The sequence below is a fragment of the Paraburkholderia sp. JPY419 genome, assembly GCF_050435705.1.
Lineage (GTDB): Bacteria > Pseudomonadota > Gammaproteobacteria > Burkholderiales > Burkholderiaceae > Paraburkholderia > Paraburkholderia youngii.
In genome coordinates this window covers 2,863,993-2,976,383 of sequence record NZ_JBNDKV010000002.1, presented here as the reverse complement: position 1 = coordinate 2,976,383, position 112,391 = coordinate 2,863,993, and the positions used below count along the sequence as shown (strand labels likewise).

Annotated in this window: 110 protein-coding genes, 2 tRNA genes and 1 other RNA gene (2 of these 113 only partly in view); 48 read left to right on the top strand and 65 right to left on the bottom strand. The window is 64.7% G+C overall.

From position 1 onward, the window contains the following. The 12 genes from QFZ91_RS19910 to QFZ91_RS19855 form a co-directional block, all read right to left on the bottom strand. On the bottom strand, positions 1-578 hold the 5' portion of the coding sequence (locus QFZ91_RS19910; RefSeq protein ID WP_429568176.1) for a MucB/RseB C-terminal domain-containing protein. Its footprint begins 463 nt before the window's first position; the window shows 578 of its 1,041 coding nt (coding positions 1-578); it begins with the start codon at positions 576-578; its stop codon lies off the left edge, out of view. 4 nt (positions 579-582) lie between these two features. After that, positions 583-1,197: a sigma-E factor negative regulatory protein gene (locus QFZ91_RS19905; RefSeq protein ID WP_429568175.1), complete on the bottom strand. Its 615-nt coding sequence runs from the start codon at positions 1,195-1,197 to the stop codon at positions 583-585. Between the two features lie 93 nt (positions 1,198-1,290). Further along, entirely contained in the window at positions 1,291-1,890 is a 600-nt protein-coding gene (rpoE, locus tag QFZ91_RS19900) for an RNA polymerase sigma factor RpoE (protein WP_006051939.1), read from the bottom strand. A gap of 101 nt (positions 1,891-1,991) precedes the next feature. Next, positions 1,992-2,408, bottom strand: a complete 417-nt coding sequence (locus tag QFZ91_RS19895) for a hypothetical protein (RefSeq protein WP_429568174.1) — start codon at positions 2,406-2,408, stop codon at positions 1,992-1,994. A 108-nt stretch (positions 2,409-2,516) separates the two neighbouring features. Next, positions 2,517-3,755, bottom strand: coding sequence for a beta-ketoacyl-ACP synthase II (gene fabF, locus QFZ91_RS19890; RefSeq protein WP_176105457.1), 1,239 nt, complete (start codon positions 3,753-3,755; stop codon positions 2,517-2,519). Positions 3,756-4,010: 255 nt separating this feature from the next. Beyond that, positions 4,011-4,250: an acyl carrier protein gene (gene acpP / locus QFZ91_RS19885; RefSeq protein ID WP_004197638.1), complete on the bottom strand. Its 240-nt coding sequence runs from the start codon at positions 4,248-4,250 to the stop codon at positions 4,011-4,013. A gap of 151 nt (positions 4,251-4,401) precedes the next feature. Continuing rightward, a complete protein-coding gene (fabG, locus tag QFZ91_RS19880) occupies positions 4,402-5,151 on the bottom strand; it encodes a 3-oxoacyl-ACP reductase FabG (protein WP_176105456.1) in 750 nt (249 codons plus the stop codon). A gap of 112 nt (positions 5,152-5,263) precedes the next feature. Then, entirely contained in the window at positions 5,264-6,199 is a 936-nt protein-coding gene (gene fabD, locus QFZ91_RS19875) for an ACP S-malonyltransferase (RefSeq protein WP_429568173.1), read from the bottom strand. Positions 6,200-6,317: 118 nt separating this feature from the next. After that, complete coding sequence (locus QFZ91_RS19870; protein ID WP_429568172.1) at positions 6,318-7,307, bottom strand: beta-ketoacyl-ACP synthase III; 990 nt, start codon at positions 7,305-7,307, stop codon at positions 6,318-6,320. Next, on the bottom strand, positions 7,307-8,413 hold the full coding sequence (gene plsX, locus QFZ91_RS19865; RefSeq protein WP_013090058.1) for a phosphate acyltransferase PlsX: 1,107 nt from the start codon (positions 8,411-8,413) through the stop codon (positions 7,307-7,309). The genes QFZ91_RS19870 and plsX overlap by 1 nt, the downstream gene beginning before the upstream one ends. A 123-nt stretch (positions 8,414-8,536) precedes the next feature. After that, positions 8,537-8,716, bottom strand: coding sequence for a 50S ribosomal protein L32 (gene rpmF, locus QFZ91_RS19860; protein ID WP_006401275.1), 180 nt, complete (start codon positions 8,714-8,716; stop codon positions 8,537-8,539). 102 nt (positions 8,717-8,818) lie between these two features. After that, positions 8,819-9,475, bottom strand: a complete 657-nt coding sequence (locus QFZ91_RS19855) for a DUF177 domain-containing protein (protein ID WP_429568171.1) — start codon at positions 9,473-9,475, stop codon at positions 8,819-8,821. 309 nt (positions 9,476-9,784) lie between these two features. On the opposite strand from QFZ91_RS19855, the gene QFZ91_RS19850 reads away from it, so the two are divergent. Both QFZ91_RS19850 and QFZ91_RS19845 read left to right on the top strand, forming a co-directional pair. Beyond that, on the top strand, positions 9,785-10,399 hold the full coding sequence (locus tag QFZ91_RS19850; protein WP_429568170.1) for a Maf-like protein: 615 nt from the start codon (positions 9,785-9,787) through the stop codon (positions 10,397-10,399). Further along, entirely contained in the window at positions 10,399-11,118 is a 720-nt protein-coding gene (locus tag QFZ91_RS19845; protein ID WP_368716338.1) for an SAM-dependent methyltransferase, read from the top strand. Before QFZ91_RS19850 ends, QFZ91_RS19845 begins: the two co-directional genes overlap by 1 nt. A gap of 113 nt (positions 11,119-11,231) precedes the next feature. Here QFZ91_RS19845 and QFZ91_RS19840 read toward each other — a convergent pair whose 3' ends face one another. Genes QFZ91_RS19840 through QFZ91_RS19825 form a run of 4 tightly spaced genes read right to left on the bottom strand, consistent with a single transcriptional unit; the run spans position 11,232 to position 14,375 of the window. Continuing rightward, positions 11,232-12,233: a S49 family peptidase gene (locus tag QFZ91_RS19840; protein ID WP_429568169.1), complete on the bottom strand. Its 1,002-nt coding sequence runs from the start codon at positions 12,231-12,233 to the stop codon at positions 11,232-11,234. Between the two features lie 27 nt (positions 12,234-12,260). After that, complete coding sequence (locus QFZ91_RS19835) at positions 12,261-12,677, bottom strand: Rieske (2Fe-2S) protein (protein ID WP_176380342.1); 417 nt, start codon at positions 12,675-12,677, stop codon at positions 12,261-12,263. Beyond that, positions 12,674-13,333, bottom strand: coding sequence for an HAD-IA family hydrolase (locus QFZ91_RS19830; protein ID WP_176380341.1), 660 nt, complete (start codon positions 13,331-13,333; stop codon positions 12,674-12,676). Before QFZ91_RS19830 ends, QFZ91_RS19835 begins: the two co-directional genes overlap by 4 nt. Next, positions 13,326-14,375 (bottom strand): RluA family pseudouridine synthase, encoded by a 1,050-nt coding sequence (locus QFZ91_RS19825; RefSeq protein WP_429568168.1) that lies wholly within the window; start codon positions 14,373-14,375, stop codon positions 13,326-13,328. The genes QFZ91_RS19830 and QFZ91_RS19825 overlap by 8 nt, the downstream gene beginning before the upstream one ends. 739 nt (positions 14,376-15,114) lie before the next feature. Here QFZ91_RS19825 and QFZ91_RS19820 point away from each other — a divergent pair. The 5 genes from QFZ91_RS19820 to QFZ91_RS19800 all read left to right on the top strand — a co-directional run bounded on the left by QFZ91_RS19820 (position 15,115) and on the right by QFZ91_RS19800 (position 22,031). Further along, positions 15,115-18,333: an Rne/Rng family ribonuclease gene (locus tag QFZ91_RS19820; protein WP_429568167.1), complete on the top strand. Its 3,219-nt coding sequence runs from the start codon at positions 15,115-15,117 to the stop codon at positions 18,331-18,333. 194 nt (positions 18,334-18,527) lie between these two features. After that, on the top strand, positions 18,528-19,637 hold the full coding sequence (gene moaA / locus QFZ91_RS19815) for a GTP 3',8-cyclase MoaA (RefSeq protein WP_176124182.1): 1,110 nt from the start codon (positions 18,528-18,530) through the stop codon (positions 19,635-19,637). A gap of 11 nt (positions 19,638-19,648) precedes the next feature. Further along, positions 19,649-20,275: a molybdenum cofactor guanylyltransferase MobA gene (gene mobA, locus QFZ91_RS19810; RefSeq protein WP_429568166.1), complete on the top strand. Its 627-nt coding sequence runs from the start codon at positions 19,649-19,651 to the stop codon at positions 20,273-20,275. Positions 20,276-20,336: 61 nt separating this feature from the next. Then, positions 20,337-21,653 (top strand): molybdopterin molybdotransferase MoeA, encoded by a 1,317-nt coding sequence (gene moeA / locus QFZ91_RS19805; protein WP_176380336.1) that lies wholly within the window; start codon positions 20,337-20,339, stop codon positions 21,651-21,653. A gap of 102 nt (positions 21,654-21,755) precedes the next feature. Further along, a complete protein-coding gene (locus tag QFZ91_RS19800; protein ID WP_008923126.1) occupies positions 21,756-22,031 on the top strand; it encodes a hypothetical protein in 276 nt (91 codons plus the stop codon). Between the two features lie 56 nt (positions 22,032-22,087). Here the strand turns inward: QFZ91_RS19800 and QFZ91_RS19795 are convergent, their stop codons facing one another. The 5 genes from QFZ91_RS19795 to pncB all read right to left on the bottom strand — a co-directional run bounded on the left by QFZ91_RS19795 (position 22,088) and on the right by pncB (position 28,146). Continuing rightward, complete coding sequence (locus QFZ91_RS19795) at positions 22,088-23,536, bottom strand: DNA recombination protein RmuC (protein ID WP_429568165.1); 1,449 nt, start codon at positions 23,534-23,536, stop codon at positions 22,088-22,090. Beyond that, positions 23,533-24,522, bottom strand: a complete 990-nt coding sequence (locus tag QFZ91_RS19790; protein WP_429568164.1) for a 2-hydroxyacid dehydrogenase — start codon at positions 24,520-24,522, stop codon at positions 23,533-23,535. Before QFZ91_RS19790 ends, QFZ91_RS19795 begins: the two co-directional genes overlap by 4 nt. 48 nt (positions 24,523-24,570) lie before the next feature. Beyond that, positions 24,571-25,959, bottom strand: coding sequence for a sodium:proton antiporter (locus tag QFZ91_RS19785; RefSeq protein ID WP_429568665.1), 1,389 nt, complete (start codon positions 25,957-25,959; stop codon positions 24,571-24,573). A gap of 139 nt (positions 25,960-26,098) precedes the next feature. After that, entirely contained in the window at positions 26,099-26,761 is a 663-nt protein-coding gene (locus tag QFZ91_RS19780; RefSeq protein WP_429568163.1) for a LutC/YkgG family protein, read from the bottom strand. 188 nt (positions 26,762-26,949) lie between these two features. Beyond that, the gene (gene pncB / locus QFZ91_RS19775) at positions 26,950-28,146 is read right to left on the bottom strand and encodes a nicotinate phosphoribosyltransferase (RefSeq protein WP_429568162.1); all 1,197 of its coding nucleotides are present in this window, start codon (positions 28,144-28,146) and stop codon (positions 26,950-26,952) included. A gap of 289 nt (positions 28,147-28,435) precedes the next feature. On the opposite strand from pncB, the gene fdxA reads away from it, so the two are divergent. The 8 genes from fdxA (at position 28,436) to QFZ91_RS19735 (ending at position 32,968) form a co-directional block, all read left to right on the top strand. After that, positions 28,436-28,759 (top strand): ferredoxin FdxA, encoded by a 324-nt coding sequence (fdxA, locus tag QFZ91_RS19770; RefSeq protein ID WP_176124190.1) that lies wholly within the window; start codon positions 28,436-28,438, stop codon positions 28,757-28,759. An 89-nt stretch (positions 28,760-28,848) separates the two neighbouring features. Further along, positions 28,849-28,924: transfer RNA gene (locus QFZ91_RS19765), tRNA-Asn, on the top strand. Positions 28,925-28,986: 62 nt separating this feature from the next. Continuing rightward, positions 28,987-29,062, top strand: a tRNA-Asn gene (locus tag QFZ91_RS19760). Positions 29,063-29,208: 146 nt separating this feature from the next. Further along, the gene (locus tag QFZ91_RS19755; protein ID WP_176124191.1) at positions 29,209-29,685 is read left to right on the top strand and encodes a CreA family protein; all 477 of its coding nucleotides are present in this window, start codon (positions 29,209-29,211) and stop codon (positions 29,683-29,685) included. Positions 29,686-29,803: 118 nt separating this feature from the next. Continuing rightward, entirely contained in the window at positions 29,804-30,646 is an 843-nt protein-coding gene (locus QFZ91_RS19750; protein ID WP_429568161.1) for an AraC family transcriptional regulator, read from the top strand. Between the two features lie 146 nt (positions 30,647-30,792). Further along, the gene (locus QFZ91_RS19745) at positions 30,793-31,554 is read left to right on the top strand and encodes an AzlC family ABC transporter permease (RefSeq protein WP_176380329.1); all 762 of its coding nucleotides are present in this window, start codon (positions 30,793-30,795) and stop codon (positions 31,552-31,554) included. Beyond that, positions 31,551-31,874, top strand: coding sequence for an AzlD domain-containing protein (locus tag QFZ91_RS19740; RefSeq protein WP_176105435.1), 324 nt, complete (start codon positions 31,551-31,553; stop codon positions 31,872-31,874). Before QFZ91_RS19745 ends, QFZ91_RS19740 begins: the two co-directional genes overlap by 4 nt. A gap of 326 nt (positions 31,875-32,200) precedes the next feature. After that, positions 32,201-32,968 carry a DUF4088 family protein gene (locus QFZ91_RS19735; protein ID WP_176124194.1) on the top strand — a complete coding sequence of 256 codons (768 nt, stop codon included), beginning with the start codon at positions 32,201-32,203 and terminating at the stop codon, positions 32,966-32,968. 30 nt (positions 32,969-32,998) lie between these two features. Here the strand turns inward: QFZ91_RS19735 and QFZ91_RS19730 are convergent, their stop codons facing one another. The 3 genes from QFZ91_RS19730 to QFZ91_RS19720 form a co-directional block, all read right to left on the bottom strand. Then, positions 32,999-35,137, bottom strand: a complete 2,139-nt coding sequence (locus tag QFZ91_RS19730; RefSeq protein ID WP_429568160.1) for an ATP-dependent helicase — start codon at positions 35,135-35,137, stop codon at positions 32,999-33,001. Between the two features lie 122 nt (positions 35,138-35,259). Then, positions 35,260-35,523, bottom strand: coding sequence for a hypothetical protein (locus QFZ91_RS19725; RefSeq protein ID WP_176380328.1), 264 nt, complete (start codon positions 35,521-35,523; stop codon positions 35,260-35,262). Between the two features lie 91 nt (positions 35,524-35,614). Then, entirely contained in the window at positions 35,615-36,133 is a 519-nt protein-coding gene (locus QFZ91_RS19720) for a hypothetical protein (protein WP_429568159.1), read from the bottom strand. Between the two features lie 357 nt (positions 36,134-36,490). On the opposite strand from QFZ91_RS19720, the gene QFZ91_RS19715 reads away from it, so the two are divergent. The 5 genes from QFZ91_RS19715 (at position 36,491) to fumC (ending at position 42,976) form a co-directional block, all read left to right on the top strand. Then, a complete protein-coding gene (locus tag QFZ91_RS19715) occupies positions 36,491-36,709 on the top strand; it encodes an RNA-binding S4 domain-containing protein (RefSeq protein WP_013090085.1) in 219 nt (72 codons plus the stop codon). 294 nt (positions 36,710-37,003) lie between these two features. After that, positions 37,004-38,419, top strand: coding sequence for an MATE family efflux transporter (locus QFZ91_RS19710; protein ID WP_429568158.1), 1,416 nt, complete (start codon positions 37,004-37,006; stop codon positions 38,417-38,419). Positions 38,420-38,755: 336 nt separating this feature from the next. Next, positions 38,756-39,715, top strand: coding sequence for a ketopantoate/pantoate/pantothenate transporter PanS (gene panS / locus QFZ91_RS19705; protein ID WP_429568157.1), 960 nt, complete (start codon positions 38,756-38,758; stop codon positions 39,713-39,715). Positions 39,716-39,841: 126 nt separating this feature from the next. Beyond that, complete coding sequence (locus tag QFZ91_RS19700; RefSeq protein WP_429568156.1) at positions 39,842-41,563, top strand: phospholipase D family protein; 1,722 nt, start codon at positions 39,842-39,844, stop codon at positions 41,561-41,563. Between the two features lie 15 nt (positions 41,564-41,578). After that, entirely contained in the window at positions 41,579-42,976 is a 1,398-nt protein-coding gene (gene fumC, locus QFZ91_RS19695) for a class II fumarate hydratase (protein WP_176380324.1), read from the top strand. Positions 42,977-43,040: 64 nt separating this feature from the next. Here the strand turns inward: fumC and QFZ91_RS19690 are convergent, their stop codons facing one another. Both QFZ91_RS19690 and QFZ91_RS19685 read right to left on the bottom strand, forming a co-directional pair. After that, positions 43,041-43,547: an acyl-CoA thioesterase gene (locus QFZ91_RS19690; protein ID WP_018433387.1), complete on the bottom strand. Its 507-nt coding sequence runs from the start codon at positions 43,545-43,547 to the stop codon at positions 43,041-43,043. A gap of 119 nt (positions 43,548-43,666) precedes the next feature. Continuing rightward, on the bottom strand, positions 43,667-43,807 hold the full coding sequence (locus tag QFZ91_RS19685; RefSeq protein WP_176105427.1) for a hypothetical protein: 141 nt from the start codon (positions 43,805-43,807) through the stop codon (positions 43,667-43,669). A 186-nt stretch (positions 43,808-43,993) separates the two neighbouring features. Between QFZ91_RS19685 and QFZ91_RS19680 the strand changes: the two genes are divergently transcribed. Both QFZ91_RS19680 and QFZ91_RS19675 read left to right on the top strand, forming a co-directional pair. Then, positions 43,994-44,707 carry an ArsR/SmtB family transcription factor gene (locus QFZ91_RS19680; protein WP_429568155.1) on the top strand — a complete coding sequence of 238 codons (714 nt, stop codon included), beginning with the start codon at positions 43,994-43,996 and terminating at the stop codon, positions 44,705-44,707. A gap of 171 nt (positions 44,708-44,878) precedes the next feature. Continuing rightward, the gene (locus tag QFZ91_RS19675; protein WP_429568154.1) at positions 44,879-47,413 is read left to right on the top strand and encodes a DUF6600 domain-containing protein; all 2,535 of its coding nucleotides are present in this window, start codon (positions 44,879-44,881) and stop codon (positions 47,411-47,413) included. Positions 47,414-47,517: 104 nt separating this feature from the next. Here QFZ91_RS19675 and QFZ91_RS19670 read toward each other — a convergent pair whose 3' ends face one another. Then, on the bottom strand, positions 47,518-48,489 hold the full coding sequence (locus QFZ91_RS19670; RefSeq protein WP_176380321.1) for a thymidylate synthase: 972 nt from the start codon (positions 48,487-48,489) through the stop codon (positions 47,518-47,520). A gap of 248 nt (positions 48,490-48,737) precedes the next feature. Then, entirely contained in the window at positions 48,738-50,132 is a 1,395-nt protein-coding gene (locus tag QFZ91_RS19665; protein WP_429568153.1) for a sigma 54-interacting transcriptional regulator, read from the bottom strand. Positions 50,133-50,671: 539 nt separating this feature from the next. On the opposite strand from QFZ91_RS19665, the gene QFZ91_RS19660 reads away from it, so the two are divergent. From QFZ91_RS19660 to QFZ91_RS19620, 9 genes are all read left to right on the top strand, one after another. Next, entirely contained in the window at positions 50,672-51,106 is a 435-nt protein-coding gene (locus tag QFZ91_RS19660) for a hypothetical protein (protein WP_429568152.1), read from the top strand. A gap of 119 nt (positions 51,107-51,225) precedes the next feature. Next, a complete protein-coding gene (locus QFZ91_RS19655) occupies positions 51,226-51,777 on the top strand; it encodes a hypothetical protein (protein ID WP_429568151.1) in 552 nt (183 codons plus the stop codon). Then, the gene (locus QFZ91_RS19650; RefSeq protein ID WP_429568150.1) at positions 51,774-52,451 is read left to right on the top strand and encodes a hypothetical protein; all 678 of its coding nucleotides are present in this window, start codon (positions 51,774-51,776) and stop codon (positions 52,449-52,451) included. Before QFZ91_RS19655 ends, QFZ91_RS19650 begins: the two co-directional genes overlap by 4 nt. 25 nt (positions 52,452-52,476) lie before the next feature. Continuing rightward, on the top strand, positions 52,477-53,868 hold the full coding sequence (locus QFZ91_RS19645; protein ID WP_429568149.1) for a hypothetical protein: 1,392 nt from the start codon (positions 52,477-52,479) through the stop codon (positions 53,866-53,868). A gap of 105 nt (positions 53,869-53,973) precedes the next feature. Beyond that, complete coding sequence (locus tag QFZ91_RS19640; RefSeq protein ID WP_429568148.1) at positions 53,974-54,687, top strand: C39 family peptidase; 714 nt, start codon at positions 53,974-53,976, stop codon at positions 54,685-54,687. 7 nt (positions 54,688-54,694) lie between these two features. After that, complete coding sequence (locus QFZ91_RS19635) at positions 54,695-55,504, top strand: peptidase C39 (protein WP_429568147.1); 810 nt, start codon at positions 54,695-54,697, stop codon at positions 55,502-55,504. 94 nt (positions 55,505-55,598) lie between these two features. After that, positions 55,599-57,050 carry a hypothetical protein gene (locus QFZ91_RS19630; RefSeq protein ID WP_429568146.1) on the top strand — a complete coding sequence of 484 codons (1,452 nt, stop codon included), beginning with the start codon at positions 55,599-55,601 and terminating at the stop codon, positions 57,048-57,050. Between the two features lie 24 nt (positions 57,051-57,074). Then, positions 57,075-58,634, top strand: a complete 1,560-nt coding sequence (locus QFZ91_RS19625; RefSeq protein ID WP_429568145.1) for a sigma 54-interacting transcriptional regulator — start codon at positions 57,075-57,077, stop codon at positions 58,632-58,634. 71 nt (positions 58,635-58,705) lie between these two features. Further along, positions 58,706-59,230: a dihydrofolate reductase gene (locus tag QFZ91_RS19620; RefSeq protein ID WP_429568144.1), complete on the top strand. Its 525-nt coding sequence runs from the start codon at positions 58,706-58,708 to the stop codon at positions 59,228-59,230. 77 nt (positions 59,231-59,307) lie between these two features. Here QFZ91_RS19620 and pmbA read toward each other — a convergent pair whose 3' ends face one another. Beyond that, complete coding sequence (pmbA, locus tag QFZ91_RS19615) at positions 59,308-60,678, bottom strand: metalloprotease PmbA (RefSeq protein WP_429568143.1); 1,371 nt, start codon at positions 60,676-60,678, stop codon at positions 59,308-59,310. 151 nt (positions 60,679-60,829) lie between these two features. On the opposite strand from pmbA, the gene yjgA reads away from it, so the two are divergent. Beyond that, the gene (gene yjgA, locus QFZ91_RS19610) at positions 60,830-61,438 is read left to right on the top strand and encodes a ribosome biogenesis factor YjgA (RefSeq protein WP_429568142.1); all 609 of its coding nucleotides are present in this window, start codon (positions 60,830-60,832) and stop codon (positions 61,436-61,438) included. Then, positions 61,419-62,060, top strand: a complete 642-nt coding sequence (mog, locus tag QFZ91_RS19605) for a molybdopterin adenylyltransferase (RefSeq protein ID WP_429568141.1) — start codon at positions 61,419-61,421, stop codon at positions 62,058-62,060. The genes yjgA and mog overlap by 20 nt, the downstream gene beginning before the upstream one ends. A gap of 36 nt (positions 62,061-62,096) precedes the next feature. Here mog and orn read toward each other — a convergent pair whose 3' ends face one another. Next, positions 62,097-62,708: an oligoribonuclease gene (orn, locus tag QFZ91_RS19600; protein WP_429568140.1), complete on the bottom strand. Its 612-nt coding sequence runs from the start codon at positions 62,706-62,708 to the stop codon at positions 62,097-62,099. A 227-nt stretch (positions 62,709-62,935) separates the two neighbouring features. On the opposite strand from orn, the gene QFZ91_RS19595 reads away from it, so the two are divergent. From QFZ91_RS19595 to QFZ91_RS19585, 3 genes are read left to right on the top strand one after another with little or no spacing between them, the layout of a single operon-like run. Next, a complete protein-coding gene (locus QFZ91_RS19595; protein ID WP_368590524.1) occupies positions 62,936-64,195 on the top strand; it encodes a M48 family metallopeptidase in 1,260 nt (419 codons plus the stop codon). Beyond that, the gene (gene rsgA, locus QFZ91_RS19590) at positions 64,192-65,181 is read left to right on the top strand and encodes a ribosome small subunit-dependent GTPase A (protein WP_429568139.1); all 990 of its coding nucleotides are present in this window, start codon (positions 64,192-64,194) and stop codon (positions 65,179-65,181) included. Before QFZ91_RS19595 ends, rsgA begins: the two co-directional genes overlap by 4 nt. 1 nt (position 65,182) lies before the next feature. Continuing rightward, entirely contained in the window at positions 65,183-65,503 is a 321-nt protein-coding gene (locus QFZ91_RS19585) for a DUF2007 domain-containing protein (protein WP_429568138.1), read from the top strand. Positions 65,504-65,572: 69 nt separating this feature from the next. Here QFZ91_RS19585 and QFZ91_RS19580 read toward each other — a convergent pair whose 3' ends face one another. The 6 genes from QFZ91_RS19580 to rpsP form a co-directional block, all read right to left on the bottom strand. Then, a complete protein-coding gene (locus QFZ91_RS19580) occupies positions 65,573-66,511 on the bottom strand; it encodes a CobD/CbiB family protein (protein ID WP_176380307.1) in 939 nt (312 codons plus the stop codon). 149 nt (positions 66,512-66,660) lie between these two features. Beyond that, positions 66,661-67,419 (bottom strand): NUDIX hydrolase, encoded by a 759-nt coding sequence (locus QFZ91_RS19575; RefSeq protein ID WP_429568137.1) that lies wholly within the window; start codon positions 67,417-67,419, stop codon positions 66,661-66,663. Between the two features lie 87 nt (positions 67,420-67,506). Next, positions 67,507-67,893, bottom strand: coding sequence for a 50S ribosomal protein L19 (rplS, locus tag QFZ91_RS19570; protein ID WP_176105405.1), 387 nt, complete (start codon positions 67,891-67,893; stop codon positions 67,507-67,509). Positions 67,894-68,039: 146 nt separating this feature from the next. Beyond that, a complete protein-coding gene (gene trmD, locus QFZ91_RS19565; protein ID WP_176124221.1) occupies positions 68,040-68,807 on the bottom strand; it encodes a tRNA (guanosine(37)-N1)-methyltransferase TrmD in 768 nt (255 codons plus the stop codon). 25 nt (positions 68,808-68,832) lie between these two features. After that, entirely contained in the window at positions 68,833-69,567 is a 735-nt protein-coding gene (rimM, locus tag QFZ91_RS19560; protein ID WP_429568136.1) for a ribosome maturation factor RimM, read from the bottom strand. A gap of 134 nt (positions 69,568-69,701) precedes the next feature. After that, positions 69,702-69,956 (bottom strand): 30S ribosomal protein S16, encoded by a 255-nt coding sequence (rpsP, locus tag QFZ91_RS19555; protein ID WP_013090118.1) that lies wholly within the window; start codon positions 69,954-69,956, stop codon positions 69,702-69,704. A 261-nt stretch (positions 69,957-70,217) separates the two neighbouring features. On the opposite strand from rpsP, the gene QFZ91_RS19550 reads away from it, so the two are divergent. Continuing rightward, positions 70,218-71,312 (top strand): PQQ-dependent sugar dehydrogenase, encoded by a 1,095-nt coding sequence (locus QFZ91_RS19550; RefSeq protein ID WP_429568664.1) that lies wholly within the window; start codon positions 70,218-70,220, stop codon positions 71,310-71,312. Between the two features lie 197 nt (positions 71,313-71,509). Further along, on the top strand, positions 71,510-71,977 hold the full coding sequence (locus QFZ91_RS19545; protein WP_429568135.1) for an NINE protein: 468 nt from the start codon (positions 71,510-71,512) through the stop codon (positions 71,975-71,977). 31 nt (positions 71,978-72,008) lie between these two features. Here QFZ91_RS19545 and QFZ91_RS19540 read toward each other — a convergent pair whose 3' ends face one another. Beyond that, complete coding sequence (locus QFZ91_RS19540) at positions 72,009-73,160, bottom strand: PA0069 family radical SAM protein (protein ID WP_429568134.1); 1,152 nt, start codon at positions 73,158-73,160, stop codon at positions 72,009-72,011. A gap of 144 nt (positions 73,161-73,304) precedes the next feature. Then, positions 73,305-73,793, bottom strand: a complete 489-nt coding sequence (locus tag QFZ91_RS19535) for an Lrp/AsnC ligand binding domain-containing protein (RefSeq protein ID WP_013090122.1) — start codon at positions 73,791-73,793, stop codon at positions 73,305-73,307. Between the two features lie 180 nt (positions 73,794-73,973). Here QFZ91_RS19535 and QFZ91_RS19530 point away from each other — a divergent pair, with 180 nt between their 5' ends. Further along, positions 73,974-75,260, top strand: coding sequence for a D-amino acid dehydrogenase (locus QFZ91_RS19530; protein WP_176124226.1), 1,287 nt, complete (start codon positions 73,974-73,976; stop codon positions 75,258-75,260). A 140-nt stretch (positions 75,261-75,400) separates the two neighbouring features. Here QFZ91_RS19530 and QFZ91_RS19525 read toward each other — a convergent pair whose 3' ends face one another. From QFZ91_RS19525 to QFZ91_RS19500, 6 genes are all read right to left on the bottom strand, one after another. Further along, a complete protein-coding gene (locus QFZ91_RS19525) occupies positions 75,401-77,191 on the bottom strand; it encodes an acyl-CoA dehydrogenase (RefSeq protein WP_429568133.1) in 1,791 nt (596 codons plus the stop codon). A 98-nt stretch (positions 77,192-77,289) separates the two neighbouring features. Next, positions 77,290-78,237 carry an electron transfer flavoprotein subunit alpha/FixB family protein gene (locus QFZ91_RS19520; RefSeq protein WP_429568663.1) on the bottom strand — a complete coding sequence of 316 codons (948 nt, stop codon included), beginning with the start codon at positions 78,235-78,237 and terminating at the stop codon, positions 77,290-77,292. A gap of 22 nt (positions 78,238-78,259) precedes the next feature. Next, positions 78,260-79,009: an electron transfer flavoprotein subunit beta/FixA family protein gene (locus QFZ91_RS19515; RefSeq protein WP_429568132.1), complete on the bottom strand. Its 750-nt coding sequence runs from the start codon at positions 79,007-79,009 to the stop codon at positions 78,260-78,262. Between the two features lie 236 nt (positions 79,010-79,245). Continuing rightward, the gene (locus QFZ91_RS19510; protein WP_429568131.1) at positions 79,246-80,043 is read right to left on the bottom strand and encodes a MetQ/NlpA family ABC transporter substrate-binding protein; all 798 of its coding nucleotides are present in this window, start codon (positions 80,041-80,043) and stop codon (positions 79,246-79,248) included. A 48-nt stretch (positions 80,044-80,091) separates the two neighbouring features. Further along, positions 80,092-80,745: a methionine ABC transporter permease gene (locus QFZ91_RS19505; RefSeq protein WP_008924321.1), complete on the bottom strand. Its 654-nt coding sequence runs from the start codon at positions 80,743-80,745 to the stop codon at positions 80,092-80,094. Continuing rightward, positions 80,735-81,769, bottom strand: coding sequence for a methionine ABC transporter ATP-binding protein (locus QFZ91_RS19500; protein ID WP_176381334.1), 1,035 nt, complete (start codon positions 81,767-81,769; stop codon positions 80,735-80,737). The genes QFZ91_RS19505 and QFZ91_RS19500 overlap by 11 nt, the downstream gene beginning before the upstream one ends. Positions 81,770-82,009: 240 nt before the next feature. Between QFZ91_RS19500 and QFZ91_RS19495 the strand changes: the two genes are divergently transcribed. Then, the gene (locus tag QFZ91_RS19495; RefSeq protein ID WP_176124338.1) at positions 82,010-82,915 is read left to right on the top strand and encodes an alpha/beta hydrolase; all 906 of its coding nucleotides are present in this window, start codon (positions 82,010-82,012) and stop codon (positions 82,913-82,915) included. Between the two features lie 27 nt (positions 82,916-82,942). Here the strand turns inward: QFZ91_RS19495 and QFZ91_RS19490 are convergent, their stop codons facing one another. Both QFZ91_RS19490 and QFZ91_RS19485 read right to left on the bottom strand, forming a co-directional pair. Then, complete coding sequence (locus tag QFZ91_RS19490; protein WP_176369273.1) at positions 82,943-83,752, bottom strand: enoyl-CoA hydratase; 810 nt, start codon at positions 83,750-83,752, stop codon at positions 82,943-82,945. Positions 83,753-83,755: 3 nt separating this feature from the next. Then, entirely contained in the window at positions 83,756-84,679 is a 924-nt protein-coding gene (locus QFZ91_RS19485) for a histone deacetylase family protein (RefSeq protein WP_368596663.1), read from the bottom strand. A 334-nt stretch (positions 84,680-85,013) separates the two neighbouring features. On the opposite strand from QFZ91_RS19485, the gene mltB reads away from it, so the two are divergent. Then, positions 85,014-86,192, top strand: a complete 1,179-nt coding sequence (gene mltB / locus QFZ91_RS19480) for a lytic murein transglycosylase B (protein WP_429568662.1) — start codon at positions 85,014-85,016, stop codon at positions 86,190-86,192. Between the two features lie 110 nt (positions 86,193-86,302). Here mltB and cysM read toward each other — a convergent pair whose 3' ends face one another. The 17 genes from cysM to gyrA form a co-directional block, all read right to left on the bottom strand. Continuing rightward, positions 86,303-87,205, bottom strand: coding sequence for a cysteine synthase CysM (gene cysM / locus QFZ91_RS19475; protein WP_429568130.1), 903 nt, complete (start codon positions 87,203-87,205; stop codon positions 86,303-86,305). 238 nt (positions 87,206-87,443) lie between these two features. Continuing rightward, positions 87,444-87,818, bottom strand: a complete 375-nt coding sequence (locus QFZ91_RS19470; RefSeq protein ID WP_368596661.1) for a ComEA family DNA-binding protein — start codon at positions 87,816-87,818, stop codon at positions 87,444-87,446. 78 nt (positions 87,819-87,896) lie between these two features. Beyond that, entirely contained in the window at positions 87,897-88,889 is a 993-nt protein-coding gene (gene rfaD, locus QFZ91_RS19465) for an ADP-glyceromanno-heptose 6-epimerase (RefSeq protein WP_429568129.1), read from the bottom strand. Between the two features lie 96 nt (positions 88,890-88,985). Then, positions 88,986-89,993: a D-glycero-beta-D-manno-heptose-7-phosphate kinase gene (gene rfaE1 / locus QFZ91_RS19460; protein WP_429568128.1), complete on the bottom strand. Its 1,008-nt coding sequence runs from the start codon at positions 89,991-89,993 to the stop codon at positions 88,986-88,988. Continuing rightward, positions 89,959-91,362 carry a UDP-glucose dehydrogenase family protein gene (locus QFZ91_RS19455; RefSeq protein ID WP_429568127.1) on the bottom strand — a complete coding sequence of 468 codons (1,404 nt, stop codon included), beginning with the start codon at positions 91,360-91,362 and terminating at the stop codon, positions 89,959-89,961. Before QFZ91_RS19455 ends, rfaE1 begins: the two co-directional genes overlap by 35 nt. A gap of 126 nt (positions 91,363-91,488) precedes the next feature. After that, positions 91,489-92,664, bottom strand: a complete 1,176-nt coding sequence (gene lapB, locus QFZ91_RS19450; protein ID WP_176381322.1) for a lipopolysaccharide assembly protein LapB — start codon at positions 92,662-92,664, stop codon at positions 91,489-91,491. A 71-nt stretch (positions 92,665-92,735) separates the two neighbouring features. Then, on the bottom strand, positions 92,736-93,029 hold the full coding sequence (locus QFZ91_RS19445) for a LapA family protein (RefSeq protein WP_429568126.1): 294 nt from the start codon (positions 93,027-93,029) through the stop codon (positions 92,736-92,738). A 299-nt stretch (positions 93,030-93,328) separates the two neighbouring features. Next, entirely contained in the window at positions 93,329-93,652 is a 324-nt protein-coding gene (locus QFZ91_RS19440; RefSeq protein WP_006050255.1) for an integration host factor subunit beta, read from the bottom strand. A gap of 21 nt (positions 93,653-93,673) precedes the next feature. Then, a complete protein-coding gene (gene rpsA / locus QFZ91_RS19435) occupies positions 93,674-95,407 on the bottom strand; it encodes a 30S ribosomal protein S1 (RefSeq protein ID WP_008921410.1) in 1,734 nt (577 codons plus the stop codon). Between the two features lie 162 nt (positions 95,408-95,569). After that, entirely contained in the window at positions 95,570-96,256 is a 687-nt protein-coding gene (gene cmk / locus QFZ91_RS19430; protein WP_429568125.1) for a (d)CMP kinase, read from the bottom strand. A 46-nt stretch (positions 96,257-96,302) separates the two neighbouring features. Next, positions 96,303-97,607 (bottom strand): 3-phosphoshikimate 1-carboxyvinyltransferase, encoded by a 1,305-nt coding sequence (aroA, locus tag QFZ91_RS19425; RefSeq protein ID WP_429568124.1) that lies wholly within the window; start codon positions 97,605-97,607, stop codon positions 96,303-96,305. 18 nt (positions 97,608-97,625) lie between these two features. Next, positions 97,626-98,567, bottom strand: a complete 942-nt coding sequence (locus QFZ91_RS19420) for a prephenate dehydrogenase (protein WP_429568123.1) — start codon at positions 98,565-98,567, stop codon at positions 97,626-97,628. 61 nt (positions 98,568-98,628) lie between these two features. Next, a complete protein-coding gene (gene hisC, locus QFZ91_RS19415) occupies positions 98,629-99,750 on the bottom strand; it encodes a histidinol-phosphate transaminase (RefSeq protein ID WP_429568122.1) in 1,122 nt (373 codons plus the stop codon). A gap of 81 nt (positions 99,751-99,831) precedes the next feature. Then, complete coding sequence (gene pheA, locus QFZ91_RS19410; RefSeq protein ID WP_176105379.1) at positions 99,832-100,911, bottom strand: prephenate dehydratase; 1,080 nt, start codon at positions 100,909-100,911, stop codon at positions 99,832-99,834. Between the two features lie 63 nt (positions 100,912-100,974). Next, positions 100,975-102,057, bottom strand: a complete 1,083-nt coding sequence (gene serC, locus QFZ91_RS19405) for a 3-phosphoserine/phosphohydroxythreonine transaminase (RefSeq protein ID WP_429568121.1) — start codon at positions 102,055-102,057, stop codon at positions 100,975-100,977. 206 nt (positions 102,058-102,263) lie between these two features. Further along, positions 102,264-102,869 (bottom strand): DUF2059 domain-containing protein, encoded by a 606-nt coding sequence (locus tag QFZ91_RS19400; protein WP_429568120.1) that lies wholly within the window; start codon positions 102,867-102,869, stop codon positions 102,264-102,266. A 124-nt stretch (positions 102,870-102,993) separates the two neighbouring features. Further along, positions 102,994-105,621 (bottom strand): DNA gyrase subunit A, encoded by a 2,628-nt coding sequence (gyrA, locus tag QFZ91_RS19395; RefSeq protein ID WP_176124350.1) that lies wholly within the window; start codon positions 105,619-105,621, stop codon positions 102,994-102,996. Positions 105,622-106,097: 476 nt separating this feature from the next. Here gyrA and ompA point away from each other — a divergent pair, with 476 nt between their 5' ends. From ompA to QFZ91_RS19370, 5 genes are all read left to right on the top strand, one after another. After that, a complete protein-coding gene (gene ompA, locus QFZ91_RS19390) occupies positions 106,098-106,745 on the top strand; it encodes an outer membrane protein OmpA (RefSeq protein ID WP_026228725.1) in 648 nt (215 codons plus the stop codon). A gap of 235 nt (positions 106,746-106,980) precedes the next feature. After that, a complete protein-coding gene (gene ubiG, locus QFZ91_RS19385) occupies positions 106,981-107,679 on the top strand; it encodes a bifunctional 2-polyprenyl-6-hydroxyphenol methylase/3-demethylubiquinol 3-O-methyltransferase UbiG (RefSeq protein WP_176381302.1) in 699 nt (232 codons plus the stop codon). Between the two features lie 41 nt (positions 107,680-107,720). Continuing rightward, a complete protein-coding gene (gene gph, locus QFZ91_RS19380) occupies positions 107,721-108,434 on the top strand; it encodes a phosphoglycolate phosphatase (RefSeq protein ID WP_176124352.1) in 714 nt (237 codons plus the stop codon). A gap of 87 nt (positions 108,435-108,521) precedes the next feature. Next, positions 108,522-108,891: a transfer-messenger RNA gene (gene ssrA, locus QFZ91_RS19375) on the top strand. 121 nt (positions 108,892-109,012) lie between these two features. Continuing rightward, entirely contained in the window at positions 109,013-109,294 is a 282-nt protein-coding gene (locus QFZ91_RS19370) for a hypothetical protein (RefSeq protein WP_429568119.1), read from the top strand. Here QFZ91_RS19370 and QFZ91_RS19365 read toward each other — a convergent pair. Together QFZ91_RS19365 and QFZ91_RS19360 are read right to left on the bottom strand one after the other, a co-directional pair. Next, the gene (locus QFZ91_RS19365) at positions 109,291-109,557 is read right to left on the bottom strand and encodes a hypothetical protein (protein ID WP_176369263.1); all 267 of its coding nucleotides are present in this window, start codon (positions 109,555-109,557) and stop codon (positions 109,291-109,293) included. The genes QFZ91_RS19370 and QFZ91_RS19365 overlap by 4 nt on opposite strands. 130 nt (positions 109,558-109,687) lie before the next feature. Further along, positions 109,688-110,767, bottom strand: a complete 1,080-nt coding sequence (locus QFZ91_RS19360; protein WP_429568118.1) for a substrate-binding domain-containing protein — start codon at positions 110,765-110,767, stop codon at positions 109,688-109,690. Positions 110,768-110,902: 135 nt separating this feature from the next. Between QFZ91_RS19360 and QFZ91_RS19355 the strand changes: the two genes are divergently transcribed. Further along, entirely contained in the window at positions 110,903-111,388 is a 486-nt protein-coding gene (locus tag QFZ91_RS19355) for an NAD(P)H-dependent oxidoreductase subunit E (protein WP_429568117.1), read from the top strand. After that, positions 111,385-112,391, top strand: the 5' portion of a protein-coding gene (locus QFZ91_RS19350; RefSeq protein ID WP_429568116.1) for a formate dehydrogenase beta subunit. 568 nt of this gene lie beyond the right edge of the window; the window shows 1,007 of its 1,575 coding nt (coding positions 1-1,007); it begins with the start codon at positions 111,385-111,387; the stop codon falls past the right edge of the window. Before QFZ91_RS19355 ends, QFZ91_RS19350 begins: the two co-directional genes overlap by 4 nt.

The following is a 112,391-nucleotide window of genomic DNA, read 5'->3' as shown; positions in this document are numbered from 1 at the left end:
TCGAGCGTCTGCGCGCGCAGCAGCAGACCGGTCTTTTTGTCTGCCCACAGCTTGTACGCGAACCGGTACGCGTCTTTCGGATCGAGTTCCATCACGAGACTGTCGACGCCCGCGACGCGGTCATCGCCCAGCATCTTCGGCTCGTAGACGGACAGTACCTGCTCGCCGTTCACGGACAGCAGCGCGGGGAATGAATCCTTGTTCTGCCGCTTTTCGAAGACCACGATACGCCGTTCCGGCAGGAACGTGTACATGTCGTCGTTGTGGCGCAGCATTTTGCGCGGCTTGCCGTCGAGGCTTTCGAGCTGCTCGAACTCGCCGTCCGTATGCGTGGAGTAATGCGCGATGCGCGACGTCTGCACGAAATTGCCGCGCTGATAGACGAAGGCGCCCTCGTAGTTCTGCTGCTGGGCGGCCTGATGGATGCGGTCGAGCAGTTCCGCGGCCGTGCGACGGGCGACGACCGGATCGTCTTGAGCGAAGACCCGCGGTGTAGCGGACAACAACACGGCTGCACAGAACAGAAATGCTGGCAACCGCCCCCAGATAGTCGTTTTATTGAACCGCGGAGTCTGCATCAAACTATTGGCCCTGCGTGGAGACTGAGGCAGCACGAATCACCGGCATCGAGCCTGCCATCGCCGGTTGCTGCGCGAATTGCTGATGAGCTTCGAGGTATTGATCGAGGCTCGCGTCGCGAATGATGTTGGAGTCTTGCGCGGGCACCGAGGCCATGGCGACACGCTGCACCGGGTCGCCGTGCGATTGGAGCGAAGCAAGCTGGGCACCCGTGCCACCCGGCACGCCCTGCAGCTGCGGCACGACGATCCAGGTCAAGGTAGCGGCCGCGGCAGCGACGGCAAAAGCCGGCACGACTCGCCGGCGCAGCCCGAGCAGGCGGCGCGTGACCGACGCGGACGCGGCGGCTGGCGCCAGCACATGCGGCTCGCTTTCGAGGCGCGCGGCAAAACCGCTGAGAAAGGCGCTGCTCCGTGCGGGGCTGACTGCCAGATCGTCGGAACGTAGCGCGTCGCCGATCAGGTGGTAACTCGACCAGGCGGCGCGATCATCGCCGTCCAGTTCCGCAAGAAACTTGTCCAGATTCAGATGCTCTTCGCCAAACAATTCACCGTCGACGAAAGCGGACAGACGCTCGCCGCGCGAGCCCGCTTGCGATTGCATCGAGACCGACCCCATGATGCTCCCCATCTTCCAAATACCCCGTAGTGACACCACTAATCCAGATATTGCGCCGCTGCCCCGCCAAGCCTGCTGGACGTTCAAAAACCTCTACCAGCGCTTGCCTTCGGGTGTGTCAAGCAACGGTCGCAATTTTGCCGCAATGGCTTCGCGAGCGCGGAAAATTCGTGATCTGACTGTGCCAATCGGGCAACCCATCATCTCAGCGATTTCCTCGTAGCTCAAACCCTCAATTTCTCGAAGAGTAATGGCGGTGCGCAATTCTTCCGGTAAGACCGCCATCGCAGCATTGACCGTCTCGGCGATCTGCTTGCTCATCAACATCGACTCAGGCGTGTTGATATCCCTTAGTTGGTCAGCGTCGGAGAAAGTTTCAGCTTCTTCAGCATCCGCTTCGGTCGAGGTCGGCGCGCGCCGGCCTTGGGTGGCAAGGTAGTTCTTCGCGGTATTTACCGCAATCCGGTACAACCACGTATAAAACGCCGACTCCCCGCGAAACTGCGGCAACGCGCGATACGCCTTGATAAATGCGTCCTGTGCGACGTCTTCGACTTCGGCGGGGTCCCGCACGAGACGCGAGATCAGCCGGAGAATCTTGCGGTGGTATTTGGAGACCAGAAGCTCGAACGCGGCCTTGTCGCCCTTCTGGACGCGCTCGACCAGCACCTGATCAATTTCTTTTTCGCTCACCTGATAAATCCGTTAACTATAGGGCGCATGGCGGGGGACCATTGTAGCGTCCCCCTCGTGAGGGCACGTTACTACGGTAACAGCGGTTACAGTCGTTACAGTCAGGCGCCGGCCGCACGCCGGCCCAGCACGGAAAGTTCGCGGAAAACATTGGGCGGCAGCGCGTCGGCGAAGAGCAGCAGGGAGCGCGTACGGCCCGGCGACGCACGCATGAGGCCACGCCTTCGACCACTCTCGGGCGCGAGCGCGAGCACCAACAAACGGCTGCTCCACTGCGCGCAACCGACGACGCGACCTCGCGCGAGCAATTCACCTGCGCGGTTCCAGGCGGAAATCTCGCCCATCGCGATATGCAGCGCGGTGGGCTGCGCCGCGTCATGCCTAGCCGCGCACAGTGCAAGGACCGCTGCGACGGCGAGCGTCAACGCAGCGGCCGGCCACGCGCCCAAGCGCGGCGCGAGGCAGGTATAAACGGCTAACGTCGCAATCAGCGCGAACGCCCCCGCCGCGGCACGCATTGCGACAGAGCGACGCAACGCAATCCGCTGCGTCGTCCTGCTCAACGTTGCCGGTGCGGGGGAAAGCGCCGGCGAAGCCGGCGTCGCGAACTGATGCGTCACCCGTGATCAGGCGCGCTTGAACACCAGCGTGCCGTTCGTACCGCCGAACCCAAACGAGTTCTTCAGCGCGACGTCGATCTTCATGTCCCGCGCGGTGTTTGCGCAGTAATCGAGATCGCAGGCCGGGTCCTGGTTGAAGATGTTGATGGTCGGAGGCGAGACCTGGTGATGCACGGCGAGCACCGTGAACACCGACTCCAGACCGCCGGCGCCGCCCAGCAGGTGACCCGTCATCGACTTGGTCGAATTGACGACCATGTCCTTCGAGTGGTCGCCGAACGCCCGCTTGATGCCGGTCGTTTCCGCCAGATCGCCGAGCGGCGTGGACGTGCCGTGCGCGTTCAGGTAGTTCACCTGATCGCCGTTGATGCCCGCGTTCTTCAGCGCTGCGAGCATGCAGCGGCGTGCGCCGTCGCCGTCTTCGAGCGGCGCGGTCATGTGGTACGCATCGCCGCTCATGCCGTAGCCGCCGATTTCCGCGTAGATTTTCGCGCCACGCGCCTTCGCGTGCTCGTATTCTTCCAGCACCATCACGCCCGCGCCTTCGCCGAGCACGAAGCCGTCGCGGTCCTTGTCCCACGGACGGCTAGCGGTTGCCGGATCGTCATTGCGTTGCGACAGCGCGCGCGCCGCCGCAAAGCCGCCGATACCGAGCGGGGACACGGTCGATTCCGCGCCGCCGGCAATCATCACGTCGGCGTCGCCGTATTCGATCAGGCGCGAAGCCTCGCCGATGCAGTGCAGACCGGTCGTGCACGCGGTGACGATCGACAGATTCGGACCCTTGATGCCGAACTTGATCGACAGGTGGCCGGAGATCATGTTGATGATCGAAGCCGGCACGAAGAACGGCGAAATGCGGCGCGGGCCGCGATTGAGCAATTCGGTTTGGGTGATTTCGATCATCGGCAGACCGCCGATGCCCGAACCGACCACCACGCCAATGCGCTCCGAATTCTCGTCGGTGACTTCGAGCCCGCTGTCCTGCATCGCCTGGATGCCCGCGGCCACGCCGTAGTGGATGAACGTATCCATGTGGCGCGCTTCCTTACCGGGGATGTAGTCCTCAATATTGAAGCCCTTCACCTCGCCGGCGAAACGAGTCGAGAAGTTCGACGCATCGAACTTCGTGATATTGGCAATCCCGGACTTGCCGGCGACCAGATTGGCCCAGCCATCGGCAACATTATTGCCAACAGGCGAAATCAGCCCCAGGCCTGTAACAACAACACGACGGCGGCTCACGGTAACCCCTTTTTCATAGATGACAAAAGCAAAAGCCACAGCGGCCACAGGAATCGCCCTGTGTGCCCTGTGGCTGTTTAAGTCGGCAATCGCGCGGAAAGTTGCGCTGTCAACATCGCTGGCTCCTGCGTGGCAAGCGGCGTGGCGTATGGCGTGTCAATGGACACACCCCATAGCGCCGACCCTGCTGGCGCCGGCAAGCGGCACGGCAGGGCGTCATGCGCGACCCGTGCAGAAACGCAGGCGCGAATGACCTTAGGCCTTGACGTTCGCGCGAGCGTAGTCGATCGCTTGCTGAACGGTGGTGATCTTCTCGGCTTCTTCATCCGGAATTTCCATGCCGAATTCGTCTTCGAGGGCCATCACGAGCTCAACGGTGTCGAGCGAGTCGGCGCCCAGATCGTTCACGAACGACGCTTCGTTCTTGATTTCCGCTTCCGCAACGCCCAGTTGTTCCGCGACGATCTTCTTGACGCGCTGTTCGATATTGTCCATTACCCCTCCAAGGGAAAAAAAGTTCAAAAATACAGGTGCGCGCATTTTATCAGGTTTGACCCGGCAAAAAAGCGGCGCTTCGGGTTCCTGTCAACGCATGCGCCTCGTGCTTCTGTGAACGCATCAAGGCGCGGATAGTAACCGAATTTGGTTACTGCATGTACATGCCGCCGTTCACGTGCAGCGTCGTGCCGGTGATGTAGCCCGCTTGCGGCGACGCGAGGAAAGCGACCGCGTGCGCGATGTCTTCCGGGCTGCCGAGACGGCCGAGCGGAATCTGCGTTTTCAGCACGGTCTGCTGCTCTTCGGGTAGCGCCTTGGTCATGTCGGTATCGATGAAGCCAGGTGCCACGCAGTTGACCGTGATGCCACGGCTGCCGATCTCGCGCGCGAGCGCGCGCGTCATGCCCGCGACGCCCGCCTTCGCGGCCGCGTAGTTGATCTGGCCAGGGTTGCCGGCCGAGCCGACCACCGACGTGATATTGATGATCCGGCCGCCCTTCGCTTTCATCATCGGGCGCAGCACCGCACGCGACAGACGGAACACCGACTTCAGGTTGGTGTCGACCACCGCGTCCCAGTCGTCGTCCTTCATGCGCATCGCCAGTTGATCCTGCGTGATGCCGGCGTTGTTCACCAGCACGTTCAGCGCGCCGAATTCCTTGACCGTGCCGTCGATCAGCGCTTCGGCCGCGGCCGCGTCGTTGACGTCGAGCACCGCGCCGCGGCCGCTCACCCCGGCCGCCTTGAACGCCTCGGTGATCGCCGTCGCGCCGCTTTCGCTGGTCGCGGTGCCGATGACCGTCGCGCCCTGACGCGCGAGTTCCATCGCGATCGCACGGCCGATGCCGCGCGATGCGCCCGTTACGATTGCGATCTGCTTGTCGAGAGTCTTTTCCATCTGTCAGTCCGGATGCCCTTCAAATAGGGCTCATTGATTCTTGTTGATTCGTCTGTCGAGGGATGCCGCGCCAGCGCTGCACGGCTCTGCCGATACCCGCTCGCGAAAGCGCTCAGCCTGCCGTCACGAGCTTCAGCGTTTCTTCGAGCGATGCTGGATCGAACACCGATGCGCCGCCGAGATTGCCGTCGATGCGCTTGGTCAAACCCGCAAGGACCTTGCCCGGGCCGCATTCGATCACGTGCGTGACGCCCTGCGCGGCCATTGCCTGCACGCATTCGACCCAGCGCACCGCACCAGCCGCCTGGCGCACCAGCGCGTCCTTGATTTTGGCCGGCTCGTTGACCACGGCGACGTCGACGTTGTTGATGACGGGAATCGACGGCACCTGCACGTCGATGCTCGCGAGGTATTCGCGCAATTGATCCGACGCCGGCTTGAGCAGCGACGAGTGGAACGGCGCCGACACCGGCAGCGGCAGCGCGCGCTTCGCACCTTTCGCCTTCGCGAATTCGCAGGCTTTCTCGACCGCGGCCTTGTGGCCCGCGATCACGACTTGCGCCGGCGCATTGAAATTGACCGCTTCGACGACGCCCGCGACCGACGCTTCCGCGCAGACCGCGCGCACCGTGTCGTCGTCGAGGCCGAGAATCGCGGCCATGCCGCCTTCGCCCACCGGCACCGCGGTTTGCATCGCCTGCGCGCGAAAACGCACGAGCGGCACCGCGTCGCGGAAAGCTAGCGCGCCGGCCGCGACGAGCGCCGTGTATTCGCCGAGGCTATGGCCGGCGACGATCGCCGGCGCCGGGCCGCACGCCTGCTGCCACGCGCGATAGGTAGCGTAGGCCGCGGTCAGCATGACCGGCTGGGTGTTGGTGGTGAGATTGAGATCTTCGGCGGGGCCTTCGGCGATCAGCTTGCCGAGGTCCTGGTTGAGTGCGTCGGAGGCTTCCTGAACGGTCTCACGCACGACTGCGTGACCGGCGAATGCATTGAGCATGCCGACCGCCTGCGAGCCCTGCCCAGGAAAAACGAACGCGAATTTCATATCGTCCCCAAAATCTGTTTAATCGGATGTGAATGCCGGCCGCGGCTGCCCGATGGCGCGCGGTATTACTCCGGCCGCGCAGGCGCCGCCAGCCACGCCCTGCGATGCGTCGTCGCGCTCAGTAGCGAATGACCGAAGCGCCCCACGTGAAGCCGCCGCCGACGCCCTCGATCAGCACGTTCTGGCCGCGCTTGATGCGGCCGTCGCGCACCGCGACGTCGAGTGCAAGCGGAATGGACGCCGCCGACGTATTGCCGTGCTCGCCGACCGTGACGACCATGCGCTCCTGCGGCAGGCCGAGCTTGCGGCAGGTGCTTTGCATGATGCGGATATTGGCCTGATGCGGAATCAGCCAGTCGATCTGCTCGGGCTTCAGATCGGCTTTTTCCAATGCTTCGATTGCGACCTTCTCCAGCACGTTGACGGCAAGCTTGAACACCGCCTGGCCGTCCATGTGCAGGAACGCGCTGCCAGCGACCACGCCGCCGTTCACGTTGCCCGGCGTGCACAGAATGTTCGAATGGCTGCCGTCGGCGTGCAGCGCGCTCGAGAGCACGCCCGGTTCCTCGGAGGCCTGCAGGATCACCGCGCCGGCGCCGTCGCCGAACAGCACGCAGGTGGTGCGGTCGTTGAAATCGAGGATGCGCGAGAAGGTTTCCGCGCCGACCACGAGGGCCGTGCGATGCTGACCGGTGCGAATCAGACTGTCCACTGTCGCGACGGCGTAAGCGAAGCCTGAGCAGACCGCCTGCACGTCGAACGCGGCGCCCTGATTCTTGATGCCGAGCTTGTTCTGCAGCAGGCAGGCGGTGCTCGGGAATACAAAGTCCGGTGTGGAAGTGGCGACGACGATCAGATCGATGGACTGGGGATCGATGTCCGCCGCTTCGATCGCGCGCTGCGAGGCGATCAACGCGAGGTCGCTGGTCGTGACGTCGGGATCGGCGAAGTGGCGGGCATGGATGCCCGTGCGCGCGACGATCCATTCGTCGCTCGTTTCGACACCTTGCTTGGCGAGACGCTCAGCCAGATCCTGATTGGTGACGCGGTTGGACGGCAGATAGCTGCCGGTGCCCAGCACGCGGGAGTAGATTGTGGATTGAGCCATTATGCCTTCGAGGATTGCGCAGCGTAGGGCTCGGCCGGCTGGCCTGCGATCGGGCTTGCGTGACCCGCACCGCTTGCGTCGCGCGCCGCCTGTTCGAGAGAACCCGCGTTCTCTTCCATCGCTCGCGCAAGGCGCTCCAGCACGCCGTTTTTGACGGCATCATACCCGCGTTTGATAGCCCACTCAAACGCGTAGGCATCGGCGGAACCGTGGCTTTTGATCACGAGACCGCGCAAGCCGAGCAGCGCGGCGCCATTGTATTGCCGATGGTCGACGCGTTTCTTGAAGCGCATCAATACCGGCAGCGCGAGCACCGCCATCACTTTGGTCAGCCACGAACGGCCAAACTCTTCCTTGATGATGTTGGACAGCATCTGCGCGAGACCTTCCGACGTCTTCAGCGCGACATTGCCGACAAAGCCATCGCAGACGATTACGTCGACGGTGCCCTTGTAGATGTCGTCGCCTTCGACATTGCCATGAAAGTTCAGTGTACTCGCACGCAGCAGTTCGCCGGCGCGCTTGATGATGTCGTTGCCCTTGATGACTTCTTCGCCGATGTTGAGCAGGCCAATGGTGGGCCGCTCTTTGCCTTCGAGCGCGGACACCAGCGCGTGCCCCATCTCGGCGAACTGCAGCAGGTGCTGCGGCTCGCAGTCGACGTTGGCGCCCAGGTCGAGCATCATCGTATAGCCGGTGGGATTGGGCAGGGCAAACGCGATGGCCGGGCGTTCGATACCCGACAGCGTTTTCAGCACATAACGCGAGACCGCCATCAGTGCGCCGGTGTTACCGGCGGAAATGCAGGCTTGGGCCTCGCCTTCCTTCACGCGGTTCAGCGCCACGCGCATCGACGAATCTTTTTTCTTGCGCAGCGCGACCTCGACCGGATCGTCCATCGCGACGACCTCGGTAGCAGGCACGACGGTCAGCGCCGGCAGATCCTGAGCCTTGAGCTTCTTCAGCTGCGCACGAATCGCACTTTCAATGCCGACGAGCAGCAACTGCGCATCGGGATGCGAACGAACGAAGTTGACGGCAGCGGGAACGGTCACGGACGGGCCGTGGTCGCCTCCCATGCAATCTATCGTGAGCTTTACTGTCATGGAGTGCGACGAATTTCAGACACAAAAAAGCGGCAGTTGAATGCCGCCTTTTTGCCGAACCGGGAAAATGTCAAGCGAGCCGATCGCTACGCGAAACGCCACAGGGCGCATCGCAGTCGACGATTAGTCGTTCTTCGTCTTGACGACTTTCTTGCCGCGATAGTAGCCGTTCGGGCTAATGTGGTGACGCAGATGCACTTCGCCCGTGCTCGGCTCGACAGCCAGCGGCGCTGCCGTCAGGAAATCGTGCGAACGGTGCATGCCGCGCTTCGACGGCGACTTCTTGTTTTGTTGAACTGCCATGACTAAAACTCCAAAAAATTTTCCGAATTCTAACACAGCCCGATACGGACTTAACCACTGGCCGAATAGCCAATGCGCCAGCATCGCGCCCCCTGCAACTATTCAGTGCTTCTTGCCGCCCGGTCCGTCGCGCTTCAGACTCCCGAGCGCCGCGAACGGATTGCGCCGCTCGCTGGATTGATCCGCCTCGCCGACATCGCCAGCTTCGTGCTGCGCGGCTTCGTCACCCTCCGCTTCGCTGCCGTCCGCACCCGAGACAAGGCTCTCGTGCACTTCAGGACAGACCTCGTGTTTCGGCACGAGCGGCAAGGAAAGCAGCAACTCTTCTTCGATCAAGTCGATGAGATCGAACTGGCGCGAGCCCACGATCACCTCGACTTCATCCTCGTCGAGCGGAAACTCTTCGGCTTCCGCCTCCGTACTGACGATCCGGTAAGTTGCATCGACGTTGAACGCCTGCGAATACGGCGTCAAGCACCGTTGGCATTCGAGCCACGCGGCACCATGAATCGCCAGCCGCAGATAAGGCTGGGGACCTTCGGTGCCGTCGTCCTGCAATTCCGGTTGCGTCGTCCCTTCGGCCTGCCATGTGAACGCGGTGTCGCGATCTGGCGCTTCCGCCGGGACTTCGTTTAACATGCGCGGCAATTGCGAGACGCGCACGACACCCGCAGCCTGACGCCCACTTCGCGCAAATTCGAACAGATCGAGTTCATGCGGGTCGGACGGACCTGCAGGTTTGCCAGGATGTTGAGTCATGTGCGCTCCTGCGTCGGCAAGCAAGTTGCCGGGGTGATTCGCGAAGGACGATCAGATCCGCCGCGAAGATAATCCGGTGTGCGAGGCAGCCTGTGGGGGCCAGTGGCCATTGCGTTCAACCTGCCGAGCTTTCTTCGACCTTCCGGCTGCCGAAAGCCGCTGAACGCGCCGAGACCCTTCAGGCGCAAGCATACCGTGAAAAGCCCAAAATCATATCCGTTTTGTCTTTTCGAGTCAAACACTTAAGCCCGTACGCACACGAGCCTCGCGCGACCCCGTACGACCTGCCTCTTCCGTTGCCCGCAAACCATGTCTGATTCCTCCAAACGCCCGCCACGCCTGATTCTGGCGTCGAGTTCGCAGTATCGCCGCGAGTTGCTCGAACGCCTGCGCGTGCCGTTCGACATCGTCGTGCCCGCGATCGACGAAACCCCACTCGCCGGTGAAACACCCGATACCACTGCGCTGCGCCTTGCCGAAGCCAAAGCGCGCGCGGTCGCCAAAGGCCTCGCCGCCGCCGAACGCACGCTCGTGATCGGCTCCGACCAGGTCGCCACCTATGACGGCCTGCAGATCGGCAAACCCGGCACGCACGACCGGGCGCTCGCGCAGTTGCAGGCGATGCGTGGTCGCGAGGTGCTGTTCCATAGCGCACTGTGTCTGTTCGACAGCGCGACGGACAGCGCGCAGACCGTCGATGTAATCACCCGCGTGCGCTTTCGCAACCTGCCGGACGCGGCCCTCGACGCCTATCTGCGCGCCGAAACGCCGTACGACGTGGCCGGCAGCGCCAAATCCGAAGGACTCGGCATCGCGCTGCTGGAGGCGATCCATTCCGACGACCCGACCGCGCTCGTCGGCCTGCCGCTCATCGCGTTGTCGCACATGCTGCTCGCGGCCGACTATCCGCTGCTGGGGGCATGATGACCGGTACGCTCTATCTGATTCCGAACACGCTCGGCGAAGGCGACGCAAGCGCACTCGAGCTGGTGCTGCCCGCGCCCGTGCGCGCCCGTGCGGCGTCGCTGCACTATTACATTGGCGAAAACGCGAAAACCACGCGCGCGTTCCTGAAAAAAGTCGGCACCGAACGGCCGATCCAGGAGATCGAGATTCGCGAACTGAACGTCAATACGCCGGGCGGGGAAATCGACAAGCTGCTCGCGCCGCTACTCTCGGGCACCGACGCAGGCCTCGTCTCCGAGGCTGGCTGCCCGGCAGTCGCGGACCCGGGCGCACTACTCGTGCGACGCGCTCACGAGCGCGGCGTGAAAGTCGTACCGCTGGTCGGACCGAGTTCGATTCTGCTCGCGCTTATGGCGTCGGGGCTGAACGGCCAGACTTTCGCGTTTCACGGCTACCTGCCCGTCGACGCCGCCGAGCGCGCCAAACGTCTGCGCGATCTCGAGCAACAGTCGCGCAAGAGCAAGCAAACACAGATCTTCATCGAAACGCCGTACCGGAATCGCGCATTGCTCGATACGTTGCTTGCGACCTGCGCGCCGTCGACGCTCGTCTGTGTGGCGGTCGATCTAACGCTGCCGGGCGAAGTCATCGCAAGCCGGAGCGTTGCGGACTGGAAAAAGAAGCCTGAGATCGACCTGCATAAGCGGCCGGCGATCTTTCTGATTCTGGCGGCCTGAGCGCGAGTACCGGGCAGACAGCGAACACCGGGCATACCCGAAACGTGCCGCAAAGACAAAGCCCGCGCAATCGGCCAAAGCCGACCACGCGGGCTTCTTTTATTACTGCACGTTCAACGCAGATTCATTTTTGCGCCGAGCGCCATCGCCCGAACCGCGCCGGCGCCGACCGCAGCGCCGAATTTGCGCGCAACGCGGTCCGTAATGCTCTCTTTTACCGTGTAATCGACGATATCCGGCGCCTTGAAGATCTCTCGCGCGACGTAATCCGCATCACCAAAACCGTCCGCGAGGCCCAATTCGACGCTCTTCTGCCCCGTCCAGAACAGCCCCGAGAACATCTCGGGTGTCTCATGCAGACGCTTCCCGCGCCCCTGACGCACGGCATCGATGAACTGCGAGTGGATCTGATCGAGCATAACCTGCGCGTGTTCGTCCATCTTCGGCGTTTCAGGCGAGAACGGATCGAAAAACCCCTTATTCTCACCCGAGGTGTGCAGCCGGCGCTGAATCCCCAGTTTGTCCATCAGACCGGTGAAACCGAAGCTGTCCATCAGCACCCCGATCGAACCGACGATGCTCGCCTTATCTACATAGATCTTTTCCGCCGCGGCGGCCGCGTAGTAGCCGCCTGATGCGCACATATCGCCAACTACGACATACAGCGGAATAGACGGATACTTCCCGCGCAATCGCCGAACTTCGCTGTTGATAATGCCTGCTTGGACCGGACTGCCGCCCGGGCTGTTGCAATAGAGAATCACGCCGGCGGTATTGGAATCTTCGAAGGCGGAATCGAGGGCAGTGTTGACATCTTGTGCGTTCGCGTTCGTATCCGTCGAGATCTCGCCGTCAAGTGACACCATCGCCGTGTGTCGGCCAGTCGTGGCGACCCGCTCGCCCGAAAAACTCAGCACGCCCAACACTACTAGCGCGAGCACTGCCAGGAACAGGAAACGGAAAAAAATCCGCCAGCGCCGCGCGGCGCGTTGCTCATTGATCGCAGCGAGCGCGATGCGCTCGAGCGCGGCACGCTCCCAGCCGGGCTCGTCGGCGGGTGCACCGGCGCGGCCTCCCGAGGAGGGATCCTTTCCGGGGGTCAAATTGTCGGACATGCGGACAGTGGAAAAATTGGAGAGGAATCAGCGCGTGACCGGCAGCAATTCGCCGTCAGGCAACCAGAATACCGCACGACCCTCAGGCGTATCGCGTTCCTCGACCTGCACGGCCCGCAATCTGCCCCCGCGACACGGCCCACCGACGCATTTGCCGGTATCCGGCGCGTAAATCGCGCCATGTGTCGCGCACATCAAGTATAAGCCGGACGATTCGAAGAACCGCCCTTCCTGCCAGTCGAGCTCCATCGGCACGTGAGCGCAGCGGTTCAGATAGCCGTACGCGCAGCCATCATAGCGGACGAAAAACACCACGGCATCCTGCCCGCCGAGCCGCGCGTCGCGCCGGACGCCTTCGCCACCGTCGACCAGCTCCTCGGCCGCGCAAATGCGCACTGCCTGCGCAGCCGCGGCCGTCGCGGCATTCACGCCGTCGGCGCTCATGCGTTCTCCCGCAGCCAGCTGGACAAATCGCTGATGCTCGAAGCAACGAACTTGGGCGACATCGCAGTCAGCGAATTCGCCGGATGCGCGCCGTAAGTCACGCCGATGCCCGCCACGCCTGCGTTTAGCGCCATCTGCAAGTCGTGCGTCGTATCCCCGATCATCACCGTGCGCGCCGTATCCTGCCCCAGTTCGCGAGTAAGCTCGTGCAGCATTGCCGGATGCGGCTTCGAAAAGGTTTCGTCAGCGCAGCGCGTGCCGTCGAACAGGCTCGTCAGACGTGCCTGATCGAGCGCGCGATTCAGCCCGACGCGGCTCTTGCCGGTCGCGACCGCGAGCAGATAGCCGACATCGCGCAACTCCTGAAGCATTTCGCGCACGCCGGGGAACAGCTCGGTGGTCTGGTCCTTTACCAGAAAATGAAAGCGATAACGCTCGGAAAGCCGCGAATAGTCCGCAGGATCGAGCGTCGGCGCGGCGATCTGCAGTGCGTCGCGCAGGCCCAGGCCGATTACATAGCTCGCGGCTTCGTCGGCGGGAACCGGCAGGCCGAGATCGCGACACGCCGCCTGGATGCTGCGCGTGATATGCGCGGTCGAATCCATCAGCGTGCCATCCCAGTCGAACACGATCAGGTCAAATTGCTCTCTAGCCATGCAAGGTCGTCTCCGGGTTGGACCCAGTGCGTAGTTCGTTGAGTTGTTCTATAAAGCCGCGGCAGTCGGCCGGCAGCGGCGCCTCGAGTTGCAACGGCGCGCCGGTGGCCGGATGCGTGAGCTTGAGCCGGTAAGCGTGCAGAAACATACGCTTGATCCCAGGCTTCGCGTGCGCGCGCGCAAGAGCCTTGTTAAGCGCGAAATCACCGTATTTGGCATCGCCGACGATCGGTAGCGCCAGATGCTGCAAATGCACGCGAATCTGGTGCGTGCGCCCAGTCTTCAGTTCCGCCTCCAACAGCGCGTATTCGGGCCAGAGGTCGACCAGATTGAAGATCGTGTGCGAAGCGAGGCCATCGGCCTGCACGCGCACGCGACGCTCGCCGTCTGCGGTCAGGTATTTGTGCAGCGGCTCCTTCACCGCGCGACGGCGCCCCCAGTCGCTTGCCCATTCGCCGTGCACGCACGCGTAATAGCGCTTGTCCATCCGGTTGTCGCGGATCTGCTCGTGCAGATCGACGAGCGCCGCGCGCTTCTTGGCGAGCATCAGGATGCCCGAGGTCTCGCGATCCAGCCGGTGCACGAGTTCGAGGAATTTCGCCTGGGGCCGCGCCGCGCGCATCTGCTCGATCACGCCGAACGCGACTCCGCTGCCGCCGTGGACCGCGACGCCGGCTGGCTTGTCGATCACCAGCAAATGCTCGTCTTCGAACAGAATGTGAAAGCCCGCCGCGGGCACGGGCACGTGGGCTGCGGCCTGATTCGGCTGGGCGACGCGGATCGGCGGCACACGCACGAGATCGCCCAGTTCGAGCCGGTATTGCGCATCGATCCGGCCCTTGTTCACGCGCACTTCGCCGCTGCGCAGGATGCGGTAAATATGGCTTTTCGGCACGCCCTTGCAGACGCGCAGCAGGAAATTATCGATGCGCTGGCCAGCCGATCGGTCGTCGATTTCGATCCGCGAAACCTGGTCGCCCGAAATCGAGCCTTCGACCGCGCCTGCAACCGATCTCTGGGATGTTTTGCCTAACTCTTTCATTCTGAATATAATTTGCCCAGCAGTCCGCGACGGCCGGCGCGGTGTCCGCACAGCGTCCGGAATGCGGGTGGATTGCGCGAGCGCAAGCGATAAACCGTTATTTTACTTGCGCCGGGGTCTGGTTGCTCACCCTGAAAATGAGATGCAACAAGTTGCACGCACGAAGTCAGCACCCGGCAGGGACGGCGCCCGCAGGCGCGTTCGGTCAAGGTCGGCTTCGACGGTAACGGAATTTTGGTAAAAAAGAATTTAGCTTCCAGCTTCGTGATCCGGGTGGTATGACGCCCTGCTGGACGAAGCTGCAAGTCGCGAAAATACGGCGTGCGCCCGAGGCGTCTTGTAGAAAGTACAAGACATGGCGACGTCAAAAGAAAGGCGAGACACCCCCAGCAGGAAAAGACGCGCCGCCTGCGCGAACTTCCCGTTGCGGCATGACCGCGGACTTCGGCCCTTCGCTCGCGCGCCCAGTTGGCGCGCCCGCTTCACAGGACGAAGACTTATGAAGGTCTGCTGGCTAAACGCGGCGTGTCAGGCCATGATTTGAAGCCGTGTTCGCATGTGCCCTGCGGCACCGTGCCCATCTTTCCATCGGGCCGGGCCCTCTCAGGCAATTCTCCCGCCATCTTTCCCGCTCCAGCGTGCTTGTGAAAACACAATAAGACGCGGCACGCCTGCCCTTTACGCTCTCGCGACTGACAACCGCGCAGGTGGGCCGGCGAGGCCGCTCTGGAGCCGTTCAATGAAACGAATGTTGTTCAATGCGACGCAGCAGGAAGAACTGCGCGTCGCCATCGTCGATGGGCAAAAACTCATCGACATTGACATCGAAACCGCCGGGCGCGAACAGCGCAAAGGCAATATTTACAAGGGCATCATCACGCGCATCGAGCCGTCGCTCGAGGCCTGCTTCGTCAACTACGGCGAAGACCGCCACGGCTTCCTGCCGTTCAAGGAAGTCGCCCGGCAGTACTTCCGCGATGGCGTCGACATGCGTTCTGCACGCATCCAGGACGCGCTGAAGGAAGGTCAGGAACTGATCGTCCAGGTCGAAAAAGAAGAACGCGGCAACAAGGGCGCGGCCCTGACCACGTTCATCTCGCTCGCCGGCCGATATCTGGTCCTGATGCCGAATAACCCGCGTGGCGGCGGCGTGTCGCGCCGGATCGAAGGCGACGACCGTCAGGAACTGCGCGAAACCATGGCGCAGCTGCAACTGCCGGAAGGCATGAGCATCATCGCGCGCACGGCCGGCATCGGCCGCAGCGCCGAAGAGCTGCAATGGGACCTGAATTACCTGATGCAGCTATGGCGCGCGATCGAAGCCGCGTCGCAAAGCGGCACGGCCGGCCAGCCGATGCTGATCTATCTCGAATCGAGCCTCGTAATCCGCGCGATTCGCGACTACTTCCAGCCCGATATCGGCGAAATCCTGATCGACACGACCGAAATCCATGACCAGGCACGCGCCTTCATGGACATCGTGATGCCGGATAATGTCAGCAAGGTGAAGCGGTATCACGACGACGTGCCGCTGTTCTCGCGTTTCCAGATCGAGCACCAGATCGAAACCGCGTACTCGCGCACCGTGCCGCTGCCGTCGGGCGGCGCGATCGTCATCGACCACACCGAAGCGCTCGTCGCGATCGACGTGAACTCGGCGCGCGCAACCAAGGGCGCCGACATCGAGGAAACGGCCGCGCGCACGAACCTCGAAGCCGCCGACGAAGTCGCCCGCCAGCTGCGTCTGCGCGACCTGGGCGGGCTGATCGTGATCGACTTCATCGACATGGAGTCGGCCAAGAGCCAGCGCGAAGTCGAGCAGCGTCTTAAAGACGCGCTGAAGCACGACCGCGCCCGCGTCCAGATGGGCAAGATTTCGCGCTTCGGCCTGATGGAGCTGTCGCGCCAGCGTCTGCGTCCGGCGCTGTCGGAAGGCAGTCACGTCACGTGTCCGCGTTGCAACGGCACGGGTCACATCCGCGATACCGAATCGTCCGCGCTGCAAGTGCTGCGGATCATTCAGGAAGAAGCGATGAAGGAAAACACCGCGGCGATCCACTGCCAGGTGCCGGTCGAAGTGACCGCCTTCCTGTTGAACGAGAAGCGCGCCGAAATCAACAAGATCGAGTCGCGTTTCAAGGTCAACGTCGTGCTGATCCCCAACAAGCACCTCGATACGCCGCACTACAAGCTCGAGCGTCTGCGTCACGACGACGCGCGCCTCGACGATCCGCGCGCATCGTGGAAGATGGCCGAAGAAGCAGCCCGCGAGCTCGAATCGGAAACCGGCTACAGCAAGCGCACCGAGGAAGTGAAGCCGAAGCAGGAAGCGGCGGTCAAGGGCATCACGCCCGAGAAGCCGGCTCCGAGCGCGCCGGTCCGCCCGGCGGCTACCCCCGCTCCGGTCGCGGTGACGCCGGCCAGCGGCGGCTTCATCGGCTGGCTGAAGAATTTGTTCGGCATGCAGCCGGCCGCTCCGGCACCTGCCGCACCGGCCACGACCGACAAGCAGGCCCGTCCGCAACGCGGCGAACGCGCCGAGCGCGGTGAGCGCACCGGCGAGCGCGGCGGCGATCGCAACCGCAATCGCCGTGGCGGCGCAGGCGGCCGTGACGCGGCAGCGCGTGGCGAAGGCGTCACCGGCGGCCGTCAGGCGCAAGCTCAGCAGCCGTCGCAGCGTCGCGAGGAACGCGAAGGCCGCGAGGCACGCGAAGGCCGTGAGCCGCGCGCGCCGCGTGAGCAACGCGAACCGCGTGAGGCTCGTGAAGGCCGCGAACCGCGTGAGGCTCGCGAGCCGCGTGAAGCACGCGAACGCGACACCCGCGGCGCCGAGCGCGCGGAAGCAGTCGAAGGCACGGCACGCGCCGAACGTCAGGAACGCGGTGAGCGCCGCGAGCGTGGCGAACGCGCTGAACGCGTCGAGCGTGGCGAGCGTCGCAAGCCGCAGGCGGAAGCCGCCGCGGCGCTGACGCAAACCGACACGCAAGCCGCCGACGAACTCGCCCGCAACCGCGCCGCAGCCGGTGAAAACGGCGTGCCGGTCGATCAGGAAGCGGTCGCACGGGACGGTGAAGAGCGTCGTCGTCGCCGTCGCGGCCGTCGTGGTGGTCGTCGCGAGCGTGAAGAGGACGTGAATGGCAACCTCGCGGCGGACGTCGCGGAAGCGGAAGGTGACAACGTTGCCGCCAGCGACGAAGCGCCGGTGCGTATCGAGCAGCCTGTCGAGCACAAGCCTGCGGCCAGCGAAGCGAAGGACGTGACCCCGGTCGAAGTGGTGGTCGCCGCTGTCGCAACCCAAAGCGCCGTCGTGACCGAACTGCATGCGGCAGCCGAAACGCCGGCTCTCGCCGCGGAACATGCCGCTAAGACCGAAAAGGTCGTGCCGGTCGAGCAAGCCCCGGTTGCGGCGCAACCGGCTATCGAAACGCCGGCGCAAGCAGAGCAAGCCGCGCCGGCCGCGAGCGAACCGGTCGCGCCGGTTGCCCCGGTCGAACCGGCCGCGCATGCCGAATCGCCGGCAGTCGAGCCGGCACTGGAAGTGCAGCCGAGCGTCCCGACCGAACCGCAAGCCGCCCCGGCTGCGCTCGACACCGCGGCTCCGGCCACGATCGTCGAGGCACCGGCAGCCGTGCCGGCGCCGCAGGCCGAGATCGTCGAGCCGCAACCGGTCGTCGCACCGGAACCGGCCGTGTCCGAACCGGCGCCCGTCGCCGCGGCCGCGCAGCCGGCTCCCGTGCGCAGCGCAGCGCCCCCCGCCGCATCGGCCGATGCATTGCAGCCGATCCTCGAGCAAGCTGGCCTGATCTGGGTGAACACCGACGCCGACAAACTGCGTGCCGCGCAGGAAGCGGCGGCGCAGACGGTCAAGCCGCCGCGTGTGGTCCGTGAGCGCAAGGCGCTGCCGCCGGTCGACAACACGCCGATGCAACAGATCGAAACGATTAAGCATCCGCAGTAAGCCGCGTCGTTGTACTTGAAAAAGCCCGCCCTTCCTGGCGGGCTTTTTTTTGGGACGGTGACCCATCCTGGCCGCGAGCCGCGCCACTTCGCTCCCCGTAAACCCCCACAACGCGCGCCGCCCGCCTGCCACCACGGGCATTTCCGATAGAATTAATCATCCGCCGTCCGATAAAGCCTCTGACGAAGCACTTCATGTCACGACGCATCATCCCTGTTGCCGATCTCAGCGCGGCGCCGGTCATCACCGGCCCAGAGCAGACGCCTAGCGGCGCGCTGCACGATGCGCTCGCGCGTCCGCTGCACGATCTGCGCATCTCGGTGACGGACCGCTGCAACTTCCGTTGCGTCTACTGCATGCCGCGCGCGGTGTTCGACAAGGACTATGCATTCCTGCCGCACAGCGCGCTGTTGAGCTTCGAGGAGATCGAGCGGCTCGCGCAGCTGTTCGTCGCGCATGGCGTCGAGAAGATTCGCCTGACGGGCGGCGAGCCGCTGCTGCGCAAGAACCTCGAATTCCTGATCGACCGGCTCGCCCGCTTGACCACCCCCGCCGGCCGTCCACTCGATCTCACGCTGACCACCAACGGCTCGTTGCTGGCGCGCAAGGCGCGCAGCCTGAAGGACGCCGGCCTCACGCGCGTGACCGTCAGCCTCGACGCGCTCGACGACGCACTGTTTCGCCGCATGAACGACGCCGACTTCGCGGTCGCCGACGTGCTCGACGGCATCGCCGCCGCTCAGGCGGTCGGGCTCGCGCCGATCAAAGTGAACATGGTCGTCAAACGCGGTACCAACGACGGCGAAATCGTCCCGATGGCGCGTCATTTCAGAGGCACGGGCACGGTGCTGCGCTTCATCGAGTACATGGACGTCGGCACCTCGAACGGCTGGAACATGACCGAAGTGCTGCCTTCCGCCGACGTCGTCACGCGCATCGCCGAGCATTTCCCGCTCGTTCCGCTCGAAGCGCACAGCGCCGCCGAAACCGCGCAACGCTGGGGCTATGTCGACGGCGGCGGCGAGATCGGCGTCATTTCGAGCGTGACCCGCGCGTTCTGCGGCAATTGCACGCGCGCGCGTTTGTCGACCGAGGGCAAGCTGTACCTGTGCCTGTTCGCATCGAGCGGGCATGACCTGCGCGCGCTGTTGCGCGGCGGCGCGAGCGATGCCGAGATCGCCACCGCCATCGCCGAAATCTGGCAGGGCCGCAGTGACCGCTACTCGCAGCTGCGCGGCAGCCAGCCGGCCGATTCGAGCGAGCCGGCCGGGCGTCGCGTTGAAATGTCCTACATCGGCGGCTGAGCGGCCGGCGCATGCCCATCCCCCGCGAACAGATCACCGGCCTCGTGCTTGCGGGCGGGCGCGGCACGCGCATGGGCGGCGCCGACAAGGGGCTGCAACCGCTGCACGGCGAAGCGCTCGCCGCTCACGTGCTCCGACGTCTCGCGCCGCAGACCGGCCCGCTGATGATCAGCGCGAACCGCCATGCCGACATCTATGCCGCGCTCGGCGCGCCGTATCGCGCGACGGTCGTCGCTGACACCCTCCCCGACTTTCCCGGCCCGCTCGCCGGCATGCTCGCCGGACTGCGTGCCGCCGGCACGGCCTACCTGCTGAGCGTGCCCTGCGATTCGCCGTGGCTGCCGGCCGACCTCGCCGCGCGCCTCGCTGATGCGCTCGACGCAAACCGCGCCGATATCGTGACCGTCACCACCATCGACATCCGTGGCGAGACGACGCTGCACCCGGTGTTCGCGCTGATGCGCACCGCCGTCGCGGACGACCTGGCCGCGTTTCTGGCCGCCGGGGAACGCAAGGTCCGCGCGTGGTACGCGCGCCACAAGACGGTCGAAGTCGTCTTTGCCGACGAGCGCGCGTTCTACAATGCCAACTCGTTACAAGAACTCGCCGACCTCGAACGTAATCGAGGCCCCGGCTGACATCCGCTCCGGCCGCACGGCAATAGCCGCGCCCGCCCCCGGTCGCGACGCCCAGCCATTCATGACCACGCTCAACGACTTTTCACGCTGCGTCGCGCAGTACGATCCTCATGCGCTACCCGTCCCGGCCGCTCAGGCGATCGTCCGGCAGTGGGCGACGCCCGTGGCGGCCGTCGAGCGCGTGGCATTGCGCGACGCGCTCGAGCGCGTGCTCGCCGCCGACATCGTGTCGCCAATCGACGTGCCCGCGCACGACAACTCCGCGATGGACGGCTACGCGTTCAATCACGCGGCGCTCGCGGCCGGTACGCGAGGCGGCGCGGACAGCGTCGAGCTGACGGTCGCCGGCAAGGCGCTCGCGGGCCATCCGTTCACGGGCCGCGTCGCGGCGAACCAGTGCGTGCGCGTGATGACGGGCGCCTGCATGCCCTCCGGCTGCGACACCGTCGTGCCGCAAGAGCGGGTCGAGCGCGATAGCGCGGATTCCCCGTCGATCCGCTTCGCGGCCAGCGCGCTCTCGGCGGGCGCGAACCGCCGTCGCGCCGGCGAAGATCTCGCGCGTGGCCACGTCGCGCTGCATGCCGGGCGCATCGTGCGCGCGTCGGACCTCGGTCTGCTCGCGTCGCTCGGCATCGGCGAAGTCAGCGTGCGGCGGCGTCTGCGGGTTGCGTTCTTTTCGACTGGCGACGAGCTGCGCTCGCTCGGCGAACCGCTCGACGCCGGCTCGGTCTACGACAGCAACCGCTACACGCTGTTTGCGATGCTGCGGCGTCTGAACGTCGACGCGCTCGATCTCGGCGTCGTGCGTGACGAGCCGGCCGCGCTCGAAGCCGCGCTGCGCAGCGCCGCGGCCAATGCCGACGTGGTGCTGACTTCGGGCGGCGTGTCGGTCGGCGAAGCGGACTTCACGAAGCAACTGCTGCAGACTTTCGGCGACGTCGCCTTCTGGAGTCTCGCGATGCGCCCCGGCCGGCCGCTCGCGTTCGGCCGCCTGTGGTCCGGTGCGCAGCCGGGGCTCGGCAAACCTGCGCTATTCTTCGGCCTGCCCGGCAATCCAGTCGCAGTGATGGTGACGTTCTATCAGATCGTGCGCGAAGCGCTGCTACTGATGGCCGGCGCGACGCCGCGGCCGTTGCCGGTGATTCACGCGACGAGCCGCGTGGCGGTGGACAAGCGCGCGGGCCGCACCGAATTCCAGCGCGGCATCGCCGAACAGGACGCGCACGGACACTGGCACGTGAGCCCGACCGGTTCGCAAAGCTCCGGCGTGCTGAGCTCGATGAGCGAAGCGAACTGCTTCATCGTGCTCGGCCACGACGAGGGCGAAATCGACGTCGGCGATCGCGTGTCGATCATGCTGTTCGACGGTCTCATCTGACGTTCCAGGCGACGCATCGATCGCACGACATCGGCACGACATCAGCACCTGATCCGCACTCCACCCACTACCACTACTAAGACACACTGGGGTTTGACTTACATGAAAAAACAGATCTCGTTCATCGCACCGGGACAGACGGCCAAAGCGCTGATCCTCGTGTATCTGACATTTTCGGTGCCGATCGTGCTGCTCGGCGTGGTGGTCGCTTTCGTGCGCTATGGCTCGGTGGAGCTGAGCACCGTGTTCAGCGCGCTGCTGTTGAATGCGATCCTCGGCTTCGTCCTGTTGTGGATCGCGTGCCACGCCTATAACTGGGTCGCGTCGCGTTTCGGTGGTATCGAAATCCATCTGGCCGACGCACCGGAAGAAGCGTGACGGGCGACGCGCAGGAGCGGCTAGCTGAAAGAGTCTGAATTCCAGCGCCTCGCCCCTCATTGCTCATCGGGTTCCACACCCGAGAGCGCATCGCCGAGCAGCCCACTCGCCTCCTCGCCCGGCAACGCTTCGACGTCGCGCAGCTTGCGGTTCATCATGCGCGTGCGCGTTTCGGCGGCCTCGATCGAACGTGTGACGGTTTCGAGCTGCGCCTTGGTCTTCGCGAGCACGTCGCCGAATTTGCCGAACTCCGTTTTCACCGCGCCGAGCACCTGCCACACCTCGCTCGAGCGCTTTTCGATCGCGAGCGTGCGGAAACCCATCTGCAGACTATTGAGCAACGCGGTCAGCGTGGTCGGCCCCGCAATCGTCACGCGATAGTCGCGCTGCAGCAGATCCGTGAGCCCCGGCCGGCGCAACACTTCCGCGTACAGGCCTTCGGTCGGCAAAAACAGCAGCGCGAAGTCGGTCGTATGCGGCGGCGCCACGTACTTCTCCGCGATGGTGCGCGCCTCCGCGCGCATCCGCACTTCAAGCGCGCGCGATGCTTCCTCGACCGCGACCGGATCGGCGCGCTCCTGCGCCTCGATCAGGCGCTCGTAGTCCTCGCGCGGGAATTTGGCGTCGATCGGCAGCCATACCGGCGTATTCGCGCCGCCCGGTTCCGGCCGCCCCGGCAGCCGAATCGCGAACTCCACGCGATCGGCGCTCTTCGGCACCGTCGCGACGTTCTTCGCGTATTGATCGGCGGTCAGCAGTTGTTCGAGCAAGGCTTCGAGCTGAACTTCGCCCCACGTGCCGCGCGTCTTCACATTGGTCAGCACGCGCTTCAGATCGCCGACGCCGGCCGCCAGCGTCTGCATTTCGCCGAGACCGCGATGCACCTGTTCGAGCCGGTCGGACACGAGCTTGAACGATTCGCCGAGCCGCTGTTCGAGCGTCGCGTGCAGTTTTTCGTCGACGGTGCGGCGCATCTCCTCGAGCCGCGTCGCGTTGTTCGCCTCGATGTCCTTCAGACGCTGCTCGATCGTCGCGCGCACTTCGGCGAAGCGCCGGTCATTCGCCTCGGTCAGTTGCCCGAGCTGCAGGCTCAGCGTGTCGCCGAACTGCTTGAGCGAGCGGCCCTGCTCGTCGCGCGCCTGCTGCGCCTGCGCCTGCAGGCTGTGACGCACCGCATCCAGCTGCTGCGCAAAGCCGTCGATCTTGCCGCCCTGCACCGTCGTCATGCTGCCGAACTGCGCGGCGAGGGTTTGTTGAAACTGCGCGAAGCCGCCGCTTTGCTCGGTGCGCGATACACGGGCGGTCTCGGCGATGTCGTTGCGCAGTTGCCGCTCGAGCCGCTCGGCGGTGTGCACCTGGGCGTCGACGACGGCATCGACGCGTTCGTTGAGCATCTCGAACTGCTCGTGCTGCTCCGTGCGGTCATGACCGCGCATCAGCAAGGCCAATGCGATCACGAGGGCGACCGCCAGCACCGCGACAGCCGCCACCAGAATCATCGTCATGAACGCGCCTTGCCGATCACGTCGGGGTTGATCGGATTCGGCGGCTGACCGGCGCGCGGTCCTGCGCCGAGCCCGGCGATCAGATTGTCGGCGGCGAGATTCGCCATCGCACGGCGCGTGGTTTCGGTCGCGCTCGCGATGTGCGGCGTCAGCACCACGTTCGGCACGCTGAGCAGCGCCGGATTCAGATTCGGTTCGCCCTCGAACACGTCGAGACCGGCCGCCGCGATGCGCCTGTCGCGCAGCGCTTCGGCCAATGCCGCATCGTCGACGATGCCGCCGCGCGCGATGTTCGTCAGCGTCGCGCTCGGCTTCATCAGCGCGAGTTCGGCCGCGCCGATCGTGTGGTGGCTGTCCTTGGTGTACGGCAGCACCAGCACGACGTGGTCGGCGCGCCGCAGCAGATCCTCTTTCGACACGTATTCCGAGTTCAGCTCGGCCTCGATTTGCGGCGCGACGCGCGAGCGGTTGTGATAGATGACTCGCATGTTGAAGCCCTGCGCGCGCCGCGCGAGCGCCTGGCCGATGCGGCCCATGCCGATCACGCCCAGCGTCGAGCCGTATAGGTCGCTGCCGAGAAAGCCGTCGTAGCTCCACTTCTGCCAGAGCCCCGCGCGCAGCCAGTGCTCCGACTCGGCGATGCGGCGCGCGGCGGCCATCATCAGCGCCCAGCCGAAGTCGGCGGTCGATTCGTTCAGCACGTCTGGCGTGTTGGTGCCGAGCACGTTCGCCGCGTTGAACGCGGCCATGTCGAAGTTGTTGTAGCCGACCGCCATGTTCGACACGACCCGCAAACGTGGTGCCGCGGCAAGCACGCCTGCGTCGATCATCTCGCCGGCCGTCAGCGCGCCGTCCTTGTCCGCGAGACGGCGCTTCAGCTCGTCGGCGGGCAACACGTCGCCCTCGTTCCAGTCGACGTCGAAGTATTGTTTGAGCCGCTCGATCACGTCGGGAAAGATCGAACGGGCAACGAGGATTTTCTGCATTGCAAGTCTCCGTATCGCACGTCGAGGGATTGCCTCGGCGTTGCAGAGTCAGCGTCCAAAAAAGAGCCAGCCGGTGAGTGCAAACAACGGCAGCAACATCGCGCCGGACCAGCCCATATACGCGAAAAAGCTCGGCATGCGCACGCCGCGCGATTGCGCCATCGCCTTCACCATGAAGTTCGGCGCGTTGCCAATATAGGTGTTCGCACCCATGAACACGGCACCGGCCGAAATCGCCGCGAGCGTGGTTGCTCCGGTGGTCATCAACGTTTGCGCGTCGCCGCCGGCCAAATTGAAGAACACGAGATAGGTCGGCGCGTTGTCGAGAAACGAAGATAGCAGGCCGGTCGCCCAGAAGTACATGATGTCGCGCGGCTCGCCCGACGCATCGTTGACCAGATGGACGATGCCCGCGAACGCGCCGGCTTCTCCCGCGCGCAGGATCATGATGACCGGCACGATCGTCACGAAGATGCCGGCGAACAATTTGGCGACTTCCTCGATCGGCGCCCAGTTGAAGTCATTGCCGGCACGGGCGGCGCGCGGCGTCCACGCGAGCGACAGCAGCGTGACGACGATCAGCGCGGCGTCGCGCACGATGTTTTGCAACGCGACGTGGGCGCCCTGTACGTCGAATGTGATTTGCGGGCGCCACAGTCCGCTCATCAGCACGAGCGCGATCGCCACGGCGAGCAGCACGAAATTGATCTTGCCGTCGATGCCGAGCGGCACGCCGTCGGGCGTCGGATCGAGGAAGGCGGAACGCGCCTCCTCGCGCTGGTGAAAGTAGTACGAGTCGAGGGCATAGAAAGCGGCGAGCAGCATGCCGCTCACGAACAGCATCGGAGCCGCGAGATGCGTGGTGGTCCAGAAAAAATTCACGCCTTCGAGAAAGCCGAGGAAGAGCGGCGGATCGCCGAGCGGCGACAGCGCGCCCCCAATGTTCGCGACGAGGAAGATGAAGAACACGACCACGTGGGTCGCATGGCGGCGGTTGTCGTTGGCGCGCAGCAGCGGGCGGATCAGAAGCATTGCCGCGCCGGTCGTCCCCATCACGCTCGCGAGCAACGTGCCGAGCGCGAGAATCGCGGTGTTCAGGCGCGGCGTGCCGTGCAGATTGCCGCGCACGCAGATGCCGCCCGCGACGGTGTAGAGCGCGGTCAGCAGAATGATGAACGGGATGTACTCGTCGAGCATGGCATGCGCGAGCGCGCCTAGCGCGGCGCTCGTGCCGAAGCTCACGGCGAACGGCACGATGAACGCGAGCGCCCACGCCGCGGCGATCTTGCCAAAATGGTGATGCCAGAAGGCTGGTGCGATCAGCGGAAAGATCGCGATCGACAGCAGCACACTCGCGAAGGGCAAGCCCCACAGCGCCGACAAGCGCGCACCGTCGAGCGTCGCGGCCTGCACGGACGGCGCACACAGCGCGAGCATAGAGGCAACGGCGAGCCAAAGGCCCGCGCGACCAGACAGCGAACTCATGCCGATACAGGAGGCGCGACGGTTTGCCAACGCACGAATGACGGATACCGCGTGTGTCGCATATGCGACAGCAAGCCGCCGCGCGACGCGTTCAAGCATCCTGCACGACGATCGTATGCACCCGGTAAGGGCCGTGCGCGCCCAGCACGATGGTCTGCTCGATATCGCCGGTGCGCGACGGCCCCGATACGAAATTGACCGCGCGCGGCAGCTCACCGCGCTCCTTGCGAATCAGACCGAACGCCTCCTCATGACCCGCGACGATGCGCGACGCCGGTACGATCGCGATATGCGTCTCCGGCAGCAGCGCGGCCGACGCATACGTCTCGGGTCCGGACAGCAACACGAGCGTGCCGGTCTCCGCGGTCGCGCAGAAGCAGCCGGTGAGACCGACCACGTCGTTGTCTTGAGGTTTGCGAAATTCGACGGCGAGGCCGGCTTCGGCCCACGGCAGATCGCGCAGCGTTTGCCATGCGATGGCCTGCAACGGCAAGCCCTGTTGGGTCAGATAGCGATGCGCGGCGGCGGGCACATCGGCGAGGGTTTGAACGGTGTCGACGGTGGTCGCCATCTTCTGCGCTTCTTCAATGAACTGCGCGTGCAGATCGGCGGGGATGTCCGGACGCGGCCCGGCCGGATGACGCGCGAGATAGTCCGCCGCGGTTTCGCGCTCGGCGGCGCTCGGCTCGGGCTCGCGCCCTTGCGCGGCGCGGATGCGCGCCAGGATGTTGCGGCGGGCAATCGATGTGTCCATGGGCGAAATCCTCGTGTCGACAGCCGTGCGATATGGCGAGGATTATACCGGTGGCCTTCCACGCAAACACCCTGGCCGAACGGCATATTGCCGGGCGTCGGGAGTGCGGCGACACTGTTCGCCGCACCACCCCGAACGCGAGCAGATCATGAACAGGCGATGAACCGAACAGCTGGCCGCGAAGCGCGCTATTTGGCCGCCTCTTCTTCCGGCTGCGCGATGCCGAACACCTGGCGCAGATACGCGAGATACGCCTTGTCCTCGCACATGTTCTTGCCCGGCGAATCGGACAATTTCGCGACCGGCTGACCGTTGCAGCGGACCATCTTGATCACGATCTGCAGCGGGTTGTAGCCGAGGTCGTTGGTCAGATTGGTGCCCACCCCGAACGCGAGCTTGCAGCGGCCGCGGAAGCGCTCATAGAGCTGCAGCACCTTCGGGATGTCGAGTGCGTCGGAGAACACGAGGACCTTGGTGCGCGGGTCGCAGCGATTCGCCTCGTAGTGCTTGAGCAGGCGCTCGCCCCAGTCGAACGGATCGCCGGAATCGTGGCGAGCGCCATCGAACAGCTTGCAGAAGTACATGTCGAAGTCGCGCAGGAACGCCTGCATGCCGTACACGTCGGAGAGCGCAATCCCGAGGTCGCCGCGATATTCCTTCGCCCACATCTCGAAACCGAAGGTCTGCGAGTCACGCAGCCGCGGACCGAGCGCCTGGCAAGCCTGCAGGTACTCGTGCGCCATCGTGCCGAGCGGCGTCAGGCTGTGCTTCATCGCGTAGAAGACATTGCTCGTGCCGGCGAACTGTTCGCCGAGGCCGTCCTTCAGCGTGAGGATCACCTCCTCGTGCCATTGCTTCGAGAAGCGGCGGCGCGTGCCGTAATCGGCGATCTTGCAGTCGGCGTATTCGGGACGCGCGCCGAGCAGTTGGATCTTGTCGAGCAGACGGCCGCGGCCTACGTGATAGTCGGGCGTTTGCTGCGTGTTGCGGAAATAGACTTCGTTGACGATCGCGAGCACCGGGATTTCGAAGAGGATCGTATGCAGCCACGGCCCCTTGATGTCGATGTCGATTTCGCCATTGCCCTTCGGCGACGGCGTGATCGAAATGTACTTCTCGTTCAGATGGAACAGCGCGAGGAACTCGATGAAGTCGCCCTTGATGAAGCGCATGCGGCGCAGGTAGTCGAGCTCATCGTCGGTGAAACGCAGTTCGCAGAGCTTGCGCACTTCGTCGCGAATCTCGCCGATGTAGGGCACCAGATCGACGTTCGGCGTGCGGCAGCGGAAGCGGTACTCCACGTTCGCGGCGGGGAAGTGATGCAACACCACCTGCATCATCGTGAACTTGTACAGATCGGTATCGAGCAGCGAAGTAATAATCATGATGGTACGAACTGGACCGCTGAAAAAACGAAACGGGCTCACGGCCCCGTTGCAACGGACGCGCTGAACCGAGCGGCGCGCAACCTGACGCATGTTACCCGAATGCGTCCGCATCCATCGTGCCGCCGGCCTGCGCCGGCTGTCCGCGGCCGTTCGCGGCACCCCATAAACTAATCACAAAAACGTATAAGACGCACAGGCCGATGTTTCATCTGCCTGTTGACGTTAAGTTACAATAACTCTTTTGGCGTCCGCGCCTTCCCTGATTCCGCATGCAGGAGCTGCCTGAATGACTCACGTTGTGACCGAAAGCTGCATCAAGTGCCGCTATACCGACTGCGTCGATGTGTGCCCGGTGGACTGCTTTCGCGAAGGTCCCAACTTCCTCGCGATCGACCCCGATGAATGCATTGACTGCGCCGTGTGCGTAGCCGAGTGCCCGGTGAACGCCATCTATGCCGAAGAAGACGTGCCGGGCGACCAGCAGGACTTCATCGCGCTGAACGCCGACCTGGCGAAAGCGTGGCCCAGCATCACGAAGACCAAAGCACCGCTGCCGGAAGCCGAGGAATTCAAGGACGTGAAGGATAAGCTCGCGTTGCTCGCGCGCTGAGCAGGAATTAATATGAAGATGAACGCAGAGGTATTGACAGGCGTTTAAGCCGCCTCTACAATTTCGCTTCTCTGCTGTTGTTGTTCTGTTCCTCGATAGCTCAGTCGGTAGAGCGCCGGACTGTTAATCCGTAGGTCCCTGGTTCGAGCCCAGGTCGAGGAGCCAAGAATTGCAAAAGCCCGTTAACCAAGACGGGTTTTTTTATGTAGATCAAGTTGTACTGCTGTTCCTCGATAGCTCAGTCGGTAGAGCGCCGGACTGTTAATCCGTAGGTCCCTGGTTCGAGCCCAGGTCGAGGAGCCAAAAAGATTGAAAGGCCCGCATCCGTGCGGGCCTTTTTGTTTTCGCGCCCCGATCGCGCACGGCACGCCGTTATACGATGGCGGCTTCACGGCGCATGTTTCACCCCTCTGGCGCCGGCTCACTCCAGACACTCAACCGGCACGCTCATGAAATCCACCTCGCTACGCACCGCGCTCACGGCGATCGGCGCCCTGCTGCTTTCTTCGGCGCACGGCGAAGAAATCGCCAGCGTCAATACGAATTTTCACGTTACAGGCTCCGACCGCGTGGTCGTCGAAGCCTATGACGATCCCGTCGTGCAAGGCGTCACCTGCTACGTGTCGCGGGCGCGGACCGGCGGCGTCAAAGGCACGCTCGGCATCGCCGAAGATCCGACCGAGGCGTCGATCGCGTGTCGCCAGGTCGGGGAGCTGCATTTCACCGGCCCCATCAAACAGAAGGACGACGTGTTCTCGGTCAGCATGTCGCTGATCTTCAAGTCGCTGCACGTGGTGCGGGTGGTCGACACGAAGCGCAACGCGCTGGTCTATCTGACCTACAGCGACCGTGTGGTCAGCGGCAGCGCGAAAAACAGCGTGAGTGCCGTGCCGATGCCGACCGGCACGACGATTCCACTCAAGTAACGCAAGTACCATCAATTGACGGCGCGAGCGGCACGCGGCGCGACGCAGCGCGCCTGCGCGCCCGCCGCCGTCCCCGCCCACGACGCGTTAAACTGACCGGTCCAGCTGGACTTTCGTCATGACCGCCACCTCTCGTTTCCGCGATTCCGCCCGCTACTGGCGCACGCCGCTACTGCCCGGCGCGGATCTGCTCACCGCCGAATACCACGACCACGAGTTCGCGCCGCATTGGCACGACGCCTACACGATCCCGGTGATCGTCGCGGGTGCGGAGTGCTATCGGTATCGCGGCGAGAACCATGTCGCCGAAGCGGGCAGCGTGCCGATCATCAATCCGGGCGAGTTGCATACGGGGTCGAAGGCGGTCGAGGCGGGCTGGCGGTATCGCGTGATGTATGCGCCTGTCGAGTTCCTCCGCGCGCTTGCCGACGAGGTTGCCGGCAAGCCGCAGGCCTTGCCGTGGTTTGCGCCCGGCGTGATCCGCGATCCCGATCTCGCGATGCGGCTCGCGCACGCCCACCGTCTGCTCGAAGCCGGCGACGACGCGCTCGCCGCCGAAGCCGCGATGCTCGACGCACTGTCCACCTTGCTGGTCCGCTATGCGCAGACGCGCCCCGCCTCCGCGCGCGTCGCGACCGACGACACCCGCGTCGCATTGATGCAGGCGCGGCTGACCGGTGACCTCGTCGAACCCGTGACGCTCGCCGGGGTCGCCAAGGCCGCGGGTCTGTCGCCGTTCCACGCGGCGCGGCTATTCACGCAATCGACCGGCCTGCCGCCTCATGCGTGGCGCAATCAGGTGCGCCTGCAGCGCGCGCTCGCGCCGTTGCGCGCGGGCGTCCCGGTGACCGACGTCGCCGCCGCAAGTGGCTTCACCGATCAGAGCCATTTCACGCGGCATTTCCGGCGCATGTTCGGCGTGCCGCCGGGCCAATGGCAAGGAACGCAGCGCGGCTCGTGACGCGCGATGCGGCACCGCCGTCGCGTGCGCCGCACGCAGTGAGCATCGCGCCGCAATTCGCCTGTCCGCATCAGCACCCCGCCGCAAGAACGTACAAGTCCGAACGTCGGTCAGTCGCTATGCTTCCGAAATCAAGGAGGCTCAGATTGACCGATTCCACCCAAGGCCAGCCCACCCGCGGCAGCCATCTCAAAGAATTCGCCGCCGGCGCGCGCGACATCATCCCGATGATGGTCGGTGCCGCGCCGTTCGGCGTCATCTTCGGCACGCTCGTGACGTCCGGCCCGCTGCATCTGTGGCACGGCCAGTTGATGTCGCTCGTCGTCTTCGCGGGTTCCGCGCAGTTCATCGCGCTCGGGCTGATCGCCGGACATGCGAGCTTCGCCGTAATCTGGGCGACCACGCTCGTCGTCAATCTGCGTCACGTGCTGTATAGCGCCACGCTCGCGCCGCACGTCGCGCATCTGCCGAAGCGCTGGCGCTGGGCGCTCGGCGCGCTGCTCACCGACGAAGTCTTCGCGGTCGCGTGGGAGCACTACCGGCATCGCGAGCCGGGCACCGTCGGTCCGTACTACTTCTTCGGCGCTGGCGTCGCGATGTATCTGAACTGGCAGCTGTGGACCGTCGCCGGCCTGCTGTTCGGCGCGGCCTTCCCGGGCCTGCAGTCGCTCGGCCTCGACTTCGCGATGGTCGCGACGTTCATCGCGATCGTCGTCCCGCAACTGGTCGCGCTGCGCTATATCGCGGCGGCCGTCACCGCCGGCACGCTGGCGTTTTTCTGGCAAGCGTGGCCGTATAAGCTCGGCCTGCTCGGCGCGGTGTTCGCGGGAGTCGCGGTCGGCGTGCTGCTGTCGATGTCGCGTCTGAACCTGCGTGGCGCGCGCCGTCCTGTGGAGGCGACGCGATGAACTACGTCGTTCTGATCGTCGGCATGGCCGCGATTACGTGGTTGATCCGCGCGGCCGTGTTCGTGCTCGGCGAGCGCCTCGTGTTCCCGCCGCTGATGCGCACCGCGCTCAGCTTCGTGCCGGTCACCGTGCTGACCGCGATCATCGTCCCGATGGCCGTGTCGCCGCACGGCAACAACGCCGAGTTGACCTGGCGCAATCCGCAGCTGGTCGGCGCGCTCGCCGCGATCGTCGTCAGTGCCGTGACGCGCAGGCCGCTGCTGACGATCGCAGTCGGTCTCGTCGTGTTCTTCGTGTGGCAGTGCGTGGTGCTGAAGTAAGCGCGCCTCTTCTCCACGCTCATTGACTCGTCAGCGGTCCGTCGGCACGTCGCGGACCGCGCCCTCTCTCCCAGGTGGCAGCGAGGCGCGCAAGCGCCCGAAGCACCCCTCCAAAGCCCGCAACCGTCGCCGGGCCACCCTCAAGTTTCCCGCCACCGCGCCGATATGCAGTCGAGGTCCGCTCATCGGGAGTCGTCCCGTTGGTTACGCGGCAACAGCTTGAAATCGAGCGCGTCGGCAGCCGGCGTCGCGTCGCCTCGGTCCGGGAGTGACCGGGCGATCGTGCGACGGCGCGCCGCGCGCGGCCGCATTAAACGGGATAACACATGGGTCAAATCACCCTGAAACTGAAGGACGAGACCGTCGCTTCGCTGCGCAAAGACTTCGAGGCCTTTTTGCGGGTCTCGCTGAAGCTCGATCCGCAGTTCGCGACGCCGTCGTTCGAAGATTTCTTGCGCGCGAAGCTGCTCGACAACATGGTGCCGCTCACCGAGCACGCGGTGCAGCGGATGCTGCAAGGCGGCCAGTACGCGTGGGCCAAACGCACGCTCGACAAGGAGTTTCCCGACGTCGTGTCGATCCTGATGCGCCAGGCGAGCGAGTTCGGCTTCGGTTTCGCGGCGCGCTCGGAATGGACGCCCGAGGAGCTCACCAAGCAATGCCGCGACTGGGCCGCCGCGATCGTCAAGGAAGCGGAAGGCGACGCGACGCTGGTCGATCCGCTCGCCGCGCAGATCAAGAGCACGGTGCAAGACATCCAGGCGCTCGAGGAAGTGATGCAGACGCCGGCATGGCGGCTGGTCGAATCGCTGCGCCAGCGCGTCTACGAGGCTAAGATCGCATGCGAGACGAGCGTCGGCAGCACCGCGCGAGAGAAGCTCGGCGAACTGCGCGGGCTGTTGCGGCTCGGCATTTCGCACGGCACGTTCCAGAAGCAGGAAGCGCAGCAGATCATGGAGTATCTGCGGCTTTTGAAGCCGGAGATTTTCGTCGAGGAGCCGTACGACGTGTTCTCGCGACTCGCGGCATGGCTGCGCAATTTCTTCGTGCCGCCGCCTCCGGTCGCGCAGCAACAGCAGCGGCAGCCGCGTTGAGCTTCGACTGAATCGAGCGGCGCCGGCCGCTCAGTCCCACATCTTCCTGAGCTTCGCCGCGATCTCGATCCTGGCCTGCGCGGCCGCCGCGAGCCCCGCCGCGCTCGGCGCGCTCGCCACCGGCACGCACGGCCATGCGTACGCGTCGAACAGCGGCAGCATCGGCGTGGCGATGAAGCGCGTGCGCGACGCCCACACATGGCGGTCGCCCAGATGGGTCTGGTTGTGCACGTAAAAGCGCTGCGGCACGACGATATGCAGGTCTTCCTTCGCGCGCGTCATCGCCACGTAGAGCAGGCGCCGCTCCTCGTCGATTTCCTCGTCGCTGCCGGTGCCCAGATCGGACGGAATACAGCCGTCGACGCCATTCAGCACGAACACGTTGCGCCACTCCTGGCCCTTCGCCGAATGGATCGTCGACAGGATCAGGTAATCCTCGTCGATCAGCGGCACGCCGGATTCGTCGCTGGTGGCGTCGGGCGGATCGAGCGTCAACTCAGTCAGGAAGCGCTCCCGCGACGGATAGGTACCCGCAATGCTTTCCATCTGCAGCAGGTCCGCGTGACGGATCGCGGCGTCCTCGTGATTGCGCTCCAGATGCGGCTCGTACCAGCGCCGCACCATCTCGAACTCGGCGGGCCACGGCGTTTGCCGGCCATACACGCTCGACATCAGCTTGACGAACGGATGCCAGTCTTCCTGCGCCCTTGCGGGCGCCGCAAACGCGGCGAGCACACCGCCCGCGGTCGCGACCGGATCGCCGCCGTCCGCGCGCGCGACGATGTCATCGAGCACCTTCGCCGCGGTGGCCGGACCGACGCCCGGCAGCAGCTGCACGACGCGAAAGCCGGCGACGCGGTCGCGCGGATTCTCGGCCCAGCGCAGCACCGCGAGCACGTCCTTCACGTGCACCGAGTCGAGAAATTTGAGCCCGCCGAATTTGACGAACGGGATGTTGCGGCGCGTGAGCTCGATCTCGAGTGCGGCGCTGTGATGCGCGGCACGGAACAGCACCGCCTGCGACTTCAGCTTGACACCCTGCTCGCGGGCTTCGAGCACCTGCTCGACGACGTAGCGAGCTTGCGCGGCGTCGTCGGCGACCGTGACGAGGCGCGGGCGCTGCGCCGACGCCTTGTCGGTCCACAGATTCTTCGTGTAGCGCTCGCTCGCAAGTTCGATCACCGCGTTCGACGCGGCGAGAATCGGCTCGGTCGAGCGATAGTTGCGCTCGAGCGTGACCTGCTTCGCGGGCGGCTCGAACTGCGCGGGGAAATCGAGGATATTGCGCACGGTCGCGCCGCGAAACGAATAGATCGACTGCGCGTCGTCGCCGACCACGGTCAGGCCGCGGCCGTCCGGCTTCAGCGCGAGCAGGATCGACGCCTGCAGGCGGTTGGTGTCCTGGTATTCGTCGACCAGCACATGGTCGAAGCGCGCCGACAGATCGGCCGCGATGCTGGGCTCGGCGGCCATGTGCGACCAGTAGAGCAGCAGATCGTCGTAGTCGAGCACGCTCTGCTTCTGCTTCGCGTCGACGTAGGCGGCGAACAGCCTGCGCAGATCGTCCTCCCATTCGCGACACCACGGAAACGCGCTGTCCAATACCTGTCCGAGCGATGCACCGGTGTTGACGACGCGCGAGTAGATCGCGAAGCAGGTGCCCTTCGCCGGAAAGCGCCGCTCTTTCGCGGACAGTCCGAGTTCGTGGCGCACGAGGTTCATCAGGTCGGCGGAGTCTTCGCGGTCGTTGATCGTGAACGCGGGCGCGAGGCCGATCAGATCCGCGTATTCGCGCAACAGCCGCGCGCCGACGCTGTGAAACGTGCCCGCCCACGTCAGCCCTTGCGCGAGCGCGGCGCGTGCACCGACGGTGGTGGCCGCGGCGCCGGTGATGCGTGTCACGCGGCGGGTCATTTCGAGCGCCGCGCGCCGCGAGAAGGTCAACAGCAGGATGCGCTGCGGATCGGCGCCCTTCACCACCAGATTAGCGACGCGATGCGCGAGCGTGTTGGTCTTGCCGGAGCCCGCGCCCGCGATCACGAGCAGCGCGCCGGGCAGCGCGTCTGGCGTGTCGGTCCCGTATTCGACGGCTTCGCGTTGAGCGTCGTTGAGCTTGGCGAGCCAGGCGGCGGTATCGAACGACGGAGCGGATTCGGCGACGGTGGACACTGAGCGGTTTTTGTGGATTGGATGGATTTTCAGGATGCGACGCATACTGTATATCCATACAACCCAATGCGACAAGCGCCCCTTTTTTGGGGCGCCTGCCTGGCGGTTTACGCCGCGCGCTACTACTGCTTCTTCGCGTCCTTCACATTGGCCTCGGCGGCGGCCTTGTCGGCATCGGCCTGCGCGTCGGTTTTGGTCTTGTCCGCTTTCGCCTGGGCGACCGCGGCTTTCTTGTCGGCCTTCGCCTGCTCTTTCGCGGCCTTCTTGTCCGCGTGCGTGGCGGGCGCCGAAGCCGGGTCCGCGGTCTGCGCGAGCACGGCCGATGACAGGCAAGCCGCGATCAGCGCGGCGTAAATGCGGGTTCGGCTGGAACGGTCGATGTTCATCTGGGTTCTCCGTGAGGCACAGCTTGCAAAGTGACAGACGCCCGCGGCGCGCGAGCCTCGCCGACCCACGCGCCGCGGCATCCAGCAGGGCTTAATGCTTGACGTCCGCGCCGTCGGTCTGCGCGGCAGCCTGCCCTTCCATCTCCATCTTCATTTCGTTGTTGGCGCTCTGTTTGTCCGCCTTCTGGTTCAGCTTCGCGCCGCGCACCTGCTCCTTGTACTGGTCCTTCGCGGCCTTCTGCTCAGCCTTCAATTCCGCCTTCGAGGACTTCTTCGCCGCGCGATACTCGGCGTTGGCCTTCGCGTCGGCGTCGCGCTTCTGTACGAGCGGGTCGGTCGAGCCCGAAGCCGTCAAACGGCCCGGCGGCGGCGCGGCGACGCCTTGCGCGGCGGGCGCGCCCGGGACTTGCTGCATGCCTTGCGCCGACGGCGGGGCCTGCATGCCTTGGGCGCCGGCCGCGGACGGCGGCGCCATCTCGGCGGCCCCTTGGCTCTGGATCTGCGCCTGACCACCGATGCCTGTTGCCGGCTGCGCGGTCTGCGCGACGGCGGCCGTCGCGGCAAAGACGGTGAGGGCGGTACCGATCAGGAGCGTACGAATGTGGGTCATGGCTATCCTCTCTAGACTTAGTTGTGACACGGGCGGACTCTCTGGCGTCGTGATGACGGAATGGCCCACGCGCCCCCGCCCGGTCTATGCGTCGCTGGATGGGTGGCCGCGGAGCGATCCCGGAATGCCAGCGGGCTTTGCTGCTGAGGTGCACTTTAGGAGTGGAATCCATCCGGCGCGACCAGCGTTACGCAACGTTTCACTCTCCACAACTGAATAACATCTACTTTCATTTGCTTGCGCAATGACTCGCTGGATGCATCCGACACAGGCGAGACGGCCCCGCGCCGACGCGCCGCCGTGCACTTGCTTTATGATGCGAACCCCCAACGCGACCCGTGCCCAAGGTGCAAAGTCATGCCCAATCTCAATTTCACGCTGACCGGCGAGTACGTCGAACTCCACAATCTGCTGAAGATCACGGGCCTCGCGGATAGCGGCGGTTCCGCGAAGATGATGGTCGCGGACGGCGCCGTGATGGTCGATGGCCGGGTCGAGACCCGCAAGACCTGCAAGATCCGCGCGGGCCAGGTCGTGTTGCTCGGCGACACGCGGATCGCGGTCCACGAAGGCTGACGCCACTCCGGAAATTCGCAGGACGCCGCGCACCGGAACTGTGCGTTGTCCATCGACATCGCCCGGGCGAGGCAATAAGCTGTCGGTTTCGACAGGTAAACGACGGACCGCGCCACGGGCGAGGAGTCGGCTGACCGGCTCGCCGCCGCGCCGCGGAATTTCTCCGCCCGCTGCCCCGCGCTCCATCGCCCGTCGGAGCGCGGCGCGATGCAATGCGGCGCCGCTTGCGCCCGCCTCTCGCTGTCGCCACTGCGGTTGCCGCCGCAGTTGCCAACTTTCGCCGCCACGCAATCGATGACTCAACCCAGCTTCGCCCACGCGGCCAGCCGGCCGCCGACCCTATCCCGCCACGCGGCCGACACCGCGCGGCTCGCCGCGCCGCTCGCGATCGCGCAACTGTCGCAGATGGCGATGAGCGTGACCGACACGATCCTGCTCGGCTCGCTGGGCCCCGACGCGCTCGCCGCCGGCGGCCTCGGCGCGAACCTCTTTTTCGTCGTCGTCACGCTGCTGCAGGGCGTGCTGACCTCGGTCAGCGTCAGCGTCGCGCACGCGCGCGGCGCGCAGGACGACGGCCGCGTGCCGCATATCTACTGGACCGGTTTCTTGCTGTCGGTGCTGCTGGCGGTGCCGGCGTTCATTCTGTTGTCGTTCGCGTCGCACATCCTGCTCGCGTTCGGCGAGCCGGGCCTGCTCGCGCACAACGTCGGCCAATACGCGGCGGTGCTGCGCTGGGGCGCACCCGCGAGCCTGATCGGCGTCGGCCTGATGCGCTCGTTCCTGCCGGCGATCGGCGCGGCGCGGCGGCTGCTGTGGGTGTCGATCGTGAGCGTCGGCGTGAACGGCTTTCTGAACTACGGGCTGATTCACGGCGCGTATGGGCTGCCGCGGCTCGGCTTTCTCGGCTCGGCGGCCGCGACCACGATCACCGTGTGGCTGACCGCGCTCGTGCTGATGGCGCTGCTGCATCTGCGGCCGCGCTTCCGGCATTTCGTCGTCGCGACGCGGCCGAAGCTGCCGCTGATGGGCGAGCTGTTCGGCATCGGTTGGCCGGTCGCGATCACCTACGGCGTCGAGTCGACGCTGTTCCTTGCCACCGGCCTGATGGTCGGCCTGCTCGGCGAATCGCAACTGGCCGCGCATCAGATTGCGCTGAACGTCGCGTCGGTCGCGTTCATGGTGCCGCTGTCGATCGGCCAGGCGGCCAATGTGCGGGTCGGCTACTGGGCCGGCGCCGGTCAGCCGCTCGCCGCGCGCCACGCGGGCTTCGTCGCGCTCGCGCTCGGCGTCGGCTTCATGTCGATGTCGGGTCTCGTGCTGATCACCGCGCCGCATTGGATCGTCGGCCTGTATCTGCATCTCGACGACCCGGCCAACGCGCCGACCATCGCGCTCGCCAGTTCGCTGCTCGGCGTGGCGGCGATCTTCCAGATCGTCGACGGGATGCAGGCGGTGGGCTCCGGCTGTCTGCGCGGCCTGAAAGACACCCGCATCCCGATGATCGCCGCCGCGTTCGGCTACTGGGTGATCGGCTTTCCGACTGGCTATCTGCTCGCGTTTCACGCCGGCCTCGGCGCGCGCGGCTTGTGGTGGGGGCTGGCGGCAGGTCTCGCGAGCGTCGCGCTGCTGATGACACTGCGGTTTCACAAGCTGAGCGGCCGGCAACCGCCGACGGTGGCGTCAATCGCACCGCCCGCGCGCTCGGTCTGAGCGGCGCAGCGGCAAGTCTCACTCCTGAAGCACTCACTGTAAAAGGTAAAATGCCCGCCGCTGCACGCGAGCGCTAACCCGCGCTCACGCGCCAGGAACCGCACGACGGCGCGCCTCACCAAGGCAAAAGCCGGACTGGCGCCGCCGGAGCACCCACCATTGCCCGCGACGCGTGCGGCTTCGATTGGCCGCCCGTGTTTGCCGCGCTTTCGCCACGGCGCTTGCCGTAGCCGCTTCACCCGCTTCGGCGCGACGAACGCCGCAACGCCAGCCGACACCCGGCCGCGCCGCGGCCCCCGCTTTCTCGCGATACAACATAACCAAGGACCACCCGCCATGCTTGCCCGCGTCACCCGCCTATTCCCGCTCTGGGCCGTGCTCGTCTCGGTCGCCGCGTACTTCTCGCCGGCCTCGTTTTCCGGCGTCGCGCCGCACGTCACCACGCTCCTCACGATCATCATGCTGGCGATGGGCGTCACGCTGTCGGCCGGCGATTTCCTGCGCGTGTTCACGCGTCCCGCGCCCGTGATCGCCGGCATCGTGCTGCACTACCTCGTGATGCCGCTCGCCGCATGGGTCATCGCGAAGGCGCTGCGCATGCCGCCCGACCTGACCGCCGGCATGGTGCTGGTCGGCAGCGTCGCGAGCGGCACCGCGTCGAATGTGATGATTTATCTCGCGCGCGGCGACGTCGCGTTGTCGGTGACGATCAGCGCGCTGTCGACGCTCGTCGGCGTATTCGCCACGCCGCTGCTCACGCGCCTTTACGTCGACGCGTCGATCGCCGTCGATGTGCACGGCATGCTGATGAGCATCCTGCAGATCGTCGCGCTGCCGATCGTCGTCGGTCTCGTCGTCAATCATCTGTTCGGTAAGCTGGTGCGCAAGATCGAACCGATCCTGCCGCTCGTCTCGATGGTCGCGATCGTGCTGATCATCGGCGCAGTGGTGGGCGGCACGCAGAAGAGCATCGCGTCGGTGGGCTTCCTCGTGATGGTCGGCGTCGTGCTGCACAGCGGCATCGGCCTGCTCGGCGGCTATTGGGGCGGCCGTCTGCTCGGGTTCGACGAAGCCGTCTGCCGGACGCTCGCGATCGAAGTCGGCATGCAGAACTCCGGCCTCGCCGCGACGCTCGGCAAGCTCTACTTCACGCCGATCGCCGCGCTGCCAGGCGCGCTGTTCTCGGTCTGGCACAACCTGTCGGGTTCGCTGCTCGCGGGCGTGTGGGCGGGCCGACCGGCGAAAGGCTCGACGCATCCCGGTGGCGAGCGCGCGCTGCACGTCGAGCGCGCCTGATACCGCCCCCGCGCGCCGCGGTTTGCAGCACGTAATCGATCACGGAACCGCGGCGCCCTCGCGACCCACGCGCGGCACTCCGCTGCGTTTGCCGACGTACGCGGAACCCGCCCCAATTCCCTTAGAATGGTTTTCTCGACAGCGGGCACAGGCCTTCGCTGTCGCCACGCGAAAAGCTTGCAACAAGGGGAAAACAGCGTGCAGGGCCAATTCGAACAACATCGGCGGGCCGCGCGCCGCCGCTCGATAGTCAGCACAACGAGGCAAATCTTCCTGCTCTGTTGCGCGGCGGCATTTTTGACCGCCTGCGCGACGAAGCCGCCCGCCACCGCGTTCGACCGCCAGGTGACGCACGCGCTGCCGCCCACCGCCGATACGCCGCTGCGCGAAGCGCTCGCGCCGCTCGAGGCGAAGCATCCGGAGCAGTCGGGTTTCCGCGTGCTGGCGAACGGCACCGACGCGCTGCAAATGCGCATCGCGCTTGCGCGCGCGGCGACCAAAACCCTCGACATGCAGTACTACATTGCCAACGAGGACACCACCGGCAAGCTGCTGCTCGGCGCCGCGTTATATGCGGCCGATCACGGCGTGCGGGTGCGCATGCTGGTCGATGACCTGAACTTCAAGGACATCGACCGCATCATGGCGGGGCTGGACACGCACCAGAACATCGAGATCCGCGTGTTCAACCCGTTCGGCAGCGCGCAGGAAGGCTTGTTCGAGCGCACAGCGAACCTGTTCACGCAGATCGGCCACTTCACGCGCCGCATGCACAACAAGGCGATGATCGCGGACAACCAGCTGGCGATCGTCGGCGGTCGCAACCTGGGCGACGAGTACTTCAGCGCGAGTGAAACGCTGCAGTTCCGCGACCTCGACGTGCTCGCGGCGGGCCCGATCGTCGCCGACGTTTCCGCGAGTTTCGACGACTACTGGAACAGCGAGCTCGCCTATCCGCTGCGTGCGCTGAACAAGCAGAAGTTCGACCAGAAGGAACTCGACCAGACGCGCGACGACCTGCGCCATCACTGGCGCACCAACGCCGATCCGTACAACGCGAAACCGCTGAACGCGACGCCGCTTGCCGCGCAGATCACGAGCGAGCAGCTCGGCCTCACGTGGGCGGACGCGGAATTCAAGGTGGACCTGCCGGAGAAGATCGAGCATCCGTCGCCGGACTACGTGAGTCCGCCGCTCGCGCGGCTGCGCGAACTGATGCGCGACGCGCAGCACGATTTCCTGATCGTGTCGCCCTACTTCGTGCCGCACGCCGCGGGGGTGCAGGCAGCCAGCGAGCTCACGCATCGCGGCATCCGTATCGCGGTGCTGACCAACTCGCTTGCGGCCACCGACGCGGTCGCCGTGCAGGCCGGCTACAGTCCGTTCCGCGTGCCGCTGCTGAAGGCCGGCGTCGAGCTGTATGAATTCAGGCCGCGCCAGGAAACGCCGAACGTCGGGCTGGTCGGCTCGCGTTCGCGCGCGAGCCTGCATGCGAAGGCCTACGTGATCGACCACAAGATTCTCGTGATCGGCTCGATGAACCTCGATCCGCGCTCGGCCAATCTGAACACCGAGCTGGCGCTCGTGATCCACAGCCCCGAACTGGCGAATCAGGTCGCGAGAATCTTCGAGCGCGGGACCCAGCCGGAGCAGAGCTACCACGTAACGCTCGCCGACTCGGCCCAGCTCGCCTATCTGCGCTCGATCGGCGCGCCGCTGTCGCCGCTCGTCTGGACCGACGTCGAGAACGGCGAGACACGCACCTACATTTTCGATCCGCAGGCCGGTTTTTACCGGAATGTGCTAACCGGTCTATTCTCCTTATTGCCTGTCAACTCGGAACTTTGAGAAGCGGAGTCAACCATGACTGAAGACGTACGGATGGAGCGCGACACATTCGGCGAAATCGCGGTGCCGAACGCTCGCCTGTGGGGCGCGCAGACGCAGCGCTCGCTGCAGAACTTCAAGATCTCGACGGAAAAGCAGTCGCCCGAACTGATCACCGCGCTCGCGGTGATCAAGCGCGCGGCCGCCGAAGTCAATCTCGGCCTCGGAGTGCTCGACGAGCAGAAGGCGCGCGCGATCATGCAGGCGGCCGACGAGATCATCGGCGGCAAGCATCCGGGCGAATTTCCGCTCGCGGTCTGGCAGACCGGCTCGGGCACGCAGACCAACATGAACCTCAACGAGGTGATCGCGAACCGCGCGAGCGAGCTGCTCGGCGGCGAGCGCGGCGAAGCGCGCAAGGTGCATCCGAACGATGACGTGAATCGCGGGCAGTCGTCGAACGACGTGTTTCCGACCGCGATGCACGTGGCCGCCGCGGACGCGATCGTCAAGCATCTGCTGCCTGCGCTGAAAACGTTGCGCGATACGCTCGACGGCAAGGCGAAAGCGTTTACCGATATTGTCAAGATCGGCCGCACGCACCTGCAGGATGCGACGCCGCTCACGCTCGGCCAGGAATTCTCCGGCTATGTCGCGCAGCTCGAGCATGGCATCCGGCACGTCGAGTCGGCGCTGCCGCACCTGTACGAGCTCGCACAGGGCGGCACCGCGGTCGGCACGGGACTGAACGCGCATCCGAAGTTCGCCGACAGCGTCGCCGCCGCGATCGGCAAGCTGACCGGTTTGCCGTTCGTGTCGGCGCCGAACAAGTTCGAGGTAATGGCCGCGGCCGACGCGCTCGTCTTCGCGCACGGCGCGCTCAAAACGGTAGCGGCGAGCCTGAACAAGATCGCCAACGACATCCGCTGGCTCGCGAGCGGCCCGCGCTGCGGTCTCGGCGAGCTGTCGATCCCCGAAAACGAGCCGGGCAGCTCGATCATGCCGGGCAAGGTCAATCCGACCCAGTCCGAAGCACTGACGATGCTGTGCGCGCAGGTGTTCGGCAATGACGTCGCGGTGAACATCGGCGGCGCGAGCGGCAACTTCGAGCTGAACGTGTTCCGGCCGATGATCGCGCACAACCTGCTGCAGTCGGTGCGCCTGCTCGCCGACGGCGCGCAGAGCTTCAACGACAACTGTGCGGTCGGCATCGAGCCGAATCACGAGCGCATCGATACCTTGCTGAACGAATCGCTGATGCTGGTGACGGCGCTCAATCCGCACATCGGCTACGACAAGGCCGCGCAGATCGCGAAAAAGGCGCACAAGGAAGGCACGACGCTGAAGGCGTCGGCACTGGCGCTCGGCTATGTCACCGAGCAGCAGTTCGACGAGTGGGTGCGACCGAACGATATGGTCGGACGCACGGCATGATGATCCGCGAGGCGGCGTGACGGAAGGCGCGCAAACGGGCGCGCCGCGCGCCGCCCCGCTGCACTCAGATTTTCCCCTGCGCGACTTCTTCCGGCTTCAGCTCGACGATCGCGTCGAGCGCTTCCTTCACGTCCATCGCGTACTTGGCGAGGCGCTTCTGCTCCTCGGTCTCCGGCAAGAAGGCGGGCACCGGCACCGGATGGCCGTTCTCGTTGACGGCGACCATCACGACGAGACAGTCGGTGGTCTGCAGCAGTTCGCCGCCCTTCGGGTCGCCCGCGTGCACCGACACGTGGATGTGCATGCTGGTGCGGCCCGTGGCGACGACGCGCGCGCGCAGTTCGACCAGATTGCCGACGAGAATCGGCCGACGAAAACGGATATTGCCGACGCTGACCGTCACGCAATAGCGCCCCGACCAGACCGCCGCGCATGCATAGGCGGTTTCGTCGATCCACTTCATCAACGCGCCGCCGTGCACCTTGCCGCCGAAGTTGACCGAAGTCGGCTCGGCGAGAAAGCGGAAGGTGGTTTCCGAACGGTCCAGCGGTGCGGTGGGAACAGTGCTCATCTTGACTCCGGTCAATCGGATGCATTGAAAGGAGGCGATTATACGAGCGCAATATTGCGCGCGGCGCGGCGTCGCACGGAAGACGCGGCGCGCGGCACGCCGATGGGCCGGCGGTCGGCCTAGTTGTGAAAGGTGATCCCTTGGTCGATGGTGCCGTACATGCTGATGCTGCCGCTGCCGGCCGAGCCCGAGCCGGCTCCGCCACCTGCGCAGGCGGTAAACAGCAGAACCGTCGCGGCGACGGCCAGAAGCGTTTTCATCACATCGAATTCCCGCAAGAACAGGCTTCGATTCTAGCCTGGCGGCACGAGACGGCGCGGGAACGCGGGCGAGCGTGACACGTCCGTCACATTGATTGTTCACGCAAAGCTGAAACATCGAATACCTGATGCGCGTAGAGTGGGAATCGTGGCGGCGCCCTTTGCCGCCCATTCAGGAGACGCGCCATGACCGCCCCCCTATTAGACGAGCAGAACCACTTCCCCGGCCTGAGCCGCATCGGCGCGCTACTCGCCGATCCCGGCCGCGCCGCGATGCTGTGGGCGCTGATGGACGGCAGCGCGCGCCCCGCGGGCGAACTGACGATGATCGCGGGGCTGTCGCCCTCGGCGGCGAGCGCCCATCTCGGACGGCTCACCGACGGCGGGCTGCTCGCGCTCGAAGTGCGCGGCCGGCATCGCTATTTCCGTATCGCGTCGGCGGACATCGCCGCATCGATCGAAGCACTCGCGAACGTCGCGCAAGTCAGCGCGCCGCAGCGCTCGGTGCCGCGTCCGGCACGCACCGTGCCGCTGGAAATGCGCTTTGCGCGCACCTGCTACGACCACATGGCCGGCGAGCTGTCGGTGCGGATGTTCGAGCGCATGCTCGAGCGCGGGTTGCTGACGCAAAACGGCGCCTCGCTCGAAGCGACCGCGCAGGGCGCCGCCCGCTTCGCCGACTGGGGCATCGACCTCGCCGCGCAGAAGACCCGGCGGCGGCGCTTCGCGTGCACCTGCCTCGACTGGAGCATGCGCCGGCCGCATCTGGGCGGCGCGCTCGGCGCGGCGTTGCTCGACGCGTGGTCGGCGCATGGCTGGGTCGAGCGGACGGAGCGGCCGCGCGTGCTGCGCGTCACGCCGGCCGGCCATCAGCAATTCGATGCGTTTCTGGCCGGATAGACCGCTGAACCGGCTTTGCCGCGGAGCCGCGAGACCCGCGCGAGACCCGCGCGAGACCTTTTGTTACAGGCGAGCGAATCCACCTTACAAATGTGCGGGCCTTGAAACATAGGCGGCAGGTACAGTGACTGAACGGACCCGGCCGATTGCCGCGTCCGCCGGAGATCAGTCATGACACACGCCAAGCAACCCTTGCGGCAAGCGGGGATTCATCGCCGGATCAGCGGCTATACGCTGATCGCGGCCGCGGTCGTCGCGCTCGCCGCGCAAACCGCTCTCGCGCAGGAAGCGCCACCTGCGCCACCAGCCGCGGTAGCCGTCGGGTCGGGCGGCGAAGCGTCCGGGGGCGATCCGCCTGGGCGCATCGCGCGTCTTAACTACACGGCCGGGGCCGTGACCACCGAGCCCGCCGGCGCGACCGACTGGTCGTATGCTCAGATCAACCGGCCGCTGACGACCGGCGACCAGCTGTGGAACGACCAGAACGCCCGCTCCGAGCTGCACATCGGCTCGACCGCGGTGCGCCTCGGCCAGAACACGAGCCTCGACGTGCTCAACCTCGACGACTCGACCGCGCAACTGAAAGTCGCGCAAGGCACGCTGTCGACACGCGTGCGCGAACTCGCGCCGGGGTCGTCGTATGAAATCGACACGCCGAATCTTGCGCTCGGCGTGAACGGTCCCGGCGACTACCGCGTCGACGTCGCGCCCGACGGCAGCAGCACGACCGTCACCGTGCGCAGCGGCAGCGCGATTGCGTACGGCGACGGCGGCCAAGTGCCGATTGCGGCGGGTCAGCAGATCCGCTTTGCCGGCACCAACCTGCAGCAACTCGCCGACAACCGCGCGCCCGCCGCCGACGAGCTCGACCAATGGGCCGCCAGCCGCGACGCCACCGAAGACCGCTCGCTGTCAGCGCGCTACGTGTCGCGCGACGTCCCCGGCTACGAGGATCTCGATGCCAACGGCACATGGCGCGAGACGCCGCAGTACGGCGCAGTGTGGGTGCCGAACGCGATGCCGGCGGGCTGGGCGCCGTATCATGACGGCCACTGGGTCTGGCAGGCGCCGTGGGGCTGGACCTGGGTCGACGACCAGCCTTGGGGCTTCGCGCCGTACCACTACGGCCGCTGGGCCGACATCGACGGCGCGTGGGCCTGGGTGCCCGGTCCGCTCGAAGCGGACGTGGCGCCGACCTATGCGCCGGCGCTGGTCGCGTTCGTCGGTAATGACGACGGCGGCGCCGACTGGGGCGTCAACCTGGCGGTCGGCGGCGTCATCGCGGCGGGGGTCGCGTGGTTTCCGCTCGGGCCAGGCGAGCCGTGGCATCCGCATTGGGGCGATCACGATCGCTGGAGCGCCGGGTATTACAACCGCGTGAACCGCGCGACGATCTTCAACGACTATCACCGCAACGTGAACACGTACGTGAACTATCACGTGCCGGGCTGTGTGACGGCCGTGCCGGCGACCGCGTTCGTGCACGGTCAGCCGGTCCGACGCTTCTCGCAGAAGGTCGACCCGGCGCAGTGGCGCAACGCGCGAATCAATCCGGGCGCACCGGGGATCGCGCCGGTGCGCGAAAGCTTCGGGTCGGATCTGCGGCGCGCGAACTATCGGCCACCGGCGAGCGTCGCCGGCCGGCCGGTCGTCGCGACCCGCAATCCCGTCATGCCCGCCGCTTTCCACGACGAACTCGCGCAGCACTTCGCGCAAAGCGGCGGCCGGGTGCCCGGCGGCGGCCAGCCGGTCGTGCGCACCTCGGTACCCGCGCATATGACCGGTGCACCTGGCGCGCTGCCGATGGCGAACGTGCGGGTAGTGCAATCGCATGTGCCGGGACGTCCGCCGGGGATGGCGGCAGGTGCGCCCGGTACGCCTGGCGCAATGGCCGGCAACGCGCCGCATGGCGTCGAACAGGCCGGTCAGCGGCCCGGCGAAGCGGGCGCCGTGGTGCCGCGTGGCGAGGCGCCTCCGCAAGCGCGTGCGGGCATGCCGCCGCAGATGGTCGGCAACGGGCGTCCGCCGCAGCCCGGCGAGAGCGGGCTCGTGGGCAATCTGGGCCGTCCGTCGAACGGTGTGCCGCGGCCACCGCAAGCAGTCGGCGGTAATCCAGCCGACGCGGCAGCGCACGCAGGGCAGCACGGCGCGCCGCAGGAATGGGGCGCGGTCGGCAGGTCTCAGCCCGCATGGACGCAGCCGCATCCGCCGATGGCGCAGCAGGCGCCGCGCATGGAACAGCCCGGCCACCCGCAACAGCCGGGCTTCGCGCCGCAGTCGGGTGTGCCGCATCCGCCGGAAAACCCGGCCGCGCAGCAACAGGCGCGTGTGTCGAACTGGCATCCGCCTGCGATGCAACAGGCGCCGCGCGCCGTCCCGCCGCAGCAACCGCGTGCCGAACCACAAATGCAGCAGGCGCAACAGCCGCATTTCGAGCCGCGTCCGCAGCCGATGCCGCAAGCTCCTCGGCCCCAGCCGCAATTCCAGCAGGCGCAGCAGCCGCATTTCGAGCCGCGTCCACAGCCGATGCCGGTGCCGCAAGCCCGGCCAGAGCCGCGTCCACAGATGCAGATGCAGATGCAGCAGCCACGCCCCGAACCGCGGCCCCAGCCGGTGCAGCAGCCACGTCCGCAACCCCAGCCGCAACCCCAGCACGTCGAGCAGCACCAGGGCGGCGGCAATCGCGACGACCATCACAGGAGCTGAGCAGGACACCTGCCGTTCCGGCAACGAAAAAGCCCCGCGATACACGCCATCGCGGGGCTTTTCTATATCGGGGGGTGAACGCTATCGCCCCGCTTCCACCGACATCAGATCGCCATCGGCGCCGTCAGCGGCTCGTGATGCTGATAGCCGATCAGCGAGAAATCCGCCGGCTCGATTTTCTCGAGCCATTCCGGCTCGTACACCCCGGTCTTCGCGTAGTCGGGCACGCGATCGGAAATCGCGAGCCGCGGACTCTCGTATGGCTCGCGCTTGAGCTGCTGATGCAGCATATCCAGCTGATTCTCGTAGATGTGCGCATCGCCGATGAAATAGCTGAACCAGCGCGGCGTATAGCCCGTCAGCCGTCCGACCAGGTGCAGCAGCGCCGCACCCTCGGTCAGATTGAACGGCGTGCCGAGCCCGACGTCGTTGCTGCGGATATACAGGCACAGCGAAATTTCGCGGCGCGTCACGTTCGGCAGGAACTGGTACAGCAGATGGCAAGCCGGCAGCGCGATCTGATCGAGCACGGCCGGATTCCAGGCATGGAACAGAATCCGTCGATCGGCGGGGTTCTGCATGATCGTGTCGAGACACTGGCGCAGTTGGTCGATCGCCTTGTAAAGCAGTACCTTCGAGCGGCCATCTTCGTCGAACTGCGTGATCACGCGAAAACCGCGCGCCTGCGCGTCGGCCAGCTGCGCACTGGCGCTGGCGTCGAGCACCTTATAGGCCGGCCACTTGCGCCATTGCACGCCGTACACGTCACCGAGATCATCGGGGCCCTCGCGATACGGATTGGCGAGCCACTGCGCATTCTGATTAGCGTTGCCGTCCCACACCTTGCAGCCGAGCTCGCGGAAATCCGCGGCGCTGCGCGAGGCACGCAGAAACCCGACCAGCTCGCCGATCGCCGACTTGAACGCGAGCTTCTTCGTCGTGACCGCGGGGAAGCCTTGCTGCAGATCGAAGCGCAGCATCGCACCGGGCATGCTGATGGTGCGAATGCCGGTGCGGTTTTCCTGCCACGTGCCGGTATCGAGAATCGTGCGGACGAGGTCCAGGTATTGTTTCATGCGGTTTCCTTCGACGCGGCGCGAACCCGATCAGGCGCGCTCACAGAATTGAGCAAAGCCCGATTCTAACAAGCGCGACCGGACGACGCCGGGGCATGGCGCGCCGCATGGGAAATATCGAGGGGGAATATCAGACGGAAAGGATAACGCCGGGGTGCGCGATATATGCGAGCGGCAAACAGGTGCACGCAAAAGTGCTTCGAGGCGACGCGCCAGACCTTCACAAGCCGCGTCGCCAGCCTCGCCGCTTACAGATGCTGCACCGACGCCGGCAAATCGCCGTGCGGCGCCGACATCGGCTCGCCTTCCATATGGCGCATGCCGTGCGAGCACAGCAGCCGGTACAGCGTCACCCGCGAGATGCCGAGCTCCTGTGCCGCGTCTCCGAGCCGCCCGCGATGCCGCAGCAACGCAAGCTCGATCGCCTGACGTTCCGCCGCTTCGCGCGCCTGCGCCAGCGACACCGGCACGATCTCGACGTATTCGGCGAGTTCGAGGTCGCGCGCGGTGATCGCGCGTCCTTCCGACATCACGATCGCGCGCCGCACCCGGTTGATCAGCTCGCGCACGTTGCCGGGCCAGCCGTAGTTATGAAGCGCGGCGATCGCGTCGGGCGCGAAGCCGCGCAGACGGCGGCTCGCATCCTTCTTGAAACGTTCGAGCATGTGCCGCGCGAGCAGCTCGATGTCCTTGCCGCGCGCACGCAGCGGCGGCTCGTCGATCTGCAGTACGCAGAGGCGGTGATACAGGTCGGAACGGAAGCGTCCTTCGATCATCGCCGCGGTCATGTCCACGTGCGTCGCCGAAATGATGCGCACGTCGACATCGATCGCGGTATGTCCGCCGAGCCGCTCGACCTTGCGCTCCTGCAGGAAGCGCAACAGGCTCGCCTGGCTTTCGAGCGGCAGATCGCCGATTTCATCGAGAAACAGCGTGCCGCCATTGGCCGCTTCGACGCGGCCGATCTTGCGCTGGTTCGCGCCGGTGAACGCACCGCGCTCGTAGCCGAACAGTTCCGATTGCAGAAGATGCGGCGGAATCGCGCCGCAATTGATTGGCACGAACGGTGCGTTGCGACGCGCCGAGCGTTCATGAATCGCGACCGCCGTCAGCTCCTTGCCGGTGCCCGATTCGCCGGAGATAAACACCGGCGCGTCGGTCATCGCGACTTTGCGGATCGAGCGGAACAGCGCGAGCATCGCGTCGCACGAGCCGACCATCTCGCCCTCGGCGCCTTGCAACCCGTCGTGCGAGGTCGCGTCGCTCAGCGAGATCATGCCGTACGCATGACCGACCGAGTCGACGATACGGTCGCCAGAAGACGGCACCGTCACGTAATCAAAACAGTAGTCGCGCACGAGCCGGCGCAACGCGGCGTCTTGCAGTTGGCCAGGCGCAGTGGCAGCGACCCAGCCGACGTTCGGCATGGTTAAACAGGATTCAAAAGCGGCGATTTCGTGCGGCTGGAAATCACTGGACAAATCGAGCAGGCCGCCAGCTGCCGAGCCGGTGCGCACTGCCCGGCGCGCATCGCGCGCCGATCCCACGACTTCCACATGCCAGCCACGCTGCATAAAACGCGTATTCAGTTCCGCGCTGGGGTCACGCGAAACGTAAATCAGTTGCCGCGCTGCGGGTTCCATTATTCAGATCCTCTCGTCAACGAACGTTAAGGACGACGCATGCACCTGAAACTGAGGTTCAGACACGCTGACTCGTCCGGGATTCGCGAATCGCAAAACCCGAACGGCCATTCCATTCCGTGCGGACAGCTGATCCCCAAGAAAGCGGCGTGTGTGTTTGAGACGGCCCGATATGGGCCTTTTTTAAATCTGAAGCTGTTTTCGAGAGCTTACTATACGTGCGCCGCTTCGAAAACAATTATGCGAATTTAATCGACGGACACCTTGCCCATCATGGCTTAGCGGCCGATCGCCATATATTCAGCCGACAAATAAAAACATTAGTGGAAGCGCTTTTCGTGGCGTTCCCGCGACGGTAGTTCGTACCTTACAGATTATCGAATTATAGGTATTTTCTGCTGACCCGTTTCAGGACTGCAACGTTTTTTCCTCATTTGGAACGCATTAGTTGTCATTCCGCCGGCGGGCGCCAGACGCATCAATGGATTGCGAGCGATGGCACATGTTTCGCTAATTGGCGAACACCACGGAGACACATCATGCGACTCGCATTCCGCATCGATCTGACAAGCCGCCGCGCGCCATTCTTCGCGATTTGCGCAGCCCTGGCGCTCAGCGCCCTGCCGGCGAGTGCCGGCACCCAGACAGCGCCAGCCGCCCCGACGCGTTCCGTCACGCCGGCGGATTTCGACGATGCCGCGGACCCGGCCTCTGCCAGCCTGCAAACCGCTTCGCCGGTTGCGGCTGGCGATGCTGCATCGATGAACGATATTTCGCTCGACGACCAGATGCTGTCGCGGCAACGCGGCGGCGCGGTCGGCATGTTGATGGTCGCCGCGACGCCACAGTTGATGCAAGGCGGCGGCAACCAGGTGACGTTGTGGGACGAGATCGCCCCGCCCTCGCCGCTGCCCGTGCCCGTCGATGCAGCACGCGCCGCCCAGGGCAACGTCGCGACATACCAGCGCAAGTGAGCAGGACGAAGCAACGAACCGATAGCAAATAACCAGGGAATGCGGGACCGGTGGCCGCGCGAAAGTTGACGCGCCCCACGACGGCGGGACACAAGCAATAACAGAGGAGGGACCGGGACATGAGCACGAACCACCAGACGCCGCGCGCCCTCGGGCTGCCGGCGGCGTCGTTCAGCAACGCTCCCGTCTTGCCGCGCACCGCCTTGGCCGGCACAGCCCTCCTCGCCAGCGTCCTCGTCAGCGCCTGCTTCGCGAGCCATGCGTATGCCGAGCAGGTCGCCAATCCTGGCGACATTATCGTCGAGCGCAGCGTCACGCCGCGCGACGCGTTCGTCCCCGTGCCGCGCGACCAGGACCCGGTCGCGGTGCGCGCCACGATGTTCCCGGCCAACTCGTTCGACCCGACGATCGCGACGCTCGTCGGCGACACCGATCTGACCAACGCGCACGGCTCGAACGGCGTCGTCGCCGGCGGCGTGCTCGGCGGCACCGGCATGCAGGCCGTCACGCAGATCCTCTCCGGCAAGGCGACCGGCAATACGATCCCGCTGAACGCGGGCGGCATCGGCGGACCGGCGACGGGCGTCGGCGGCACGATCGGCTCGTCCGTGACGGGCGCGCTCGCGCCGCTATCGAACGTGCTCGGCGGCGCACCCGGAGGTCTGAAATGAGCACGCGCCTGCGCCCCTCGCTGCCATCGCTCGAATCACTGCAATTCACTTCCGCGCGCACTGCCCTGCGCGTCTGCGCGTGCCTGTGCATGGGCGTCGCTGCGCTCGTCGCCGGCGAGGCCCACGCGCAGTCGGCGGCGGCGCCGGTCGTCGGCGCCACCGCGACCATCGGCAGCGGCGCGGGCATGGGCGCGACGGGCGCGCTCTCGGTCAACGAAACCGCTGGCCTCGACAACGCGCAGATCAACCAGATCACGGTGACGAATGGCGCCGCCGTCGGCAACGCGAACGCGAGCGTGCAAAGCGCGTCGGTGCTCGCCAACGTGCCGCGCGCGCAAGCGTCGATCGACGCCAATGCGTTTTCGAACACATCCGGCGCGGAGCTGGTGAACCAGTCGGCCGGAGCAGGGAATCTGCAGCGCAACAGCACCCAGATCGGGACTGCGGCGCTCGGAGTCGAGACCGTCTCGGATGGGGAGCTATCCGCGACGGCCCCGAAAAACGGCGGTCCGGGGCGGTCGAACACGATTCACGGCGTGCGCGAGGCAAGCATTTCCAGCGATGCCTTCCGTAACGCGAGCGGAATCGTGCAGATCAACCAGGCAGCCGGCGCCGGTAATGCCACGGCAAACAGTTTTGTGCTCCGTCCCCCGGCGGGCACTTTTTTTAACTGACCACACTTAAGTATCGGAGCGAATCATGAAGCGCACTCTTATTGCCACGGCCGTTCTCGTTGCCGCATCCGGCAGCGTGCTTGCCGCGCCGCAGAAGGCCTACCTGTTCAATACGACGGTCGTCGGCGAGATGGTCGGCGTCGAGGGTATGGTCGGACTGTTTGGCTGCGTGCATGTCTCCAGCACGGCTAACGCGGTGATCAACAACAATCAGATGGTCAACGTCAACGCGACGCTCGATCCGCAGGCGCAGACCTACACCACCGGCACCGTGACCACGACCATCAACAACAACAGGTCGTCGGTCAGAGGCGGCGGCACGGCATTCGCGTTCACGACGCAAAGCCATACCTCGTCGAGCTCGAGCGCGCAGGGCTTCGAAGCTTCGGGCGGCTATGCGTACGGCAGCCAGAGTGCGAGCGTGACGAGCGGCGGCTATGAAACGAGCCAGCAGGCAGCTGGCATCGCGGGCAGCTTCTCGCACACGAGTCAGAACTCGGGCGGCCATATCGCGGCGGGCGGCTCGATCGGCGGCAGCTACAGCTATCAGGACCACAACACGCCCTCGCACGGCAGCGGCTCGTTCAGCGCCCGCGGCGGCCTGCACGCCGGTTATCGCGAGTCGAGCTACTCGAACTCGTCGGGCGTCGCCGGCGCCTTCGAAGCGAGCGAAGCGTCCGGGCAAAGCCGTTCGTGGAGCTTCAAGGCGAGCGAAGGCTCCGGCTTTGCGAGGGTCGGCGAGCAATCGTCGAGCTACTCGCGCAGCAGCTCTTCGTCGACCAACGCGTACGGCGCCGTATGGGGCATCGACGAAGGCCTCACGACGACCGACGTGACGACGCGCGGCTCGATCACGCAGCACATCAACAACGAACGGGCCGCCACGCTGAACGCGACCACCGGTACCAACGCGGCCAGCAACGTGTCGGGCAACCTCGGCATCAACATCGCGGAAGGCATCGACAACGCGCAGAGCAACGACGTGTCGCTCGCCTCGGTCGACGTCGGCAACGTGTTCGGCAACGCGCAGGACTTCAACGTGCAGTCCTCGGGCGGCAGCGCGGCGATCCACAACTTCAATCTGAACGCGTCGGTCGGCAACGGGTCGCTGTCGGGCGTGACGGGCAACGTCGGCGTGAACATCGCGTCCGGCATCGGCAACGCGCAGGACAACGCGCTTGCCGGCGCAGTAACGACGACCTCGCCGGGCAAGGCGCTGACCACCGCGATGGATGCGACGGATGACAACTCGCAATCCGCCACGATGGTCGTTCACGGGCAATTCCAGGGCACCGCAAGTCTGGGCGCCGATACGTTGAAAGGCGCCTCCGGCAACATCGGCGTGAACATCGCCGGCGGCGCGGGCAACTTGCAGCACAACGGCCTTGCCATCGCGGCGCTGAACAGCGGCAAGTAAGCCGACGACGCGACGACCGCGGGCAAGCAGAAGAAGCACAAAGCAGTCGGAAGGGCGCGCCGGCAGCCAAAGAAGCTGCCGGCGCGGATCGGGCAGGAGACCAGCATGACCGGGTTCAAGGGGTTCCCGGCGCTACCGCTCGCCGTAGCGCTGGCAGGCTGTGTGCTGTGCGCGGATCACGCCGCCGCACAGTCGAGCATCGACACGTCCACGTTCGTCGGCGTGCCATTGACGAAGACGGTCCGTTCGATGAAGGACCTGCGCTACAACCACATCGTCAATCAGCAGTTCGACTACAGCTGCGGCGCGGCGGCGCTCGCCACCCTCCTCAAGTATGGCTACGGCATCGATATTCCGGAAACCGAACTGATCCGCCGGATGATGGTTTTCTCGACGCCCGAGGTCGTCGTCAAGAACGGCTTCTCGATGCTCGACATGAAGCACTTCGTCGAAACCATCGGACTGCGCGGCCGCGGCTTTCGCGTCAACGTCGACGCGCTCCACCACCTTCAAATCCCCGTGATGGTCCTGATGAACATCGACGGCTACGAGCATTTCGTGATCGTCAAGCATGCGCAGGACGGCCGCGTGTTCATCGCGGACCCGGCGCTCGGCAATCGCATCGTGCTCGAAGACGACTTCGCGAAGACCTGGAACGGCCTCGTGTTCGCGGTCCTCGGCAAACCCTTCAGGGAGGATTCACCGCTGTTGCAGGACAACGAGTCGCTCGCGCTGAAGCTGCGCGCCGCCGCGCTGGCGGCCGGCACCGCCGCGACGCCCTTTTTCGAGTACGGCTTGAACAAGGCAGACATGTTCTGATCCCGCCATGAAGTCACACCTGACACCGCTTGGGTTCGTGCTCTGCTCCATCGCCTGTGGCGCAAGCAGCATTGCCCATGCTTCGGAGGGCGCCGCCTCGCCGCCGGCACCCGAAGTTTCGACACGGTCCGCGCCAGGCGCCGAGCCGCTGCGAGTGCAGTTGGTCGGCGACGACGTGCTCGCGACCCAGACCGGCAAATACGCCGGCGCGACGATGATCTCCGGCTTCGTGCTGAACGTCATTTCGCAATGGCAGTTGCCCAACGGTGCGAGCGCGCTCGCTCAAGGCTCGCTGAGCGCGGTACAGAACGGTGGCGGCCAGCTCACGAGTTCCGTCAGCACGTTCGCGAGCGTGAGCGGCGGCGCGCACGGCCATGCCGGCGATTCGGGCGCCAATCCGAATGCGCAGGCGCGCGGCGGCCAGAGCATCGGCGTCAACGGCGTGTCGCAGGTTACCCAGGTCGCGGGCGATCGCAACAGCGGCACCAACTCCGCGCTGATCGACTTCAACAACAGCGCCGCGACGCTGACCGGCTCCGCCAACGCGCCGTCGGCGACGGCCAGCAATTCGACCGGCTCCGTGAAAGCCGGCATTTCGTTCGGCAGCAACGGCGTGAACGTCGCGCTGCAGACACCCGCTGGGCTCGCCACCCAGACCATCGCGCCGAGCAACGGGCAGATCGCCCAGTTGCTGCAGATCGCAGGCAATAACCAGCAAGTCGCCAACGCCCTGCAACTGCATCTGCAAACCCAGCAGATGTCGGCTTCGATGCTTCGTCAGTTGGGCGTACTGCAAGCACTGCAAAACAGGAGATAACGGAGCGGGCCGCCACCCGCGAGTTGCACCACAAGCAAAAAAGAGACGGCCGCGCAGTCAGGACCGCGCGGCCGGACCACCGGGGGAGCAAATAATGAAAAAAGTGTCATCGACCTGGGCACCGCGCATGGCTCTCGCGGCCATTCCGGCCGCCATCATGCTTTGGGCTCTTTCTCAGCCAGCGAGCGCGCAGGCGCTCGCCGGCCAATCCGTGGAGGACCGTCTGAACACGCTGATGCGCGTCGTCGACGAGCAGCAGCGGCAGATCCATTCGCTCGAACGCCAGGTCACCGAACTCGAGATGGCGCAACGCGGCCGCGGCGTGCCGGGCGCCGGCGCTCCCGCGGGCAGCGGCGCGGTGGCCGAGCAGCCCGGCGCCGACGGCCTGCCGGTGCCGCTGCCGCCGCTCGCGCAGATCGCGCCTGGCGCGCCCGCGCCGGCGGGCACCACCGGCACCGCCACCGGCGTGCCGGTCAATCCGCCGACGCCGGACGGCAGCAACGCGGGCAACGCCAGCGCCGGCGGCCTGCCCGCCGCCACCGACGGCAGCGGCGCGGTCGGCCAGACCCAGCGCGCGAACGAACCGGTGCGCACCCAGGCCGAGCAAGCGGTCGTGCAGCGCGAGCATGCGCCGTTGTTCGACCACAAGCTGACGATGGACTTCGGCATCAGCGACACCTACTACGACCGTCGCCAGTTGCAGTTGTCGGGCTTCCTCGCGCTCGACGCGATCTTCCTCGGCAACATCAACCTCGGCCAGACCAAGTCGCACCAGGTGATGGCGGACCTCGACACGCGCTACGGCGTGTCCGACCGCATCAACGTCGACGTCGACGTGCCGTACGTGTACCGGCGCAGCACCTTCATCGTCGGCGGCGCGGGCGGCGCGGCCAGCACGCTGTCGGATGCGACGGTGTCGAGTCACGACATCGGCGACGTGAATTTCGGCATCTACTACCAGTTCGTCAGGGAAACCAATGCGCTGCCGGACGTGGTCGGCAGTCTGCGCGTGAAGGCGCCGACCGGCAGCTCGCCGTTCGGCGAAAAAGTCGTGCAGATCGACGCGAACAACACCAACCTCGTCGCGCCGACCCGACTGCCGACCGGCACCGGTTTCTGGAACATCACCGCGGGTCTGTCGGTGCTGAAGACCTACGACCCGGTCGTGCTGTTCGGCAGCGTTTCCTACACCTACAACATCGCGCGTTCGTTCGCGGACATTTCGTCGGTGCAGGGACAAACCGAACCGGCGACGGTCAAGCTCGGCGACATCGTGCAGTTCGGCGGCGGCGTCGCGCTCGCGTTCTCCGACAAGGATTCGGCCAGCGTGTCGTTCACGATGGCGCTCGAACCCGAGTCGGAGACCAAGGCGCCGGGCGGCAGCTACCAGAAGGTGCCGGGCAGCGAAACCACGGCCGCGGCGATGAATTTTGGCCTGAACCACGTCGTGAACAAGCACCTGACCATCAACGGCTCGGTATCGATCGGACTCACACCCGACGCGCCGAACTTCGTGGTCGGCGTGCGCTTTCCGTACACCTTCTGACGTGTCAACGATACGAGGTCGAACGTGCGTGAATCACCTCATCTGAGCAGTGTGGCTTCCGTCGCGGCAGCGGGATCGCATCTGTCGCTCGCGGTGCCGAAGCAGCGCGCCGCGGCGCCGGCCGCCGGGGCCGCCGCGGCGCCGGCCGTCGGGTCACCGGCTAGCAACCAAACCGGCGCGCCCGCGAGCGCCGCGATGCCGGGCGTCGCGCGACAGCTGCTGTACGTCGCGCGCACCCCCGACGAAACGCTGATCGCGCATCTGAAAAGCCGCGGCTGGCAGGTCGCGGCCGCGCGCTCGGCGCACGAACTCGGGCGGCTTTTGAAGCCGGACATAACGTGCGCGGGCATCGTCGATCTGGCGAGCTTCGCGCCGCGCGACATCGGCGGACTCGAGGCGAGCCTGCGTCAGCAGCAGATCGGCTGGATCGCGCTCGCGAGCAACGAGCGGCTCAGCGATCCGCTGGTGCGACGTCTCGTGCGCCACTACTGCTTCGACTTCGTGAAGCTGCCCGTCGCGCACGCGACGATCGACTATCTGGCCGGCCACGCGTTCGGCATGGTCGCGCTGTGCGACCCGGAGCTCCCGCCGGCCGCCAGCGAAGCAGGCGACGAGGAAATGGTCGGCACCTGCGAGGCGATGCAGCAGCTCTTTCGCACGATCCGCAAGGTCGCGAACACCGACGCGAGCGTGTTCATCGCGGGCGAATCGGGCACCGGCAAGGAGTTGACCGCGCTGGCGATCCATGAGCGCTCGCCGCGCCGCAAGGCGCCGTTCATGCCGATCAACTGCGGCGCGATTCCGCATCACCTTCTTCAATCCGAACTGTTCGGCTACGAGCGCGGCGCCTTTACCGGCGCGAATCAGCGCAAGATCGGCCGAGTCGAGGCGGCCGACGGCGGTACGCTGTTTCTCGACGAGATCGGCGACCTGCCGCTCGAAAGCCAGGCGAGCCTGCTGCGCTTTCTGCAGGAAGGCAAGATCGAGCGGCTCGGCGGCCGCGAATCGATCCCGGTCGACGTGCGCATCATCTCGGCGACCCACGTGGATCTCGACGGCGCGATGCGCGACGGCCAGTTCCGCGCGGACCTGTTTCATCGCCTGTGCGTGCTGCGCGTCGACGAGCCGCCGCTGCGCGCGCGTGGGCGGGACATCGAGATTCTCGCGTACCACATCCTGCACAAGTTCAAGACCGACAACGCGCGCAAGATTCGCGGCTTCACGCCGTCGGCGATCGAGGCGCTCTACAACTACAACTGGCCCGGCAACGTGCGCGAGCTGATCAACCGCGTGCGCCGCGCGATCGTGATGGCCGAGAACAAGCTGATCTCAGCCGACGATCTCGACCTCGCGGCCTACACCGAGCAGCAGAGCATGACGCTCACCCAGGCGCGCGAGGCCGCCGAGAAGCGCGCGATCGAGGCCGCGCTGCTGCGCCATCGGCACCGCTTGAACGAGGCGGCGGTGGATCTGAACATTTCTCGCGTGACGCTGTATCGGCTGATGGGCGTGCACGGTTTGCGCGAACCGGGTGGCGCCGACGACAAGAAGGGGCTGGCCACGGACGGGGCGGCGCAGAGGTGAGCAGCGCGCGGGCATCGGTGCGCATCGGTGCGTCGGGTAGAATCGCCCGGTTACCCTTCTCTTTCCATTCGATGACGACGCTCACCCTGATCGTCGCTCGCGCCAGCAACGGCGTGATCGGCCGCGACAACCAGTTGCCCTGGCGACTGCCCGAAGACCTCAAGTTCTTCAAGCGCACGACGATGGGCGCGCCCATCATCATGGGCCGCAAGACACATGAATCGATCGGCCGGCCGCTGCCGGGACGCCGCAACATCGTCGTCACGCGCGATGCCTCGCGGCGCTTTCAAGGCTGCGATACCGCGACCAATCTCGATGAAGCGCTCGCGCTCGCCGCGCAGGACCAGGCGCCGCAGGCGTTTCTGATCGGCGGCGCGGAGTTGTACGACGAAGGGCTGCGCCACGCGGACAAGCTGATCGTCACCGAGATCGCCGCCGACTTCGACGGCGATGCGACCTTCCCCGCGATCGACCCGCGCGTGTGGGAAGAAATCGCGCGCGAAGCGCATCACTCGAATGCGCCGAACGACTTCGATTACGCATTCGTCACGTATCAACGCAAGGACGTCTGCCGGCACGCGCCACGCAAGCAATAAAAAAACGCCACCCAACGTTGAGCTGCGTGGCGTTTTCGTTTGATACGGGGCAGCGCCGGAACGCGCCGCCGCGCGGCTTACTGCCCCGCTATCGTCATCCGCTCGATCAGCACCGAGCCGGTCTGCTTGGTGCCGCGCGTGATCGTATCCGCGCCGATTGCGACGATATGGCGGAACATCTCTTGCAGCGTGCTCGCGACCGTGATCTCCTCGACCGGATACTGGATCTTGCCGTTCTCGACCCAGAAGCCCGACGCACCGCGCGAGTAGTCGCCCGTCACGTAGTTGACGCCCTGCCCCATCAGCTCGGTCAGCAAGAGACCCGTGCCGAGTTTCTTCAGCATGGCTTCGAAGTCGTCGTCGGCACGCGTGTTCGAACTGAGCAGCGACAGGTTGTGCGAGCCGCCCGCGTTGCCGGTGGTCTTCATGCCGAGCTTGCGCGCCGAGTAGGTGGACAGGAAGTAGCCCTCGACGACGCCGTCCTTCACGACCGAGCGCTGACGCGTGCGCACGCCTTCCTCGTCGAACGGCGCGCTGCCCATCGCGCGCGCGACGTGCGGATCTTCGATCACCTGCACGTGCGGCGCGAACACCGGCTTGCCGAGGCTGTCGACCAGAAACGAAGTCTTGCGATACAGCGCGCCGCCGCTCGTCGCCTGCACGAACGCGCCGAGCAGGCCCGCCGCGAGCGGCGCTTCGAACAGCACCGGCACCTTGCGCGTTTCGAGGCCGCGCGCGCCGATGCGAGCGAGCGCGCGCTGCGCCGCGTAACGGCCGACCGCTTCCGGATCGGCGAGCTCGTCGGCGCTGCGCGTCGACGTGTACCAGTCGTCGCGCTGCATGTTGCGGCCGCTGCCGGCGATCGGCGCGCACGCGATGTAGTGGCGCGAGTACGGGTAGCCGGCGAGGAAGCCGCGCGAGGTCGCCAGCACGAACTGCGAATGCTGCGCCGACACGCTCGCGCCTTCGGAGTTCTTGATCTGCGGATCGGTCGCGAACGCGGCATCTTCGGCGCGGCGCGCGATCTCGACCGCTTCGTCGGCCGACAGATTCCACGGGTGATACAGATCGAGGTCGCGCGGCGCGGTTTCGAGCAGGTCGGCTTCGGCGAGGCCCGCGCAATCGTCTTCGGCGGTGAAGCGCGCGATGTTGTAGGCGGCCGCGACCGTGTCCTTCAACGCTTGCGGCGAGAAGTCCGAGGTGCTCGCGTTGCCGCGCTTGTTGCCGATGAACACCGTCACACCGACCATCTTGTCGCGGTTGTGCTCGATCGTCTCGACTTCGCCGCGCCGCACGGAGACGGACAGGCCGTCGCCCTCGGAGATTTCGGTTGCGGCGTCGGTGCCGCCGAGCGCCTTCGCGTGACGGAGGATGTCCGAGGCGATTTCCTTCAGTTCATCCTGGGTATGCGGAAAAAAGCGCTGCTTGACGTCCATGTCTGCTGCCATTGTGGTTGCCGTCCTGTTGGGGCCGCGCGGCCCTGGGTATGCGCACCGTGTTCGGCGCGAGATGCGCGGGTGCGGGATAAATGCATCCCGCGATCATAGCAAGGTACGCGCCGCCGCGGGTCGGGCCGGCGCGGCAAGTTACAATACCGGCATGACACGCAAAACCCGCATTCAACCGATCGAATCGGTCGTCACGGAAGTCGACGAAAACGGCTACGATCGTCCGAGCAAGTCCCAGGTCAAACGCGAAATGCAAGCGTTGCAGGATCTGGGCGCGGCGCTCGTCGCGCTGCCGAAAGACGCGCTCAAGCGCATGCCGATGCCCGAAAAGCTCGACGAAGCCGTGCGCGAAGCGCGCCGCATCACCGATCATGAAGGCAAGCGCCGCCAGATCCAGTACGTCGGCCGCGTGATGCGCTCGCTGCTCGACATCGAAACCGCCGCACTGCGCACCGCGCTCGACACCTACAACGGCGTCAACAAGACGGAAACGGCGAAGCTCCACTGGATCGAACGCACCCGCGAAAAGCTGCTTGCCGACGACGCCGCACTGACCGAGTTCATCCGCCAGCACCCGGCCGCCGACCCGCAGCAGGGCCGCACGCTGATCCGCAACGCGCGCAAGGAAGCGCAGCAGAGCAAGCCGCCGCGCTACTTCCGCGAGCTGTTCCAGTGGATCAAGAACGCGGCCGGCGCCGGCGACGAAGCCGAAGACGCTGACCTCGCCCCGGAACAAGACGATGACGACCGCGACGCCTGATCAACGCAAGCAACGTAACCACCCCGACGAAATCGTGATCGGCCTCGTGTCGATCAGCGACCGCGCGTCGACGGGCGTGTACGAGGACAAGGGCATTCCGGCGCTGCAGGAGTGGCTCGGCGCGGCCTTGAGCTCGCCGTGGCAAGTCGTCACGCGGCTGATCGCCGACGATGCGCCGACCATCTCGGCGACGCTGATCGAACTGGTCGACGAAGTGGGCTGCGATCTGGTACTGACGACCGGCGGCACCGGCCCGTCGCGCCGCGACGTGACGCCCGAGGCGACCCTCGCGGTGGCGACCAAGGAGATGCCCGGCTTCGGCGAGCAGATGCGGCAGATCAGCCTGAATTTCGTGCCGACCGCGATCCTGTCGCGCCAGGTCGCGGTGATCCGGGAAACCGATCAGCACGCCGCGCTGATCGTCAACCTGCCCGGCCAGCCGAAATCGATCCGGGAAACGCTGGAAGGCCTGCGCGATGACGGCGCGGGGAAGGTGCCGGGAATTTTCGCGGCGGTGCCCTACTGCATCGACCTGATCGGCGGGCCTTACGTGGAAACCAACGCCGACGTGGTGAAGGCGTTCCGGCCAAAGAGCGCGCAGCGCGCGCCGCGGCAGGACTGAGGTTGGCGGATTAGGGCCTGCAGGCAGGCCCGCGCTTTATTTGGCGCTCGAGGCGGCGTCGGGCGCCGACGGCACGAGGAAATGCTCGCGGTAGTACTTCAGTTCGTCGATCGACTCGTGAATATCGGCCAGCGCGGTGTGCATCGCGCGCTTCTGGAAGCCCTTGTAGATGACCGGCTGCCAGCGCCGGCACAGCTCCTTCAGCGTGCTCACGTCGAGGTTGCGGTAGTGGAAGAAGCTCTCCAGATCCGGCATCCAGCGCGCCATGAAGCGCCGGTCCTGGCAGATCGAGTTGCCGCACATCGGCGACTTGCCGGGCGGCACGTACTGGCCGAGGAATTCGCGGATCTGCGCGGTTGCGTCGGCCTCGCTGACCGTCGAGACCTTCACCCGATCGATCAGCCCCGAGCGGCCATGCGTGTTCTGATTCCACTCGTCCATCTTCGCGAGCGTTTCATCGCTCTGATGAATCGCGAGCACCGGACCTTCGACCATCCTGTCGAGCGTCGAATTCGTCACCACCACCGCGATCTCGATGATGCGGTCGGTGTCGGGCTCGAGCCCGGTCATTTCCATGTCCAGCCAGACGAGATTCATGTCGCTGCGCACGAGCGGCGGCTGTTCGGTGGATGCGAGGATGTCAGTCATGAAGGCAACCCTGAGGGCCGCGCCGCGGGCTTCGCTGCAAGCCCGTGCGGCGCGGCATGTGTTCGTTTGAAATGGACTCGCGCGGTTCGAGCCGGGCCGGCCGCCCTGAAGCGCCGCCTTGAACTGCTACCCGGAGCTAATGCGTTAAACCGCCGCGTTAAACCGTATCTCCGCCCTGAGGCGGGAAGAAACATATAATTCTCGCATAGATACCACGGAATCCTCGGATGCCTACCCTTTACTTCACCGCCCTCTTCATCGTCGCCGTCGTCGCGATGGTCGGCACCAAACTCTGGCTCGCGTCGCGGCAGATCCGCTTCGTCGTCGCGCATCGTGAACAGGTGCCCAGCCAGTTCGTGAACACCATCGCGCTCACCGCGCATCAGCGCGCAGCCGACTACACCGTCGAGCGCACGCGGCTCGCGATGGTCGAGATCGTCGTCGGCGCGGCCGTGCTGATCTGGCTCACGCTGCTCGGCGGCGTGCAGATGCTCGATCTCGCGATCTCCGACTGGCTCGGCCGCGGCTATGCCGGTCAGATTGCGCTGGTTGCCGCTGTGATCGCGATCACGAGCGCGATCGACCTGCCGTTCGACTACTACCGGCAGTTCGTCGTCGAGCAACGCTTTGGCTTCAATCGCATGAGCAAAAGCCTGTTCTTCTTCGACCGTCTGAAGGGCGCGCTGCTCGGTATCGCGTTCGGCCTGCCGCTGTTATTCGTCGTGCTGTGGCTGATGAACCGCGCGGGCAACCTGTGGTGGCTGTGGGCATGGGTCGTGTGGGTCGCGTTCCAGATGTTCGGCCTGCTGATTTTCCCGACCTTCATCGCGCCGCTCTTCAACAAGTTCGAGCCGCTGAAGGATGAAGCGCTCGTGACCCGCATCGAGGCGCTGATGAAGCGCTGCGGCTTCGCCGCGAAGGGTCTGTTCGTGATGGACGGCAGCCGCCGCTCGGCGCACGGCAACGCGTACTTCACCGGCTTCGGCGCGAGCAAGCGCATCGTGTTTTTCGACACACTGCTTGCGCGGCTGTCGGGCCGCGAGATCGAAGCGGTGCTCGCGCACGAGCTCGGCCACTTCAAGCGCCGTCACGTGATGAAGCGCATGCTCGTCACGTTCGCGATCAGCCTCGCGATGCTCGCGCTGCTCGGCTGGCTGACGCAATGCGTATGGTTCTACGAAGGGCTCGGCGTGCGGCCGTCGCTCATTGGCGGCAACAGCGGACTCGCGCTCGTGCTGTTCTTCCTTGCGCTGCCGGTGTTCATGTTCTTCGTCACGCCGCTCGGCAGCCTCAGCTCGCGCAAGCACGAGTTCGAAGCCGACGCGTTCGCCGCGTCGCAAACCGACGCGCACGATCTGATCAACGCGCTCGTCAAGCTGTACGAGGACAACGCGTCGACATTGACGCCCGATCCGCTCTACACCGCGTTCTACTACTCGCATCCGCCGGCCTCGCAGCGGATCGACCGACTGTTGCAGCACGCATGAGCGGCCGCGCTCCCAAGAAAGCGGCGCGCGGCGCCGGGTCCGGCATGCACGGCGCGCGCACGGGCGGCCTCGTGGTGGCCGCGCACGGCCGCCACTACCTGGTCGCCCCTGAAGACGGCGGCGCGCTGCTACAGTGCTTCCCACGCGGCAAGCGCAGCGAGGTCGCGGTCGGCGATCGCGTGGTCTACGAGCCGACTTCGGCGGATCAAGGCGTGATCGTCGAAATCGGCGAGCGGCGCAATCTGCTGTATCGCTCGGACCAGTACAAGTCGAAGCTGTTCGCCGCGAACCTCGACCAACTGCTGATCGTGCTCGCGACCGAGCCGCATTTCAGCGAGGATCTGCTCGGCCGCGCGCTCGTCGCCGCCGAGGCGAACGAACTGAAGCCGCTGATCGTGCTGAACAAGATCGACGTCACCGCTGCTCTGGATGGCGCGCGCAAGCGGCTCGAGCCGTATCGCGCGCTCGGCTATCCGGTGCTCGAAGTGTCGATCCGCATGCAGCCCGAGGCGGCACGCGCCACGCTGACCGAACATCTGCACGGTCACGCGACACTGCTGCTCGGTCAGTCCGGCATGGGCAAATCGACGCTCGTGAACCTGCTGATTCCCGATGCCGAAGTGGCGACGCGCGAGATCTCGACTGCGTTGAACAGCGGGCGCCATACGACGACGTTCACGCGTCTTTATCCGCTGCCTCAGTCGGAGGGTACGGCCGATTTGGATCACGTCAACGGCGCGGCCGGCGCGCTGATCGACTCGCCGGGCTTCCAGGAATTCGGCCTGCACCATCTGACCGAAGGCCGGCTCGAACGCGCGTTCCCCGAGTTCCGGCCGCTGCTGCCGAACTGCCGTTTCTATAACTGCCATCATCTGCACGAGCCTGGCTGCGCGATCCTCGAAGCGGTCGCGGACGGCCGCATCCGCCGCGAACGGCATGCGCTTTATGCGCAACTCGTGCACGAGGCGAGCCAGATCGTCCGCTGACATGAAACTGATACGCGCGCCGAACTTGATCATCGGACAGCATTGGGTCAACGTGCTGGAGACCGCGGGCATCGCCTGCGAGCTGCATAACCGCTATCTGAACGGCGCGCTCGGCGAGATTCCGGCCGATCAATGCGCGCCGGAGCTGTGGCTCGTCGATGAACGCGATGAGGCGGTCGCGCGGCGGCTGATTGAAGCGGCGTCGCGAGGGCCGGCACCGGGCGCGCCTCTATGGCAATGTCAGCAGTGCGGCGAGATGCTCGAGGCGCAGTTCACCGTGTGCTGGCAATGCGGGACTGTGCGCGATCCTTTGAAGGGGTGAGGCGTCGTCGGGAATTGAAAAAGCCGGGCAACGCCCGGCTTTCTCTTGTGCTGCGCGCGCGTGGCCGCTTCAGGCGAGCCACACCGCGATGGTCAACATCAACAGCAGGATCATCCACAACACGACCGCGCGCCACACGAGCCCCACCGCCGATTGCAGCGTGCGCGGCGTGCAGTCGTCGCCGACCTGCATCGGGCCGCCGTCGCCGGTGGCGAGCGCGTCGAGGCTCGACGGCTCCGCGAGTGGCCCGGCCAGGCGCGCACCGAGCGCCCCGCTGCCCGCGGCGAGCAACACGCCGTCGTTCGTATCGGGCCATTGCCGCGCATGATTGCGCCACGCGTAAATCGCATCCTCGAAATTGCCGACGATCGCAAAGCCCAGCGACGTCAGCCGCGCCGGCACCCAGTCGATCACGAAGAACGCGCGCTGCGCGAAGCTCGAAAACGCGACGGTGCGCTCGTCAGCCGGCCGCGCCCATGCGCGCGCCAGATATTCCGCGCAACGGTACAGCACCGCGCCGGCAGGGCCGACCGGAATCAGGAACCAGAAGAACACGCCGAACACGTGGCGATGCGACGCGACCACCGCGTGAATCAACGTGTGACGCACGATCTCGCTGACCGGCATGTCGACTGTCTCGAGCCCGGTCCATTCGTTGAGGATTTCGCGCGCGCGTGGCACGTCGTCGTTGTTCAACGCGAGATGGATGTCGGTGAAGTAGTGGCTGAACTGCCGGAAGCCGAGCGTGAAGTACAGCACCACGACGTTCCACAGGAACGCGAGCATGAAGTGAATGTGATACAGCACGTAATAGACGAGCGCGACTGCGAGCGTCCAAGGTAGCACCACGACGAGCCACGCGAGCAGACCGTGACGTTGCTTGCCAGCATCGAATCCGTGCGCCGCCGACTCCGCATGGTATTGAAGCAACGCAGATACCGGATTGTTCGGCGATAGCGCGCGTACCTGTTCAATGATCAGAGCCAGCAATACGGAGAAAAAAGTCATGCGATGCGCCGTGCTTTTTAAGTTTTTACGATTGTTTTATAACGATAGCACAGGGTCGGATGAGTCTGAACGCGGACGCTGACAAAGCGCCAACAAGTGCGTCGTTCGCGCAACTCGCATCGTCGGCGCGTCGATGCGAGTCATATCTCTCACGCGGCGAGGAACCGATACAGGTTGCGCAGCATCGCGGCCGTCGCGCCCCAGATGAAATGATGGCCGCTTTGCACGGCCGCTGGCGTGGCCGTCTGTGGGTGTTGCCCGCCGTGCTGCTCGGCGGCTTCCGGAGCCACCGTCAATTCGCCGCGCGGATACGGCATCGCGAAGAAGCGGCGCTCGCCGCCCTCGTAGCGGAACAGCCGCTCTTCGTGGTTGGACGGGTCCATCAGGAACGCGAGCGGCACTTCGAAAACCTCGGCGACTTCGAGCGGATCGATCTCAAGCGAGAACGGCGGGTGCACGAGAGCGATGATCGGCGACACGCGAAAGCCGGTGCCAGTTAGATAGTCGGGCAACGCGCCGAGAACTTCGACGCGCGACGCGTCGAGACCCACCTCTTCACGCGCTTCGCGCAGCGCCGTGGCGGTCGCATTGGCGTCGAACGGTTCCTGGCGGCCGCCGGGAAAACTCACCTGGCCGGCGTGATCGCTCAGATGGTCCGCGCGCTGCGTGAGCAACACGGTAAGGCCTCGCGCACGCACGACGAGCGGCACCAGCACCGCGGCCACGCGTGGGTCGAGGTCGGTGTTGCGCCACGGCGCATCGGCAATTTTTTCGGGGGTCCAGGCAAGTTGCCGATCGAAGCGCGCCCGTAGTGCATCGGGCGTCAGACGCTCGCCCGTGACCGCTGGCAGATCGGCGCCCGTCGCGATGACAGGCAGAGTTTCGGGCTCAAAGACGGGGCGGATCAACGGGTCTCTCTGATGAGCGGGGACATGCCGCTATTTTGACCTGGCCAACAAAAAAGCACCCGCGAGGGGTGCTTTTTCTTACAGCATTTACGCTTCGGAAGGAGCGCGGTCCTTCGAGACCAGCTTTTCCTTGATTCGAGCCGACTTGCCCGAACGCTCGCGCAGATAGTACAGCTTCGCACGACGCACATCGCCGCGACGCTTGACGACGATGCTTGCCAGCAGCGGCGAATACGTCTGGAACGTACGCTCGACGCCTTCGCCCGACGAAATCTTGCGGACGATGAACGACGAATTCAGACCACGGTTACGCTTGGCGATCACGACGCCTTCGTAAGCCTGCACACGCTTACGCGTGCCTTCAACCACGTTCACGCTGACGATGACCGTATCACCCGGACCAAAATCCGGAATGGTCTTTTCGCCGAGAACGCGCGCGATTTCTTCCTGCTCGAGTTTTGCAATCAGATTCATCACTGACTCCTAGATCCATCTTGTCGGCGTTCGTACCTGCCCACGCTTACTGCGTTCGGCTACGGCCCCGATAGAGGATGGGTTCACATCTGGCACCGCACACGCATGTGCGGCACCGCCTTTTGTCCGCTCGAAAGACCGGAGCCTCAGGCCTTCGGCTCTTCCTTCGCGAGACTTGCGAGCCACGCCTCGTCGGCACGGCTCAGCATTCTTTTCTTTCTGGCCTTCACGATCAGATCGGGCCGTTTGTTCAACGTGTTGCGCAGTGCTTCGCGCCGCCGCCACGCTTCGATTTCCGCATGATGGCCGCCGAGCAGCACATCGGGCACCCGCACGCCCTCGTATTCCTCGGGACGTGTGTAGTGCGGACAATCGAGCAGCACGTCGACGAAACTATCCTGCACCGCCGACTGCGAGTCGTTCAGCACGCCGGGCAACTGACGCACGACCGCATCCATCAATGCCATCGCGGGCAGCTCGCCGCCCGACAGCACGAAGTCGCCAAGGCTGACTTCCTCGTCGACGACACGGTCGAGCAGACGCTGGTCGATCGCTTCGTAACGCCCGCACAACAGGATCAGACCGGGTTCGGTCGCGAACTTCATCACGCGCTCGTGATTCAGCGTGGCGCCTTGCGGCGACATCATCACGACGCGCGACGCGCCGATGCCCTGCTCCGACTGCGCCGTTTTCGCGGCACTGATCGCATCTTCGAGCGGCCGAGCCAGCATGACCATGCCGGGGCCTCCGCCGTATGGGCGATCGTCGATGGTGCGGTAGTTGTCGGTCGTGAAATCGCGCGGATTCCACGTACGCAACCCATAACGCTGCTGCTTCGCGGCCCGGCTGGTGATACCCCAGTCAGTCAGCGCGCGGAACATTTCTGGAAAGAGCGTCACGACATCGAATTGCATCGCTCTCCCCACTCAACGATAGATTTCAATAGTCAGCTTCCCAGTCGACGACGATCTGCTTGGCCGTCTGGTCCACCGTTTTGACAAAGACGCCGACGAACGGGATCAAACGCTCGCCTACGATCGGCTTGCTGCTTCTATCGGTAGCCGGGTATTCGATGCGCAGCACCGACTGCGCGCCGTTGTCGATCATGCTGGCGACCTTGCCGAGGCTGAGCCCAGCGAGATTCACCACGTCCAGGCCGATCAGATCGACCCAGTAGAATTCGTCGGCTTCGAGCGCCGGAAATTCGCTACGGCTGATGTACACGCGAGAGCCGCGCAAAGCCAGCGCCACATCGCGGTCAGCGACGCCACCCAGACGGGCGACCACGCTGTCGCTGTGCGTTTTGGCCTGCAAGGTCGGCGCCGATTTGCGCTCCTGGCCTTTCAGCAGCCACCAGCGCTTCGCGCTCAGCAAGGCGTCGCCTCCCTGCCCGGCATCCGCATGCGCGGCCACCTTGACCCAGCCTTTGAGACCATACGCGTCGACGATTGCGCCGACTTCGACCGCATCGGCCGGCCAGCTCGCCGCCGTTTCGATGCGCATTTCTGCAGCTTCGGAACCAGCGTTCGCTACCTTGGCCTGCGCCTCTTTCACCTTGCCGTCGGTTCGTTCGACCGGCTTGCGGACGAATGCGCCGAACGACGCCTGACCAGACGCCTTTGCGCGCGAAGCTGCCTTGGCGCTACCAGAACTGCCGGAATCACGCTCAGACATCGAATAACCTCGACAACAACTTCGCAGCCGGCTTTGGCGTCTGCTTCAGTAACACAAATTGCGCATCGGACTGCTCACGCGAGTTGCGCGAGCCGCCGGCCGAACCGACGACGATACGCCCGCGGGCTGCCATATCAAGCAGCCGGCTGTGCCTTTTGGGCTTCCTTCACGAGACGCTCGACGGTCGGCGACAGCTGCGCGCCAACACCTTGCCAGTACGTCAGGCGATCCTGAGCGATACGTAGGGACTCGCCCTTCGTAGCGACCGGATTGTAGAAACCGACGCGCTCGATGAAGCGGCCGTCACGACGGCTGCGCGAGTCGGTGGCGACGATGTTGTAGAACGGGCGCTTCTTGGAGCCGCCACGAGCCAAGCGGATGATGACCATACTAGAATCCTTGAAAACCGGGGTTCGGAACGACTGAAACACGCGATTATAGCGGGAAACCGACGCCATAACAAACACTTACCGGGATAAACTGAGGAACCGGGCTGCACCGGCCTTCTACAAGAGGTGCGAGAACCCGCTCAAACGCCCGAATTACCTGAAGGAGCGCGTGTGCAACGCCAACTGAACCTCCTGTTTCCATTCGCCTTTTTTGCTTTTTTCGTGCGCTTTGCTGGACTTTCGCGCACCCCGCGCAGCCGGATTCTACGCGTGGCGGCGGCCACGTTGCTCACCGCGCAGGCGTTGACGGCAAACGCCGCGCTACCCATCGAGAAAATTAAACTGCCGCCTGGCTTTCACATCGAGGTGTTGTCGGACGACGTGCCGAGCGCACGCGCGATGACGTTATCGCCCAAGGGCATTCTGTACGTGGGCAGCAACGATGGGCACGTCTATGCGCTCGAACTGCGGAACGGCCGCGTGACGGGCCGCCACGTGATCGCGTCCGGGCTGCAGATGCCCGCCGGTATCGCGTGGCGCGATGGCGCGCTGTACGTGTCGGCCGTGTCGAAAATCGTGCGCTTCGATGCGATCGACTCGCACCTGAACGATCCGCCGAAACCGGTCGTCGTCACCGACAAGCTGCCGACGGACACGCATCATGGCTGGAAATTCATCGCGTTCGGCCCAGATGGCAAGCTGTACGTGCCGCAAGGCGCGCCGTGCAACATTTGCCAGAGAGATCCGGACCGCTTTGCGCTGATTGGCCGCATGGACCCGGACGGTAGCCACTACGAGGTCGTCGCGCGCGGCGTCCGCAATTCGGTTGGCTTCGCGTGGCATCCGGTCACCCACGAACTGTGGTTCACCGACAACGGTCGCGACCTGCTCGGCGACGACATTCCGAGCGACAAGCTCAGCCGTGCGTCACGAGTCGGCATGAACTTCGGCTTTCCGTACTGTCACGGCGGCGACACGCCCGACCCCGAGTTCGGCAAGGATCATCCGTGCAGCGACTTCACGCCGCCCGTGGTCAAGCTTGGCGCGCACGTGGCGGCGCTTGGCATGCGCTTCTACGACGGCCCAATGTTTCCGCCCGACTACCGCAACAATATCTTCATCGCCGAGCACGGCTCGTGGAACCGCAGCAAGAAGGTAGGCTACCGCGTGGTGCGCGTGATCACCGACCCTGACGGCAGCCACGCACGCCAGCAAGTCTTTGCCGAAGGCTGGCTGCAACCCGGCGAATCGGTGTGGGGCCGTCCCGCCGACGTGCTGCCGCTGCCGGACGGTTCGCTACTGATCAGCGACGATACCGCCGGCGCGATCTATCGCGTCACGTATTCGGCGCCGTAGAGCGCGGAAGCATGTATGTCCGGCTGAGCGGCTGCACTGGTCTTCTGCCAGTTCCGGCGCATGCCGCCGCCCCGCTTTCAGCGCGGGCGCTCGCCCTCAACGTAACCACCCGCCCGCCGCAGGCGTAGAATGCGCGTCGGTCCGCGCCCTGCGGCACACCGCTCCTTTCGACCGCCTGTCACTCTGCCCACGCGTTCATGTCCACCTTTGACTCGACCTCCCCGCGCTTCAGATCCAAGACGCTCACCGCCGCGCTGGCGTTCCTGTTCGGCAGCCTCGGCGCCCACCGCTTCTATCTATATGGCATCCGGGACATCTTCGGCTGGACGCATCTGCTCGGCACGCTGATCGGCATTCCCGGCGTGATGCTGCTGATCGCCACCGAGCGCGCGTCGATCCTCGGCTGGGTGCTCGCGTCGATCGGTGCGGTTTCACTGTTCGCTGCGTTTCTGGCCGCGCTCGTCTACGGGCTGCGTCCGGATCAGAAATGGGATGCGCAATTCAACGCCCACACGCAACGCAAAAGCCGCTCAGGCTGGACGGTCATTTTCGTCGTGATCTTTTCGCTGCTCATTGGTGCGTTTCTGTTGATGACCGGTCTCGCGCTCGCCTTCCAGACCTACTTCGAAAGCCAGGTCGAAGCGGCCAAAGCGATTTCGCAGTAACACCCGTGGGCCCAGCAGGCATTCCTGCTCGCTAGAAAAGCCTCAATTGTGGATTGTCAGGCGCCGGTGCGCTCGCCTGCTCGGCTCGCGGCGACTCGATCCGGCGAAAGTGCGACATGTCGAGAATGCCGCGGTCACGCCCGCTCAGCCCCAACCGGCGCGCGGCCTTTTGAAAGCGCTGCTTGAGCAGATCCGCCCATAACCCCTCTCCCTTCATGCGGGTCGAGAACGACGAGTCGTAATCCTTGCCGCCCCGCATGTCGTGCACACGGTTCATCACGCGCTCGGCCCGATCCGGGAAGTGTGCGCTCAGCCAATCCTTGAACAGTGGCGCGACCTCCCACGGCAAGCGCAGCACGATATAGCTCGCGTTGCTGGCGCCCGCTTCCGCGCACGCTTCGAGCACGCGCTCCATGTCCGGTTCGGTGACGAACGGGATCACTGGCGCGATGCTCACGCCGACCGGAATGCCCGCCTCGCTGAGCGTACGGATCGTGCGCAGGCGGCGCGACGGCGTGGCCGCGCGCGGTTCGAGCGTGCGCGCGATGTCGGCGTCCAGCGTGGTGATCGTGATCGCGGCCATGAATTGCCCGCGCTCCGCCATCGGCGCGAGCAGGTCGATATCGCGCTCGATCAGCGACGATTTGGTGATCGCCGCGAACGGGTGATTGCGCTCGCTGAGTACCTCGATCACCCGACGCGTAAGTCGCAAGTCGCGTTCGGCCGGCTGCCATGCGTCGGTCGCGACGCCGAGCGCGATCGGCTCGGGCACATAGGATTTCTTCGACAGTTCCCGCTCGAGCAGTTCGGGCGCGTTGATCTTCGCGTAAATGCGGCTCTCGAAATCGAGCCCCGGCGACAAGCCCAGGTAGCTGTGCGTGGGCCGCGCGAAGCAATAGATACAGCCGTGCTCGCAACCGCGATACGGATTCAGCGACACATTGAACGGAATGTCCGGCGACGCGTTGCGTGTGAGGATGGTTTTCGCGCGCTCCTCGAACACCTGCGTGCGCAGGAGCTTCGGCTCGCCGTCTTCGTCGGCCGCCTGCCAGCCGTCGTCGACGGCCTCGCGCTGGTCGACTTCGTAGCGGCCCTGGAGGTTCGTGACCGCACCGCGCCCCTTGCGAGGCGCCGGCGGCGCGATCGGAAATTCGGGAATGTCAGGGGTGTTGGGGTCATCCACGGCGGGCCACGCAAAGCAAGCGCAAACAGGAAGCGCCAAAAGAAAACGGCGCAAACACCTGTATAAATATACAGTATCTACGCCGTTTGTCGAGCACTTCGTGTGCCGCGAGATGCGCGACCAGCCCCGTCAGCGATCAGGCACTTAGTCGGTAACCGCGATCGTCAGCGTCTCCTTGATTTCCTCCATCACCACATAGCTCTTCGACTGCACCGCCCCCGGCAACTGCAGCAGGATGTCGCCGAGCAACTTGCGGTAGTCGGCCATTTCGCCGATGCGCGCCTTGATCAGATAGTCGAAATCGCCCGACACGAGGTGGCACTCGAGCACCTCGGGGATCTTCTGCACCTCGCGGCGGAACTGGTCGAACATGTTGCCGCTCTTGTGATCGAGCGTGATCTCGACGAACACCAGCAGCGCCGCGCCCAGTTCTGCCGGATTCACGCGCGCGTAGTAGCCGGTGATCACGCCGTCGCGCTCCATCCGCTTGACGCGCTCGATGCAAGGTGTCACCGACAGACCGACCCGTTCCGCCAGGTCCTTCATCGCCATACGGCCGTCCTGCTGCAGGAGCCGCAGGATCTTGTGATCGAGCTTATCGAGAGCCCGCACGGGATGGCGCTGGGTACGCATAGTGTTTTTGCTGAAAATGATGAAAATACGATAACAAAACCTGCTTCACTGTTAATAGTATAGCGGTTAACACTGGGCAGACGGCATTTCACCTCACGTTGCAGCTCGTTGAATCGAAGCAGATCGAATCCAGCGAAACGCGCCTTGCCCTCACTCAATTTTTGGATATCTGGAGCAGCTATGCGAGTCGTCGTTTTGGGCAGTGGCGTCGTCGGTGTAACGAGCGCGTACTACCTCGCACGCGCCGGTCACGAAGTGACCGTCATCGATCGCGAGGCCGGCCCGGCGCTCGAAACCAGCTTTGCCAACGCGGGCCAGATCTCGCCGGGCTACGCGTCGCCGTGGGCCGCGCCGGGCGTGCCGCTGAAGGCCGTCAAGTGGATGTTCCAGAAGCACGCGCCGCTCGCGATCCGCCTCGACGGCACCGCGTTCCAGCTGCAATGGATGTGGCAGATGCTGCAGAACTGCACGGCGCCGCGCTATGCGGTGAACAAGGGCCGCATGGTGCGGCTCGCCGAATACAGCCGCGACTGCCTGCAGGCGCTGCGCGCCGACACTGGCATCCAGTACGAAGGCCGCACCGGTGGCACGCTGCAGGTATTTCGCACGCAGCAGCAGTTCGACGGCGCCGCGAAAGACATCGCCGTGCTGCAGGAAGCCAACGTGCCGTACGAACTGCTGAGCGCCGACCAACTCGGCAAGGCCGAACCGGCGCTCGCCGCGGTGTCGCACAAGCTCACCGGTGGCCTGCGCCTGCCCGGCGACGAAACCGGCGACTGCCAGATGTTCACGACGCGACTCGCGGCACTAGCCGAGCAACTGGGCGTCAAGTTCCGCTACAACACGCCGATCGACGCGCTCGCGATGGCGGGCGGCCGCATCGCCGGCGTGCAGTGCGGCGGCGAACTGGTGCGCGCGGACTCGTTCGTGGTGGCGCTCGGCTCGTACTCGACGCGTTTCCTCGACGGTATCGTGAAGATTCCGGTCTATCCGCTGAAGGGCTATTCGATCACCGCGCCGATCGTCGACGCGGCTGCCGCGCCGGTGTCGACCGTGCTCGACGAGACCTACAAGATCGCGATCACGCGCTTCGATGACCGGATTCGCGTCGGCGGCATGGCCGAGGTCGTGGGCTTCGACAAATCACTGCGCGAGGCGCGCCGCAAGACGCTCGAGCTTTCGGTGAACGACCTGTTCCCGGGCGGCGGCGACACGTCGAAGGCGACGTTCTGGACCGGTCTACGGCCGATGACGCCGGACAGCACGCCGATCGTCGGCCGCACGCCGGTGCCGAACCTGTTCCTGAACACCGGCCACGGCACGCTCGGCTGGACGATGTCGTGCGGCTCAGGCCAACTGCTCGCCGACCTGATGTCGGGCAAGCAACCGGCGATCCGCGCGGACGATCTGTCGGTGCATCGCTATCTCGGCGAGACCGCGGGCGAACATCGGCCGGCGTATGCGTGAGTTCGAGTGCGTGCGCTGACGCGGCCCTGGCCGCAAGCGCACGCGGCAACAAACAGCAGCGGCAAAAACAAACGGCGCCTCGCGAGGCGCTGTTTGTTTTCCAAGGTGCCGCCGCAATCGCGGCAGGCACCGAGGCATGCTTAGAACTGGTCTTCCGACAAAGCCAGCACGCCCTCGCCACCCTTCGCGCTGACGATCGCCACTTCGAGCGCCGCCGCCTGCGGCAGCACATGCTCGGCGTAAAACCGCGCGGTCGCAATCTTCGCGTCATGAAACGCGGGATCCTCGTCGCGCCTCGCCGCTGCCGCAAGCTGCGCACGCGCCATCTGCCAGCCGCCTAGCACGATGCCCGCGAGCTTCAGATAGGGCACGCTGCCCGCGAACACCGCATTTGGATCGCCCTTCGCATTCGCGACGACGAAATCGACGACGGCGCCAAGCGCCCGCTGACCCTCAGCGAGTTGCGTCCGCATCGACGCGAACGCCGCGCCCTGCTGCGCGCCGAGCGCTTCGACCGTTTCGGCGATACCAGCAAGCAGTTCCTTCGCGACCTTACCGCCGTCGCGCAGCGTCTTGCGACCAATCAGGTCATTGGCCTGGATCGCGGTCGTGCCTTCGTAGATCGGCAGAATGCGCGCGTCGCGGTAGTACTGCGCGGCGCCGGTTTCCTCGATGAAGCCCATGCCGCCATGCACCTGCACGCCGAGACTCGTCACGTCGATTGACAATTCCGTGCTCCAGCCCTTCACGATCGGCACCAGGTATTCGTAGATCGCCTGATGCTTGGCACGCGTCGCGTCGTCAGGATGACGATGCGCGATATCGCAGTGCGAGGCCGCGACGTACGCGAGCGCGCGCGACGCCTCGGTGAGGCAGCGCATCGTCGACAGCATGCGGCGCACGTCCGGGTGCTGGATGATCGCGACCGACTGCTTCGCGGAGCCATCCACGGGGCGGCTCTGCACGCGCTCCTTCGCATACGCGACCGCCTTCTGATACGCGCGATCCGAAATCGCGACGCCTTGCATGCCGACCGCGAAACGCGCGGCATTCATCATGATGAACATGTATTCGAGGCCGCGATTCTCTTCGCCGATCAACTGACCGATCGCGCCGCCGTGATCGCCGAACTGCAGCACCGCGGTCGGGCTCGCCTTGATGCCGAGCTTGTGCTCGATCGACACGCAATGCACATCGTTGCGCTCGCCGAGCGAGCCGTCCTCGTTGACGAGAAACTTCGGCACGAGGAACAGCGAAATGCCCTTCACACCATCGGGCGCGTTAGGCGTGCGCGCAAGGACGAGATGGACGATGTTCTTCGCCATGTCGTGCTCGCCCCAGGTAATGAAAATCTTCGTGCCGAACAGCTTGAACGAACCGTCGCCCAGCGGCTCGGCGCGCGTGCGCACCAGCGCGAGATCGGAGCCCGCCTGCGGTTCGGTCAGGTTCATCGTGCCGGTCCATTCGCCTGAAATCAGCTTCGGCACGAAGGTCTGTTTCTGCGCTTCGCTGCCGGCGGTCAGTAGTGCTTCGATCGCGCCGTCGGTCAGCAAAGGACACAACGCGAACGACAGATTCGATGCGTTGAGCATTTCGACGCATGGCGTCCCGATCAGCTTCGGCAACCCCTGTCCTTCGTAGTCGAGCGGGTGCTGCACACCCTGCCAGCCGCCCTCGGCGAACTGGCGGAACGCGTCCCTGAAACCGGGCGTCGCGGTGACGACGCCATCCTTCCAGCTGCTCGGGTTGCGATCGCCGTCGACGTTCAGCGGCGCAAGCACTTCGCCGCACAGTTTCGCCGACTCGCCGAGCACGGCCTGCGCCGTGTCGAGGTTCGCGTCTTCGAAGCCGGGCAGCTTCGCGATGTCTTCGAGTCCGGCCAGTTCTTTCATCACGAACAGCATGTCCTTGACGGGCGCCGTATAGCTCATTTCGGTTCTCCTCCCTTGATATGAAAAAAGGGCGCGGGACTTGGTCGGTCCAGCGCCCTTCGCTTGTTCTCCGCGGCCTGTTTCAACCGCCGCGGCGCTTAGCCGAGTTCCTTCACGAGTTCCGGCACGATGGTGAACAGATCGCCGACGAGGCCGTAGTCGGCCACGCTGAAGATCGGCGCTTCTTCGTCCTTGTTGATCGCGACGATGACCTTCGAGTCCTTCATGCCGGCCAGATGCTGGATCGCACCCGAGATGCCGACCGCGACATACAGTTGCGGCGCGACGATCTTGCCGGTCTGGCCGACCTGATAGTCGTTCGGCACGAAGCCCGCGTCGACCGCTGCGCGCGATGCGCCCAGTGCCGCGCCGAGCTTGTCGGCCAGCGGCTCGAGCACCTTCGTGTAGTTCTCGCCATTGCCCAGACCCCGGCCACCGGACACGATGATCTTCGCGCTCGTCAGTTCCGGACGATCGAGCTTCGTCACTTCGCGGCTCACGAACTGCGAGATGCCTGCGTCGGCTGCGGCTTCGATCTTTTCGACCGCTGCGCTGCCGCCTTCGGCTGCGACGGCGTCGAAACCGGTCGAGCGCACGGTGATGACCTTGATCGGATCAGCCGATTGCACGATCGCAATGGCGTTGCCCGCGTAGATCGGACGCTCGAACGTGTCGGCGCTGTCCACCGCGGTGATGTCGCTGATCTGCGCGACGTCGAGCTTTGCGGCGATACGCGGCGCGACGTTCTTGCCGTACGCGGTAGCCGGCGCGAGGATGTGCGTGTAGTTCCTGGCCGCATCTTGCACAAGCGTCAGCACCGTCGCTTCGACGTTTTCCGCGAGACCCGCTTCGAGTTGCGGCGCGTCGGCGAGCAGTACCTTGGCGACGCCGGCGATCTTCGCCGCGGCATCGGCCGCAGCCTGCGCGTTATGCCCGGCGACCAGCACGTGAATCTCACCGCCGATCTTCTGTGCCGCGGCGATCGTGTTCAGCGTCGCGGTCTTGATCGACGCGTTATCGTGTTCTGCTACTACCAGGTTAACCAGATTCGTCATTTCTTGCGTCTCCTCACAGCACCTTGGCTTCGGTCTTCAGCTTCTCGACCAGCGTCTTCACGTCCGGCACCTTCACACCGGCGGAGCGCTTCGGAGGCTCGGCGACCTTCAGCGTCTTCAGACGCGGCGTGACATCGACGCCGAGGTCTTCGGGCTTCACCGTTTCCAGCGGCTTTTTCTTGGCCTTCATGATGTTCGGCAGCGTCACGTAGCGCGGCTCGTTCAGGCGCAGATCGGTCGTGATCACGGCCGGCAGCGTCAGCGACAGCGTTTCCGCGCCGCCATCCACTTCACGCGACACCGTGGCCTTGCCATCCGCCACGACCACCTTCGACGCGAACGTCGCCTGCGGCAGGTTCGCCAGCGCGGCGAGCATCTGGCCGGTCTGGTTCGAATCGTCGTCGATCGCCTGCTTGCCGAGGATCACCAGTTGCGGCTGCTCCTTGTCGACCAGCGCCTTGAGCAGCTTCGCGACTGCGAGCGGCTGCAGATCTTCGTTCGATTCGATCAGGATCGCGCGGTCCGCGCCGATCGCGAGCGCGGTGCGCAGCGTTTCCTGCGACTGCGTCACACCGGCCGACACGGCGATTACTTCGGTCGCGATACCCGCTTCCTTCAGCCGCACCGCCTCTTCAACCGCGATTTCATCGAACGGATTCATCGACATTTTCACGTTCGCAATATCGACGCCCGTACCGTCCGATTTCACGCGGACCTTCACGTTGTAGTCGACCACTCTTTTCACTGGCACCAGAATTTTCATGCACACGCTCCAAAGTTACGAATACGTCAACCCGACAAACATTATAGCGACTGCCCTCATGGCAGCCGTGTCGCGGGCGCTTTGCGGAAGGATATCGCTCCTCCGCGGCGTGACGGCAATATCGAACGATCGTTCTATTTTAATCTCTAAAAAACCCGGGAAACAACCCCGGGTTCCGACTGCGACCTCTAATTTCCCATTGCCGTCGTGTTCTGCTTGGTTCGTGGATCATTGCATCACCAGGAGGTGATCACCGAGCCGCCGAATTTGCTGTCGACGAACTGCTTCACTTCCGGCGAGTGGTACGCCGCGACGAGCTTCGCGACCCACGGCTTGTTCTTGTCCGCTTCGCGAATCGCGATCACGTTTACGTACGGACCCTTCGGGTCCTCGATCGCGATGGCGTCCTGCTTCGGCTTCAAGCCCGCTTCCATCGCGAAGTTGGTGTTGATCGCGGCGGCATCGACGTCGGCGAGCGAACGCGGAATCTGCGCCGCGTCGAGCTCGACGATCTTCAGCTTCTTCGGATTGTCGATGATATCGAGCGGTGTCGCCTTCAATCCCGCATCGGCGCGCAGCTTCAGCAAGCCCTGCTTCTGCAGCAGCAAAAGCGCGCGGCCGCCGTTGGTCGGATCGTTCGGTACGGCGATCTTCGCGCCCGGCTGCAGTTCGGCGAGCGACTTCACTTTCTTCGAATAGATGCCCATCGGGTACGTGACCGTATCGGCGACACGGATCAGCTTGTAGCCACGGTCCTTCACCTGCGCCTGCAAGTACGGGTCGTGCTGGTAGCTGTTCGCGTCCAGATCGCCGCTCCCGAGCGCCGCGTTCGGCTGCACGTAATCGGAGAATTCGACGATCTTGATGGTGAGGCCGTTCTTCGCGGCGACCGTCTTCACGACGTCCATGATCTGCGCGTGCGGGCCGCCGGTGACGCCGACCTTGATCGTGTCTTCGGCATGCGCCGCGGTGGTGGCGAACAGCGTTGCCGCGCCGAGCGCGGCGGCCAACTTGAGAATGAGGCGACGTTGCATGATGGACCTTTTCCGAATCTCTATGAGCGGGCTTCCGAACGCCCTTGTTTACTTATGGCTCAAACGACGCACGAGCCAATCCCCAAACGACTGCACCAGTTGCACGAACACGATCAGAATCAGCACGACCGCGAGCATCACTTCCGGCAGGAAGCGCTGATAACCGTAGCGGATGCCGAGGTCGCCAAGGCCACCGCCGCCGATCGCGCCGGCCATCGCCGAATAGCCGACCAGCGACACGAATGTGATCGTCAAACCGGCGACCACGCCCGGCAGCGATTCCGGCAACAGCACCTTGAAGACGATCTGGCTGGTGGTCGCGCCCATCGCCTGAGCGGCCTCGATGAGGCCGCGGTCGACTTCGCGGAGCGCCGTTTCGACGAGACGCGCGATGAACGGCGCGGCGGCGATCGTCAGCGGCACGATCGCGGCGGCCGTGCCGATCGACGAACCGACCACGAGCCGCGTAAACGGAATCACCGCGACCAGCAGGATGATGAACGGTGTGGAGCGCACCGCATTGACGATCACGCCCATCACCCGATTGACGGCGACGTTTTCGAGCACGCCCTGGCGGTCGGTCAGATACAGCAGCACGCCGAGCGGCACGCCAACCACGGCGCCAATCAGTCCGGAGATGCCGACCATGATCAGCGTCTCCCAGAACGACTGGACGAACATATCGAACATTTCACTCAACATGCGAGAGCTCCTCCACTACGACACCCTGCTCGCGCAGAAACGTGAGCGCCTGCGCGACCTTGGCCGGATCGCCGCCCGCCAGAACCGCGAGCGAGCCGAACGCCTGCCCTTGGATCTCGTCGATCTGGCCGTGCAGGATATTGAAGTCGAGCTCGTAACGGCGAATCGTCTCCGATAGGATCGGCTGATCCACGCCCGAACCGGTGAACGCGAGGCGCAGCAGATGGCCGCTGCCGGTCTTCAGGCGCTGCGCGACGCGCGCCTTCATGGCGGGCGGCAAGTCCTGCGCGATCACGTCGCCGATCAGCGCGCGAGTGACTTCGTGGTGCGGCTGCAGGAACACGTCGATCACCTTGCCCTGTTCGACGACGCGGCCCGCGTCGAGCACCGCGACGCGATCGCAGACCTGCTTGATCACGTCCATCTGGTGTGTGATCAGCACGACCGTCAGGTTCAGTTCGCGGTTGATGCGCTTGAGCAAATCAAGAATGGCGCGCGTGGTCTCGGGGTCGAGCGCCGAGGTCGCCTCGTCCGACAGCAGCACCTTCGGCTTGCTCGCCAGCGCCCGCGCAATGCCCACGCGCTGCTTCTGCCCGCCGCTGATCTGGGCCGGATAGCGGTCCTTCTGCGCCGACAGACCGACGAGTTCGAGCAGCGGCAGCACGTTCGCCTCGATTTCGTCGCGCTTCATGCCGGCCAGTTCGAGCGGCAGCGCGACGTTCTCGTACACGGTGCGCGACGACAACAGATTGAAGTGCTGGAAGATCATGCCGATCTCGCGACGCGCGTCGCGCAGTTGCGCGGCGGGCAGCGTCGTCAGATCGCGGCCGTTGACTAGGATGTTGCCCTCGGATGGGCGGGTCAGCAGGTTGATCGTGCGCACGAGCGTGCTCTTGCCCGCGCCGCTGCGGCCGATGATGCCGAACACCTCGCCCGCCGGAATCGTCAGATTGACGTTGTGCAGCGCCTCGACCCAGCCCCGGGGTCCGGCGAACCGCTGGGAAACATTGCGTATTTCGATCATGGACAAACGAAAACGGCGGAGGCTGCCGGCGAGCGTCGTGCTCCCGACAAGCGGCCGCCGTTTCTTTTATTTGGGATTTAAGGTCGCCATTCTACCGCAGCGCCGACATACCCTTTAATAATCAATTCCGATCTTTTCATAACCAAAGGGCATTAGAGCCGCGCGTTACGTACAAAAGCTCTCGCGCATCGCGCCGCTCCGACTATGATCGGACCACCCCCTTCCGCACAGCCTACCGCCATGCAAACTTCCCCGAGCCACACGGTGCGCGCGAGCGCCGGCAGTCTTAATAAGGAAGCGCCGCAGCGCGCGTCGGTCACGACCGCCGATGGCATCGAGTTGCCGCTGTATCGCTGGCAGCCGAACGGGCCGATACGCGCGACGGTCGCGCTGCTGCACGGCCTCGCCGAGCACGCCGGCCGTTACGCGGCCGTGGCGGACCGGCTCAACGCGGCGGGCATCGAACTCGTCGCGGTCGATCTTCGCGGCCACGGCCACGCGCCCGGCAGGCGCGTCTATGTGAAACGCTTCGACGACTACTTGCTCGATGCGCAGGCGCTGCTCGACGCCGCCGCGCAAAGCTGCGCGCCGCTCTTCCTGATGGGCCACAGCATGGGTGGCGCGGTGGCCGCGCTGTACGCGATCGAACGTCTCGACGCCAGCGGGAGGCGCCTGAGTGGCCTGATCCTGTCGAGCCCCGCGCTTGCGCCGGGGCGCGACGTGCCGAAGTGGATGCTCGCGCTGAGCCAGGTGATCAGCCGCGTCTATCCGGGCTTCCCGGCGATGAAGATCGACCCCGCGCTGCTGTCGCGCCTTCAGCCGGTCGTCAAAGCCAACCTCAACGATCCGCTCGTGCATCACGACGCGATTCCGGCGCGCACGGGTGCCGAGTTGTTGCTGGCGATGGCGCGCATCGAACGTGGCCGCGCGGGGCTGCGCATGCCGCTGCTCGTGTTTCACGGCACCGACGACAAACTGACCGAGCCCGACGGCAGCCGCGCGTTCGGCGAGCACGCGGGTTCGCCTGACAAGACGCTCACGCTGCACGAGGGCAGCTATCACGAGACGATGAATGACCTCGACCGCGATCGGGTGATCGCGGGGTTGGTCGATTGGATTGAAAGACGGTCGGTGGGACGGAGTTGAGAAGATGCGGCGCGTGGTAGCCGTCGGCTAGCGCTTCCACTCCGGCGCGCGTTTGTCGATGAAAGCCTGCACGCCTTCGAGCGCCGAGTCGTCCATCATGTTGCAGGCCATCGTCTGCCCGGCGAGCTGGTACGCGGCCTCGATGCCCATTTCGAGTTGGCGGTAGAACAGGCCCTTGCCCGCGCTGACCGCTTCGACCGGCTTCGCGCAGATGCTCGCGGCGAGCCGCGCGACTTCGTCGTCGAGTGCATCGGCTGGGGCGACGCGGTTCACGAGCCCCTGCTTGCGGGCTTCGGCGGCGTCGATGAAATCGCCGGTCAGCAGCATTTCGAGCGCGGCCTTGCGCGACAGGTTGCGCGACAGCGGCACCGACGGTGTCGCGCAGAACAACCCGAGGTTCACGCCCGATACGGCGAAGCGCGCGGTCTCGGCGGCGACCGCGAGATCGCACATGGCGACGAGCTGGCAGCCGGCCGCGGTCGCGATGCCGTGCACGCGCGCGATCACCGGCTGCGGCAGGCGCTGGATCGTCAGCATCAGCTTCGTGCAGCGCGCGAACAGCTGCTGGTAGTACGCGAGCGACGGCGCCGCGCGCATTTCCTTCAGGTCGTGCCCGGCGCAGAATGCGCGGCCCGCGCCGGCGATCACGACCACGCGGGCATCGGTCTTCGCGATGTCGGTCAGCGTCTGCTGAAGTTCGTCGAGCAGCGCTTCGGACAGCGCGTTGAACGCATCGGGCCGGTTCATCGTTACGCGCACGACGCCCGGTACGCGATACGCGTCGGGTTCGATGGTGACCAGCGACGCGTCGCCGGTGTTGACGGGGTTGACGTTCATGGCTCAGATCTCCGCGAGCGAGCGCACGTGCGCGACCACGCTGCGCCCGAGCGCCGACAGGTTGTAGCCGCCCTCGAGACAACTGACGATGCGCCCGCGCGCATAGCGCCGCGCGATCTCGCACACCTGGTCGGTAATCCACGCGTAATCGTCTTCGACGAGGCCCATGTTGCCAAGGTCATCCTCACGATGCGCGTCGAAGCCGGCCGAGATGAACAGCATCTCCGGCCTGAACTCGTGCAGGCGCGGCAACCACAGCATATCGACCGCTTCGCGCACGGCCATGCCGTTCGAGCGCGCCGGCATGGGCACGTTGCACATGTTGGACGCCTGGTTGTCGGCGCCCGTGAACGGATAGAACGGGTGCTGAAAGATGCTGCACATCAGCACGCGCGGGTCGCCCGCGAATGCGGCCTCGGTACCGTTGCCGTGATGCACGTCGAAGTCGATGATGGCGACCCGCGCGAGACCATGCACGTCGAGCGCGTGGCGTGCGGCGATCGCGACGTTGTTGAAGAAGCAGAAGCCCATCGCGCGCGCCGGCTCCGCGTGATGGCCGGGCGGGCGCACGCTGCAGAACGCGTTGTCGTAGCGGCCTTCGATCACCGCGTCGGTGGCGGCCACGGCCGCGCCCGCCGCGCGCAACGCGGCCCGCAACGTGTGCGGGTTCATCGTCGTGTCGGGATCGATTTCGGCGACGCCCTCGACCGGCGAGCGACCGCGGATGTAGTCGACGTGCGCCTGCGTGTGCACGCGCAGCAGCGCGGCCTCGTCGACGAGCGGCGCCGACTCGCGCTCGATCAGCGCGTCGATGCGGCTCGCGATCAACTGATCCTCGATCGCCTGCAGGCGCGCGGGGCACTCGGGATGCCACTGTCCCATGTCATGCAGCAGACAGTCGGGGTGGGAATAGAAACCTGTTGCCATAGTTTGTGTTGTGCGTCTCTTCTACGGCGCGGCGCATCAATTGCGCGCGCGGCGTGTCTCCGTCGAGCGGCGCGCGCCCCCGCGCGCCTACATTCGTCAAGTTACCACACGACACCGCTGTCGCCGATTCAGCACGGTTTTGCGGAAGCCGTCGGGTATACTTCCCCGACCCGTTATTCGCCGTTTCGTTCCTGCCGCTTTCCGACTGCTTCCAGCCTTTCACGCATCGCGCTCACTGCTCACCATGACCGTCAAGCTTGCTCTGTCCGCAGGATCCCCACGCAACCGGCTTCGCCTCAAGAACCTCGCCGCCTCACTGACCGTCGCATCGTGCATGTTCATCGCGGCAAGTCCCGCGAACGCACAAAGCGCCACGCGCAAAGCATCGGTGCAGCTCGCGCAGAGCCAGCCGCAACAGCCGGTACCGCAAGGGCAAACGTTTGAGGAAGAGATCATTCCGCAGCGCTATGCGAACAACGCGAACGTCGATGCGTTCATCAACGAGATGGTCGCGCGCTACGATTTCGACGAAGCGTCGCTGCACGCGCTGTTCGCCGGCGTCAGCTACTCGGCGACCGCGGTGAAGCTGGTCACGCCGTCGCCGACGCCGTCGGTCAAGAACTGGCGCTCGTATCAGGCGCGCTTCCTCGACCCGGTGCGCGTCAATGCCGGCGTGCAGTTCTGGCGCGAGAACCGGGCCACGCTGCAGCGCGCGTATCAGGAGTTCGGCGTGCCGCCGGAGATGGTCGTCGGCATTATCGGCGTCGAGACGATCTACGGTCGCTACATGGGTAATTTCCGCGTGCTCGATGCGCTGACCACGCTGAGCTTCGATTATCCGAACACCGCGAATCGCGCGGACCGCCAGGCGACCTTCCGCAAGAATCTCGAAGACTACCTGGTCTGGACGCGCGACGCGCAGATCGACCCGAACACGGTGCTCGGTTCATACACGGGCGCGATCGGCATTCCGCAGTTCCTGCCGAGCAGCATCGTCCAGTACGCGGTCGACTACGAGGGCAACAAGCACATCGATCTGCGCACGAGCGATGCCGACGCGATCGGCAGCGTCGCGAATTATCTGCGCCAGAATGGCTGGGAAAGCGGCCGGCCGGTGGTATGGCGAATCGGCTCGGACGCGGGCAGCCTCGGTGTCGCGCAGGCGGCGGCCACTGGCCAGCCGGAGCCGCACTGGCCCCTTGACCAGTTGCTGCGCGCCGGTCTCGTACTGAACGAGCCGAACGTCGACATTGCTTCCGAAGCGGGTACGCCGGTCACGGTGGTCGATCTGCCGACGCCGGGGCGCGGCACGGAGTTCGTGCTCGGCCTGAAGAACTTCTACGTGCTCACCCGCTACAACCGCAGCTTTTTCTATGCGCTTGCGGTGTATCAACTCGGTCAGAAGGTCAAGGCCCAGATGGAAGCAGTCGACACTGCGAATGCCGCGAAGGCGGTCAACAACGGCAGCGCGTCGCAAGGTCAGACAGATCAGTCGAACTCAAATTCGCAGTGAGTCGCCCCGCGAGTCGCGCGCACGCCTCGCGTTGAAGGACGGAAAAAAGCGCCGGCTCGACCGGCGCTTTTCATTGGCTCGTGCGCCCGCGAAGGCGCCCGGCGACCCGCTTACGCGGGAAATACTCCCGTGGACAGATAACGGTCGCCGCGGTCGCAGACGATGAACACGATCGTCGCGTTCTCGACCTGACGCGCGATGCGCAGCGCGACTTCGCACGCACCGCCCGACGAAATGCCCGCAAAGATGCCTTCGACCGACGCCAGCCGGCGCGCCATCGCCTCGGCCGCGGATTGGCTGACGTTCTCCACACGGTCGACGCGGCTACGGTCGAAAATTTTCGGCAGATACGCTTCCGGCCACTTGCGGATACCCGGAATACGCGAGCCCTCTTCCGGCTGCGCGCCGATAATTTCGATCTGCTGGTTCAGCGCTTTCAGATACGTGGACACGCCCATGATCGTGCCGGTCGTGCCCATCGACGATACAAAGTGCGTGATGCGCCCTTCCGTGTCGCGCCAGATTTCCGGGCCCGTGCCTTCGATGTGCGAAGCCGGATTGTCCGGGTTCGCGAACTGATCGAGGATGATGCCCTTGCCTTCGCGCTGCATCTGCTCGGCGAGATCGCGCGCGTACTCCATGCCGCCTTTGACCGGCGTCAGAATGATTTCCGCGCCGTAGGCCGCCATGCTCTGACGGCGCTCCACCGACAGATCTTCCGGCATGATCAGCACCATCTTGTAGCCGCGGACCGCCGCGGCCATTGCAAGCGCGATACCGGTATTGCCGCTGGTCGACTCGATCAGCGTGTCGCCCGGCTTGATGCGGCCGCGCGCTTCGGCCTTCTTGATCATCGACAATGCCGGACGGTCCTTCACCGACCCCGCCGGGTTGTTGCCCTCGAGCTTCGCGAGGATCACATTGTTGCGGCTGCGGATCTCGTCGTCGGGAAGCCTGACGAGTTGTACGAGCGGCGTGTTGCCGACCGTGTCTTCAATCGTTTTGTATGCCATATGGGGTCCAGCGATCGATGCGCGAGAGAGTGTCTTCAATCTATCGATTCTAAACCACGAACTCCGGCGCTGCCCTGCAGCCCTTCTGTCCGCATGGATGCATGCCGCCTGCTGCGCAAAAAGCCCGCGGCTGTGAGCCGCGGGAAGTCGTGTGTGCAAATCGGAGCAATGGGATGTTCGCGGACCCTGCGCGCCGCAAGCCGCTCGTCGGCATGACACGCACAAGGCTCGCGGCCGCTTACTTCTTCACCGCCACTGCGGCGGCGCCCTTCTGCGTGGCGGCCGGCGCGGCCGCAGCGGCCGGCTCCTTGGCCGCTGCAGCTGCCGCAACCTGCGCGCTAGCAGCCGCGCCAGCCGGTCCGACAGCGAGACCCTCCGCCTGCAGGCGCTCGATGGTGTGGCCGCCCATGCCCTTGACGCGCTTGCCGAGATCGGCCGCGTCCTTGAACGGGCCGTGCGCATTGCGTTCGTCGACGATCGCTTTGGCTTTTGCCGGACCGATGCCCTTGATGCCGCGCAGCGCGTCTTCGTTAGCCGTATTGACGTCGACCGCCGCATACGCGTGGCCGAAAGCGGCGAGCATCGCCGCGGTAACCAGTACTTTTCGAAACATATTGGAATCTCCCTGTTGCCACTGGCCGGCGACCATCACCAGCCAGGAGATTCCAGTTTAAAGAGGACGGCGTACTAATTACACCTGGCCGAACAGCCAGCGCACGTAACGATCGACACCTTCCTGCACGCTCAGAAACGGCGCGTCGTAGCCGGCCGCGCGCAGCTTCGACTGATCGGCCTGCGTGAAGCACTGGTACTTTCCACGCAGCGCGTCGGGGAACGGAATGTATTCGATCAGTCCGCGTTGCACCTGATCCGCGAGCGACAGCGCCGGCTCGTTGTTCAGCGCGCGCAGCGTGTTGACCACGGTGCTCGCGATGTCGTTGAACGGCTGCGCGCGGCCGGTGCCGAGATTGAAAATGCCCGACTTCTCCGGATGATCGAAGAAGAACAGATTGACCTTGACGACGTCTTCGACGGAGATGAAATCGCGCGTCTGCTCACCAGCCGCATAGCCGTTGTATTCGCCGAACAGCTTGACCTTGCCCTCGGCGCGGAACTGATTGAAGTTGTGAAACGCGACCGATGCCATGCGCGCCTTATGCGTTTCGCGCGGACCGTACACGTTGAAATAACGAAAGCCCACGATCTGGCTTTTCGCCGTGGGCAGCACGCGGCGAATCACCTGGTCGAACAGGAACTTCGAATAGCCGTACACGTTGAGCGGCTGCTCGACCTCGCGCTCCTCGACGAAGCGGCTCGAGCCGCCATACGTCGCCGCCGACGATGCATACAGGAACTGGACGTCCTGCGCGAGACAGATGTCGAGCACGTCGCGGCTATAGCGGTAGTTGTTGTCCATCATGTAGCGGCCGTCGGTTTCCATCGTGTCCGAGCAGGCGCCTTCGTGGAAAATCGCGCGCACCTTGCCGAAGTCGCCGCGCCTGAAGCGCTCGACGAATTCGGTTTTGTCGAGATAGTCGTCGATTTCGCAATCGACCAGATTCCTGAACTTGTCCGCGCGCGTGAGGTTATCGACCGCGATGATGCGTTGTTCGCCGCGCTCGTTGAGCGACTTCACGAGATTGCTGCCGATAAAACCGGCCGCGCCGGTGACGATGACGGTCATGATGATCCTGCCGTAGTGAGCTTTGTAGTGAGCTTCGTTCAGTCAACGCCGCGGGGTCCGCTGGTCCGTCGGACGACGGCAGCCCCGCGGGCTGCATCAGGAGAAGAGTTCGTCGTAGTCGACGGTGGCGGTGCCGAGTTTGCCGACCACGATGCCGGCCGCGCGATTCGCGAGCCCGACTGCGTCGACGAGAGAAAGACCCGCGCCGAGCATCGCGGCAAGCGTTGCGATCACGGTGTCGCCCGCGCCCGACACATCATACACTTCGCGCGCAACGGCCGACGCGTGCAGGATGCCATCGTCGGCGAAGAGTGTCATGCCCTCCTCCGAGCGCGTCAGCAGCAGCGCCTTGAACTGGAGTTCGGCGCGCAGCTTCGTGACACGCGCGATCAGGTCTTCCTCGGACTTCCACTGTCCGACGACCTCGCGCAATTCCGCGCGATTCGGCGTGATCAGCGTCGCGCCGCGATAGCGCTCCCAGTCGTCGCCCTTCGGATCGACGAGCACCGGTTTGCCGGCCGCGTGCGCCTTCGCGATCATTTGCGTGACATGCGTGAGGCCGCCCTTCGCGTAGTCGGACATCAGGATCACGTCGTGCGACGGCAGCAGTTCGTCGAAACGCGCAAGCCCCGCTAGCAGCACTTCATGCGCCGGCGAGTTTTCGAAATCGACGCGCAGCAGTTGCTGCTGACGCGACAGCACGCGCAGCTTGATCGTCGTCAGCAAGGCCGGATCGCGTTCGAGATGCGGCGTCACGCCGCTTTCGTCGAGCAGCTGCACGATGCGCTCGCCGGGCTCGTCATGACCGACCACGCACAACAGACCCGCTTGTGCGCCGAGCGCGACCGCGTTGCGCGCGACGTTCGCCGCGCCGCCCAGGCGATCTTCCTGGCGCTGCACGTGCACGACCGGTACTGGCGCCTCCGGAGAGATGCGGTTGACGTCGCCGAACCAGTAACGGTCGAGCATCACGTCGCCGACCACGAGCACGCGCGCCGCATTGAGCTGCCCGCGCGGCACGAACGTGAGCTTCTGCGCCGTGGTGGACGCGGGCGCCGCGGGTATGGCCTCAGGCATCGGCCGGAAGTTCAGAGGGTTGGGCATAGGGGCGTCCAATAGCGTGATAGTCGATCCCGAGCTCGATCATCGCGTCCGGTTCGTACAGATTGCGGCCGTCGAAAATCAGCGGTGTCTTCAGCACCGATTTCAGATGCACGAAATCAGGACTCTTGAACTCCTTCCATTCGGTCACGATCACGAGCGCGTCGGCGCCCGTCAGCGTTTCGTCCTGAGCGCTCGTGAACGTGAGACGTGCGAGCTGCTCGGGCGCCGCGTGCAGATCCATCGCGAACACGCGCTGCGCCTCGGTCACGGCGACCGGATCGTACGCGCGCACGTTTGCGCCGCGCGCGAGCAGCTCGCCGATCACGCGACGGCTCGGCGCCTCGCGCATGTCGTCGGTATTCGGTTTGAACGCGAGGCCCCACACCGCGAATGTGCGGCCGCTCAGATCCTCGCCGAGCTTCGCGGCGATCTTGTTCACGAGCACGTCCTTCTGCTGGTCGTTCACTTCCTCGACCGCCTCGAGAATGCGCAGGTTGTGGCCGCTCTCGCTCGCGGTGCGAATCAACGCCTGCACGTCCTTCGGGAAGCACGAGCCGCCATAGCCGCAGCCGGCATACAGGAAGTGATAGCCGATGCGCGGATCGGAACCGATGCCGCGGCGCACCGCCTCGATGTCGGCGCCGACCTTGTCCGCGAGATTCGACATCTCGTTCATGAACGAGATGCGCGTCGCGAGCATCGCGTTGGCCGCGTACTTGGTGAACTCGGCCGAGCGCACGTCCATGTACAGCGTGCGTTCGTGGTTGCGGTTGAACGGCGCGTACAGACGCTTCATCATCTCACGCGCGCGTGCGCCCGATTCGTCTTCGTCGATACCGATCACGATACGGTCAGGGCGCATGAAGTCGTCGACGGCCGCGCCTTCCTTCAGGAACTCGGGGTTCGACACGACCGAGAAGCGATGCTGCGCGCTGCCGGCGAGCCCGCGCTTCGCGAGCTCTTCGTTGATCACCGCGCGCACGCGTTGCGCGGTGCCGACCGGCACAGTCGATTTGTCGACGATCACCTTGAAGCCGTTCATCGTGCGGCCGATGTTGCGTGCGGCCTCGAGCACGTATTGCAGGTCGGCGGAGCCGTCTTCGTCGGGCGGCGTGCCGACCGCGATGAACTGCACGTCGCCGTGCGCGACGCTCGCCGCGACATCGGTCGAGAACGTGATGCGGCCGGCCGCGCGCGTGCGGGCGATCATCTCCTGCAAGCCCGGTTCGTGAATCGGCACGCCGCCTCTGTTGAGGATGTCGATCTTGCGCTGATCGACGTCGAGACAGAAGACGTCGTTGCCGATTTCGGCGAGACACGCGCCGGTGACAAGGCCCACATAGCCGGTGCCGATAATGGTGATTTTCATACGCTGTCCGGTAGATGGTTCCGGTGATGAATGCCGCTCGTGAGGCCGGCGATAAACTCGTTGCGAAATTCGCGGGGCGATTGCGCGCCAATGAACGCCGACGCGGCCACCGCCGCGCATGCGGCGTCAGTTCGGCGCGGCAATCGGCTCGACGCGGCGCGGGGCATAGGTTTCCCAACCGCTGCATCCCGGGCACTGCCAGTAGAAGAGCCGGGCCCTGAAACCACAATTCTGGCACGTATAGCGTGGCAGATTCTTGGTGCGCTGGCGGATCAGTGTGCGCATCAGTTCGAGCTCGCCGCGCCGCGGCTCTTCGGCGACGGCCTGCTGCGCTTCGAGCAGACGCGTCATGCCGGCCAGATTCGGCGACTTCTGCATCTGCGTGCGCGCGAGCGCATGCGCAGCATCGGCGCCGCGCAGCGATGCGACGTGCTGATACGCAACGTCGAGCAGATCGTTGCTCGGATGACGGTCGACCCACGTGGTCAGCAGATCGGCGCCCTCCTGCGCGCGGCCGAGCGCTTCATACGCTTTCATGATCTTCTCGGCGACGAGCGGCAGATACGCGGGGTTCTGCTCCTCGACGCGGCGCCATTGCCCAATCGCCGCTTCCGGCGCGCCGCCGGCCGCGTCGACATCGCCGAACAGGATCGTCGCGCGCACGTTGGTCGGGTTCGCCTTCAGCGCGAGGCCGAGCTGATGACGCGCTTCGTCCGGTCTTTTCTGCTGTAGCGCTTCCTGCGCAAGTTCGCAGTGGAACTGCGCGATTTCCTTATCGAGCGACGGTGCGCCCATCGTTTCGAGGTGGCGCGCGGTATCGATCGACTTGACCCAGTCCTTTTCGATCTCGTAGATCGTCAACAGCGCGCGTTGAGCACCCAGCGCGTAATCGCCCGCTTGCAGCGAGCGGAAGGTTTCTTCGGCACGGTCGAGCAGACCCGCTTTCAGGAAGTCCTGGCCGAGTTCGTACAGCGCGTGATCGCGCTCGTTGACCGGCAGGTCCGCGCGGCTCAGCAGATTTTGATGCACGCGAATCGCTCGATCCGTCTCGCCGCGCCGGCGGAACAGATTGCCGAGCGCGAAATGCAATTCGACCGTTTCAGGGTCGAGCTTGACGACTTCGATGAATGCATCGATCGCCTGGTCGGGCTGCTCGTTGAGAAGGAAGTTCAGGCCGCGAAAATACGACCGCGGCAGGTTGGCGCTTTCGGACAGCAGCGTCTTGAGGTCGTAGCGCGCCGCCATCCAGCCGAACGCGAACGCGACGGGTACGACCAGCAGCCACCAGAAGTCTAGATCCATGCGATTAATGCAAATGTGCGGAAAAGCGAAAACGAAAAGCCGCGCTCGGAGCGCGCGCGGCGCAAGACAGCTCAGATCAGCGGCGGCATCGGCGGCTGCTCTACCACGGCGGGAGTCTCGCGAGCCACGCGCAACTCGCGCCTGAGCCGGCCATTCTCCATGCGCAGACGCACGACGGCCGGCATCGCCGACACGAGCCCGGCGAGCAAGCCGATCACGAAAAACGTGAGGCCGATCAGAATCAGAGGCGCAGACCAGACGTAGCCGGCGAGGAAATTCAGCGTAGCGGGTTGCGTGTTGGAGAGCGCGAGCACGAGCAGCAGCACGAACACCAGCACACGGATCAGCCAGACGATAAATTTCATGAATATATCTCTTCACGGCAGTTGCGGGATGACGCCGGCTCGATGACGCGTCGCGCCACGGTGTTGCCCGCGCCGAAGTGACCCGTATTGTAATGGATGCCCTCGCGGCTGAGCAGCAAGTGGCGGGATGCCGGACTTACGTGCAATTCGCGAAATGCAAAAGCCGCAGCGGAAGGCGCGACTTCTCAAATGATGGACGAAAAAAAAGCGCCCAAAGGCGCTTTTCCTGGTCTTTTGCCGACTGGCTTTGGCCGCTGACGCTAGCTATGCCACGCTGCAACACACACGCAGCGGAGTCATTAAAGGTCGTCATCCGGCTCCTCGGCCTTCAGCGGCTCGCCCGCGCGACGATCCACCCGCTCGCGCAATTCCTTGCCCGGCTTGAAGTGCGGTACGTACTTCTCGGGTACCAGCACCTTCTCGCCCGACTTCGGATTGCGTCCGACGCGGGAGGGACGGCGGTTGAGGCCGAAGCTGCCGAAGCCACGAATTTCGATGCGATGACCTTTGGCAAGCGCCTCCGACATCGCATCAAGCATCGTCTTCACCGCGAAATCCGCATCCTTGAGAACAAGTTGCGGAAATCGCGTAGCCAGCTGGGCGACCAATTCCGATTTGGTCATACTGCAGCAGACCTCTCAGGCTTACTGGTTCTGGCCGTCGAGCTTGGCCTTCAGCAGCGCGCCGAGGTTCGTCGTGCCGGTAGCGGCTGCGCTCGAATCCGAAGCAGCGAGACCGCGGATGGCTTCCTGCTGCTCAGCCGAGTCCTTCGCCTTGATCGACAGGTTGATGCCGCGCGACTTGCGATCGATGTTGATGATCATCGCGTTGACCTTGTCGCCTTCCTTCAGCACATTGCGAGCGTCTTCCACGCGGTCTTGGGCGATTTCCGAAGCACGCAGGTAGCCTTCGACTTCGCCCGACAGCTGGACCACGGCACCCTTCGCGTCGACCGACTTGACGGTACCGTCGACGACCGAACCCTTGTCGTTCATTGCAACGTAGTTGCTGAACGGGTCACCTTCGAGCTGCTTGATACCCAGCGAAATACGTTCCTTCTCGACGTCGATGCCGAGAACGATCGCTTCCACTTCGTCGCCCTTCTTGTACTTGCGAACGGCTTCCTCGCCGGTTTCGCTCCACGACAGATCCGACAGGTGAACCAGACCGTCGATGCCGCCCGGCAGACCGATGAACACGCCAAAGTCGGTGATCGACTTGATGGCGCCGCTGATCTTGTCGCCCTTCTTGAAGTTGCGGCTGAAGTCGTCCCACGGGTTCGGCTTGCACTGCTTCATGCCGAGGCTGATACGACGGCGGTCTTCGTCGATTTCGAGAACCATCACTTCGACTTCGTCGCCCAGCTGGACAACCTTCGACGGAGCAACGTTCTTGTTAGTCCAGTCCATTTCCGACACGTGGACGAGGCCTTCGATGCCCGATTCCACTTCGACGAATGCGCCGTAGTCGGTGATGTTCGTGACCTTACCGAACAGACGCGTGCCCGACGGGTAACGGCGCGAGATGCCTTCCCACGGATCGTCGCCCAGTTGCTTGATACCGAGCGAAACGCGGTTCTTTTCCTGGTCGAACTTGAGGATCTTCGCGGTGACTTCCTGGCCAACAGACAGGACTTCGCTCGGGTGACGCACGCGACGCCATGCGATGTCGGTAATGTGCAGCAGGCCGTCGATGCCGCCGAGGTCAACGAACGCGCCGTAGTCGGTGATGTTCTTGACCACGCCTTCGACGATCGCGCCTTCCTTCAGCGTTTCGAGCAGCTTGGCGCGCTCTTCGCCTTGCGTTGCCTCGATGACGGCGCGGCGCGACAGCACGACGTTGTTACGCTTGCGGTCGAGCTTGATGACGCGGAATTCGAGGGTCTTGCCTTCGTACGGGGTCGTGTCCTTGACCGGACGCGTATCAACCAGCGATCCCGGCAGGAACGCGCGGATGCCGTTGACCATCACGGTCATACCGCCCTTGACCTTGCCCGTGATCGTGCCGGTCACGAGTTCGTTGTTGTCCAGCGCCTTTTCCAGCGACAGCCACGAAGCCAGACGCTTCGCCTTGTCACGCGACAGGATCGTGTCGCCATAGCCGTTTTCCAGCGCGTCGATCGCGACGGAAACGAAGTCGCCCGCCTGCACTTCTACCTCGCCCGCGTCGTTCAGGAACTCTTCGAGCGGGATGTAGGCTTCGGACTTCAGACCAGCGTTCACGACCACGAAGTTGTGGTCGACACGCACGACTTCGGCGGAGATCACTTCGCCAGCGCGCATGTCCTGCTTGGTCAGCGACTCTTCGAACAGAGCCGCAAAAGATTCGGTATTCGGGGTAGAGGTTTGCAGGTCGGACATAAAAATCAAGGTTTGCATGGTTTTCGCAGCGCCTGGCTCACCGGACCGGTCAGCAACTTCGGCAAAGACGCGACTGCCACGCGGGGTTAAAGGGTTAAAAACAACGCTTCGCGACCATCGCGAAGCACCTACCAACAACGGGACTGCCGCTGCTCGCCACTTCTGCGCGACCGTTTTCAGTCACGCATGCGGGACCAGCGCTTCATACCATTGCACCACCTGCTCGACCGCCTGGTCGACCGACAATGCGGAGGTATCAAGCAGCTTTGCATCCGCCGCGGGCTTGAGCGGCGCGGCCGCGCGCTGACTGTCACGCTCGTCACGCTCACGCAAATCCCGGAGCAAGTCATCTATATTAGCAGAAAATCCTTTTTGGATCAATTGCTTATGCCGGCGCATCGCGCGGGCCTCGACGCTCGCGGTCATGAACACCTTCAGCGCGGCGTCCTGGAAGATCACGGTACCCATGTCGCGGCCGTCGGCGACCAGTCCCGGTTCCTTGCGAAACGCCCGCTGGCGCGCCACCAGCGCGGTTCGCACCGGCGCGTGCACGGCGATCGCCGAAGCGCGGCTGCCTACTTCCTCGGCGCGGATTTCGGTCGATACATCGACCCCGTCAAGCTGCGCGAGCCCCTCGCGAAACGTGATATGGAGGTCATCGATCAGTTTGACAAGTGCGTCGACGTCGTCCGCCGCAATGCCATAGCGCAGGCTCGCGAGCGCCGCGAGTCGATACAGCGCGCCGCTGTCGAGCAGGTGAAAGCCGAGGTTGGCGGCCACCATCGCGGCCACAGTGCCTTTGCCGGAGGCGCTAGGGCCGTCGATCGCAATGACGGGCGTCTGGTGAAAGGGACGGGTCGGTTTCATCTAAAAATGTCGCACATCGGGGATTCGCACGCGAATCCGGGTTGCATCAGGGTTGTGTGAGCGCCGTAAAGCGCTCGAAATAATCGGGGAACGTCTTGCCGACGCACTTCGGGTCGTTGATGCGGATCGGCACGCCGCCCAAACTCACGAGCGAGAAGCACATCGCCATGCGGTGGTCGTCGTAGGTGTCGATCGCGGCATTCGGGAACAGCTTTTCGGGTGGCGTGACGACGAGGAAATCTTCGCCTTCCTGCACCTTCGCACCGACTTTGCGAAGCTCGGTCGCCATTGCGGCGATGCGGTCGGTTTCCTTCACGCGCCAGCTCGCGATGTTGCGCAGCGTGCTCGTGCCGTCCGCGAACAGCGCGGCGACCGCGATCGTCATCGCGGCATCGGGGATCAGGTTGAAGTCCATGTCGATCGGATCGAGCTTGCCGTGGTCGTTGCCGACGCCACGCACTTCAATCCAGTCGTCGCCCATCTGCAGGTTCGCACCCATCTTGATCAGCGCATCGGCAAATCCGACGTCGCCCTGGATGCTCGCGCGGCCCACGCCTTCGACTCTGAGCGGCCCGCCGCCGAGCGCGCCCGCGGCGAGGAAATACGACGCCGACGACGCATCCCCTTCCACCATGATCGTGCCCGGCGACTGATACCGCTTCCCGGCCGGCACCACGAACTGGTGCCAGCCGTGGCGCTCGACCTCGATTCCGAAGCGCGCCATCAGCTTGATCGTGATCTCGATGTACGGCTTCGAGATCAGCTCGCCGTCGACCTGCACGGTGGTGACGCCGCTCGCGGTGCGCAACAGCGGCAGCGTCATCAGCAGCGAGGTCAGGAACTGGCTCGACACGTCGCCGCGTACGCGGATCGGCGCGTCGGCCGTTATCTGGGCGGGACGGATGCGCAGCGGCGGATAGCCTTCGTTCTGCTCGTAGTCGATCTTCGCGCCGATCTGGCGCAGGCCGTCGACGAGATCGCCGATCGGCCGTTCATGCATGCGCGGCACGCCGTGAATCCGGTAGTCGCCGCCGTTCACGGCGAGCGCCGCGGTCAGCGGGCGCACCGCCGTGCCCGCATTGCCGAGGAACAGGTCGGCCGTGCGCGCGGTGAACGCGCCGCGCGTGCCGCTCAGGACGCAGGTGTCGCCGTCGCGCTTCAAACGTACGCCGAGCTTTTCGAGCGCGTCGATCATCACCCGGGTGTCGTCGGAGTCGAGCAGGTTCGTGATCGTCGTCTCGCCTTCGGCGAGCGCGGCGAGCAGCAGCACGCGGTTCGAGATGCTCTTCGAGCCGGGCAGACGAACCGTGCCGGACGCACGGGAAAAAGGTCCGAGATCGAGGAATTCCATGATGTGTCCAGTTTCCGGTTATTTCGACGCGTCGCCGCTGGCCACGCCAGCCGCGCGCTGCTCCTGCCACTGACTGCGTGCGACGCGCGAGCGCGCGAACACGGCTTCGAGCGCGGCGCCGTCGCCAGCTTCGATCGCCGTGCGCAGGCGCGCGAGCACCGCGGTGTACGCGTCGAGTTCGTCGAGCAGCGCCACGCGATTGGCGATACAGACGTCGCGCCACATCTCCGGACTCGACGCGGCGATGCGCGTGAAGTCGCGAAAACCGCCCGCCGCGAACGAGAACTTCAACGCAGCGTCGGGCGAATTGAGGATCTGCTCGACGAGCGCGAACGACAGCACGTGCGGCAGATGACTGACCGACGCGAACACGCGGTCGTGCTGCTGCGGCGTCATCTCCCGCACCAATGCGCCGGTGGCGCGCCACATCGCCGCGACGCGCTCGACCGCGTCCGGCGTATTCTCCGGCAGCGGGCACAGCACGACGTTGCGGTTCACGTACAGATCGGGCAACGCGGCATCGACCCCGCTCGACTCGCGACCGGCGATCGGATGGCCCGGCACGAACTGGCCGATCCGGGCGCCGAGCGCCGCGCGGGCGGCGGCGACCACGTCGGATTTGGTGCTGCCCGCATCGGTGACAATCGTGTTGGCGTCGAGATGGGGCGCGATGCGCTCGAGCAGCGGCTGGGTCTGCGCGACCGGCGCCGCGAGCATCACGAAGTCCGCGCCCGCGAGCGCGTCGCGCAGCGCGGCGTCGTCGGTGAGCGCCGCGGCGCCGTCGATCACACCAAGCGCCAACGCCCGTTCGCTCGACGCAGAGGTCCGTCCGAGCCCAACCACGGTGCGCGCCCCGCCAGCCTCGCCGCGTTCACGCAACGCGCGCGCGAGCGATCCGCCGATCAGGCCGACACCGAAAATCACCAGCTTGTTAAAGGAAAACGCGGCCACGTCGCTCACACAATACGGACATTAAGCGCGCCACTCCTGCCGGTCGACGCGCGGGGTCAAGGATCAAGGCTTACGCTGCGTCAGGCTCGGCAAGCGTCTTTTCGAGCGCCGTGAGGAACGCTTCGTTTTCCTCCGGCAAGCCGATCGTGATGCGCAGCCACTGCGGCAAGCCGTAGTTGTCGACCGGTCGCACGATCACGGCCTGCTTCAGCAGCGCAAGGTTCACGCGGGCGCCGGCTTTGTCGTCGCTGCCAACGCGCACGAGCACGAAGTTGCCTTCGGACGGCACGTATTCGAGGCCGAGCTTGTCGAACGCCTCGGTCAGAAGCGTATAGCCCTGCGCGTTCAGCGCCGCGCTCTTCTGCAGGAACGCGCTGTCATTCAGTGCCGCAATCGCCGCGGCTTGCGCGAGCGTATTTACGTTAAACGGTTGACGCAGTCGATTCAGCAAATCGGTCAAGCCGGGCTGCGCGATCGCGAAGCCGATGCGCAAGCCCGCAAGCCCGAACGCCTTCGAGAACGTACGCGAAACCAGCAGGTTCGGATAGCGGCGCACCCAGTCAATCGAGTCGTAGCGCTTGTCCGCCGACAGATACTCGGTGTACGCCTCGTCGAGCACGACGACCACGTGGCGCGGCACCTTGTCGAGAAAAGCCTCGAGCCTCGGGCCGTCGACGAACGTGCCGGTCGGATTGTTCGGATTCGCGACGAACACGAGACGCGTGTGGTCGTCGATTGCGGCGAGCATCGCGTCGAGGTCGTGACCATAGCGCACCGCCGGCACGACGATGGCGCGCGCGCCGACGCCTTGCGTCGCGAGCGCATAGACCGCGAACGAATACTGCGAGAACACGACCGCCTGGCCCTTCTCGACGAACGCGTGCGCGGCGAGTTCGAGAATGTCGTTGCTGCCGTTACCGAGGGTGATCCACTCAGCCGGCACACCGTAGCGCGCGGCGAGCGCCGCCTTCAGCTCGAAACCGTTCGAGTCCGGATAACGGCCGAGATCGGCGATCGCCCGCGCCATCGCGTGCTGCGCGGATTCCGGCATGCCGAGCGGATTCTCGTTCGATGCGAGCTTCACGATGCTCGCCTCGTCGAGACCGAACTCACGGGCCACTTCCGAAATCGGCTTGCCGGCGATGTACGGCGCGATCGCGCGCACATAGGAAGGGCCGAAAGACGCTGTCATGAAAATCTCCGAACGACGATGGATAGGGAAATCTGCGTTCGGGCAGCGCACGCGGCGCCGCCCGGACTGCGCTGCCAGCCCTTAACGGGCGCGCGGATATGAGCCGAGTATTTTCAGGAACGCGGCCTTCTCGCCGAGACCGGCGAGCGCGGCAGCCACAGCCGGATCGTCGCGATGGCCTTCGACATCGATATAGAAGTAGTACTCCCACGTGCCGACGCGCGCCGGACGCGATTCGAAACGCGTCATCGACACGCCGTGGCGAGCGAGCGGCTCGAGCAGCTTGACCATCGCGCCCGGTTCGTTCGCGACCGACACGATCAGCGAGGTCTGGTCGTAGCCGCTCGGACCGGTCGGCTCCTTGCCAATCATTACGAAGCGCGTGCGGTTGTGCGGATCATCCTGGATCAGCGCGTTGGTGACCTGCAGGCCGTAGTGGATCGCGGCGCGATCGCCGGCGATGGCCGCGACAGTCGGATCTTCGGCCGCCATCCGTGCAGCTTCGGCATTACTCGACACCGCCTGGCGCTCGAGATGCGGCGCATTGGTCGATAGCCAGCGCTGGCACTGCGCGAGCGCCTGCGCATGCGCGCATACGCGCGTGACGCCAGCGAGCCCGTTTTGCGTGAGCAGGTTGTGATGGATCGGCAATGCGAGTTCGCCGCCGATGGTCAGCTGGGTTTGCAGCAGCAGATCCAGCGTGCGCGACACCGCGCCTTCGGTCGAGTTCTCGACCGGCACGACGCCGTAGTCGGCGGCGCCCGCCTCGACCGAGCGGAATACTTCATCGATCGAGGGGCACGGCAGCCCTTCGATCGACTGACCGAAGTACTCGTGCATCGCCTGTTCGCTATAGGTGCCGACCGGCCCGAGATACGCGGCCTTGATGCTCTTTTCTAGCGCGCGGCTCGCGGCCATGATCTCGCGCCAGATCGCGCTGATGTGTTCGTCCGCGAGCGGCCCCGCGCTCATTTCCTGGAGGCGCGCGATCACCTGCATCTCGCGCTCGGGTCGGAACACCGGCGCGTTGAAATGCTTCTTGATCTCGCCGACTTCGAGCGCGACCGACGCGCGCTGGTTCAGGAGCGCGATCAGCTGCGCGTCGAGCGCGTCGATGCGATCGCGCAGAGGTTTGAGTCGTGTATTGAGTTCGTCGTCCATGCGTAAAACGGCTCTGCCGGGTAACTGCTGGAAAAGATGCGCACGCCTGCCGGTCAGTGTGACTCAGGCGCTGCGCTGTTCGAATTCCTTCATGTATTCGACAAGCGCTTTGACGCCTTCGAGCGGGACGGCGTTATAAATCGACGCCCGCATGCCGCCGACGGACTTGTGGCCCTTTAGCTGCACCAATCCCCGCGCTTTCGCGCCGGACAGGAAATCTTCGTTGCGCGACTCGTCGGCAAGGAAGAACGGTACGTTCATCCGCGAGCGCGAGCCACGTTCGACCTTGTTGAGATAGAAGCTGCTCGAGTCGATCGTGTCGTACAGCAGCTTCGATTTTTCGAGGTTGCGCGCCTCCATCGCCTGGAGGCCACCCTGGTTCTTCAACCACTTGAACACGAGCCCGGCAATATAGATCGCATAGGTGGGCGGCGTGTTGTACATCGAGTTGTTCTCGGCGACGGTCTTCCATTCGAACGCAGATGGGCAAATCGGCATTGCGCGATCGAGCATGTCCTCACGCACGATCACGACCGTAACGCCCGCCATGCCGATATTCTTCTGCGCGCCGCCGAACAGCACGCCGTACTTGGCGATGTCCATCGGGCGCGAAAGGATATGCGACGACGCGTCCGCTACGAGCGGAATATTGCCGAGGTCGGGAATCTCGAAGGTTTCGACGCCATGAATGGTCTCGTTCGTGCACAAATGCACGTAAGCCGGATCGTCCGACAGTTGCCATTCCGCACGCGCCGGCGCGCGCGTGTAGCCCTCGGCCGTCTTGCCGGTCGCGGCAAGATGCACGCTGCCGTATTTTTCCGCTTCCTTGAACGATTTCTGCGACCACGAGCCGGTGACGACGAAATCCGCCCGCGGTTTCGAGCCGAGCAGGTTCATCGGCACGATCGCGTTCTCGCCGAGGCCGCCGCCCTGCAGGAAAAGGATGCGGTGACTTGCCGGCACTTGCAGCAACTCGCGCAGATCGGTCAGCGCTGCTTCGTGGATCGACATGAATTCCTTGCCGCGATGGCTCATTTCCATCACGCTCATACCACTACCTTGCCAGTTCAGCATCTCGTCGGCTGCCTGGCGCAGCACTTCTACGGGCATGGCCGCCGGGCCGGCGGAGAAATTAAAAACGCGCATGTGAGGTCCTGGAAGCGGGCGTGAAATAACGAAGTCGCGCGGGAATCGGCGAAAAGAACTGCGAAATGGCTCGCCGAAAAAGAAAATGGCCGTCTGCGCCAGTGCGCAAACGGCCATTATCGCATTGTCGCCGCCAACCCGCCACGCCGGGTGGCCCAACGGGCGCGGCGACAGGCCGGCTGGTTAGCGCGGCCTGCGAGCGGAATTTACTTGGCAACCGGCTTGACCGATGCGACTTCCTTGTCGGCCTGGTCACGCGTTGCCTTGATCGATTCCGGCATGTACTTCTGCATCAGACCGTTCACGACGTCGCGGCCAACCTGGTCTTGCACCTGGATGAACTTGCGTCCGGTCGGGCTCTTGTAGAACGTGGTCAGGTCCTTGATTTCCGACACGCTGTAGTACTTCGCGTACGCATCGTACTGAGCTTGCATCGCGTCCTGACGGAAAGAGTCGGTTGCGAAGACCTGGCCTGCCGCGTCCACCAGCTTCGGCACCGCGTTCTTCTGCAGCGTCGGCACGGCGGCCTGCTTCTGCTTGTCCGTCATCGTCTTGTTCTCGGTCAGCGCGTCCGACAGGATTGCCGGCACGAGCTGCTTGGCCTGCATCTGCGCGCTATTGCCGATTGCGCCAACCAGCTTCTGCGCGTCGATGGCGTCGAGCAGGTCCTTGATGGCAGCTTGCTTGGCCGGATCAACCGGTGCTGCTGCGGCAGCCGGAGCTGCGGGCGCCTGGTTCTGCAGCGCTTGAGCCATGGCGAAGGTCGGCACGATGGCAGCCAGCAACATCAGTTGTTTGAATCGTTTTTGCATCATTACTCCCTAAGAGAAATTAACTTGAACCGCACGCCGCACGGGAAAGCGTACCGGCCTGATACGCGTTGACCCGCAGCGTAGCTTCAACGTATTAACTGAGACTGAAAGCCGCTGGCACGGATCAAGCCGCGCCGCCCTCACCGCCGTTATCACCTTCAGCGGAGCCGTCGGAATCGTTTTCCGACTCGCCCTCGGCCTCAGCTACCTGTTGCAGACCGGACAGCTTGGTCCCTTCGTCAAGGCTGATGAGTGTAACACCTTGCGTTGCGCGTCCCATTTCACGAATTTCCGACACGCGCGTGCGAATCAGCACGCCCGTCGTGGTAATCAGCATGATCTGCGCTTCCGAATCCACGAGCGTCGCGGCAACGACCCTGCCATTGCGCTCCGACGTCTGGATCGCGATCATGCCCTTCGTGCCGCGGCCGTGACGCGTGTACTCGGTGATCGGGGTGCGCTTACCGAAGCCGTTCTCGGTTGCGGTGAGCACCGACTGCTGCTCGTCGCCGGCCACCAGCAACGCGATCACGTTCTGGCCGTCTTCGAGCTGCATGCCGCGCACGCCGCGCGCCTCGCGGCCCATCGGACGCACGTCGTTTTCGTCAAAGCGCACTGCCTTGCCCGAATCAGAGAACAGCATCACGTCGTGCTGGCCATCGGTGATCGCGGCGCCGATCAGGTAATCACCCTCATCGAGACCGACCGCAATAATACCCTTGCGCAGCGGCCGGCTGAATGCCTCGAGCGGGGTCTTCTTTACCGTTCCTAACGCGGTTGCCATGAACACGAACTTGTCGGCCGAGAACTCCTTGACCGGCAGCACGACCGTGATCTTTTCGCCTTCCTGCAGCGGGAACATATTGACGATCGGCCGGCCGCGCGAATTGCGCGAGCCCTGCGGCACCTCGTAGACCTTGACCCAGTACACCCGGCCGCGATTCGAGAAGCACAGGATGTGGTCGTGCGTATTGGCGATGAACAGCGTGTCGATCCAGTCGTCTTCCTTCATGGAAGTGGCCTGCTTGCCACGACCACCGCGCTTCTGGGCCCGATATTCGGACAGCGGCTGCGATTTCACGTAGCCCGCGTGCGACATCGTCACGACCATTTCCTGCGGCGTGATCAGGTCTTCGGTGTTCAGTTCGGTCGCGTTCAACTCGATCTTCGAGCGACGCGCATCGCCGAATTCGGCCTTGATCGACGAGAGTTCGTCGACGATGATCGCCGAAATGCGTTCCGGGCGAGCCAGAATGTCCAGCAGGTCAGCGATCTGCGCCATCACATCGCGGTATTCGCCAATGATCTTGTCCTGCTCGAGACCGGTCAGGCGCTGCAGACGCATCTGCAGGATTTCCTGCGCCTGGGTATCGGACAAACGGTAGAGGCCATCGGCCTGCATGCCGAACGACGGGTTCAACCCCTCCGGACGATATGCTTCGCGACCGCCCGCCGACGCGTTATCCGTCTCGGCGCGCGACAGCATTTCGCGCACGAGCGACGAATCCCACGAGCGCGACATCAGTTCCTGCTTGGCGATAGGCGGCGTCGGCGCGGCCTTGATGAGCGCGATGAATTCGTCGATGTTCGCGAGCGCAACCGCGAGACCTTCGAGCACATGGCCACGTTCGCGCGCCTTGCGCAGCTCGTAGACGGTGCGCCGCGTCAGCACTTCCCGGCGATGCGACAGGAAGCACGTCAGCATTTCCTTCAGATTCAGGAGCTTCGGCTGACCGTCGACGAGCGCGACCATGTTCATGCCGAACGTGTCCTGAAGCTGGGTCGCCTTGTACAGATTGTTCAGCACGACCTCGGGCACTTCGCCGCGCTTGAGCTCGATCACGACACGCATGCCGCTCTTGTCGGATTCGTCGCGGATGTCGGAGATGCCTTCGAGCTTCTTCTCGTTGACGAGCTCGGCGATACGCTCGAGCAGCGAGCGCTTGTTCACCTGATACGGCAATTCGTCGACGATGATTGCCATGCGCTGGCCGCGGTCAATTTCCTCGAAGTGCGTCAGCGCGCGCATCACAACGCGGCCGCGACCGGTCCGATAGCCGTCGCGCACGCCGGCCACGCCGTAGATGATGCCGGCGGTCGGGAAGTCGGGTGCGGGGATGATCTCGATCAGCTCGTCGATCGTCGCTTCCGGGTTTTTCAGCAGATGCTGACACGCGTCGACGACTTCGTTGAGGTTGTGCGGCGGGATGTTGGTCGCCATGCCGACCGCGATGCCGGACGAGCCATTGATCAGCAGATTAGGGATGCGCGCGGGTAGGATGGCCGGTTCATTCTCGCTGCCGTCGTAGTTCGGCACGAAGTCGACCGTTTCCTTGTCGATGTCGGCCAGCAGTTCGTGGCCGATCTTCGCCATGCGGATTTCGGTGTAACGCATCGCCGCGGCGTTGTCGCCGTCGACCGAACCGAAGTTCCCCTGGCCGTCGACGAGCATGTAGCGCAGCGAGAAGTCCTGCGCCATCCGTACGATCGTGTCGTAGACAGCAGTGTCGCCGTGCGGATGGTATTTACCGATGACGTCGCCGACGATACGCGCCGACTTCTTGTAGGCGCGGTTCCAGTCGTTGTTCAGCTCATGCATCGCGTACAGCACGCGCCGGTGCACCGGCTTCAGGCCATCGCGGACATCGGGAAGCGCTCGCCCTACGATCACGCTCATCGCGTAATCGAGATACGAACGGCGCATTTCCTCCTCAAGGGAGATTGGCAGAGTCTCTTTGGCGAATTGATCCATTATCCGTATCTTTTACGTGCGAAGGCGGGGGTTCGCCGCAACTTCGCGTAAGCATTGCAGGCGCAACGCATCACGCGATTCTAACATGCCACGCATCCGCGCCCGACGCAGGTACGTATACATATTAGAGGGGCACCCGCCAACACCTCGCCGATCGCGCAATTTCAGGCTTACCAGGCTCGATTCCTGCGTAGGGCCAATTCCCCGCTCAGCCAGAGCCGGCGGACCGCTCAGACGAAAACATTTGTTGCGCATGCACCACATTTGGACGGGGATTTGAATGGGGGCAGATTTTTTTTTCGTCGGAGGGGAACGATATGGCAAAATGCCAACGCACAAAGAGTCGGACACTGCTCGAAGTCTATACAGCCGGTTTTTGTTCCGCACCAATGTTATACTTCGAGCAATGTATGACTGGTCATCCGTCAACAGGCTCGCAGTAAACCTGCGGTAATCTCAATTTCGAGAGGAGAAATATGAATAAACTTTCAAAGCTCGCGTTCATTGCAGCTACCGCAGTTATGGCTGCATCCGCCATGGCGCAGTCGGTGCCGGCGTCGCGACAAGCTACCAACGACAACTGGGTGAATGGTACTGGCGAATACGTGTGGATGAACGGCACGAACGAGCTTTGCTGGCGCGATGCATTCTGGACGCCCGCAACGGCTAACGCCAAGTGCGACGGCGCTCTGGTTGCTCAGGCTCCGACCCCGCCGGCACCGGTCGCTCCGGCTCCGGCAATCTCCAGCGAAAAGATTACGTATCAAGCTGATGCGCTGTTCGACTTCGACAAGGCAATCCTGAAGCCGGCTGGCAAGGAACGTCTGAGCGAACTGGCATCGAAGATCCAAGGCATCAACCTCGAAGTCGTCGTTGCTACGGGCCACACCGACCGCATCGGTTCGGACGCTTACAACGACCGTCTGTCGCTGCGTCGTGCTCAAGCTGTGAAGGCCTTCCTGGTCAGCAAGGGCGTCGAAGCCAACCGTATCTACACGGAAGGCAAGGGCCGCCGCAACCCGGTTACCACCGGTTGCAACCAGAAGAACCGCAAGCAACTCATCGCCTGCCTCGCACCGGACCGCCGCGTGGAAGTCGAAGTTGTGGGTACGCCGAAGCAGTAAGCTGGAAAATTACCGCAGTATCGAAAGCCCCGCTTCGGCGGGGCTTTTTTTATGTGCGGGTGCCGCAACGTGGCGTGATGCGCGGCGGAGGAACACCCCGTTCCGCTACTAGCGGCTCGCAGCTCGGATTGGCAGCCGCTCGCTGGCGCGCTTTTGCCGCTCTTTCTCTTGCCCTATATACTCAGAGTTTATCCTCGAGCGTCCGCTCACCGCTTTCATCGAGGCAGCCTCCGCCATGACCAACGCCGATCCCCACGAACTACAGAAATTCAGCGACCTCGCGCATCGTTGGTGGGACCCGAACGCCGAATTCAAACCACTGCACGAACTGAATCCGATTCGCCTGCGCTGGATCGACGCCCACGCGCATCTCGCCGGCAAAAAGGTGCTCGATATCGGTTGCGGCGGCGGCATCCTGTCGGAATCGATGGCAGGCTTGGGCGCGCATGTTAAGGGCATCGACCTGTCGACGCAGGCACTCGGCGTCGCCGATCTTCACAGTCTTGAAAGCGGTGTAACCGTCGATTACGAAGAAATCTCGGCCGAGGCGCTGGCCGCGCGCGAACCGGGCACCTATGACGTGGTCACCTGCATGGAAATGCTCGAGCACGTGCCCAGGCCGGCCGCGATCGTCGAGGCCTGCAAAAATCTCGTGAAGCCAGGCGGCTGGGTGTTTTTCTCCACGCTGAACCGCAACGTGAAGTCGTATCTGTTTGCGGTGATCGGCGCCGAATACATCGCACGAATGCTGCCGAAAGGCACGCACGACTACGCGCGCTTCATCCGCCCGTCCGAACTCGCCGGCTTCGTGCGCGCTGCCGATCTGCGCACGGCCGACATCAAGGGCATCGTGTACAACCCGCTCAGCAAGCATTTCGCGCTGTCGTCCGACACAAGCGTCAACTACATGCTCGCCTGTCGCCGCGACGCCTGACCTGCCAGAACCGCCCCGATCCGCCGTATCCGAAACGAACAATGAGCGACCCGACTCCCCTGCCGCAACGCGAAGACAACGACGACACGCTCGGCTTTTGCCTCGCCGTGCTTTTCGACCTCGATGGCACGCTTGCCGACACGGCGCCCGACCTCGCGGCCGCCGTCAATAAAATGCGCCACGACCGGGGACTCGAGATGGTGCCGCTCGAGAAGCTGCGCCCGCTCGCCTCGGCCGGGGCGCGCGGACTGATCTGCGGCGCGTTCGGCATCGGGCCCGATCATCACGAATTCGCATCGATGCGCGAGGAGTTTCTCGCGAACTACGAAGCGGACCTGTGCATCGAGACGACGCTCTTTCCTGGCATCGCGGAAGTGCTCGATGAACTCGACGCGCGCGGCGTGCGCTGGGGCATCGTCACGAACAAGGTCGCGCGGCTCACCGAACCGCTCGTCGCGCAACTCGGGCTCGAGGAGCGCGCCGGCTGCGTGGTGAGCGGCGACACGACCCCACATTCGAAGCCGCACCCCGCGCCGCTGCTGCACGCGGCGCGTGAGCTGGACATCGCGCCGGAACGCGTCGTTTATATCGGCGACGATCTGCGCGACGTGCAGGCCGGTTTTGCTGCCGGCATGAAGACCGTCGCCGCCGCGTACGGCTATTGCGGCAATGACATTCCGCCGTCACGGTGGCACGCGCAACACGTGGTGGAGTCGACGGCCGAGTTGCAGACGCTGCTGCGCGACATTGTCTGACCAAGTCCGGCCAGCCAATGCGTGCGACGCGTGCCGTCGATCTATTGTAAAATCTCCTTTGGCTCACATATGTGAGCAACGAACCGCGGGGGCGACCTGGTTTCGACAGGGGTTGCGAAGCGGCTAGGGCATGTCGAGGACCCGTCACCTCGTTAATCAATGGGAAAAACGTAACTGCAAACGACGATACGTTCGCACTGGCAGCCTAAGGGCCGCCGTCCTCTGCCTAGTTCACTGACGGGCTAGTGTCGCAAGACCGGTAGCAATGCCGACAGAGGTCATATACGTCAGTTAAGCCTTGGCGGCGTCACGACGTCCGGGTCGAAAATCTAGTGAATCGCCGTAGCGCAGCGTGTTCGTCCGCGTCGCTGCGGTTAAATCAAAAGACAGAACTAAACATGTAGAACTGGTCGTAGAGGACTTCTGGACGCGGGTTCGATTCCCGCCGCCTCCACCAAACACCTGGCACGTTCGCAATGAACGGCTCCGAAAAACCCCGGTAGCTTCACGCTGCCGGGGTTTTTTATTTTCGGTACCGTCCGCGACCAACAACATGACCCGGTAGCACCACCGGCTGCATGAGCAACTGGCCGGCGGCGGCGGCGCCGACCGACAAGCCGTCGGACGACTGGACTCTAATCCCGAACTCGGACGGCAAGCAGCGATGGGCGTACAAGGGCCATCCGCTGCACCACTACGCGGCCGACAAGCAGGCCGGCGATGCAAAGGGGACGGCTTCAAGGACACAGCCGGTCCGCAAACTGCGCCACCATTGCACCGGCCATAAAGCACAACGCCGGCCCCAAGGCCGGCGTTGCGTCAAACCTCGAAGCTCGGGCGAAGCCCGCGCCGTTCCTTAGTCGTCCTTCGGGCACTGCAGATTGCAGCCGCTCGGATCGCCCATGTCACCGCGCTTGCGCGCTGCCGATCGTTTGCCGTGCTGATACTTGTCCGACGGCGCGGACGCGGCGAACGGCATCTGCGGATGCTCGTTGAGGCGGAATTCATCGTTCAGGATGCCCCCCGGCACGCCAGGCGAGTTTTGCGCGTAAGCGACGGAGACGGTGGCACAGAGCACACCAGCCGCGGCAGCGGCGGCGCATGCGTGGAAAAGAGCTTTCATGTTGGTTCGGCGCGGCTTGCCGCGCGGTTTGAGCGGATACGAAGCCAAGAGAGTAGCCGAAACCGGCTTGCCGCGCAGCAGCGCGCGCCGAGCGCCATCGAGTTTCTGATTACGAGCTCTTACGCCGCCGTTAAGCTAGCGCGCCGCCGAGCCCCTCGTCGACATCGACGAGCCTGCCGCAGTCGCACGGATCGTAGCCGGCGAGCTGCTCGACACGATGGTGAAACGCGCTGCCGCGCAACAGATTGATCACCGTCGCGAGCGGCGCGCGTGACAGGTGCGCGCGGTCGCATGCGAAGTAATAGTCCTCGTCGACGATCGGAATGAAGTCGAGCCCGAAATGATGCGCGGCGGGCTGCACGCCGAAGCCTATGTCCGCCATGCCGCTCGCGACGAACGCCGCGATCGCGGAGTGCGTCAGCTCGGTCGACGCATAGCCGTTCACGCGGTCTGGGTCCACCCCGATCTGTCGCAACGAAAGATCGAGGAGCATCCGCGTGCCCGAGCCGGGCTGGCGGTTGACGAAACGGATGTCGTCACGCGCCAGATCGCCGAGCCCGCCGATTCCCTTGGGATTGCCCTTGCCGATGAAGAGCCCTTGCTTGCGGCGGGTCAGATGCACGAGCACGTGGCGTTGCGGATCGAGCCAGCGCCGGTAGGTATCGGCGCACACCGCGCGAAACTCGCCGAGCGGCAGGTGAAAACCCGCCAGATCGCACTCGCCGCGCGCGAGCGCGCTGACCGCGTCGGCGCCGTCGCGGTACTTGATCTCGACCGGCAGGTCGTTGGCGACCAGTGCCGTTACGAGCGCGGCCACCGCATAACCGTGCGACGCGTGGATGCGCACGTTATCGGTGGGGGGCGCGAGCCAGCGGTTCAGATCGCTCGCCACTTCGCTCGCGAGCGCCTGCAGATTGCCGTCGAGCCGCTCACCGCAGAGCCGTTGTCCACGCAGCACCGCGTGCCCGAGGTCGGACAAGACAGAGCCGCGCCCCCGCTCTTTCGCGATCAGCGGACCACCAAGCCGCTCCTCGATGCTGCGCAGCAAACCCCACGCATGCCGGTAGGACAAACCCTTAAGCGCGGCGGCCTGCGCAATGCTGCCTGATTCATCGACAAGCGCGAGCAGCGGCACCACGTCAGACAGGCTGGCCTCGCGGCCGTCCGCACCCTTCACGACCAGCTCGACCTGACATTCGATCCTGACCATATATGTTTGACCGTTTCCTATTGCACGCGCCGGTTAGCCCGCCTATCTTTCGGCTATACCATATCGAATAAGCGAAGCATACGTGCACGTATTATGAATAACAAGTGCATATATCGCTTTGGAGGAGCCCCCACTTTGGACGATTCTCTCGCCACGGCGCCGGATCAGCTCGTGCAACGACACGCGCAACCGGGCCGCACGCTCATGACGATCCTGCATGCGATCCAGGACGAACTCGGCTTTGTGCCACCTGCCGCAGTCGGACCGCTCGCCCGCGCGGTGAACCTGTCGCGCGCGGAAGTGCACGGCGTCATCACCTACTACCATCACTTTCGCACCACGCCGGCCGCGCCCGTCACGGTACAGCTGTGCCGCGCCGAAGCATGCCGCAGCATGGGCACCGAGGCGCTCGCCCAGCACATCGAGGCGCACACGGGTTGTCGCTTTGACACCGGTCACCATGACGGCGCGACGGTAGAGCTTGAATCGGTGTACTGCCTCGGCCAATGCGCGCTGTCGCCGGCGATGATGCTGAACGGCACGCTGCACGCACGCGTTACGCCACAGAAATTCGACGCGCTGCTCGCCGCAGCCAGCAAACGCGTGGAGGTGCCGGCATGACGCGCATCTATGTTCCGCGAGATTCGTCGGCGCTTGCGCTCGGCGCCGATGCGCTGGCCGAAGCCATCGCCAGCGAAGCCGCGCGCCGCGGCATGGCGATCGAACTGATCCGCAACGGTTCGCGCGGGTTGCTGTGGCTCGAACCGCTGGTCGAAGTCGTGACGCCCGAAGGCCGCATCGGCTATGCGAATGTCGACGTGGAAGACGTCGCTGCGTTGTTCGACGCGGGCTTCGTCGACGGCGGCGAGCATGCGCGGCGCGTCGGCGTGGTCGACGAGATTCCGTATCTGAAGAAGCAGCAGCGCCTGACCTTCGCGCGGATCGGCATCACCGACCCGCTGTCCATCGACGACTACGTCGCACACGGCGGCCTCGAAGGCCTACGCAACGCGCTGCAAACCGACGGCGATGCCGCCTGCGAAGCGCTGATCCTATCCGGCCTGCGCGGCCGCGGCGGCGCGGCCTTCCCGGCCGGCATCAAGTGGCGCACGGTGCGCGGCGCGAAGGCCGCGCAGAAGTACGTCGTCTGCAATGCCGACGAAGGCGATTCGGGCACCTTCTCCGATCGCCTGGTGATGGAAAGCGATCCGTACGTGCTGATCGAGGGCATGATCATCGCGGGCATCGTGACTGGCGCAACCGTCGGCTACATCTACGTGCGCAGCGAATACCCGCACTCGATCGCGACGCTCGAAGCGGCCATCGCCCGCGCGCGCACAGCCGGCTGGCTCGGCGACAGCGTGCTCTCGAGCGGGCAGCGCTTCGAGCTGTTCGTCGCGAAAGGCGCGGGCTCGTACGTGTGCGGCGAAGAAACCGCGATGCTGGAATCGCTCGAAGGCAAGCGCGGCATCGTCCGCGCGAAGCCGCCGGTGCCCGCCCTCGTCGGTCTCTACGGCCAGCCCACCGTGATCAACAACGTGATCACGCTCGCCACGGTGCCGATCATCTTCGCGCGCGGCGCGGCGTTCTATAAGGACTTCGGCATGGGCCGCTCGCGCGGCAC

Excerpts from the sequence above, each read along its gene's own strand:
- rpsP (WP_013090118.1), bottom strand. The coding sequence starts at position 69,956 with ATGGTCATCATCCGCTTGGCTCGTGGCGGCTCCAAGAAGCGCCCGTTC.
- QFZ91_RS19500 (WP_176381334.1), bottom strand. The coding sequence starts at position 81,769 with ATGATCGAAATACGCAATGTTTCCCAGCGGTTCGCCGGACCCCGGGGC.
- QFZ91_RS19710 (WP_429568158.1), top strand. The coding sequence starts at position 37,004 with ATGACTCAACCCAGCTTCGCCCACGCGGCCAGCCGGCCGCCGACCCTA.
- mog (WP_429568141.1), top strand. The coding sequence starts at position 61,419 with ATGACGACCGCGACGCCTGATCAACGCAAGCAACGTAACCACCCCGAC.
- rimM (WP_429568136.1), bottom strand. The coding sequence starts at position 69,567 with ATGTCTGAGCGTGATTCCGGCAGTTCTGGTAGCGCCAAGGCAGCTTCG.
- gph (WP_176124352.1), top strand. The coding sequence starts at position 107,721 with ATGAGCGACCCGACTCCCCTGCCGCAACGCGAAGACAACGACGACACG.
- QFZ91_RS19840 (WP_429568169.1), bottom strand. The coding sequence starts at position 12,233 with ATGTCCGACAATTTGACCCCCGGAAAGGATCCCTCCTCGGGAGGCCGC.
- QFZ91_RS19635 (WP_429568147.1), top strand. The coding sequence starts at position 54,695 with ATGAAGTCACACCTGACACCGCTTGGGTTCGTGCTCTGCTCCATCGCC.
- QFZ91_RS19725 (WP_176380328.1), bottom strand. The coding sequence starts at position 35,523 with ATGAACATCGACCGTTCCAGCCGAACCCGCATTTACGCCGCGCTGATC.
- rplS (WP_176105405.1), bottom strand. The coding sequence starts at position 67,893 with ATGAATCTGATTGCAAAACTCGAGCAGGAAGAAATCGCGCGCGTTCTC.
- QFZ91_RS19530 (WP_176124226.1), top strand. The coding sequence starts at position 73,974 with ATGCGAGTCGTCGTTTTGGGCAGTGGCGTCGTCGGTGTAACGAGCGCG.
- QFZ91_RS19580 (WP_176380307.1), bottom strand. The coding sequence starts at position 66,511 with ATGACTTTTTTCTCCGTATTGCTGGCTCTGATCATTGAACAGGTACGC.
- QFZ91_RS19690 (WP_018433387.1), bottom strand. The coding sequence starts at position 43,547 with ATGAGCACTGTTCCCACCGCACCGCTGGACCGTTCGGAAACCACCTTC.
- fdxA (WP_176124190.1), top strand. The coding sequence starts at position 28,436 with ATGACTCACGTTGTGACCGAAAGCTGCATCAAGTGCCGCTATACCGAC.
- QFZ91_RS19445 (WP_429568126.1), bottom strand. The coding sequence starts at position 93,029 with ATGAAATTTATCGTCTGGCTGATCCGTGTGCTGGTGTTCGTGCTGCTG.
- QFZ91_RS19645 (WP_429568149.1), top strand. The coding sequence starts at position 52,477 with ATGAAGCGCACTCTTATTGCCACGGCCGTTCTCGTTGCCGCATCCGGC.
- QFZ91_RS19545 (WP_429568135.1), top strand. The coding sequence starts at position 71,510 with ATGTCCACCTTTGACTCGACCTCCCCGCGCTTCAGATCCAAGACGCTC.
- QFZ91_RS19505 (WP_008924321.1), bottom strand. The coding sequence starts at position 80,745 with ATGTTGAGTGAAATGTTCGATATGTTCGTCCAGTCGTTCTGGGAGACG.
- QFZ91_RS19870 (WP_429568172.1), bottom strand. The coding sequence starts at position 7,307 with ATGGCTCAATCCACAATCTACTCCCGCGTGCTGGGCACCGGCAGCTAT.
- pncB (WP_429568162.1), bottom strand. The coding sequence starts at position 28,146 with ATGATTATTACTTCGCTGCTCGATACCGATCTGTACAAGTTCACGATG.
- QFZ91_RS19825 (WP_429568168.1), bottom strand. The coding sequence starts at position 14,375 with ATGAAAGAGTTAGGCAAAACATCCCAGAGATCGGTTGCAGGCGCGGTC.
- QFZ91_RS19700 (WP_429568156.1), top strand. The coding sequence starts at position 39,842 with ATGGTTTTCTCGACAGCGGGCACAGGCCTTCGCTGTCGCCACGCGAAA.
- QFZ91_RS19790 (WP_429568164.1), bottom strand. The coding sequence starts at position 24,522 with ATGCAGAAAATCCTCGTTGCCCGTTCGATCTTTCCCGACGTGATCGAG.
- moaA (WP_176124182.1), top strand. The coding sequence starts at position 18,528 with ATGTCACGACGCATCATCCCTGTTGCCGATCTCAGCGCGGCGCCGGTC.
- mobA (WP_429568166.1), top strand. The coding sequence starts at position 19,649 with ATGCCCATCCCCCGCGAACAGATCACCGGCCTCGTGCTTGCGGGCGGG.
- QFZ91_RS19675 (WP_429568154.1), top strand. The coding sequence starts at position 44,879 with ATGACACACGCCAAGCAACCCTTGCGGCAAGCGGGGATTCATCGCCGG.
- QFZ91_RS19620 (WP_429568144.1), top strand. The coding sequence starts at position 58,706 with ATGACGACGCTCACCCTGATCGTCGCTCGCGCCAGCAACGGCGTGATC.
- QFZ91_RS19680 (WP_429568155.1), top strand. The coding sequence starts at position 43,994 with ATGACCGCCCCCCTATTAGACGAGCAGAACCACTTCCCCGGCCTGAGC.
- fabG (WP_176105456.1), bottom strand. The coding sequence starts at position 5,151 with ATGGAAAAGACTCTCGACAAGCAGATCGCAATCGTAACGGGCGCATCG.
- QFZ91_RS19795 (WP_429568165.1), bottom strand. The coding sequence starts at position 23,536 with ATGACGATGATTCTGGTGGCGGCTGTCGCGGTGCTGGCGGTCGCCCTC.
- panS (WP_429568157.1), top strand. The coding sequence starts at position 38,756 with ATGCTTGCCCGCGTCACCCGCCTATTCCCGCTCTGGGCCGTGCTCGTC.
- QFZ91_RS19820 (WP_429568167.1), top strand. The coding sequence starts at position 15,115 with ATGAAACGAATGTTGTTCAATGCGACGCAGCAGGAAGAACTGCGCGTC.
- fumC (WP_176380324.1), top strand. The coding sequence starts at position 41,579 with ATGACTGAAGACGTACGGATGGAGCGCGACACATTCGGCGAAATCGCG.
- rfaE1 (WP_429568128.1), bottom strand. The coding sequence starts at position 89,993 with ATGCCCAACCCTCTGAACTTCCGGCCGATGCCTGAGGCCATACCCGCG.
- QFZ91_RS19670 (WP_176380321.1), bottom strand. The coding sequence starts at position 48,489 with ATGAAACAATACCTGGACCTCGTCCGCACGATTCTCGATACCGGCACG.
- rpsA (WP_008921410.1), bottom strand. The coding sequence starts at position 95,407 with ATGCAAACCTTGATTTTTATGTCCGACCTGCAAACCTCTACCCCGAAT.
- QFZ91_RS19830 (WP_176380341.1), bottom strand. The coding sequence starts at position 13,333 with ATGGCTAGAGAGCAATTTGACCTGATCGTGTTCGACTGGGATGGCACG.
- QFZ91_RS19525 (WP_429568133.1), bottom strand. The coding sequence starts at position 77,191 with ATGAGCTATACGGCGCCCGTCAAGGACATGCTGTTCGTGATGAAAGAA.
- QFZ91_RS19855 (WP_429568171.1), bottom strand. The coding sequence starts at position 9,475 with ATGACTCAACATCCTGGCAAACCTGCAGGTCCGTCCGACCCGCATGAA.
- QFZ91_RS19755 (WP_176124191.1), top strand. The coding sequence starts at position 29,209 with ATGAAATCCACCTCGCTACGCACCGCGCTCACGGCGATCGGCGCCCTG.
- QFZ91_RS19800 (WP_008923126.1), top strand. The coding sequence starts at position 21,756 with ATGAAAAAACAGATCTCGTTCATCGCACCGGGACAGACGGCCAAAGCG.
- QFZ91_RS19720 (WP_429568159.1), bottom strand. The coding sequence starts at position 36,133 with ATGACCCACATTCGTACGCTCCTGATCGGTACCGCCCTCACCGTCTTT.
- rsgA (WP_429568139.1), top strand. The coding sequence starts at position 64,192 with ATGAGCGGCCGCGCTCCCAAGAAAGCGGCGCGCGGCGCCGGGTCCGGC.
- QFZ91_RS19400 (WP_429568120.1), bottom strand. The coding sequence starts at position 102,869 with ATGCAAAAACGATTCAAACAACTGATGTTGCTGGCTGCCATCGTGCCG.
- gyrA (WP_176124350.1), bottom strand. The coding sequence starts at position 105,621 with ATGGATCAATTCGCCAAAGAGACTCTGCCAATCTCCCTTGAGGAGGAA.
- rfaD (WP_429568129.1), bottom strand. The coding sequence starts at position 88,889 with ATGACCGTCATCGTCACCGGCGCGGCCGGTTTTATCGGCAGCAATCTC.
- plsX (WP_013090058.1), bottom strand. The coding sequence starts at position 8,413 with ATGACAGTAAAGCTCACGATAGATTGCATGGGAGGCGACCACGGCCCG.
- QFZ91_RS19440 (WP_006050255.1), bottom strand. The coding sequence starts at position 93,652 with ATGACCAAATCGGAATTGGTCGCCCAGCTGGCTACGCGATTTCCGCAA.
- QFZ91_RS19370 (WP_429568119.1), top strand. The coding sequence starts at position 109,013 with ATGAGCAACTGGCCGGCGGCGGCGGCGCCGACCGACAAGCCGTCGGAC.
- QFZ91_RS19535 (WP_013090122.1), bottom strand. The coding sequence starts at position 73,793 with ATGCGTACCCAGCGCCATCCCGTGCGGGCTCTCGATAAGCTCGATCAC.
- mltB (WP_429568662.1), top strand. The coding sequence starts at position 85,014 with ATGTTCATCGCGGCAAGTCCCGCGAACGCACAAAGCGCCACGCGCAAA.
- QFZ91_RS19650 (WP_429568150.1), top strand. The coding sequence starts at position 51,774 with ATGAGCACGCGCCTGCGCCCCTCGCTGCCATCGCTCGAATCACTGCAA.
- QFZ91_RS19905 (WP_429568175.1), bottom strand. The coding sequence starts at position 1,197 with ATGGGGTCGGTCTCGATGCAATCGCAAGCGGGCTCGCGCGGCGAGCGT.
- QFZ91_RS19750 (WP_429568161.1), top strand. The coding sequence starts at position 29,804 with ATGACCGCCACCTCTCGTTTCCGCGATTCCGCCCGCTACTGGCGCACG.
- fabD (WP_429568173.1), bottom strand. The coding sequence starts at position 6,199 with ATGAAATTCGCGTTCGTTTTTCCTGGGCAGGGCTCGCAGGCGGTCGGC.
- QFZ91_RS19365 (WP_176369263.1), bottom strand. The coding sequence starts at position 109,557 with ATGAAAGCTCTTTTCCACGCATGCGCCGCCGCTGCCGCGGCTGGTGTG.
- moeA (WP_176380336.1), top strand. The coding sequence starts at position 20,337 with ATGACCACGCTCAACGACTTTTCACGCTGCGTCGCGCAGTACGATCCT.
- QFZ91_RS19360 (WP_429568118.1), bottom strand. The coding sequence starts at position 110,767 with ATGGTCAGGATCGAATGTCAGGTCGAGCTGGTCGTGAAGGGTGCGGAC.
- QFZ91_RS19515 (WP_429568132.1), bottom strand. The coding sequence starts at position 79,009 with ATGAAAATTCTGGTGCCAGTGAAAAGAGTGGTCGACTACAACGTGAAG.
- QFZ91_RS19780 (WP_429568163.1), bottom strand. The coding sequence starts at position 26,761 with ATGGACACATCGATTGCCCGCCGCAACATCCTGGCGCGCATCCGCGCC.
- lapB (WP_176381322.1), bottom strand. The coding sequence starts at position 92,664 with ATGGATCTAGACTTCTGGTGGCTGCTGGTCGTACCCGTCGCGTTCGCG.
- yjgA (WP_429568142.1), top strand. The coding sequence starts at position 60,830 with ATGACACGCAAAACCCGCATTCAACCGATCGAATCGGTCGTCACGGAA.
- QFZ91_RS19845 (WP_368716338.1), top strand. The coding sequence starts at position 10,399 with ATGACCGGTACGCTCTATCTGATTCCGAACACGCTCGGCGAAGGCGAC.
- QFZ91_RS19665 (WP_429568153.1), bottom strand. The coding sequence starts at position 50,132 with ATGGAACCCGCAGCGCGGCAACTGATTTACGTTTCGCGTGACCCCAGC.
- QFZ91_RS19640 (WP_429568148.1), top strand. The coding sequence starts at position 53,974 with ATGACCGGGTTCAAGGGGTTCCCGGCGCTACCGCTCGCCGTAGCGCTG.
- QFZ91_RS19715 (WP_013090085.1), top strand. The coding sequence starts at position 36,491 with ATGCCCAATCTCAATTTCACGCTGACCGGCGAGTACGTCGAACTCCAC.
- QFZ91_RS19510 (WP_429568131.1), bottom strand. The coding sequence starts at position 80,043 with ATGCAACGTCGCCTCATTCTCAAGTTGGCCGCCGCGCTCGGCGCGGCA.
- QFZ91_RS19630 (WP_429568146.1), top strand. The coding sequence starts at position 55,599 with ATGAAAAAAGTGTCATCGACCTGGGCACCGCGCATGGCTCTCGCGGCC.
- pmbA (WP_429568143.1), bottom strand. The coding sequence starts at position 60,678 with ATGGCAGCAGACATGGACGTCAAGCAGCGCTTTTTTCCGCATACCCAG.
- serC (WP_429568121.1), bottom strand. The coding sequence starts at position 102,057 with ATGCGCGTTTTTAATTTCTCCGCCGGCCCGGCGGCCATGCCCGTAGAA.
- ompA (WP_026228725.1), top strand. The coding sequence starts at position 106,098 with ATGAATAAACTTTCAAAGCTCGCGTTCATTGCAGCTACCGCAGTTATG.
- QFZ91_RS19490 (WP_176369273.1), bottom strand. The coding sequence starts at position 83,752 with ATGAACGTCAACCCCGTCAACACCGGCGACGCGTCGCTGGTCACCATC.
- orn (WP_429568140.1), bottom strand. The coding sequence starts at position 62,708 with ATGACTGACATCCTCGCATCCACCGAACAGCCGCCGCTCGTGCGCAGC.
- ubiG (WP_176381302.1), top strand. The coding sequence starts at position 106,981 with ATGACCAACGCCGATCCCCACGAACTACAGAAATTCAGCGACCTCGCG.
- QFZ91_RS19740 (WP_176105435.1), top strand. The coding sequence starts at position 31,551 with ATGAACTACGTCGTTCTGATCGTCGGCATGGCCGCGATTACGTGGTTG.
- QFZ91_RS19735 (WP_176124194.1), top strand. The coding sequence starts at position 32,201 with ATGGGTCAAATCACCCTGAAACTGAAGGACGAGACCGTCGCTTCGCTG.
- QFZ91_RS19850 (WP_429568170.1), top strand. The coding sequence starts at position 9,785 with ATGTCTGATTCCTCCAAACGCCCGCCACGCCTGATTCTGGCGTCGAGT.
- trmD (WP_176124221.1), bottom strand. The coding sequence starts at position 68,807 with ATGCAATTCGATGTCGTGACGCTCTTTCCAGAAATGTTCCGCGCGCTG.
- rpmF (WP_006401275.1), bottom strand. The coding sequence starts at position 8,716 with ATGGCAGTTCAACAAAACAAGAAGTCGCCGTCGAAGCGCGGCATGCAC.
- QFZ91_RS19455 (WP_429568127.1), bottom strand. The coding sequence starts at position 91,362 with ATGAAAATCACCATTATCGGCACCGGCTATGTGGGCCTTGTCACCGGC.
- aroA (WP_429568124.1), bottom strand. The coding sequence starts at position 97,607 with ATGGAATTCCTCGATCTCGGACCTTTTTCCCGTGCGTCCGGCACGGTT.
- QFZ91_RS19595 (WP_368590524.1), top strand. The coding sequence starts at position 62,936 with ATGCCTACCCTTTACTTCACCGCCCTCTTCATCGTCGCCGTCGTCGCG.
- QFZ91_RS19485 (WP_368596663.1), bottom strand. The coding sequence starts at position 84,679 with ATGGCAACAGGTTTCTATTCCCACCCCGACTGTCTGCTGCATGACATG.
- cysM (WP_429568130.1), bottom strand. The coding sequence starts at position 87,205 with ATGGCATACAAAACGATTGAAGACACGGTCGGCAACACGCCGCTCGTA.
- QFZ91_RS19895 (WP_429568174.1), bottom strand. The coding sequence starts at position 2,408 with ATGCGTGCCGCGGCGGGGGCGTTCGCGCTGATTGCGACGTTAGCCGTT.
- QFZ91_RS19835 (WP_176380342.1), bottom strand. The coding sequence starts at position 12,677 with ATGAGCGCCGACGGCGTGAATGCCGCGACGGCCGCGGCTGCGCAGGCA.
- acpP (WP_004197638.1), bottom strand. The coding sequence starts at position 4,250 with ATGGACAATATCGAACAGCGCGTCAAGAAGATCGTCGCGGAACAACTG.
- QFZ91_RS19785 (WP_429568665.1), bottom strand. The coding sequence starts at position 25,959 with ATGCTCGCGCTGTGTGCGCCGTCCGTGCAGGCCGCGACGCTCGACGGT.
- QFZ91_RS19685 (WP_176105427.1), bottom strand. The coding sequence starts at position 43,807 with ATGAAAACGCTTCTGGCCGTCGCCGCGACGGTTCTGCTGTTTACCGCC.
- QFZ91_RS19585 (WP_429568138.1), top strand. The coding sequence starts at position 65,183 with ATGAAACTGATACGCGCGCCGAACTTGATCATCGGACAGCATTGGGTC.
- QFZ91_RS19470 (WP_368596661.1), bottom strand. The coding sequence starts at position 87,818 with ATGTTTCGAAAAGTACTGGTTACCGCGGCGATGCTCGCCGCTTTCGGC.
- pheA (WP_176105379.1), bottom strand. The coding sequence starts at position 100,911 with ATGGACGACGAACTCAATACACGACTCAAACCTCTGCGCGATCGCATC.
- hisC (WP_429568122.1), bottom strand. The coding sequence starts at position 99,750 with ATGACAGCGTCTTTCGGCCCTTCCTATGTGCGCGCGATCGCGCCGTAC.
- QFZ91_RS19660 (WP_429568152.1), top strand. The coding sequence starts at position 50,672 with ATGCGACTCGCATTCCGCATCGATCTGACAAGCCGCCGCGCGCCATTC.
- QFZ91_RS19655 (WP_429568151.1), top strand. The coding sequence starts at position 51,226 with ATGAGCACGAACCACCAGACGCCGCGCGCCCTCGGGCTGCCGGCGGCG.
- cmk (WP_429568125.1), bottom strand. The coding sequence starts at position 96,256 with ATGAAACCGACCCGTCCCTTTCACCAGACGCCCGTCATTGCGATCGAC.
- QFZ91_RS19495 (WP_176124338.1), top strand. The coding sequence starts at position 82,010 with ATGCAAACTTCCCCGAGCCACACGGTGCGCGCGAGCGCCGGCAGTCTT.